The 115,343-nt window shown below is 55.1% G+C and carries 102 protein-coding genes, 1 tRNA gene and 1 pseudogene (2 of these 104 running past the window's edge); 34 read left to right on the top strand and 70 right to left on the bottom strand.

Translation table 11 applies throughout. The features are described 5' to 3' along the window. The 26 genes from RW023_RS01050 to RW023_RS00925 all read right to left on the bottom strand — a co-directional run. Nucleotides 1–99 carry the start of a tetratricopeptide repeat protein gene (locus RW023_RS01050; protein WP_315579479.1) on the bottom strand. 801 nt of this gene lie to the left of the window's left edge, so the window shows 99 of its 900 coding nt (coding positions 1–99); it begins with the start codon at nucleotides 97–99; the stop codon falls past the left edge of the window. A gap of 13 nt (nucleotides 100–112) precedes the next feature. Further along, nucleotides 113–1,129, bottom strand: coding sequence for a hypothetical protein (locus tag RW023_RS01045; RefSeq protein ID WP_315579478.1), 1,017 nt, complete (start codon nucleotides 1,127–1,129; stop codon nucleotides 113–115). Beyond that, a complete protein-coding gene (locus RW023_RS01040; RefSeq protein ID WP_315579477.1) occupies nucleotides 1,129–2,502 on the bottom strand; it encodes a hypothetical protein in 1,374 nt (457 codons plus the stop codon). Before RW023_RS01040 ends, RW023_RS01045 begins: the two co-directional genes overlap by 1 nt. Nucleotides 2,503–2,618: 116 nt before the next feature. Then, on the bottom strand, nucleotides 2,619–2,861 hold the full coding sequence (locus tag RW023_RS01035) for a hypothetical protein (RefSeq protein ID WP_315579476.1): 243 nt from the start codon (nucleotides 2,859–2,861) through the stop codon (nucleotides 2,619–2,621). A 50-nt stretch (nucleotides 2,862–2,911) separates the two neighbouring features. Next, the gene (locus RW023_RS01030) at nucleotides 2,912–4,102 is read right to left on the bottom strand and encodes an amidohydrolase family protein (protein WP_315579475.1); all 1,191 of its coding nucleotides are present in this window, start codon (nucleotides 4,100–4,102) and stop codon (nucleotides 2,912–2,914) included. 36 nt (nucleotides 4,103–4,138) lie between these two features. Then, complete coding sequence (locus RW023_RS01025) at nucleotides 4,139–5,269, bottom strand: DNA glycosylase AlkZ-like family protein (protein ID WP_315579474.1); 1,131 nt, start codon at nucleotides 5,267–5,269, stop codon at nucleotides 4,139–4,141. After that, a complete protein-coding gene (gene nucS / locus RW023_RS01020) occupies nucleotides 5,269–5,967 on the bottom strand; it encodes an endonuclease NucS (RefSeq protein WP_315579473.1) in 699 nt (232 codons plus the stop codon). Before nucS ends, RW023_RS01025 begins: the two co-directional genes overlap by 1 nt. A 41-nt stretch (nucleotides 5,968–6,008) precedes the next feature. Next, nucleotides 6,009–6,416 carry a DUF2550 family protein gene (locus RW023_RS01015; protein WP_315579472.1) on the bottom strand — a complete coding sequence of 136 codons (408 nt, stop codon included), beginning with the start codon at nucleotides 6,414–6,416 and terminating at the stop codon, nucleotides 6,009–6,011. A gap of 58 nt (nucleotides 6,417–6,474) precedes the next feature. Next, nucleotides 6,475–6,741, bottom strand: coding sequence for a hypothetical protein (locus tag RW023_RS01010; protein ID WP_315579471.1), 267 nt, complete (start codon nucleotides 6,739–6,741; stop codon nucleotides 6,475–6,477). 1 nt (nucleotide 6,742) lies between these two features. Further along, nucleotides 6,743–8,188, bottom strand: coding sequence for a F0F1 ATP synthase subunit beta (gene atpD / locus RW023_RS01005; protein ID WP_315579470.1), 1,446 nt, complete (start codon nucleotides 8,186–8,188; stop codon nucleotides 6,743–6,745). A 26-nt stretch (nucleotides 8,189–8,214) separates the two neighbouring features. After that, nucleotides 8,215–9,144 (bottom strand): F0F1 ATP synthase subunit gamma, encoded by a 930-nt coding sequence (locus RW023_RS01000; protein WP_315579469.1) that lies wholly within the window; start codon nucleotides 9,142–9,144, stop codon nucleotides 8,215–8,217. Between the two features lie 2 nt (nucleotides 9,145–9,146). After that, complete coding sequence (gene atpA, locus RW023_RS00995) at nucleotides 9,147–10,787, bottom strand: F0F1 ATP synthase subunit alpha (RefSeq protein ID WP_315579468.1); 1,641 nt, start codon at nucleotides 10,785–10,787, stop codon at nucleotides 9,147–9,149. Nucleotides 10,788–10,824: 37 nt separating this feature from the next. Continuing rightward, on the bottom strand, nucleotides 10,825–11,613 hold the full coding sequence (locus RW023_RS00990) for a F0F1 ATP synthase subunit delta (protein WP_315579467.1): 789 nt from the start codon (nucleotides 11,611–11,613) through the stop codon (nucleotides 10,825–10,827). Continuing rightward, the gene (locus RW023_RS00985) at nucleotides 11,613–12,176 is read right to left on the bottom strand and encodes a F0F1 ATP synthase subunit B (protein ID WP_315579466.1); all 564 of its coding nucleotides are present in this window, start codon (nucleotides 12,174–12,176) and stop codon (nucleotides 11,613–11,615) included. Before RW023_RS00985 ends, RW023_RS00990 begins: the two co-directional genes overlap by 1 nt. Continuing rightward, entirely contained in the window at nucleotides 12,176–12,379 is a 204-nt protein-coding gene (gene atpE, locus RW023_RS00980; protein WP_315579465.1) for an ATP synthase F0 subunit C, read from the bottom strand. Before atpE ends, RW023_RS00985 begins: the two co-directional genes overlap by 1 nt. A gap of 48 nt (nucleotides 12,380–12,427) precedes the next feature. Then, nucleotides 12,428–13,315, bottom strand: a complete 888-nt coding sequence (atpB, locus tag RW023_RS00975; protein ID WP_315579464.1) for a F0F1 ATP synthase subunit A — start codon at nucleotides 13,313–13,315, stop codon at nucleotides 12,428–12,430. Nucleotides 13,316–13,413: 98 nt separating this feature from the next. Further along, nucleotides 13,414–13,845 carry a hypothetical protein gene (locus RW023_RS00970; RefSeq protein ID WP_315579463.1) on the bottom strand — a complete coding sequence of 144 codons (432 nt, stop codon included), beginning with the start codon at nucleotides 13,843–13,845 and terminating at the stop codon, nucleotides 13,414–13,416. Beyond that, nucleotides 13,842–14,993, bottom strand: coding sequence for an MraY family glycosyltransferase (locus RW023_RS00965; protein ID WP_315579462.1), 1,152 nt, complete (start codon nucleotides 14,991–14,993; stop codon nucleotides 13,842–13,844). Before RW023_RS00965 ends, RW023_RS00970 begins: the two co-directional genes overlap by 4 nt. A gap of 19 nt (nucleotides 14,994–15,012) precedes the next feature. After that, nucleotides 15,013–15,657, bottom strand: coding sequence for an L-threonylcarbamoyladenylate synthase (locus RW023_RS00960; RefSeq protein ID WP_315579461.1), 645 nt, complete (start codon nucleotides 15,655–15,657; stop codon nucleotides 15,013–15,015). A 6-nt stretch (nucleotides 15,658–15,663) separates the two neighbouring features. Then, entirely contained in the window at nucleotides 15,664–16,533 is an 870-nt protein-coding gene (locus RW023_RS00955) for a HemK/PrmC family methyltransferase (RefSeq protein ID WP_315579460.1), read from the bottom strand. Next, a complete protein-coding gene (prfA, locus tag RW023_RS00950) occupies nucleotides 16,530–17,630 on the bottom strand; it encodes a peptide chain release factor 1 (protein WP_315579459.1) in 1,101 nt (366 codons plus the stop codon). The genes RW023_RS00955 and prfA overlap by 4 nt, the downstream gene beginning before the upstream one ends. An 89-nt stretch (nucleotides 17,631–17,719) precedes the next feature. Then, nucleotides 17,720–17,941, bottom strand: a complete 222-nt coding sequence (gene rpmE / locus RW023_RS00945; protein WP_009409245.1) for a 50S ribosomal protein L31 — start codon at nucleotides 17,939–17,941, stop codon at nucleotides 17,720–17,722. Between the two features lie 196 nt (nucleotides 17,942–18,137). Further along, nucleotides 18,138–19,805, bottom strand: coding sequence for a DUF5129 domain-containing protein (locus RW023_RS00940; protein ID WP_315579458.1), 1,668 nt, complete (start codon nucleotides 19,803–19,805; stop codon nucleotides 18,138–18,140). Nucleotides 19,806–19,911: 106 nt separating this feature from the next. Then, nucleotides 19,912–21,594, bottom strand: a complete 1,683-nt coding sequence (gene rho / locus RW023_RS00935; protein ID WP_399499187.1) for a transcription termination factor Rho — start codon at nucleotides 21,592–21,594, stop codon at nucleotides 19,912–19,914. Between the two features lie 246 nt (nucleotides 21,595–21,840). Then, nucleotides 21,841–22,803, bottom strand: a complete 963-nt coding sequence (gene thrB, locus RW023_RS00930; RefSeq protein ID WP_315579456.1) for a homoserine kinase — start codon at nucleotides 22,801–22,803, stop codon at nucleotides 21,841–21,843. 20 nt (nucleotides 22,804–22,823) lie between these two features. Further along, on the bottom strand, nucleotides 22,824–24,128 hold the full coding sequence (locus RW023_RS00925; RefSeq protein WP_315579455.1) for a homoserine dehydrogenase: 1,305 nt from the start codon (nucleotides 24,126–24,128) through the stop codon (nucleotides 22,824–22,826). 357 nt (nucleotides 24,129–24,485) lie between these two features. Between RW023_RS00925 and pflB the strand changes: the two genes are divergently transcribed. The 3 genes from pflB to pflA all read left to right on the top strand — a co-directional run bounded on the left by pflB (nucleotide 24,486) and on the right by pflA (nucleotide 27,953). After that, entirely contained in the window at nucleotides 24,486–26,606 is a 2,121-nt protein-coding gene (gene pflB / locus RW023_RS00920; RefSeq protein ID WP_315579454.1) for a formate C-acetyltransferase, read from the top strand. Nucleotides 26,607–26,678: 72 nt separating this feature from the next. Next, nucleotides 26,679–26,930, top strand: a complete 252-nt coding sequence (gene grcA2 / locus RW023_RS00915) for an autonomous glycyl radical cofactor GrcA2 (RefSeq protein ID WP_009409237.1) — start codon at nucleotides 26,679–26,681, stop codon at nucleotides 26,928–26,930. 141 nt (nucleotides 26,931–27,071) lie between these two features. Then, nucleotides 27,072–27,953 carry a pyruvate formate-lyase-activating protein gene (pflA, locus tag RW023_RS00910; RefSeq protein ID WP_315579453.1) on the top strand — a complete coding sequence of 294 codons (882 nt, stop codon included), beginning with the start codon at nucleotides 27,072–27,074 and terminating at the stop codon, nucleotides 27,951–27,953. A gap of 192 nt (nucleotides 27,954–28,145) precedes the next feature. Here pflA and RW023_RS00905 read toward each other — a convergent pair whose 3' ends face one another. Genes RW023_RS00905 through RW023_RS00895 form a run of 3 tightly spaced genes read right to left on the bottom strand, consistent with a single transcriptional unit; the run spans nucleotide 28,146 to nucleotide 30,842 of the window. After that, complete coding sequence (locus RW023_RS00905) at nucleotides 28,146–28,790, bottom strand: sugar O-acetyltransferase (protein WP_315579452.1); 645 nt, start codon at nucleotides 28,788–28,790, stop codon at nucleotides 28,146–28,148. After that, complete coding sequence (locus RW023_RS00900; protein ID WP_315579451.1) at nucleotides 28,790–29,497, bottom strand: gamma-glutamyl-gamma-aminobutyrate hydrolase family protein; 708 nt, start codon at nucleotides 29,495–29,497, stop codon at nucleotides 28,790–28,792. Before RW023_RS00900 ends, RW023_RS00905 begins: the two co-directional genes overlap by 1 nt. Nucleotides 29,498–29,516: 19 nt before the next feature. Next, entirely contained in the window at nucleotides 29,517–30,842 is a 1,326-nt protein-coding gene (locus tag RW023_RS00895; RefSeq protein WP_315579450.1) for a C1 family peptidase, read from the bottom strand. 187 nt (nucleotides 30,843–31,029) lie between these two features. Here RW023_RS00895 and RW023_RS00890 point away from each other — a divergent pair, with 187 nt between their 5' ends. From RW023_RS00890 to RW023_RS00880, 3 genes are all read left to right on the top strand, one after another. Beyond that, entirely contained in the window at nucleotides 31,030–31,920 is an 891-nt protein-coding gene (locus RW023_RS00890; protein ID WP_315579449.1) for an aldose-1-epimerase, read from the top strand. A gap of 10 nt (nucleotides 31,921–31,930) precedes the next feature. Further along, nucleotides 31,931–34,423, top strand: coding sequence for an ATP-dependent helicase HrpB (hrpB, locus tag RW023_RS00885; RefSeq protein ID WP_315579448.1), 2,493 nt, complete (start codon nucleotides 31,931–31,933; stop codon nucleotides 34,421–34,423). 64 nt (nucleotides 34,424–34,487) lie between these two features. Further along, a complete protein-coding gene (locus tag RW023_RS00880) occupies nucleotides 34,488–35,906 on the top strand; it encodes an FAD-dependent oxidoreductase (RefSeq protein ID WP_315579505.1) in 1,419 nt (472 codons plus the stop codon). A 109-nt stretch (nucleotides 35,907–36,015) separates the two neighbouring features. Here the strand turns inward: RW023_RS00880 and argS are convergent, their stop codons facing one another. Beyond that, the gene (gene argS / locus RW023_RS00875) at nucleotides 36,016–37,695 is read right to left on the bottom strand and encodes an arginine--tRNA ligase (RefSeq protein WP_315579504.1); all 1,680 of its coding nucleotides are present in this window, start codon (nucleotides 37,693–37,695) and stop codon (nucleotides 36,016–36,018) included. A gap of 114 nt (nucleotides 37,696–37,809) precedes the next feature. Here argS and RW023_RS00870 point away from each other — a divergent pair, with 114 nt between their 5' ends. Next, a complete protein-coding gene (locus RW023_RS00870) occupies nucleotides 37,810–39,039 on the top strand; it encodes an Nramp family divalent metal transporter (protein ID WP_315579447.1) in 1,230 nt (409 codons plus the stop codon). Nucleotides 39,040–39,060: 21 nt separating this feature from the next. Here the strand turns inward: RW023_RS00870 and RW023_RS00865 are convergent, their stop codons facing one another. Then, nucleotides 39,061–39,498, bottom strand: a complete 438-nt coding sequence (locus RW023_RS00865; protein WP_315579446.1) for a ribose-5-phosphate isomerase — start codon at nucleotides 39,496–39,498, stop codon at nucleotides 39,061–39,063. Between the two features lie 108 nt (nucleotides 39,499–39,606). On the opposite strand from RW023_RS00865, the gene RW023_RS00860 reads away from it, so the two are divergent. Further along, a tRNA-Arg gene (locus RW023_RS00860) sits at nucleotides 39,607–39,679 on the top strand. Between the two features lie 13 nt (nucleotides 39,680–39,692). Here the strand turns inward: RW023_RS00860 and RW023_RS08385 are convergent. Further along, a pseudogene (locus tag RW023_RS08385) lies at nucleotides 39,693–40,511 on the bottom strand (sulfite exporter TauE/SafE family protein); the annotation flags it as partial. Between the two features lie 54 nt (nucleotides 40,512–40,565). On the opposite strand from RW023_RS08385, the gene RW023_RS00855 reads away from it, so the two are divergent. Next, complete coding sequence (locus RW023_RS00855; protein ID WP_315579503.1) at nucleotides 40,566–41,981, top strand: sodium:proton antiporter; 1,416 nt, start codon at nucleotides 40,566–40,568, stop codon at nucleotides 41,979–41,981. An 88-nt stretch (nucleotides 41,982–42,069) separates the two neighbouring features. Here the strand turns inward: RW023_RS00855 and RW023_RS00850 are convergent, their stop codons facing one another. Genes RW023_RS00850 through RW023_RS00835 form a run of 4 tightly spaced genes read right to left on the bottom strand, consistent with a single transcriptional unit; the run spans nucleotide 42,070 to nucleotide 46,161 of the window. Then, nucleotides 42,070–42,861, bottom strand: a complete 792-nt coding sequence (locus RW023_RS00850) for a glycerophosphodiester phosphodiesterase family protein (protein ID WP_315579445.1) — start codon at nucleotides 42,859–42,861, stop codon at nucleotides 42,070–42,072. A gap of 2 nt (nucleotides 42,862–42,863) precedes the next feature. After that, on the bottom strand, nucleotides 42,864–43,730 hold the full coding sequence (locus RW023_RS00845; protein ID WP_315579444.1) for a M23 family metallopeptidase: 867 nt from the start codon (nucleotides 43,728–43,730) through the stop codon (nucleotides 42,864–42,866). Between the two features lie 56 nt (nucleotides 43,731–43,786). Beyond that, the gene (locus RW023_RS00840; RefSeq protein WP_315579443.1) at nucleotides 43,787–44,851 is read right to left on the bottom strand and encodes a hemolysin family protein; all 1,065 of its coding nucleotides are present in this window, start codon (nucleotides 44,849–44,851) and stop codon (nucleotides 43,787–43,789) included. Further along, nucleotides 44,848–46,161 carry a hemolysin family protein gene (locus RW023_RS00835; RefSeq protein ID WP_315579502.1) on the bottom strand — a complete coding sequence of 438 codons (1,314 nt, stop codon included), beginning with the start codon at nucleotides 46,159–46,161 and terminating at the stop codon, nucleotides 44,848–44,850. The genes RW023_RS00840 and RW023_RS00835 overlap by 4 nt, the downstream gene beginning before the upstream one ends. A 193-nt stretch (nucleotides 46,162–46,354) precedes the next feature. Here RW023_RS00835 and RW023_RS00830 point away from each other — a divergent pair, with 193 nt between their 5' ends. After that, a complete protein-coding gene (locus RW023_RS00830; protein ID WP_315579442.1) occupies nucleotides 46,355–50,104 on the top strand; it encodes a multifunctional oxoglutarate decarboxylase/oxoglutarate dehydrogenase thiamine pyrophosphate-binding subunit/dihydrolipoyllysine-residue succinyltransferase subunit in 3,750 nt (1,249 codons plus the stop codon). A gap of 8 nt (nucleotides 50,105–50,112) precedes the next feature. Beyond that, entirely contained in the window at nucleotides 50,113–50,715 is a 603-nt protein-coding gene (locus RW023_RS00825; protein ID WP_315579441.1) for a GDSL-type esterase/lipase family protein, read from the top strand. A 70-nt stretch (nucleotides 50,716–50,785) separates the two neighbouring features. Here RW023_RS00825 and RW023_RS08380 read toward each other — a convergent pair whose 3' ends face one another. The 3 genes from RW023_RS08380 to RW023_RS00815 form a co-directional block, all read right to left on the bottom strand. After that, complete coding sequence (locus RW023_RS08380; protein WP_106406425.1) at nucleotides 50,786–50,860, bottom strand: 50S ribosomal protein bL37; 75 nt, start codon at nucleotides 50,858–50,860, stop codon at nucleotides 50,786–50,788. Nucleotides 50,861–50,952: 92 nt separating this feature from the next. Further along, nucleotides 50,953–51,258, bottom strand: coding sequence for a hypothetical protein (locus RW023_RS00820; RefSeq protein ID WP_315579440.1), 306 nt, complete (start codon nucleotides 51,256–51,258; stop codon nucleotides 50,953–50,955). Next, the gene (locus tag RW023_RS00815) at nucleotides 51,248–51,841 is read right to left on the bottom strand and encodes a sigma-70 family RNA polymerase sigma factor (RefSeq protein WP_315579439.1); all 594 of its coding nucleotides are present in this window, start codon (nucleotides 51,839–51,841) and stop codon (nucleotides 51,248–51,250) included. Before RW023_RS00815 ends, RW023_RS00820 begins: the two co-directional genes overlap by 11 nt. A 238-nt stretch (nucleotides 51,842–52,079) precedes the next feature. On the opposite strand from RW023_RS00815, the gene RW023_RS00810 reads away from it, so the two are divergent. From RW023_RS00810 to RW023_RS00790, 5 genes are all read left to right on the top strand, one after another. Continuing rightward, nucleotides 52,080–52,535, top strand: coding sequence for a hypothetical protein (locus tag RW023_RS00810; protein WP_315579438.1), 456 nt, complete (start codon nucleotides 52,080–52,082; stop codon nucleotides 52,533–52,535). Then, nucleotides 52,532–53,845, top strand: coding sequence for a 3-phosphoshikimate 1-carboxyvinyltransferase (gene aroA, locus RW023_RS00805; RefSeq protein WP_315579437.1), 1,314 nt, complete (start codon nucleotides 52,532–52,534; stop codon nucleotides 53,843–53,845). Before RW023_RS00810 ends, aroA begins: the two co-directional genes overlap by 4 nt. Then, a complete protein-coding gene (rsgA, locus tag RW023_RS00800; RefSeq protein WP_315579436.1) occupies nucleotides 53,838–54,908 on the top strand; it encodes a ribosome small subunit-dependent GTPase A in 1,071 nt (356 codons plus the stop codon). The genes aroA and rsgA overlap by 8 nt, the downstream gene beginning before the upstream one ends. Before the next feature lie 72 nt (nucleotides 54,909–54,980). Next, nucleotides 54,981–56,231, top strand: coding sequence for an exonuclease SbcCD subunit D (locus RW023_RS00795; protein WP_315579435.1), 1,251 nt, complete (start codon nucleotides 54,981–54,983; stop codon nucleotides 56,229–56,231). Beyond that, the gene (locus RW023_RS00790) at nucleotides 56,228–59,293 is read left to right on the top strand and encodes an SMC family ATPase (protein WP_315579434.1); all 3,066 of its coding nucleotides are present in this window, start codon (nucleotides 56,228–56,230) and stop codon (nucleotides 59,291–59,293) included. The genes RW023_RS00795 and RW023_RS00790 overlap by 4 nt, the downstream gene beginning before the upstream one ends. A gap of 3 nt (nucleotides 59,294–59,296) precedes the next feature. Here RW023_RS00790 and RW023_RS00785 read toward each other — a convergent pair whose 3' ends face one another. Further along, nucleotides 59,297–59,758: a DUF6912 family protein gene (locus RW023_RS00785; RefSeq protein WP_315579433.1), complete on the bottom strand. Its 462-nt coding sequence runs from the start codon at nucleotides 59,756–59,758 to the stop codon at nucleotides 59,297–59,299. 259 nt (nucleotides 59,759–60,017) lie between these two features. On the opposite strand from RW023_RS00785, the gene RW023_RS00780 reads away from it, so the two are divergent. Continuing rightward, complete coding sequence (locus RW023_RS00780; RefSeq protein WP_315579432.1) at nucleotides 60,018–60,224, top strand: helix-turn-helix domain-containing protein; 207 nt, start codon at nucleotides 60,018–60,020, stop codon at nucleotides 60,222–60,224. 408 nt (nucleotides 60,225–60,632) lie between these two features. Beyond that, nucleotides 60,633–61,100, top strand: coding sequence for an Rv3235 family protein (locus RW023_RS00775; protein WP_315579431.1), 468 nt, complete (start codon nucleotides 60,633–60,635; stop codon nucleotides 61,098–61,100). A gap of 76 nt (nucleotides 61,101–61,176) precedes the next feature. Here RW023_RS00775 and secA read toward each other — a convergent pair whose 3' ends face one another. Beyond that, nucleotides 61,177–63,984, bottom strand: a complete 2,808-nt coding sequence (secA, locus tag RW023_RS00770; protein WP_315579430.1) for a preprotein translocase subunit SecA — start codon at nucleotides 63,982–63,984, stop codon at nucleotides 61,177–61,179. Nucleotides 63,985–64,300: 316 nt separating this feature from the next. Between secA and RW023_RS00765 the strand changes: the two genes are divergently transcribed. After that, a complete protein-coding gene (locus RW023_RS00765; RefSeq protein WP_315579429.1) occupies nucleotides 64,301–65,071 on the top strand; it encodes a GntR family transcriptional regulator in 771 nt (256 codons plus the stop codon). A 76-nt stretch (nucleotides 65,072–65,147) separates the two neighbouring features. On the opposite strand, the gene hpf is transcribed toward RW023_RS00765, so the two are convergent. The 4 genes from hpf to mtrA form a co-directional block, all read right to left on the bottom strand. Next, complete coding sequence (hpf, locus tag RW023_RS00760) at nucleotides 65,148–65,804, bottom strand: ribosome hibernation-promoting factor, HPF/YfiA family (RefSeq protein ID WP_315579428.1); 657 nt, start codon at nucleotides 65,802–65,804, stop codon at nucleotides 65,148–65,150. Nucleotides 65,805–66,727: 923 nt separating this feature from the next. Continuing rightward, nucleotides 66,728–68,419: an LpqB family beta-propeller domain-containing protein gene (locus tag RW023_RS00755; protein ID WP_315579427.1), complete on the bottom strand. Its 1,692-nt coding sequence runs from the start codon at nucleotides 68,417–68,419 to the stop codon at nucleotides 66,728–66,730. 2 nt (nucleotides 68,420–68,421) lie between these two features. Further along, nucleotides 68,422–70,095 (bottom strand): MtrAB system histidine kinase MtrB, encoded by a 1,674-nt coding sequence (gene mtrB / locus RW023_RS00750; RefSeq protein ID WP_315579426.1) that lies wholly within the window; start codon nucleotides 70,093–70,095, stop codon nucleotides 68,422–68,424. A 17-nt stretch (nucleotides 70,096–70,112) separates the two neighbouring features. After that, the gene (gene mtrA, locus RW023_RS00745) at nucleotides 70,113–70,796 is read right to left on the bottom strand and encodes an MtrAB system response regulator MtrA (protein ID WP_315579425.1); all 684 of its coding nucleotides are present in this window, start codon (nucleotides 70,794–70,796) and stop codon (nucleotides 70,113–70,115) included. Nucleotides 70,797–70,962: 166 nt separating this feature from the next. On the opposite strand from mtrA, the gene RW023_RS00740 reads away from it, so the two are divergent. The 5 genes from RW023_RS00740 to RW023_RS00720 are packed head-to-tail and all read left to right on the top strand — an operon-like array spanning nucleotide 70,963 to nucleotide 76,388. Next, nucleotides 70,963–72,297, top strand: coding sequence for a glycerophosphoryl diester phosphodiesterase membrane domain-containing protein (locus RW023_RS00740; protein ID WP_315579424.1), 1,335 nt, complete (start codon nucleotides 70,963–70,965; stop codon nucleotides 72,295–72,297). Beyond that, nucleotides 72,297–72,929 carry a DUF4129 domain-containing protein gene (locus RW023_RS00735; RefSeq protein ID WP_315579423.1) on the top strand — a complete coding sequence of 211 codons (633 nt, stop codon included), beginning with the start codon at nucleotides 72,297–72,299 and terminating at the stop codon, nucleotides 72,927–72,929. The genes RW023_RS00740 and RW023_RS00735 overlap by 1 nt, the downstream gene beginning before the upstream one ends. Then, entirely contained in the window at nucleotides 72,926–74,080 is a 1,155-nt protein-coding gene (locus tag RW023_RS00730) for a DUF4350 domain-containing protein (RefSeq protein ID WP_315579422.1), read from the top strand. The genes RW023_RS00735 and RW023_RS00730 overlap by 4 nt, the downstream gene beginning before the upstream one ends. Then, nucleotides 74,077–75,054, top strand: coding sequence for a MoxR family ATPase (locus RW023_RS00725; protein WP_315579421.1), 978 nt, complete (start codon nucleotides 74,077–74,079; stop codon nucleotides 75,052–75,054). Before RW023_RS00730 ends, RW023_RS00725 begins: the two co-directional genes overlap by 4 nt. Next, nucleotides 75,054–76,388, top strand: coding sequence for a DUF58 domain-containing protein (locus RW023_RS00720; RefSeq protein ID WP_315579420.1), 1,335 nt, complete (start codon nucleotides 75,054–75,056; stop codon nucleotides 76,386–76,388). The genes RW023_RS00725 and RW023_RS00720 overlap by 1 nt, the downstream gene beginning before the upstream one ends. Nucleotides 76,389–76,395: 7 nt before the next feature. Here RW023_RS00720 and RW023_RS00715 read toward each other — a convergent pair whose 3' ends face one another. Continuing rightward, a complete protein-coding gene (locus RW023_RS00715; protein WP_315579419.1) occupies nucleotides 76,396–77,355 on the bottom strand; it encodes a stage II sporulation protein M in 960 nt (319 codons plus the stop codon). 49 nt (nucleotides 77,356–77,404) lie between these two features. Between RW023_RS00715 and RW023_RS00710 the strand changes: the two genes are divergently transcribed. Then, a complete protein-coding gene (locus tag RW023_RS00710; protein ID WP_315579418.1) occupies nucleotides 77,405–78,244 on the top strand; it encodes an RDD family protein in 840 nt (279 codons plus the stop codon). 18 nt (nucleotides 78,245–78,262) lie between these two features. Here the strand turns inward: RW023_RS00710 and RW023_RS00705 are convergent, their stop codons facing one another. Next, complete coding sequence (locus RW023_RS00705; protein WP_315579417.1) at nucleotides 78,263–78,790, bottom strand: DUF3499 domain-containing protein; 528 nt, start codon at nucleotides 78,788–78,790, stop codon at nucleotides 78,263–78,265. A gap of 42 nt (nucleotides 78,791–78,832) precedes the next feature. Here RW023_RS00705 and RW023_RS00700 point away from each other — a divergent pair, with 42 nt between their 5' ends. Next, the gene (locus RW023_RS00700) at nucleotides 78,833–79,285 is read left to right on the top strand and encodes a metallopeptidase family protein (RefSeq protein ID WP_315579416.1); all 453 of its coding nucleotides are present in this window, start codon (nucleotides 78,833–78,835) and stop codon (nucleotides 79,283–79,285) included. A gap of 119 nt (nucleotides 79,286–79,404) precedes the next feature. Here RW023_RS00700 and RW023_RS00695 read toward each other — a convergent pair whose 3' ends face one another. Genes RW023_RS00695 through RW023_RS00685 form a run of 3 tightly spaced genes read right to left on the bottom strand, consistent with a single transcriptional unit; the run spans nucleotide 79,405 to nucleotide 84,126 of the window. Next, complete coding sequence (locus tag RW023_RS00695; protein WP_315579415.1) at nucleotides 79,405–80,784, bottom strand: DUF5719 family protein; 1,380 nt, start codon at nucleotides 80,782–80,784, stop codon at nucleotides 79,405–79,407. A 7-nt stretch (nucleotides 80,785–80,791) separates the two neighbouring features. Further along, nucleotides 80,792–83,833 (bottom strand): glycosyltransferase, encoded by a 3,042-nt coding sequence (locus RW023_RS00690; RefSeq protein ID WP_315579414.1) that lies wholly within the window; start codon nucleotides 83,831–83,833, stop codon nucleotides 80,792–80,794. Next, nucleotides 83,833–84,126, bottom strand: a complete 294-nt coding sequence (locus tag RW023_RS00685; RefSeq protein ID WP_009409184.1) for a WhiB family transcriptional regulator — start codon at nucleotides 84,124–84,126, stop codon at nucleotides 83,833–83,835. Before RW023_RS00685 ends, RW023_RS00690 begins: the two co-directional genes overlap by 1 nt. A gap of 99 nt (nucleotides 84,127–84,225) precedes the next feature. Between RW023_RS00685 and RW023_RS00680 the strand changes: the two genes are divergently transcribed. Then, entirely contained in the window at nucleotides 84,226–85,134 is a 909-nt protein-coding gene (locus RW023_RS00680) for a hypothetical protein (RefSeq protein ID WP_315579413.1), read from the top strand. Between the two features lie 65 nt (nucleotides 85,135–85,199). On the opposite strand, the gene RW023_RS00675 is transcribed toward RW023_RS00680, so the two are convergent. The 10 genes from RW023_RS00675 to RW023_RS00630 form a co-directional block, all read right to left on the bottom strand. Then, nucleotides 85,200–85,880, bottom strand: a complete 681-nt coding sequence (locus tag RW023_RS00675) for a hypothetical protein (protein WP_315579412.1) — start codon at nucleotides 85,878–85,880, stop codon at nucleotides 85,200–85,202. Between the two features lie 49 nt (nucleotides 85,881–85,929). After that, the gene (locus RW023_RS00670) at nucleotides 85,930–86,370 is read right to left on the bottom strand and encodes a GtrA family protein (RefSeq protein WP_315579411.1); all 441 of its coding nucleotides are present in this window, start codon (nucleotides 86,368–86,370) and stop codon (nucleotides 85,930–85,932) included. Nucleotides 86,371–86,387: 17 nt separating this feature from the next. After that, nucleotides 86,388–87,311, bottom strand: a complete 924-nt coding sequence (locus RW023_RS00665) for a glycosyltransferase (RefSeq protein WP_315579410.1) — start codon at nucleotides 87,309–87,311, stop codon at nucleotides 86,388–86,390. A gap of 249 nt (nucleotides 87,312–87,560) precedes the next feature. Further along, nucleotides 87,561–89,522, bottom strand: a complete 1,962-nt coding sequence (locus RW023_RS00660; protein ID WP_315579409.1) for a glycosyltransferase — start codon at nucleotides 89,520–89,522, stop codon at nucleotides 87,561–87,563. Nucleotides 89,523–89,614: 92 nt separating this feature from the next. Further along, nucleotides 89,615–91,618 (bottom strand): DUF6541 family protein, encoded by a 2,004-nt coding sequence (locus tag RW023_RS00655; RefSeq protein ID WP_315579408.1) that lies wholly within the window; start codon nucleotides 91,616–91,618, stop codon nucleotides 89,615–89,617. A 29-nt stretch (nucleotides 91,619–91,647) separates the two neighbouring features. Beyond that, a complete protein-coding gene (locus tag RW023_RS00650; protein WP_315579407.1) occupies nucleotides 91,648–92,376 on the bottom strand; it encodes an ABC transporter ATP-binding protein in 729 nt (242 codons plus the stop codon). Next, nucleotides 92,376–93,254 (bottom strand): ABC transporter permease, encoded by an 879-nt coding sequence (locus RW023_RS00645; protein WP_315579406.1) that lies wholly within the window; start codon nucleotides 93,252–93,254, stop codon nucleotides 92,376–92,378. The genes RW023_RS00650 and RW023_RS00645 overlap by 1 nt, the downstream gene beginning before the upstream one ends. After that, nucleotides 93,251–94,417, bottom strand: coding sequence for a UDP-galactopyranose mutase (gene glf, locus RW023_RS00640; protein ID WP_315579405.1), 1,167 nt, complete (start codon nucleotides 94,415–94,417; stop codon nucleotides 93,251–93,253). Before glf ends, RW023_RS00645 begins: the two co-directional genes overlap by 4 nt. Nucleotides 94,418–94,472: 55 nt before the next feature. Continuing rightward, the gene (locus RW023_RS00635; protein ID WP_315579404.1) at nucleotides 94,473–95,336 is read right to left on the bottom strand and encodes a glycosyltransferase; all 864 of its coding nucleotides are present in this window, start codon (nucleotides 95,334–95,336) and stop codon (nucleotides 94,473–94,475) included. Beyond that, nucleotides 95,333–96,346, bottom strand: coding sequence for a glycosyltransferase (locus RW023_RS00630; RefSeq protein ID WP_315579403.1), 1,014 nt, complete (start codon nucleotides 96,344–96,346; stop codon nucleotides 95,333–95,335). The genes RW023_RS00635 and RW023_RS00630 overlap by 4 nt, the downstream gene beginning before the upstream one ends. A 118-nt stretch (nucleotides 96,347–96,464) precedes the next feature. On the opposite strand from RW023_RS00630, the gene RW023_RS00625 reads away from it, so the two are divergent. Genes RW023_RS00625 through RW023_RS00610 form a run of 4 tightly spaced genes read left to right on the top strand, consistent with a single transcriptional unit; the run spans nucleotide 96,465 to nucleotide 102,446 of the window. Further along, the gene (locus tag RW023_RS00625) at nucleotides 96,465–98,432 is read left to right on the top strand and encodes a C39 family peptidase (protein ID WP_315579402.1); all 1,968 of its coding nucleotides are present in this window, start codon (nucleotides 96,465–96,467) and stop codon (nucleotides 98,430–98,432) included. Further along, nucleotides 98,395–99,828 (top strand): hypothetical protein, encoded by a 1,434-nt coding sequence (locus RW023_RS00620; RefSeq protein WP_315579401.1) that lies wholly within the window; start codon nucleotides 98,395–98,397, stop codon nucleotides 99,826–99,828. The genes RW023_RS00625 and RW023_RS00620 overlap by 38 nt, the downstream gene beginning before the upstream one ends. Nucleotides 99,829–99,864: 36 nt before the next feature. Beyond that, complete coding sequence (locus RW023_RS00615; protein ID WP_315579400.1) at nucleotides 99,865–101,130, top strand: LCP family protein; 1,266 nt, start codon at nucleotides 99,865–99,867, stop codon at nucleotides 101,128–101,130. Further along, nucleotides 101,130–102,446: an LCP family protein gene (locus tag RW023_RS00610; RefSeq protein WP_315579399.1), complete on the top strand. Its 1,317-nt coding sequence runs from the start codon at nucleotides 101,130–101,132 to the stop codon at nucleotides 102,444–102,446. Before RW023_RS00615 ends, RW023_RS00610 begins: the two co-directional genes overlap by 1 nt. A gap of 66 nt (nucleotides 102,447–102,512) precedes the next feature. Here the strand turns inward: RW023_RS00610 and RW023_RS00605 are convergent, their stop codons facing one another. The 6 genes from RW023_RS00605 to RW023_RS00580 form a co-directional block, all read right to left on the bottom strand. Then, nucleotides 102,513–103,025: an NUDIX hydrolase gene (locus RW023_RS00605; protein ID WP_315579398.1), complete on the bottom strand. Its 513-nt coding sequence runs from the start codon at nucleotides 103,023–103,025 to the stop codon at nucleotides 102,513–102,515. A gap of 56 nt (nucleotides 103,026–103,081) precedes the next feature. Further along, entirely contained in the window at nucleotides 103,082–104,752 is a 1,671-nt protein-coding gene (locus tag RW023_RS00600) for a hypothetical protein (RefSeq protein WP_315579397.1), read from the bottom strand. Between the two features lie 3 nt (nucleotides 104,753–104,755). Next, a complete protein-coding gene (gene galE, locus RW023_RS00595; RefSeq protein ID WP_315579396.1) occupies nucleotides 104,756–105,751 on the bottom strand; it encodes a UDP-glucose 4-epimerase GalE in 996 nt (331 codons plus the stop codon). 19 nt (nucleotides 105,752–105,770) lie between these two features. Beyond that, nucleotides 105,771–107,096, bottom strand: a complete 1,326-nt coding sequence (locus RW023_RS00590; protein WP_315579395.1) for a HAMP domain-containing sensor histidine kinase — start codon at nucleotides 107,094–107,096, stop codon at nucleotides 105,771–105,773. A 17-nt stretch (nucleotides 107,097–107,113) separates the two neighbouring features. After that, complete coding sequence (locus RW023_RS00585; RefSeq protein ID WP_291457571.1) at nucleotides 107,114–107,794, bottom strand: response regulator transcription factor; 681 nt, start codon at nucleotides 107,792–107,794, stop codon at nucleotides 107,114–107,116. Nucleotides 107,795–107,887: 93 nt separating this feature from the next. Continuing rightward, nucleotides 107,888–108,910 (bottom strand): adenylate/guanylate cyclase domain-containing protein, encoded by a 1,023-nt coding sequence (locus RW023_RS00580; RefSeq protein WP_399499185.1) that lies wholly within the window; start codon nucleotides 108,908–108,910, stop codon nucleotides 107,888–107,890. Between the two features lie 77 nt (nucleotides 108,911–108,987). On the opposite strand from RW023_RS00580, the gene RW023_RS00575 reads away from it, so the two are divergent. Then, nucleotides 108,988–109,668, top strand: a complete 681-nt coding sequence (locus tag RW023_RS00575; RefSeq protein ID WP_315579393.1) for a nucleoside triphosphate pyrophosphatase — start codon at nucleotides 108,988–108,990, stop codon at nucleotides 109,666–109,668. Between the two features lie 12 nt (nucleotides 109,669–109,680). Here the strand turns inward: RW023_RS00575 and dapC are convergent, their stop codons facing one another. Together dapC and fdxA are read right to left on the bottom strand one after the other, a co-directional pair. Continuing rightward, nucleotides 109,681–110,823 (bottom strand): succinyldiaminopimelate transaminase, encoded by a 1,143-nt coding sequence (dapC, locus tag RW023_RS00570; protein WP_315579392.1) that lies wholly within the window; start codon nucleotides 110,821–110,823, stop codon nucleotides 109,681–109,683. An 8-nt stretch (nucleotides 110,824–110,831) separates the two neighbouring features. Then, complete coding sequence (gene fdxA, locus RW023_RS00565; protein WP_315579391.1) at nucleotides 110,832–111,164, bottom strand: ferredoxin; 333 nt, start codon at nucleotides 111,162–111,164, stop codon at nucleotides 110,832–110,834. 52 nt (nucleotides 111,165–111,216) lie between these two features. On the opposite strand from fdxA, the gene RW023_RS00560 reads away from it, so the two are divergent. Then, nucleotides 111,217–111,531, top strand: a complete 315-nt coding sequence (locus RW023_RS00560; RefSeq protein ID WP_315579390.1) for a 2-hydroxymuconic semialdehyde dehydrogenase — start codon at nucleotides 111,217–111,219, stop codon at nucleotides 111,529–111,531. A gap of 47 nt (nucleotides 111,532–111,578) precedes the next feature. Here the strand turns inward: RW023_RS00560 and typA are convergent, their stop codons facing one another. Further along, nucleotides 111,579–113,501, bottom strand: a complete 1,923-nt coding sequence (typA, locus tag RW023_RS00555; protein ID WP_009409153.1) for a translational GTPase TypA — start codon at nucleotides 113,499–113,501, stop codon at nucleotides 111,579–111,581. Nucleotides 113,502–113,613: 112 nt separating this feature from the next. Here typA and RW023_RS00550 point away from each other — a divergent pair, with 112 nt between their 5' ends. Continuing rightward, a complete protein-coding gene (locus RW023_RS00550) occupies nucleotides 113,614–114,453 on the top strand; it encodes a D-hexose-6-phosphate mutarotase (RefSeq protein ID WP_315579389.1) in 840 nt (279 codons plus the stop codon). A gap of 73 nt (nucleotides 114,454–114,526) precedes the next feature. Here RW023_RS00550 and RW023_RS00545 read toward each other — a convergent pair whose 3' ends face one another. Continuing rightward, nucleotides 114,527–115,343: the 3' portion of an alpha/beta hydrolase-fold protein gene (locus RW023_RS00545; protein ID WP_315579388.1), read on the bottom strand. Its footprint extends 446 nt past the window's final position; the window shows 817 of its 1,263 coding nt (coding positions 447–1,263); the start codon falls outside the window, past its right edge; the stop codon is at nucleotides 114,527–114,529.

The raw sequence follows: 115,343 nt of genomic DNA, 5'->3' as shown, positions 1-115,343 counted from the left end.
AGTACTGGGGCCTCCCTGTCCTGCGGCGGAAGCAGCTGCACTGAGGTCGAGTGCACCGTGCGAATCTGCAGGCTGAGGATTGTGAGCATCATTATTCATGAAGAAGATCTCCTTAACGTTGATCAGGGTTGCCCGCGTTATCGTCCATTACGACCGAGCCGAGTGCACGTTCGGCACCCACCACGCTAATCAGCTGCGAATCCGAGCCGGCCTTGGGGATGTGAAGGAGCACGGTCACAACATAGGTTGCTGTCGCCTTTCCCTTGACCGTATCGTCATCGCCTTCTGCCAATGCAGCAGTTGTCCCCCCGAGGCGCATCGTCGAACGAGCAACAGTGCGCTGATAGGTCTGAGTATAGGTGAATGAAGCGGCAACAAGAGCTGAGCCGTCGACTAGTTCGACACCGACAATCGGGAAATCAGCCGAGAGATCAGCATGAGCCTGAACGTTTCCGGCAGCCTGAACCGCATCATTCAAGCTCTTTGCATCCTGCAAGTAGCGACGAGCAAAATCATCACCCGCATACTGATCATTACCGGCATTACCGGAATTCAGCATGTCCACGTAGCCCTGGAGCGCTTCCTTCGGGGTCTTCACGAATCCCTGAGCATCCGAACCAAGTGCAGCAGAGCCCTTCTCCACATTATCCAGCTGGAATTGAGCTCCACCAAGCGCACGCGCCCAACCAACGAGCTTGTAATTCGATCGAGCATCATCTTGAACTGCGAATGCGAGCACAGGAAGAGATGCCTGATCGGAGCTGGAGACATTCACAATAACGTGCGGCCACTGATCCGAATTTGTCACTGCAACCGAACCCTGGTTGACGACAAGCTTAGGAACTTCGGTATTCGTTGCCTTAGCAGCAGCATACTGGTCGCTACGCATACGCAACGCCCCACCCTCAAGTCGAGGTTCAAGAGCAGCAGCGTCGCGTGTTGCATCAGCAGTATTGATAGTGTCCTGAATAGATCCAAGAACACGCTCGATGCGAGCCGAGTCGAGGTTTGGAGAGGCGGAAGAAGACTGGGAAGTCACCTCAGGAGCAACAAGATCACGGCTGCTACATGCCCCAAGAACAAGTGCAGGTACACACAGGATTGGGAGGATGCGTCGTATTCTCATCATCACTGTCCCTTCTGTCCGCGTTGCTTTGGTGAAATCCAATTCCCCATGATCGATCCCCACGAGCGCTTGTCTTCGGAACCATCAGCAGTGGATGTTCCTTCTTCCTTCTCCACCTGAGGAATCAAGCCAGTATCAAATTCGTGGCCACCAATCACCAAGCGTCCTTCACCCTTCTCGCGTGCCTGACGCAGTGCGCGGCGCGAAGGAAGAACTGCACCCGGACGAATACCGGACAAATCAATAATTCCCGTATCTGTTGATTCACGAGCAGGTGGGTCTACTTCATCATCGTGATAGACAATACCGTGGCGACCGCGACGCAGCTCAGAATCCGAAGATTCATTCTGCTCGGCGACGGAAGTTTCATCAACTTCAAAGCTCTCTTCAGAGGTGCGCTCTTCTGGCAACTCGCCTTCTGACTTCTCCTCGTCAAACTCAGTGACCTCAGTGGAGGAATCCTGGACCGCTAAATCTAAAGGTACTTCCCCTTCGTCACTTGAGTCGCTGTACTCTTCAGATTCTTCGTTGTCGATTTCAGAAGTTCCAGTCCCTTCTTCGGAAGAATCAGAATGCTCTACGGCTTCAAAGAAGGCGGGATCTACCTCTTGAGATGTGCCTTCTTCTGCTTCGTCTTGCTCGCGGGTTTCTTCCTCAGAAGCGGCATGACGTTCACGCCAGAGAACAAGGGCCACCAGTGCTGCGGCGATGAGAAGACATACGAATGTAATAACGCCGGCAGTGATTGCTAAGACATTCGCATGAGGGGTCTGCCAGGTCATAGTGACCGTCAAATCAGAGGGAGTCGTTCCATCCGAAGTAATAACCAGCGAACGACCTGCTGCAACATCACGAAGCGTCATCGTTGCAGTTGAAGGAGCGGTCACCTCGTCAAGCCACATATCTCCACCGGCAGCCGACAGAGTTGGAGTCGCGCTGGGAGAAGGTGAAGGCTGCTGAGCATTCTGATCAGGGTTTTGTGGAGCCTCACTGGAAGGCGACGGCGAAGGAGAAGGCGATGAAGTTGCCGACGCCGCAGAGTCGTGTCCCTCGGTCAAAAGATTCTCACGATTTGCCGAGATGCCAGTGATTTCCGCGTAGGAAAGATCGGAAACCCACGCGCGAACATCTGCCGCTGTACCCAGTGCCATCGTCACTTGCTTTCCCGAGGCAGAAGCCGCAGTAACGGTGACTTCACCCCCTTCGAGTTGGAAGAGGCCCTCACGGGTGATGACGACCGGCTGCTGGGGGGTAACAGTCGCACTAATTTGTTGGGTTGGCTTCCACACTGTCAAAGCCAATACCGCGACAATCGCAGCAATCAACGCAACTGCACATGCTGCAGCTGCTCCTGAAAATCTTCTGAGCTGGTCCACTCGGAGTCTCCTATTAATGGGATAGTGTCAACCTCTAGTTAGTAACTCTACGGGCAAACAACACGAGTGCATACTGGAGGTGTCTCACGCCACGTGCACGTAGCCAATCACGCCCATTATGCCGGGCGAAGACCACGTTTCCAACAGTTCAGGTGCCAGTGTCGCCGAGCGCGAACTCCCTGATCCAATCCATAGGCACGTTCTTCAGGCCATGCAACGACGTGTGCGCTGCCAATGGCGATTGTTTGCAGGCAGGCGGGGCAGGTATAGGGCTTCGAAGAAGAACGAAGATACTGGACCTGATAGAACTCACCATCAGGGCCAATTTCACTGCGCGCAAGTGAGGCGAGAGCCGACATTTGTAATGGCCGGCTCTCGCCCCAAGGACGCTTACGAGATCGCTTTCCTCTCACTCAACTACTGTGCCACGGCGAACTACGCGACGCACATTGAGCTCGGAATCCACCTCGACAATATCCGCAAATTTTCCAGCCTCAAGGCTGCCCACTCGCGGATCACCCAAGATCTTGGCTCCTTGAGCTGATGCCATGTAGACAGCATCCACCAGAGGAATTCCGCCCAAAGTCGTCGCCACGCGAACACAGTCAAGAAGGTGTGCAGTGCCGCCCGCAATAGAATCACCCTGAGCCAAGCGCGCAATGCCATCACGAACAACTACGTCCTGAGGGCCAAGTGTGTAGGAACCGTCGGGCATTCCGGCGGCAGCCATCGCATCTGTAATCAGCACAACGTGATCTCGACCGACAAGTTCATAGACATCGCGGACAAGAAGCGGATCAACGTGGACGTTATCGCAAATCAGCTCTGCAACCGCACCACCACGGGCTGCATCTGAAAGAAATTCCGCGATCGGACCGGTATCGCGGTGGTGAAGCGGACGCATACCATTGAAGAGGTGTGTAATCGTCGCACGAGGACCACGAGTGGTCGAAGAAGCTGCAAAACGCTCACGTGAGTATTCCAAGGCTCGACGCGCAAAGGTCGAGTTCGAATCCGTATGCCCCCACGAAGGAATAGCACCCCCATCAATCAGTGCTTCAGCAACAGAACCTTCACCGAATGCACGGGGCTTTTCCGGAGCCAGCGTCATTGAAAGCGCATATCCCTTGCATTCATCAATGAGTTCGCGGGTCAGATCGGGATCTGGATCAACGATGTAGGTCGGATCCTGTGCGCCGCAACGTGCATGGGAAACGAAGGGACCTTCGAAGTGAATACCCGCGATTTCATCCTTTTCAGCAAGCGAAGCTAGGGTGCGAGCACGTTCCTTCAAGGTGTCAGCATCAGCGGTGACGCACGAAGCAACCAACGAGGTCGTACCGTGACGACGGTGTTCCATGACGGCTTGCATTGCGGCCTCGGGAGTCGTTGCATTCGGGAAAGACTCCCCACCGCCTCCGTGACAGTGCACATCAACAAGTCCCGGAAGGAAAGTAGAGCCACTTGACTGCGGAAGCTCGCCTGAGAAATCAGATGCCGGGCAAATATGAGAAATAAATTGGCCTTCAACGGTGATGACGCCATCTTCAATGATGGAATCTTTCAGGACGATGCGGCCTCGCATAATTTGTTGATCCATAGCTCTATTTTGTCACACTGACCAGCGCATTCGCAGTCAATTTCCACTCATCACCTGAGCAATTGCCTCCGCTTGTTCAAGAAGTTCTGAGGAGGGTATTCCCTTATAAGATTCGACAAATTGATATCCCGCGCGCGGGTCTTTCACCGCAATGACACAGCCATTTTCGATGATGAAAGGCCGAAACATTCCGTTCTTCGTTGGACAAATCGCGTGTTCTGCTTGAGCATCGGCCAGACACGAACGGTCTGCATAACCAACGTGAATCTCGTCAAAAGAAGGAAAGGAAATGAGCGAACGGGCTTCCTCGGCATGAGTGCGCAGGAGTGCGTCAAGATCTGCACGGTGATATCCCATTGGCGTGTGGATAATTGGAAAGTCTTGCCCAGGCTTTTCCTGTGCGGCCCCCTCTAAAGCTCGAGCGGCCTCGCGCTTGGGAATGCCCGCCCAACGCGCAAGGTCTTCAGCGCTCACTGGCCCATGTCCCCAGGCATAGCGACGCGCAAGTTCAGCCAGCGCGGCCTCGTGATTGCCTTCTCCCTGGGCGACCCCTTCTGCAAGAGGCAAAGCTCGCGCATCACAAAAAAGGAAGGAATTACCCCGCTTGGGACCGCCCACGAGGAATCCCTCAATATGCAATGCAAGGAAAAGATTACGACGGTCAAGGAAGGTCCCTCTCTCCCCCGCTTGAAGGGCCGCTTCGCGTTGTGGGCGCGTACCTGTTCGGATTCCTTCCTGCTCCCAAACCGCGCACAGTTCTTCACGGCTTTGAGGTCCCTCCGAAGCAATGCGCGAATATGCAATCTGCGCGGCTTCTTCTATACGCGCGCGAGTCAATCCCTCTTCCTCAAACGAGCGCATCCATGTGCGATACCGATGTCGAAGCACCTGACGCAGCCAATGATGATCCTGCGCGCTGGTGACATGGATTGTTCCGCGCATAGGCCACGAACGCACAAGCTCAGCAGACTCAAAAGCCTCATCAATCGCACGAACAGAAGGCTCTTTCACACGAAGATTAATAGCCCACGGAATCGAAGAAGGAAGTTGCGCCTGCAAAGCAAGCATGTTGTCGACCGCAGCAGTGGGATGATCCGCAGCCGTTTCTTCGACGAGGCCTTGGCTAATGATGCGCGCCAGGCTCAGAGTGAGTGCAGTGTAAGTCATTAGAAGAGACGGGAATCGGGATCGTCAAAACCTCGCATGGCGTCGTAATCGAGAATGAGGCAGTCAATACCACGATCTTCAGCCAGGGTACGAGCCTGCCGCGTAATCTCTTGAGCTGCAAAGATCCCCCTAATCCCATCAAGCAAAGGATCGCGGCCCAAGAGGGACAGATAGCGCGTTAACTGATCAACGCCATCCATTCCTCCACGTCTTTTGACCTCGATAGCAACGGGCAGCCCCTGCGGATCACGGACAAGCAGGTCAACTGGACCAACGGGAGTGGGATACTCGCGACGCACCAGTTCCCATCCTTCGCCCAGTACCTGCGGAACTTGTTCTGCCAAGAGTTCTTGAAGGTGGGTTTCGACACCGTCTTTGACGAGTCCCGGATCGACACCAAACTCTTCAGTGACGTCACTGATGATCTCGTGAATGCGAATAACTAGTCGGTCATCAGTCTTATCAGATTGGACCTGCCAAACCTGGGTGACACCGTCGAGTTCTTCGCCTTCTTCAGGGGTCTCAGTAGTGACAGTACACGGCGCGTTCATCCAGTTCAGGGGCTTATATGATCCGCCATCAGAATGGATCAGTACAGAGCCATCCGCCTTGTGCATAATCAAGCGGACTGCACGATCGAGGTGCGCACTGAGGCGGCCTGAGTAATCGACCGTACATGAAGCGATCAGAACGCGCAAAAACTTACCTTTCTGGAACTGGCAGTGTCGTGGGAATAAAACTAGAGCGTAGAGCCATGTTCGATTGCGGGAGGCTCGGATTCTACCCAGGACACAAGCCCGTTATAGGTCAATGGTTCAACTGCAAGGTCCAGAAAAACATCCCCTGATGTCAGGCGGACCTCAACCATTGATCCATCGGTCGAGCGTTGCAGGGGAAGGGAGACTTCAAGTCCGTGTCGGGGAAGGATGACATGCGGTTTCATTGAAGGGGCAATCAAGCGATACCAACACAGGCGGTCCCCCTGATACTGACCGATTCCTGACATCCATCCGGAATGGGAATCAAGTCGCGCCCACGCCCGAAAAGCACCATCTTGTTGATCGAGATGACGCGCGCGCAGATTAAGAAGCAGCCAGATGATAAATAAGGCAAGGAGGAGCATCACGATAATGTTCAACACAACCATGAAAACCTCCTGACAAGAATGAGGGTGTGCGGACAGTTTAAGCCCACACACCACTCATCTACATCTGGGAAGCGTGTTCCACGACAATCGTAATAAAGTCGGAATCTACCGATGCCAGACCTTTATCGATATCGAAGTCGACAACGCCGTCTTCAGTAGTCACGCTTACGCGGCCCGAAACGAGGTCCGCGAGCAGTGGCTGTCTGCCGGGAAGCACACCAATTGAACCATCTGTTGCAGGAAAACTCACGTGGGAAGCGCTCCCGTGCCACAGCCGACCTTCGTGTGAGACGACCTCTACCTGCAACTTATCGGTGGCAGGCACGTCAGTTATCCTTCTCGATTTCGTGCCAACGACGTTCAAGATCGTCGATGCCACCAATGTTGTAGAAGGCCTGCTCCGGGACCTGATCGTAATAGCCCTCAGCAATGCGCTTGAAGGCCTCGATAGTCTCGGACAGTGGAACAGTCGAGCCCTCAACACCGGTGAACTTCTCAGCCATGTAGGTATTTTGCGAGAGGAACTGCTCAATGCGACGTGCACGTGCAACGGTCACCTTGTCTTCTTCGGACAATTCGTCGACACCCAAGATCGCAATGATGTCTTGAAGTTCCTTGTTCTTCTGCAAAATCGCCTTCACGTGAGTAGCGGTGTCGTAGTGCTCGCGACCAACCAGTGCAGGGTCAAGGATTCGAGAAGTCGAAGCCAACGGATCAACAGCCGGGTAAATACCGCGGGAAGCAATTTCACGCGAAAGCTCCGTGGTTGCATCCAAGTGCGCGAATGTTGTTGCCGGCGCCGGGTCCGTGTAGTCATCGGCAGGGACGTAAATTGCCTGAAGCGAGGTGATGGAGTGGCCACCTGCCGAGGTAATACGTTCCTGGAGCTGTCCCATTTCATCAGCCAAGTTCGGCTGGTAACCAACAGCGGAGGGCATACGGCCCAGCAGCGTCGAAACCTCTGAACCGGCCTGAGTGAAACGGAAGATGTTGTCGATGAAGAGCAGCACGTCCTGATGCTGAACATCGCGGAAGTACTCTGCCATGGTCAAACCGGTCAGCGCAATACGAAGACGGGTCCCTGGCGGCTCATCCATCTGCCCGAAGACCAATGCTGTCTTATCGAAGACACCCGCCTCTTCCATCTCATGAATGAGGTCATTTCCTTCACGCGTACGTTCACCAACGCCCGCGAAGACTGACACACCACCGTGGTTCTGAGCAACACGCTGAATCATTTCCTGAATCAGAACGGTCTTGCCCACACCTGCGCCACCGAAGAGACCAATCTTGCCACCCTGAACATATGGGGTGAGCAAATCAATGACTTTGATACCCGTTTCGAACATCTTCGTACGGGCCTCAAGCTGGTCGAATGCGGGAGGCTGGCGGTGAATGGGCCAGCGTTCCGTGATTTCCAGATGTTCACCGGGCTTAAGGTTCAACACATCGCCTGTCACGTTGAAAACGTGTCCCTTGGTGATATCACCAACCGGTACCGAAATCGGCGCGCCGGTATCGGTGACGACTGCACCACGAACCATGCCGTCGGTCGGCTTCAGGGAGATAGCACGCACGAGGTTGTCACCGAGGTGCTGTGCAACCTCAAGGGTGATGGTCTGGCTGGTCTCGCCCTCGCCTTGCCCCGTTAAGTTCACATCAACGTGCAAAGCGTTGTACAGCGGAGGAATCGCATCCGGCGGAAATTCGACATCGACAACAGGGCCGACCACGCGTGCGACCCGTCCCTGTCCAGTTGAAGTTGTAGTCATTTGTGTATTCTCCATGTGCACGGGCCTCAGCCCTGGACCAATGCGTCGGCACCGCCCACGATTTCCGTGATCTCTTGAGTGATCTCCGCCTGGCGGGCCGAATTCGCCAGACGCGTGTATTTCGTAATCAGTTCTTCCGCGTTATCAGTTGCCGTGTGCATCGCACGTTGCCGCGAAGCCAGTTCTGAAGCCGCGGCCTGCAAGAGGACGTTACGAATTCTGCTGGACACGTAAAGCGGCAGCAGGGTGTCAAGAACCGCTTCAGGTGAAGGAATGAACTCGTACTCGGGGAAAATCTCAGTGTTTTCCTCGTGAACTCCGCGTTCTTGTTCTCGTTCGCTATCTCCTTCAGGAGCATCGACAACGGAAAGCGGAATCATGCGTCGAACTTCGGGTACCTGGCTCATCATCGACTTGAATTGCGTGTAGACCAAGTAAACTTCGCACACGCCGGTGAGGTGATGCGGATCTGTGAATCGTTCAAGAAGTTCGCGAGCGATCTGATTGCTGATCTCCTGGGAAGGCGAATCAGACTCCCCTTCCCACGAATCTTCTATCTCCACGCCCCGGAAGCGGAAGTACGCCTGGGCACGTCGACCGTAGGTGTAGAGGACCGGAACCTTTCCTTCTTCTTCAAGGCGTTCAACAAGACGTTCGGCCTCGCGAAGAATCGTTGCAGAGTAGGCTCCGGCCATCCCTCGATCGGAAGCTACCACAAGGACCGCGACACGTGGCGTATCGTGACGCTCACGAGTCAGCGGGTGTTCAAGATCCGTGTGGATGGCAACGGCGGCAACCGCCTGCGTAAGGGCCTTCTCATAAGGCCCTAATTCGGTGGCTGCACGACGGGCAGCACCGATACGCGAGGCTGCAATCATTTCCATCGCACGAAAGACCTTAGCCAGCGTTTGCGTTGAAGCAATCCGCTGTTTATAGATCCTTTGTTGTCCGCCCATACTCAGGCCTCAGACACTACCGGACGCGAACGAACGATTTCTTCCTGAGAACGCTCAGCCTGCACCTCAGCGTCATCAAGCGAGACCGGTGCAGCCTTCGCACTCACCCATTGGCCATGGAAGGCCTCAACCGCAGTGCGCAAGGCTTCTTCGGTTTCCTTTGAGAGTTCACCGGAGGCGGCGATCTCGTCAAGCACCGTGGAGTTTGCACGCAAGTAGTCCAGCAGACCGCTTTCAAAGGAGAGAACTTCGCTCACCTCGAGGTCATCGAGGTAACCATTTGTTCCAGCCCAGATTGAGGCAACCTGGTCTTGAACAACATAGGGCGAGTTTTGCGGCTGCTTGAGAAGCTCCATGAGCCGCTCGCCACGGGTCAGCTGGCGACGCGTGGCAGCATCAAGATCGGATGCAAACATCGCAAAGGCCGCCATCGAACGGTACTGCGCAAGCGTGAGCTTCAAAGTACCGGCAACCTTCTTCATGGCCTTAATTTGAGCCGCACCACCGACACGAGAGACCGAAATACCGACATCAACAGCCGGTCGCTGATTCGAATTGAACAGGTCAGACTGAAGGAAGATCTGGCCGTCAGTAATGGAAATAACGTTCGTCGGAATGTAAGCGGAAACGTCATTTGCCTTGGTTTCAATGATCGGCAAGCCCGTCATCGATCCGCCACCGAGATCATCGGAGAGCTTTGCGCAACGCTCAAGGAGGCGCGAGTGCAAGTAGAAGACGTCACCGGGGTAGGCTTCACGCCCCGGCGGACGACGCAGCAGAAGGGAAACTGCACGGTAGGCCTCGGCCTGCTTAGAAAGATCGTCGAAGACAATGAGGACGTGCTTGCCCTGGTACATCCAGTGCTGACCAATTGCAGAACCCGTGTAGGGAGCCATGTACTTGTAGCCTGCAGGATCCGAGGCGGGAGAGGCGACGATCGTCGTGTATTCCAAGGCGCCAGCATCTTCAAGGGTTGAGCGCACGGATGCGATGGTCGAACCCTTTTGGCCGATCGCCACGTAGATGCAGCGTACCTGCTTATTAACGTCGCCACTGAGCCAGTTATCGCGTTGGTTGATGATGGTATCCAGCGCGATCGCTGTTTTACCGGTCTGACGGTCACCAATGATGAGCTGACGCTGACCACGACCGATCGGAATCATCGAGTCAATGGCCTTCAGACCGGTCTGCAGCGGCTCGTGGACGGATTTACGCATCATGACGCCGGGAGCTTGGAGTTCCAGGGCGCGGCGCCCATCCAGGTCAGTGATCTCACCGAGGCCGTCGATGGGACGACCCAGGGGGTCGACCGTGCGCCCCAGGTATCCGTCGCCAACGGGAACGGAGAGAACCTCACCGGTGCGGTAAACAGGTTGTCCTTCTTCAATCGACGAGAAGTCACCAAGAATAACGGTACCGATCTCGCGCTGTTCAAGGTTCATCGCCAAGCCCAGCGTTCCATCTTCGAAACGCAGAAGCTCATTCGCCATCGTGCCGGGAAGGCCCTCAACGCGAGCAATGCCGTCGGCGGTTTCCGTGACATGTCCGACCTCGTCGGTCACGACCTGTGCGGGTTGATACGATTCCACGAAGGAGTCGAGCGCCGCCCGTACTTCCTCGGGGCTAATGGACAGATCAGCCATTGAGTTATCCTTCTATCTATTCCTCGAACACATCGGGCTAACCGACGATCGAACGTTTCAAAGCACCGACCCGCGTGGCCAGTGATGCGTCGACGCGCTCCGTGCCCATTCGGACGACGAGGCCGCCGAGCAGATCCGGACGCAAAGTGTAGGTTGCAGAGACCGGGCTTCCCAGTTTCTTCTCGAGAATCTTTTCAAGACGATTCTTCTGATCCTCGCGCAGTTCTTGAGCCGATTCGACAAAGACGAAGCGCCGACCTGATAGCTGTGCAGCGCGCGCAGCGAGGCCTCGAAGCTTCTCTAAGAGGTGGCCGTGAGAGGCTCGACCGACACTGCGGCGTAGGAGGCGCAAAGTTGGATGGTTCACGACGCTACCAAAAACCCGCTGCGCCAAGTCAGCACGTCCCTTTGGGGACAAGGCCGACAAATTAGACAGCTCGTTTCGCAGATCGCGATGAGACTGGAGGAAAACAGCAATCGCAACCAATTGCGCTTCTGTCTCTTCAAGAACCCCGTCAAGCTGAGCATTGAGCAGGACTGCATCGCAACCCGCATCTTCAATTTTCAGCACGATGTCACGCGGACGAGACCAGTGCCCCTGCCCCAGGTCATGCAAACACTGAAGCGAAACTTCACCCACAACAGGGCCGAAAAGACGGTCAATAAGAGAGTCTTTGTCGGTCTGACTCCGCGCGGGATCAGTCAGGGCACGCTGAACGGAAGAGTGTGTGCGAAGGAAATCCGCGACACCAAACAAATCTTCCGCAAGCGTCATACGGTCATCATTCACCTGCGTCAGGCGTTCGCGTAACTGCTCAGGAGTCATCAGTTCACACCGCCAACGCGAATCTCTTCAGCCTCGAGCTCATCGAGGAAACGATCGACCACACGCGCAGTGAGATCGGTGTTCTCTAGATGCTCGCCCACCAGTTTCTCTGCAAGCTCACTGGCAAGCAGGCCGACATCGCTACGCAGCGAAATTTGCGCAGCCTGACGTTCAGCGAGAATCTGACGCTGAGCCGCGTCTTGAACTCGCTGTGCTTCCGCTAGGGCCTCGTTGCGAGCCTGAGCGATGATCTGCTGGGCTTGCGCACGCGCATCTTCACGGATCTGGTGCGCCTCCGCCTGAGCGTTGCGCAGCAGCTCATCCTTTTCGCGAGAGGCTGCAGCAGAATCTGCGCGCGCCTTCTCAGCGGCCTCGAGGCCTTCCTGAATCGCTTCGCGTCGCTCGTCGATCATTGAGTAGATCCGCGGCAGCGCATAGCGACCGACGACCAGAAGAATGATCAACAGGATCAGCGCTGACCAGAAAATCTCATAAAGAGGGGGAAGGACAACGCTGATTCCTCCGACCGATTCTTCGGACATAGGAACGAGCATCGTGAACATCAGACGATGAAGGGCAGAACGAAGCCGATCAGGGCAAGAGCTTCAGCAAGTGCCGCACCAATAATCATGTTGGTGAAGAGCTTGCCGGCAACCTCAGGCTGACGTGCAGTTGCTTCCTGGGTCTTTCCCACCAGGAGGCCAATGCCGATAGCGGGGCCAATGGTCGCGAGGCCGTAGCCGATGTAAGCAAGGGATCCGGTCATTTTTCTTTCCTTTTCCTTGGGTGAATCAGTCGAAGGCGCAAGAAGCCTTTAGTGTTCTTCGACTGAAAGTCTGATGTAAACGGCCGTCAGCATGGCGAAAATGTATGCCTGCAGGACAGCAACGAAAATTTCGAAGAGAGTGGCCGCAACTGCTGCAACTCCAGTTAAAGCAGCGCCTGCTTTCATTGCACCGGCAGCCATGAGGAGATTCGAGGTACCGAAATAGCTCAATCCAAGCAGCAAGTGACCCGAAATCATATTGCATAGAAGACGGATGGCAAGCGTTACGGGACGAACGATGAATGTCGAGAAGAATTCAATCGGCGTAATCAAGAAGTAGATCGGCCACGGCAACCCCTTGGGGAATAGCTGCGACTTGAAGAAGTGGAAGAATCCATTCTGTTTAATTCCGGCGCCAACGAATGCAACATAGGCGATAACGGCAAAGACGAGCGGAACCGCCATGACTGAGGAAGCGGCGATATTCATTCCCGGGATCACGCCCTGAATGTTCATAAAGAGAACACCGAAGAAGACAACGCCCAGGAACGCCGCCCAACGCCTTCCACGGCCCTCCCCTAGCATGGCGATCGAGATGCCGTTACGGACAAACTCTGCGGCCATTTCCAAAAGGACCTGACCACGGCCCGGCACAAGCTTGACGCTGCGCGCACCGAGCCAGAAAACCAAGCACAGTGTAATTCCAGCGACCACGCGCACCAGTGTCAGGCGATTAAATTGGAAGAGCGTTCCTTCACCGAAAATCGTGTCGGGGAAGAAATCGCCGATACCCGGCGCATGTGGCGCCTGCGTCACCGCAGGAACGAAAGTCAGAACAACGATGAGAGCAACAACACCGATCAAAACCATGTACCACAAGGGCATGACGAAACGGCGTTGCGCGGTTTTCTCTTCGCCGAGAACTGTCGCTTCCACGTGTTTCACTTCCTCACTAGGGTCAACCTGGTCTAGTGTAGCCCAGCTAGTTGCCTTGATGCAGTTATACGTCCAGAGATTGTCCTCTGAAAGATCCCTCAGTCATTTTCTTCGTTATACGAAGCGCTTTCAGTTCGAGAGTGCTCACGCATAATGCGCGAAAATGCAATGCCCAAAAAGATAAATACGACGAAGTGCTCACAAATGAGAACAAGTCCGGTGACAATCGCAGATACTCCCAAAGCTTTGCTCAGGAACAACCCACCGATGAAGATGGCAAATGTTCCGAGCATATGGACCCAAATCCACATCGGCCGGGTCGTTGCATCACTACGAATCATAGCGCCAAGGCACACATGCGTGACAGCGCCCAACGCTAACATCAGTACAGGAACAAACAAGCTACGCAGACCGTATCCGACGCATGCTTGCCATACAGAGACAATCAAGGCACCCGCAGCAATGACACCCCACAGGCGGCGCATGACCAACTGAATATCTTCCTGATGCGCCTGCAAAGAATCACTCATGCATTTTCCTTGGAATTCTCGGGGGTGGTAGCTTCAACGTGGTCCTGACGCGTACGCCGACGCACACGTGTAAAAGCGGGGAATTCTGAAGCGGTGAGCCAGACCCCCAAGGCCAGTGCCGGAAGTGCATACAGTGCAACGCGTTTCCAGTCATGGACAAGAATGGCGACCGGAGGGAAAGCTACTAGGGCTGTCCACATCCATAAGATTGCGACAACACCTCGGTGCGAGTGTCCCCTAGCAAGTAGACGGTCATGGAAGTGCGAGCGATCCGCGTGGAAGGGACTCTTCCCCCTGAGCATTCGTCGAATCGTGGTGACGACGAGATCTCCAATGGGTACGCAGATGACCGAAATAGGAAGCAATAGCGGAAGGAAGGAAACCAACAGCTGTTGTCCGCCTAAAACAGAAGGGTCGACCTGCCCCGTAACGATGATTCCTGCAGCGGCCAGAACCAAGCCCATTGTCTCAGAGCCTCCACCCATCATGATTGAGGATGGGTGGAAGTTGAACCACAAGAAGCCCAAACAGACTCCGACCAAGGTGATGACTGCCAAAGATGCAGTCGTAGCGTATGAAGCCGCTCCCATGATCCGCGTGAGCACATAGGAATAGTCGAAGAACGCCGCAGCTCCGATCCCGACGACACCAGCAGCCAAACCATCCAGACCGTCAATGAAGTTGACCGCATTCATGATTCCGACGATGAGAAAAACGGTGAGCATCAAGGAGAGGCGTGAGGAGCCGATCGTGACACCAAAAATTGGGAAACTTACCAATTGCACGCCGTTGAAGGCCATCGATCCTGCGATCAGAATCTGTCCGGAAAGTTTCGTCAGCCAGTCCAATTCCACGACATCATCGACTACGCCGAGAATGCACATTGCGAGTGCACCCACGACAACAGCCCAGGCAGCATTCGTTTCAAAGAGAGGCGACATATAGGGAATTCGTGCGCTGATGAGCATCGTGATCACGAGAGCGATGGTGATCGCGATTCCTCCAAGTCGAGGAATCGGAGTGGATTGGATATCTCTGCTGCGCAGCTTGGGGACAATCCCCCAACGCAGGCATGCCCAGCGGACCAGCGGTGTCAGCAGCACGGTGAGTGCTCCGGCCACGACCATCAGCAGGACATAGACCTTCACGGCGTCGATGTCTCCTCCCTCAGCGAGCTAGGGGCTGGTAGTCCAGCACCCTGGCAATATCTTCTACGCTCAGTGCTCCTTCGCGAAGTACGCGAGCCTGTCCGTGTGCACAATCGATAATTGTGGACGCTTGTGCGCTCTGGGTCGGCCCCGAATTCACGTAGTAGTCTACCGTGCCACGGAAGTATCCGAGCGCTTCATCGATATTTGTCGCAGGAGGTTCTCCCGTTAGATTGGCTGAGGTCACGGCCATCGGCCCCACGGCCTCGAGCAGCTCACACACTTGCGGATGATTGGGCATGCGAAGCGCGACGGTACCGTGAGTTTTTCCCAGATCCCAGTTCACACTGGGGTTTGCACGCACAATCAGAGTTAGTGCACCCGGCCAGAAGGCTTTCATGAGCCGAATGGCATCGTCGTCAAGGTCAATTGAGACACTCCGCGCCTGCTCAACAGAGGCGACTAGTACAGGAGGGGGCATTGTCTCGCCTCTGCCTTTCGCCGCAAGAAGACGACGAACGCCCTCGTGATCATCGGCGGATACTCCGATTCCATACACGGTATCAGTTGGCAGGACAACCAAGGCGCCCTCCCGGATCTGTCCTTTAAGGAGGTCGAGCTCGTCCTTTGCCCAGCCATGAGCGCACTCAAAAATATGTTCCACTGTGAATTACTTTCTCTGTGTTTTCCAAGCGATGAGGAAACGCTCAACTCCGCTTAAGTCACTGCGAGTATGAACCTGAGTAAATCCGTTCATCACCGCGACTTGTCGGAGCGTTTGTGCCTGTGAGGGAGAGTGTTCCATAGCAAGCATTCCCCCACTCACAAGGAGCTCACGCGAACGTTCAATAATCCGACGAGGAATTTCAGTACCGTCGTCTCCCCCACCGTATAGAGCGCGCGCGGGGTCCTGCTGGGCCTCGATTTGTGTCGGTGCTTCCTGAGCGGGCACGTAGGGCGGGTTTGTTACGACCAATGAAGTTTTCTCATTGAGCTCGCTCAGAGTGTCGCTGGCCGTCGCGTCCCCCTTGACGAGGCGAATCTGGGCTTCCGGGTATCGAGCGAGGTTGCGCTCGGCGTAAGCAAAGGCATCGGAGTCAATTTCAACGGCGGTCACCTGATGGCCAGTTTCAGTAGAAAGTGCAAGCGCGATCGCTGCCGACCCAGTACACAGATCAACCCATTCACCATCAGGAAGCGCTCCGGAACGTGTCAGCTCCTCAACATGCTCGACGAGCATCTCGGTTTCGGGCCGAACAGTGAAGACTCCTTTACCACCTGAAAGAACAAGGCCTCTAAAATACATTTCACCGGTCACATGGCTTCGCGGGTGGCGTTGGGCGCGTTGGGAGACTGCAGCACGGTAGGCGGCCTCGTTGGATGGAGGAACTTCGCGGGGGGCGAATAGCAAAGAATCAACGCCCAAGGCCCACGTTAAGAGGTGACGCGCCTCGGCCAAAGGAGTCGCTCCCCCTTCATCACCTTCAAGGGCTTTCAGGAGGGATGAACCCCATGCAATGAGCTCAGCTTGCGAACTCATACATGTGCGTCGGCAGAGGCGAGACGTTCGGCCTCATCTGCGCTTTGAAGAGATTCAATAACCGGGTCAAGCGCGCCGTCAAGCACCTGGTCGAGGTTGTACGCCTTGAAACCGCTGCGGTGATCAGCAATGCGATTCTCGGGGAAGTTGTACGTACGAACACGTTCCGAACGGTCAACAGTTCGAACCTGAGAAAGGCGCTGTGCCGAGGCCTCAGCCTCGCGCTTGGCTTTTGCTTCAGCAGCTAAGCGCGAAGCAAGAACGCGAAGCGCGGCCTCTTTATTTTGAAGCTGAGACTTCTCATTTTGCATGGAAACGACGATGCCCGAAGGAAGGTGAGTAATGCGGACAGCTGAATCGGTGGTATTCACCGACTGCCCACCCGGACCTGAGGAACGGTAGACATCAATTCGCAAATCGTTGGGGTCGATGACAATCTCATCATCGACTTCAAGTTCGGGCATGACGAAAACGCCCGCAGCACTGGTATGCACACGTCCCTGCGACTCAGTGACGGGGACTCGCTGTACTCGGTGCACTCCCCCTTCATACTTCAGGTGCGCCCACACTCCCTCATCTGGTGCGGGATTACCAGAGGCTCTAATCGCAAGGGTGACTTCTTTAAAACCGCCTAGCTCCGTGTAAGTGGAGGACAACTCAGTGGTCTTCCACCCCTTCGAATCCGCGTAGCGCAGATACATCCGGGCAAGATCAGCGGCAAAGAGTGCGGATTCTTCACCGCCTTCACCAGCTTTGATTTCCAAGATGACATCACAGGCATCATCAGGATCTCGCGGCGCAAGGATCGACAGAAGATGTTCGTGAGCGCTTCGCTCTGCTTCTTCCAATGCGGGGATTTCCTCTGCGAAAGAGGAATCGTCTTCGGCAAGCTCCCGAGCGGCCTCGAGATCTCCCTGCGCATGCTCCAGCTGATCCGCAGCGGCTTTGATGCGCGAAAGCTCCGCGTAACGACGAGAGACTTGCTTGAGAAGCTTGGGGGAAGAAAGGACATCCGGATCAGACATTCGAGTTTCAAGCTGCGCGTGTTCGTCAAGTAGCGCGTCCAATGCGGAGAATTCTTCTCCAAGAGCACTCATGTCTGATCCTTCCTGCGGGAGTAGTTCAAGGGTAGCTGTTTAAACACATCGGCGCCGACGACCATAAGTCGTCGGCGCCGAGTAAAAGCTCACTTGGAGGGGCGTACGCGCTTTCCGTAACGCGCCTCGAAACGGGCGACACGACCGCCGGTGTCGAGGATCTTCTGCTTACCGGTGTAGAACGGGTGGCAAGCGGAGCAAACGTCCACGCGCATCTCGCCAGAGGTGATGGTGGAACGGGTGTGGAAGGTGTTGCCGCAAGTGCAGGTCACAACGGTATCCACATATTCGGGGTGAATGCCCTTCTTCATGGAAATATCTCCTGGATCGTTTGGTGCTCCGGGTCCGAAATGCAGTGCTCATTGCATCTGGCAACGAGTCACCTTCTTCGATTCTCTCGAAGAAGCACTCCGGTGAGGCGGAAGCCGACATGACATTATGCCATGCGAATCGCTATTTTTTCACGCTCAGTTCATTCGCCCTGCGTGAAATAGGTAATGCTCTGGTCTAGAACGACGAGGACGAGCCAGATCCCGAGAAGCCCCCTCCTGAGCTTCCATAGTCACTACTCGATGAATCACTACTGGGTGTCCATGAGTGCGCGGACTGATAATACGAACGATCAGTCGATAGAGGTTGATATAAGTACCAGTTATCCGTGGAGGAGTTCCACCCTGCATAGGTACCGAATGCGGCAGCTTTCAAAGCAGCAAGATCGATACCCGCGGACTGCGAGTTCAAGCGGATCGTTTTGGCAGGATCGTAGTTATGTAGAACACCGTTCAGGTGGTAGTACCCGGTGTAATCAGCAGCATCGGCGGCTTCACGTTCCTTCTGGGAGTTCTCCCATTGCTCGTAGCGCTTATCGCTATTCGAGGAGGGATCAGCTTTCAAGGAGGCAAGAATAATTCCCTTTGCCCAGCGGCGAGTGCCTTCAGCGATTTCATCGAGCTTTTCAAGAGCAGCGATTGGAGTAATGCCGCCCTTTGCCAGTTGTTCTTTCAGGGAATCGATCAGTGCCATTTGCTGGCTGGCCCACTGCAGAATTTCATCACGACCGCGTATCGCATCAGGAGTGCCCATTTCTTCAGTGACAGAAGTCACCAATTCGCAGAGGACCTCAAGGTCTTCCATGACCGGGCCAATCTCTTTCATCCAGACGTCAACCCATCCGGCTCCCAGATTGAAGAACTCAGCCGCGGCAGCGAAGGTGTCATCGCTCGCATCCATAGATTCGGTACGCTGACGCAAGTCGGCACTGGCGTTATTGAGCGCCGCGCTGAGGGTTTGCAAGAAAGTGGGATTACCGATTTCGTCCCATTCTTTACCGGCCTCGACGAAATCTGACTGATAGCGCTTGTAGCGCATATCAAGTCCGGTCTTGTATTTGCCTGCATCCCCAATAGCTGCAAAGGCTTGCTCTGCACGATAGCGATCAGCCTGAACAACATCCCAGTGTGCTCGCGCTTCACGAAGGTTCCGCTTTGTCGAGGAGCGCAGACGGAACCCCCTAAGTAGGTTCGCTGCACCGGCAATCAGCATGGCGAAAGAATACAGAGGTGGGAAATCAGAGTCTCCCCCACCGTTACCCGAAGAGTCCGGCACGTACTTAGCAGCTGCCTGAGCTGCCTGGAGCATCCCTTGACTCCACTCACCGGATCGAAAGTCATCCTTCGCGGCCTCTTGAATTTTGCTTTGTTTTGAGGAAGAGACCTTGACGTCCTCACCAAAATACGTCCCAACTTTTCGGTAGCTGGGGGAAACCGCAAGAATCACTAGGCCGTCTGCCCACTTATCCCGGCCCGCATTTAACCATTCTTTGTGGTTTGAACGAGCATAGTTCAAAACTGCTTCGTTGAGATTTCCAGTCGGTACGTTATCGGTTGAGAGAATCACCAGTTTAATAGGCTGACGAAAACCTATGGATTCCATGGCGGTACCCAAGGATTGCCCGTTGACATCTTCGAAGACTGACGATTGATCTTCAACAACAACCTCAGGAGCGAAATCGGCCTTACTTGCCCCGCTGATCCCGTTTTGGATAAAAGAACTCAGGAAAAACAGTGGACATACAGCCATCAGTACTAGCGAAAGCACTAATCGGATCACGCCACGTCGACGCGTGTTCTGAGATTTTTCGGGAGTTTCGGGTGAAGCTTGAGGTGTATTCGACATGAAGCTAGTTCTCCTAACGCAGACTCACTGAGGATACGCGCACCGTCAAAGACTAAACAAACGGGGGCGAAAGGATTTTTCCTTCCGTCCCCGTAAGTCCCGCCGATTAGTCGGCAGATGGCACTTGCTTTTGAACCAGCATGAGGAATTCTGCGTTCGACTGGGTTTCCTTCAGACGATCCAAAACCGCTTCCAGCGCACTTTGCTGATCCAAAGTGCCCAAAACGCGGCGTAGCTTCCACATAATGCGCAATTCTTCGGGCTTAAGCAGCATTTCTTCGCGACGCGTTCCCGAGGCATTGATGTCAATGGCTGGGAAGATTCGGCGGTCGGCGAGCTGGCGAGACAGACGCAGCTCCATGTTGCCAGTACCCTTGAACTCTTCGAAGATCACTTCATCCATCTTCGAACCGGTCTCAACAAGAGCCGAAGCGATGATGGTCAGCGATCCACCCTCACGCAGGTTACGTGCGCCACCAAAGAACTTCTTGGGCGGGTAGAGCGCCGAGGCATCAACACCACCGGAGAGGATTCGACCCGAGGCCGGTGCGGCGAGGTTGTACGCACGCGAAAGCCTGGTGATTGAGTCAAGAAGAACGACGACATCTTGACCGAGCTCGACCAGTCGCTTGGCACGTTCAATCGCCAGCTCTGCAACAATTGCGTGATCCGATGCGGGACGATCAAAGGTCGAAGCAATAACCTCACCCTTGACGATGGAGCGCATATCGGTCACTTCTTCAGGACGCTCATCAACCAGAACAACCATGAGGTGAACCTCGGGGTTATTCAATTCGATAGCCTTGGCAATCTGCTGAATAACCATGGTCTTGCCGGCCTTCGGAGGCGAAACAATCAAACCGCGCTGGCCCTTACCAATGGGGGCAACCAAGTCGATCACGCGAGGAGTGAAGGCCTTTGCGGAGGTCTCCATTCGCAGTTGCTGATCGGGGTAAATCGGCGTGAGCTTGGAGAACTCGCGGCGCGCCTGCGCGTCCTCAATGCTCATACCATTGACAGAGTCAACGCGAACCAGCGCGTTGTACTTCTGGCGCTGGCGCTCGCCTTCACGGGGTGCACGAACCGCACCTGCGACAGCATCACCGGGACGCAGTCCCCAGCGACGAACATTGCCGAGGGTGACATAAACATCGTTGGGTCCGGGAAGGTAGCCGGAGGTACGAACGAATGCGTGGTTTTCTTGAACGTCCAAGATGCCCGCAATCGGTGCAAGATTCTCTTCGGAGACCGGCGCAGACTCGCGACGCTCGCCACGCTCCACGCGTTCATTGCGCTCACCGCGTTCACGACGTCCCTCACGTCCGCGTCCACGGCGGCGACCTTCGCGATCACGACGGGAACGATCGCGGGCCTCGGGATCATCACTATCGGGAAGAGCAATCTCAATGTGCTGCGCCGGCGCGGGAGCACTTTCCTCTTCTTCGTGACGGGTCGGGGTTGGCAGATCCAAGGTTACGGTCTGCGGTTCTGCAGCCTCACTGGAAACAACGCGACGACGACGGCTCTTTCGCGGAAGGCCAGCGTCATTCGAGGAACGCTCTTCCGAGGTTGACTGCGAAACGGGAGCAGGCAGTTCAATATTGATCTGCGGGGCCTCGCTCGCTTCCTCACGCGCAACGCGACGGCGACGCGAACGCGGGGCCTCTTCTTGTTTGGGCGCGCCACCTTGCGCAGCACTGAGCGCCTCAATCAGCTGGGGCTTACGCATTGCAGAAACGCCTTTAAGGCCCAGTTCGGTGGCCATGGCTTTGAGTTCCACCAACTTCATGCGCGAGAATTCGCGCTCTTGGGTGGTCACATCGTTGCTCAACTGGTAATCCTCACATGCATGGTCTCACAACAGACCAGGTGAACTTCTCAATCAACATGAGATGAATAGAAAGGACATGTCCCAACAGGAACACGGAAGAATTTCCATATTTGGAGATCGAAGGATTTCCTTCAGTGCGATAGTAGCAAGCTCAACACGTTTTCTCACTACTTTCACGCAAACAGTTTTGCTCTGCGCGCTAAATCACACAAATATGCATCCACCGTTAATCTTTGAAAGATTGCCGCGAGTAATTTGAAGACCTGACGCGGCAAGTTTCAAAGGACGCACTGCCCACCCTGCCGCCTGAGCATCGGCTTGAACCTTGGGATCAATGCTTTCAAGACTGAGCACTGTTGGTCCCGCACCAGAGATCACCGCTGCTTTACCAGCACCACGAAGCCAGGTCACCAAAGCATGAGAAGGTTGCATTGATTGACGTCGATAGTCTTGGTGCAGGCGATCTTCAGTCGCAGCCATGAGCAGGTCATGAATATTCTTCCCCGCCCCAATGACATGGTTTTGCCCACTGAGGACAGCAGCCAAGATTCCAGCACGCGAAAGATTAAATTTTGCATCATCAAAGGGGACCTGCTGCGGAAGTACAGCGCGTGCTTTCGAGGTCGCCAGCTCAAAATCAGGAATAAAGGCAACGGGCTCAATCGGCGCCTCCCCTGCAAGACGCAGCATGCCCGGCGCCTCACCATCCATCCATGAAATCGTCACTCCGCCGCCGATAGCCGGGGCGACGTTATCCGGATGGCCTTCCATCTCGGTCGCAATCGAGAGGATATCCTCCGCGGTAAGCGCCTCGGGATCTCCGATAAGCGCGCGAGCAAGCCCAAGACCAGCGACGATTGCCGAGGCCGAGGAACCAAGGCCTCGAGAATGAGGAATCCGGTTCATACAGCGCATCTGGATGCCAACCTGCGCAACGCCTGCTGCATCCAGCCCCATACGCAGCGCCTGAACGACAAGGTGATTTTCGCCTTCGTCGAGGACTCCTGCCCCTTCACCTTCAATGGTCACGTGAGTTGTCCCCGCGGTCGCATGGACACTGACCTCATCCCACAGGTCTAAGGCAAGACCGAAGGAATCAAAACCAGGTCCGAGATTAGCCGAGGTAGCAGGAACGCGAACAGCGACGAAATCTTGAGTGATGCGCATGGAGGGTCACTTTCCAGAATTTAGATATCCAGGAGCGGGAAGATTGCGGGTGGAACATGAGCGCTGAGCTCATGCGCCAGTGTCTCGACGAGGCCATGGGCGCGGTCTCGCGCGATAGCCTGGGTCGTCAGGGTCACAACACTTTCCCCTTCAGTATCTCCCGCTTCGATATCGATCCCCTGTAGCGACACTTCGAGCGAGGAACACACCCTACTCACTGACTCACTCACACCTGAAGTGTTCGGAATGCTCAAACTGATAATGAATGGCGAAACAACACTCCAATTATCTGAAAGCCTCACAGGCAACTCATTTTCTTCGCGCATTGCTCCCAGCCCACTCAGACGGTCACGCGCGGCGGCAACAATGTCCCCCAAGACAGCCGAGGCCGTTGGGAAGCCGCCCGCCCCAAGGCCCAAGAATGAGAGTGTTCCTGCAGCCTGAGCATTGACAAAAACACCGTTCGCGGGCCCGTGAAGAGAGGCGAAGGCATGATCATGAGGGACAAAAGTCGGTTCAACCCCTAGACGAAGAACAGGCTCCCCTACCTCCTCATCATATTGAGCGCGAGCGACAAGCTTAATGACGTAGCCAAGACGTTCGGCCAGTGCAATGTCCTCTCTCGACAGCGCGACGATCCCCTGACGGGGCACGCTCTCAACGCTGACCCAACGTCCAAAGGAGAGAGAGGACATAATCGCGCATTTAGCTGAAGCATCATAGCCCTCAACATCGGCACTGGGATCAGCCTCTGCGAAACCCAATTCCTGGGCCTGAGCCAAAGCTTCGTCATAGTCCGCTCCCTGAGTGGTCATTTGATCAAGAATAAAGTTCGTCGTCCCATTGACCACTCCAGCAATCTGGCGAATCCGATCACCGCGCAGGGATGACATCAAAGCGCCAATCACAGGAATTGCACCGGCAACAGCGGCCTCGAAGTAAAGGCGGGTATTCGCCTCGCGCGCGGCAGCAAAAAGCTCGGGCCCACGAGAAGCAATAAGAGCCTTATTACCAGTGATGACCGCGCTGCCATTCTTCAGGGCAGCCATGACATAGTCGTAAGCCGGATCGACCCCACCGATCAATTCAACGACAAGGTCTTTTCCCGCAATGACTTCATAGGGATCAGTCGTCAGCAACGAAGAATCAATAGGAAAGGCACGCTTGGCGTCTAGGCGTCGTACGAGCACAGATTGAACCTCGAGCCGAGTACCCAAACGACGTTCATACTCATCCGACCACTGTTGAAGAAGGTGGATCACATGAGCGCCAACAGTGCCTGCACCCAAAACTCCAATACGGATCGGGGATGGTGTCGTGTTCACATTTACTCCTCATGGGCGCCAAATGGCACGTATATAAAATCAGCTGAAATTGCTCATGGACCAGTGACGAGTCTACTGTGCACACCCCCTGAAGGCACAGCCTCATCAACCAATGAACTGCATGCAGCACACTCAATGTCAAAAAAGGACTTTTGTCCTAGACTGTGAGTGACCGGCGCGACAAAAGTCCCAGATTGTTAGACATGGCATATACACAGAACAGGCATAAAGATGCTGTCGATGCACCAAGTGCGAGAGACTATTAGCAGATGCCCGATACGGCACCAAAGATGAGGCCGATGCCTTATCAACCGGAGGTTTTCAGTCCGAAAGCCACGGCAACCGAGAAGAGGGAACATGACTGATCAGCAGACCGTCGACGTCGCAACCGACGCCTGGGACGGTTTCGTCAAGGGCCATTGGTCCGAAGCAATCGACGTGCGCGACTTCATCCAGCGCAACTACACCCCTTACGAAGGAGATGCCTCCTTCCTGGCCGGGCCGACCGAAAAGACCCTGCGCGTCTGGGAGACGCTCGAAAAGGACTACCTGTCCAAGGAACGTAAGGTTCGCATCCTCGATGTTGACACCCACACCCCCGCCGATATCGACGCTTTCAAGCCCGGTTACATCAGCGATGATGACGACGTCATCGTCGGCCTGCAGACCGATGCGCCTCTGAAGCGTGCAATGATGCCAAACGGTGGCTGGCGTATGGTCGAGACCGCTATTAAGGAAGCTGGCAAGGAGGTCGACCCCGAGGTTAAGAAGATCTTCACCCAGTACCGCAAGACTCACAACGACGCGGTCTTCGATATCTACACGCCTCGTATCCGCGCAGCGCGCTCCTCCCACATCATCACCGGTCTTCCTGATGCATACGGCCGTGGCCGCATCATTGGCGACTACCGTCGTGTTGCACTCTACGGTGTTGACCACCTGATCGAGGAAAAGCAGAAGGACAAGGATCGCTACGCAGATCAGCCCTTCTCAGAGCACTGGGCACGCTACCGCGAGGAGCACTCGGAGCAGATCAAGGCTCTGAAGAAGCTCAAGAAGATGGCAGCCGACTACGGCTTCGACATCTCCGGCCCCGCTCGCAACGCACACGAAGCAGTCCAGTGGACCTACTTCGGCTACCTTGCCTCCGTGAAGTCCCAGGACGGCGCCGCAATGTCGATCGGCCGTCTCTCCGCATTCTTCGACTGCTACTTCGAGCGCGATCTTAAGCGCGGAACCCTCACCGAGCTCGAGGCTCAGGAAATCATCGACTCCCTGGTCATCAAGCTCCGCATCACCCGCTTCCTGCGCACGATCGATTACGATCAGATCTTCTCCGGAGACCCCTACTGGGCAACCTGGTCGGATGCAGGATTTGGCGAAGATGGACGTACCTTGGTCACCAAGACCGCATTCCGTCTTCTGCAGACCCTGCGTAACCTGGGCCCCGCACCCGAGCCGAACATCACCATCTTCTGGGATGAGAAGCTCCCCAAGGGCTACAAGGAATTCTGTGCACTGATCTCGATCGAGACCTCCTCCATTCAGTACGAGTCCGACGAGCAGATTCGTGAGCACTGGGGCGATGACGCAGCCATCGCTTGCTGTGTCTCCCCTATGCGCGTTGGCAAGCAGATGCAGTTCTTCGGTGCCCGTGTGAACTCTGCAAAGGCTCTCCTCTACGCCATCAATGGTGGCCGCGATGAGATGAGCGGAAAGCAGGTCATGGAAGGCTACGAACCCATTAAGGGTGACGGCCCGCTTGACTTCGACGAGGTCTGGGCAAAGTACGAAGAGATGCTGGACTGGGTTGTGGGCACCTACGTTGAGGCCCTCAACATCATCCACTACTGCCACGATCGCTACGCCTACGAGGCAGTAGAGATGGCGCTGCACGATTCCGAGATCGTTCGCACCATGGGTTGCGGCATTGCTGGCCTGTCCATCGTTGCTGACTCCCTGTCCGCTATCAAGTACGCGAAGGTTTACCCGATTCGCGATGAAACCGGACTGGTTGTCGACTACCGCACCGAGGGAGACTTCCCGACCTACGGTAACGATGATGATCGCGCCGACGACATTGCAGCAACTGTCGTTCACACCATCATGGATAAGATTCGCGCAATCCCCATGTACCGTGATGCAATCCCGACCCAGTCGGTGCTGACCATTACCTCGAACGTTGTTTACGGTAAGGCAACCGGTTCCTTCCCCTCGGGCCACCAGAAGGGCACCCCCTTCGCACCCGGTGCAAACCCCGAGAACGGTATCGATACCCACGGCATGGTCGCCTCCATGCTTTCGGTCGCCAAGCTCGACTACAACGACGCGCTGGACGGCATCTCGCTGACCAACACCATTACCCCTCAGGGCCTTGGTCGTACGCGTGACGAGCAGATCACCAACCTGGTTGGCATCCTGGATGCAGGCTTCGTCCCCGACGATTCCTGCGCCTACGACGGCACCAAGGGTTACTGATAGAAACAAGTCTTAGGCAAACGGAACACCGCTTGTCTATCCGGCCCCACCCGGAAGAAAAGGAGAAATGAAATGGCAACGAAGACCTACGAAGAGCGTCTTGCTTCCATGAAGGCCGCCCGCGAAGAGCGTGAGGAAGGCGCTGGTCTGTACCACGCCAACATCAACGTTCTCGACCAGGCAACCCTCGAAGACGCAATGGAGCACCCCGAGAACTACCCGAACCTGACCGTTCGCGTTTCGGGCTACGCAGTGAACTTCGTGAAGCTCACCCGCGAGCAGCAGCTGGACGTGCTTTCCCGCACCTTCCACCACTCCGCCTGAGCGTAGATGACATGAATGGGGCGCTGGCCGCAGGGCCCGCGCCCCATTCATTTATCTGGCGGATCACGAAATTTTTCTCATTTTTCTGTCGTTCCTCTAGGTAGGAACCAACCCTTTGGGTAGTAATCCACGGAGCACACAATGACCATGACTATGAGCAGCGCTGAGCTACTTCGCGATCAGGATTTCCAGGCACCGACGGCTCGAACAGCCGGCCAGGGTGTTGAAGGCCTGGAAGAGTTGACTGACCTTGAGCGTTCGGATCGCTTGGCTCGAATGCGTGAGGGAACCCTTGGTTCAATCCACTCTTGGGAATTGGTCACTGCCGTTGACGGCCCCGGAACCCGCATGACGGTCTTCCTCAACGGCTGCCCGCTTCGCTGCTTGTACTGCCACAACCCCGATACCTTCCTCATGAAGGATGGCGCTCCCATTTCAGATGAGGAGCTTTTGAATAGGATCCGTCGCTACCGAAGGGTTTTTAAGGCGACCAACGGTGGAATAACCCTTTCCGGTGGCGAGGTCCTCATGCAGCCAGCATTCGCCAAGCGCATTATCTTGGGCACGAAAGCCATGGGGATCCACACCTGCATCGATACTTCCGGTTATCTTGGCGCTAACTGCGACGACGAGATGCTGGACAACCTTGATCTTGTCCTTCTGGACGTGAAGTCCGGCTTCCCTGAGACCTACAAGGAAGTCACTGGCCGTGACCTCCAGCCAACCATCGACTTTGGTGATCGCATCGCTCAGCGGAGTGGTCCGACCAGAATTTGGATCCGTTTCGTCTTAGTTCCCGGTCTGACCGATGATCCGGAGAACATCCGTCAAGTCGGAGAGATCGTCTTGCGATGGAAGAACGTCATTGACCGTGTTGAGGTTCTTCCCTTCCACCAGCTTGGTTCCGATAAGTGGAAGAGCTTGGGACTCGAATACAAGCTGGAAGACACGAAGCCACCATCGCCCGAAGCAACAGACAAGGTTCGTGATTACTTCCGTAGTCTAGGCTTCGAAGTCCACTGAGAAACTGTAGACGAGCAAAAATTATGCCGCCCCTAGAATCCCATCTAGATTCAGGGGCGGCTACTTTATTGCCACGATTGAGGCTTTATCGTTCCATTGACGGAGGCTGTACTGCCTGAGAAAAATCGGCACGCATATCGTCGGCACGCATATCGAATGGCAGGTGCGCAAGCCTCTCTCACACCGAAAGTTCTACTCAGTACTGGGGTCCTGGGAAAGCGAACCCAAGGCGCCTTGTAAGTCCTCCCCCTCACGCAGCTCACGGATCACGCGAGCAGGGTTACCCACGGCCAAGCTATAAGGCGGAAGTGAGCGGGTAACAACCGATCCGGCTCCGACTACCGAGTCGTGGCCAATTGTCACTCCCTGGCATACTGTTACCCCGCTTGCCAGCCACACATTATCTTCAATAGTGATGGGCTCAGCGCTCTCCCACCCCGCCCGGCGAGGCCCGTGTTCCAAGGGATGAACGGGAGTCAGTAACTGACAATTCGGACCGATAAGAACGTCATTACCAATACGAATTTCTGCAACATCGAGCGCGGTCAAGCCATAGTTCACCCAGACCCCCTCGCCGATATGAATATTAAATCCGTAGTCAACGCGAAAAGGCGGACGAATTGTCACCCGTTCCCCCACGCTGCCGAGGATCTGCTGAAGAAGATAGTGTGCAATATCAGGATCTTCTGGAAGTGCCTGCTCGTAGAGTTTCAACAGGCGCTGCGAGCGCTGTGAAACCTCAGCCATTTTCGGGTGATCTCCGATATACCAATCCCCCGCGAGCATCCTCTCCCAATTATTACGCCCATCGGCCTCGAAATTTCCATGCTGGCGCATTAGCTATCCCAATTCCGCAATAGCGCAAGCAGCAATTCCATTGAGTATCGATCCGAACGCGGATCCTCGGGATGCCACTGAACGCCAAGAATCCGGCTATTTGGATCCTCAACTGCTTCGATCACGCCGTCACTGCTACGCGCACTTACCTGCAGCCCTTCTCCCACTCGGTCGATACTCTGGTGATGCGCTGAGCTAACCGTGAGCTCGTGGCCAAAGCCGGCACGAATCAGGACTGATCCTTCATCTACGACAACCTGGTGACGCGCAAAACGTTGGTCATCAAGAAGAGTCGGGCTCTCATGGCCATCCATGTCTTGAATCAAGGTGCCGCCGTAAGCAACGTTTATCACCTGATGCCCGCGGCAAATTCCAAGAAGCGGTATATGCCGTTCGCGGCACAATTGGACTAACGCGATTTGTCGCCGATCGCCTTCTGGCCAATGCTGGCCTTCTCTGGGGTAACCAGAATCCATGCCGTAAAACTCGGGAGCAACATCTGGTCCTCCCAAGATGATCACTGCATCGGCACCTTCAACAAGCTGCTCGGGCAAGCGAGGATCGCTATCCGCAATGTGCAATCGCACATCCCAGGTAGCGACAGCGCTGCTCAGAACACTCCCCTGCAATGCCTCCAGTAATGCCTGTTCCCGGCAAGTGGCGCGGTGATCGGTCAGGGCACTGACCAGAAGGGTCAGGCGACTCATCTCGTCTCCTTGATATCAATCAGGCCAGAGTTCCCATGGGGTCCCATGCGGGCAAAACGATGGGTTCAGAATCCACTGCGGCAGCTAGGTCTTCAGGAAGCGCACTCTTAGGCACAACGACCTCGAAAACGTTATCGGTAAACCATTGATCATCCATGGTGAAGAAGCCGGAATCTCCAGGTTCGTCACCCCAAGAATTCTCAACCCTCCACGCGCGAGGGTTTCCCGCCTCGTCAAGGTCAACTCCGGTAAAGAGCATCGCATGGTCCATCGCTGACTCGCCCGAGCGCACCCGCTCAAGCTTCGTCGAGCTGAAATCGACATCAAAGAGACCGTCGTAGTCATGGATACCGGTCACAAAGAAGCCGAGGCCACGATCATAAGGCTGGGAGACGTCGGCACCGAACCAGACAGCCTCACCTGCTGCGATCTGTGCAGCTGCAATGCGCTTAATCTCTTCAACGGGGGCATTCAGGTAGCGAATCGGACGTCCACCAACGACGTTACCGAGGTGCTCGACAGTTTCCATCGATCCCTTCGGGTTTTCAGGACGAGGATCATCAACCAGGCAGATGTACTCGCTCAGGTCCACGCCCACGTGGCGCTCGTAGAACTCATGAGGGGTGATCTCACCATCGCGGTGGAAGTTGCCCTCATCATCACGCCACTGCCAGTTAAAACGCACGGGAGGTTCGCCCAGGCAGACAACGAGAATCTTCCACACATCGGCCAAAATCTTGCGACGCTGAGTATCGACTTCCTCAGCGCTCGCACCGGCAGCAATGGCCTCGCGAAGACGAAGAGCACCAATGTGGAGCACTGCGCGCAGGCGCGCATTCATGGGACGCGAGTTGGTTGATGCCTCGCTTTCAGGCATGACTTCCTTGGGCACCAAGCCATACTTCATATAGACCGAAACAGCCATATCCCACTGGCCACCATCACCCAAAACATCGCCCAGCAGGAACTGAACAAGACGGCCATCAACGGGCTCATCCGAAGTAGCAATGATGTCTGTCAGGAACCAGTTGGCACGTTCGAACTTATCCCAGAAGAAGACGTAGCTCTGGGAGAACTCAAAGTTCTTGACCCCCAGGCTTTCGCGTGCCCGCGAGCGCAGGAAGTTCAACGAGGAGAAGAGCCAGCAGCGACCGGACTTCTTCTGAGAGGTTGCCTTCCAATCATCCAATCGGTGTGAAACAGCCGTAGAAGTGTGCTGAATCTTTTCGCGGTTCAAAGAAGCGGCTTCAATTCCAACTTGGGTTGCGGCATTCCTGGCCAGCGCGACCTTGGCGCTTTCCTCTTCGCGCAGTTGCATCAGGAGGTCGTTGGAGATCTCAGGCATATTCCCGTCCTATCACTTGACTAGTACTTTAAGCATCTTTGCTTCCTCCATACTACGCTCCCAAGGGGCATCTCCCCGCTTCTGTCCATGAACAAGGAAGGGCCTGAAGTCTTAGGAACACGCCTTCTTTCCCACTTAGACTGAACTGGTACAGTTTCCTCTGTACAAGCCACAGTGAGGTGTTGCTATGAGTTTCCATGCGTCTGGTCGCGAGCTTTCGTGCGAGGCCGGGGACTATTCCCTGAGCGTCGTCACCGTTGGTGCTGGGATCTCGTCCTTGAAGTGGAAGGGGCGAAACCTTGTTCTTCCTCATAAGGTGACCGAAGTTGCGCCCGGCTGGTCTGGAAAAATGCTTCTTCCTTGGCCTAATCGGATTGCCGATGGACGTTATTCGTGGGAAGACAGGGAATACCTGCTGCCCATCAATGACCGTGGGACTGGCACGGCGCTGCACGGGCTTGCGGGGTGGGTTCCGTGGGAGATTGTTGACGCTACGGCATCTCACGTGAGGTTAGAAAGCTTTATTGCAGCTCAAGAGTCCTATCCCTGGCCTCTCACAGCCCGCCTCGATCTACGTTTAGATCCAGAAAGTGGCCTAAATATTGAGTTGTCGGCAAAGAACCTAGGGGATTCTCCTGCGCCCTATGGGGCCTCTCTTCACCCCTATCTTCTGGGCGGCGCCACCGCTAATCAGTCGATACTGAGCCTTCCGGCTTCGCGCATTGTCGATACTGACGAAAATCTCCTGCCAACGGGCATCAACCCCGTCAGCACTACATACGACTTCCGCGTTCCCCGTATGGTTGATGATCTTTTCATCGACCACTGTTACGGCGGCCTTCACGGGGATTGGGAAGTGCGTGTGACGAATACGCAGGGTGAAGGCACAGCCTTGGCTTCCAATACCCCGTGGGTTCAAATCCATACAGCAGATGCCCTTGGCCGTCCAGGCATCGCGGTTGAACCAATGACGTGTCCGCCCGATGCCTTCAATTCGGGAATTGATCTCATCTCTTTGGCCCCCGGCCAACGTCACCGTCTGTCGCTGTCCATCCGCGGACTGTCAGAGAGCATGTAATACTGAAGCGGTGTTGAGCTTTCAGGATGCAATTTCTCGGGCCAGTGATTTACCCGTTTCTCAGCTGCTTCCTGATTTTCTGCGCTCATGCAACTTAGGCAGCGTATCAATCATTTCCGCCAGCGCTGGTAGCGGAAAGACGACTCTTATTCCCCTTGCCTGCGCAGAGCTTCTTGAGCCCCACCAGCGAGTCCTTGTGTGCTCACCACGGCGCGTGAGCGCGCGTTCCTGTGCTCGCCGCTTGGCCCAGTTAGTGGATGACCGCGTTGGCCACCTTGTTGGGTTTAGCGTCCGCGGTCAAAGCGAGCGAAGCACGTCAACGCGCATCGAATTCGTTACCCCCGGTGTCTTGACTCGAATGATTCACTCTGACCCAGAATTGCAGGGAATCGGTTGTGTCATTCTTGACGAGTTTCATGAACGAGCGGTCGATAGTGATCTTGCGTGCGCCTTCCTGAGCGATATTCGCGAGGTTCTGCGCGAAGACCTTCGCTTGGTCATCATGTCTGCGACCGTCGACATTGACGCCCTTCGCAGCCTTCTCGCTGATTTTTCGCCTCGGGTTTTTGAACTGAATCAAGAGCTTCATCCAGTTGATATTGTCTGGGAAGCGCCGCCGCGCGGTATCGACTATTTCCAGGGCGAGAGGGTGAGTATTCCTTTCCTTCGTCATATCGCTGCACTTGTTGCGCGGGCGCTGGAACGCTATCCCGGAGACGCGCTTGTGTTCGTTCCAGGTATGCGGGAGATATCCAAGGTCTGCGAATTCCTTGAGGGAGTGAATGCACAGGTCATTGCACTTCACAGCCAGCTGTCTCCTTCGCTCCAGGATGAGATTTTTTCTTCTTCACCTTCACGACGAATCATTGTTTCTTCCTCTATTGCAGAAAGTGCACTCACGGTCCCGGGAGTCCAGATCGTCATTGATTCAACATTGAGCAGGCATACACGCTTCTCCCCCGCTCGCGAGGCGACTTCACTGGTCACGGTGCCTTCGCCTCGTTCCTCAATGGTTCAACGCGCGGGGCGAGCGGGGCGCCTCGGTCCAGGAGTGTGTATTCGAGCCATGGAATCCTCGGGATGGGCGATGCGCCCGTCCCAGCCCTCCCCCGAGATCACAATCTGTGACCCCGTTCCGCCTTTGCTTTCCGTGGCGTGCTGGTCGCGCGCAGACTTCTCCTCTGTCCGTCTTCTTGATACCCCCAGCCGAGGCCTTGAGGAGTATGCGCGTTCCTCCCTAGAGGCTTTGGGTGCGATCGACGAGGACGGACAGGCCCTACCCCACGGACGTTCACTTGCGCTCTCCCCGGTAGACCCTCGCCTTGCCCACGCACTGAGTACTCTTCATGATGAGATTCCGCGAGAAATTGCGGCGCTTTGTGCGGCTGTAATCTCTGAAGATTTACGTCCAAAGGGAGGCGACTTACTGAGCTGTCTATATTCGCTTCCTCTCAGCGGTGCTCAAGCTGCCCGCATTGAAGAAACTGCCGCGCGTATGTGCCAGGATCCCCACCCTACGTGGGATACACGGTCACGTGCGAAAGTCGCAGCTGCTATGTCAGACTTTATCTCTCGCGCATTTCCACTTCGTCTTGCACGTCGACGTGAGGGAAGTGCTCGCTATCTTCTTGTTTCTGGCGTAGGCGCATCGCTTCCACAATCTTCAGCTTTAGAGGGAAGCACATGGCTTGCAATAACCGATCTACAATCAACCACCCGCGATGGAATCATTCGTTCGGCGCTTCCTCTTGACCAAGACACTGCTTGCACGGCTGCATCCTATTTACATAAATCTGTTTCGCGCTTGACGCTTGACCGTGGCCGAATCCTTGCAGTTATCGAGGAAAAACTCGGGGCTGTGACCTTACACAGTACCCGTGATCTAAATCCTGATCGCGAAGCAATGCGCTCGTTTGCTCTCACGGAGTTGGCGAAGATGAGCGTTGAAGATCTGCCGTGGAGCCAAAGCGCGTCACAGCTACAACTGAGAATTCTCAAATGCCGAGAGTTTCTGGGAGATCCTTGGCCTCTTGTTGATGACGAACACTTCATCATTTCCTGCGGGCCATTCTTGGCAGATCAGTGGAGTGACGGTCGTCCTCTAGCAGAGCTGTCCCTCAATGACGCTCTGGCCTCCCTCTTAGTCTGGCCATTGAATAGGGAGCTTGACCGTCAAGCACCAACACAAATCACAATCCCAACCGGCGCGCAACGGCGCGTGGAATGGGATCACGAGGGCGCACGTGTCTCTCTTCGCGTTCAAGAAGCATTTGGGTGGACTGATTCTCCCCGTTTCATGGATGGCCGACTTCCACTGCGCATCGAACTCACGGATCCCGCAGGACGTCCTGTGGCCATTACCAGTGATCTTGAATCCTTCTGGAAAGGGCCCTACCAGCAGGTTCGATCCGAGCTTCGAGGCCGCTATACCAAACACCATTGGCCTGAAGATCCATTCTCGGTTGCTCCGACAGCACGAACGAAGCGCACATCAACGAGATAAAAGTGAAGCGCCTCACCATCACTTATTGGCCGGAATGATGTCGTATCCTGCTTCGTTCTACGAGATGCGAAGGATCGCTCCACTCAGTAAAGGAGACACCGTGGAGAACTTTGACCTCATTGTTGTTGGAGGCGGGAAGGCCGGAAAGTCACTGGCGATGAATCGCGCCAAAAAAGGCTGGAAGGTTGCCCTGATCGAACGACAGTTTATCGGTGGCACCTGCATTAACGTGGCGTGTATCCCCACTAAATCATTGGTCGCCGCAGCGCGCCGCATGGAAGACACTCGCAGTGACGCCACCTTTGGAATCGAGGGCACCTCTGGTGCTTACATCAACGTAGAAAAACTGCGCGCACACAAGGAAGGTATCGTCTCGGCAATGGTTGCCGCACACGAAAAATTCTTCGCTGCGCCAGGAATCGATTTCATGCGTGGAAGCGCTCGTCTTTTGGACGCGCACAGCGTTGAAGTCAAGCTTGAAGATGGGACACTGCGCCAACTCCAGTCCGAGCGCGTCCTGCTCAATCTGGGAACCAGCCCCGCGCATCCTCCAATTCCTGGGCTCTGGGAAGCTGGAGCATGGGACAGCGAAGATATCCTGCGAGTGGAAGAGATTCCCTCATCCCTTGTCATCATTGGCGGCGGATACATCGGTATCGAATTTGCTTCCATGATGACAAGCTTCGGATCCAAGGTGACGGTTGTTGCTTCCGGCCCCCACATCCTTGACCGTGAAGATCCCGATATCGCAGCAATCTACGAAAAGAGCCTGCAGGATCGGGGCGTCACAATCCTCACCGGCGTTCTCGCACAGTCCGGCTCAAAGCAGGACAATGCGATCACCGTCGAGCTATCTGATGGTAGTAGCGTGAGCGCCGAAAAGGTGCTGGTCGCTGCAGGGCGTATCCCCAATACAAAGGGAATTGGTCTTGAAGAAGCTGGAGTGACGCTCGATCAACGAGGCTTCATTAGCGTTGATGACCATCTGCGCACCAATCTCGATGGTGTCTGGGCTGCAGGCGACTGCGCAGGCACGCCCATGTTCACCCATGCCTCGTGGAACGACTACCGGATCATCCGCGAACAGATGGACGGAGTCTCCTTGGACGATCCACGGACTTCAAAGGCCGGACGTCTCATCCCTTGGGCGCTCTTTGCCGAACCGGAGCTTGGACGTATCGGAATGAACGAAACCGAAGCTAAAGAGCAGGGACTGGATGTCCTTGTCGCTTCGATCGATACTGCGGCAATTCCACGAGCAAAGACCATGCGCGATACGACCGGTAAGTGGAAGGCCATCGTTGATGCAAAGACCCACACAATTTTGGGTGCAACGCTTGTCGGCCCTCAGTCCGGTGAAGTTATCACCGCCGTTCAAGTAGCAATGAGCGCGGGCATGACCTATGAGCAGCTCCGCATGCTTCCCATCGCCCACCCAACAATGGGAGAAGGACTCAACATCCTCTTTGATTCTCTTGCCTAAGCTGGACGCACGCTCGGCAGAGCATCTGCGATCCCTCTAAGGATCGAAACGGGTTGGCCCCGCAGTTTCAAGCGAAACTGCGGGGCCAACTGCGTCTATCAGACTGAGCTCACATACGCTCGGGAGCCTCAACACCGAGAAGATCCAGACCGCTACGCAGGACCTGCGTTACAGCATCATTGAGCCACAGGCGTGCAACATGTCCTTCATCAACCGGATCGTCTCCACGAGGAGTAACGCGGCACTGGCCATACCAGGTGTGGTAAGCAGCGGCGAGCTGCTCTAGGTAGCGAGCAACACGGTGAGGCTCACGTAGATCCGCAGCTTGTGCGACCTGTGCAGGGAACTGCGCGAGGACACCCAGTAGATCACTATCAGCCTGAGTATCCAGTGCTGCAGGGTTAAAACCAGCATCGCGCGTAACACCGTGCTCAGCTGCATTTCGCGCAACGTTGCGAGTACGGGCATGCGCATACTGAACGTAGTAGACAGGGTTTTCGTTCGTGCGAGATCCCAGCAGATCCAAATCAATATCCAAGTTGGAATCCATGGAAACTCGAACCAGCGCATAACGGGCAGCGTCCACGCCAACGGCATCGACGAGGTCGTCAAGGGTAACGATGGTTCCAGCACGCTTGGACATACGAACCGGGACGCCGTCCTTAACCAGGTTCACCATCTGGCCGATGAGAATCTGCATGTTAACACCGGGCTTGTCGCCAAATGCTTCACACATCGCCATCATTCGACCAATGTAGCCGTGGTGATCTGCGCCCAGTAGGTAGATGGCAACGTCGGCACCGCGACGGCGCTTATCAAGGTAGTAGGCGACATCACCGGCGAAGTACGCTGCTTGACCGTCGGACTTAATCAGAACACGGTCCTTGTCATCGCCGTAAGAGGTCGTTCGCAGCCACACGGCTCCATCTTGGTCAAAGACCTCGCCACGCTGACGCAAAGTTTCAATTGCAGCGTCAACAGCGCCCGAATTGTGAAGCGAATCTTCGTGGAAGAAAACGTCAAATTCAGAGCGGAAATCACGCAGGCGCTGCTTGATTTCATCGAACATCAGCTCGACACCACGTGCGCGGAATGCCTCAACAGCTTCTTCTTCAGGAAGAGTGACCGGATCGGGTTCCCCTGCTGCGACAGCGTCTTCACGTACTTGCGCAGCAATATCGGCAATGTACTGGCCGCCGTAACCATCTTCGGGCGCCTCCTGGCCCATCGCGCGCGCATAGAGAGAACGCGCGAAACGATCGATCTGCGAACCATGATCATTGAAGTAGTACTCGCGAGTTACCTTCGCTCCCGATGCCTTCATCAGGCGAGCGAGGGAATCTCCCACGGCCGCCCAGCGTGCACCACCCAGGTGAACCGGACCTGTGGGGTTGGCGGAGACATACTCCAAGTTAATGTGCAGCCCCTTCATGGATTCGCCACGGCCGAAAGCTCCACCGGCCTCGACAATGGTGCGGGCAAGCTCGCCTGCAGAGGCAGCGGCAAGACGAATATTGATGAAGCCGGGACCAGCGATTTCGGCGCTATCAATGCCCTCGAGTTCATTGAGGTCACTGACGAGGATCTGGGCAAAGTCACGCGGGTTCATTCCCGCCTTCTTCGCCAATTGCATGGCAATATTGCTGGCCCAGTCGCCATGGTCACGGTTACGAGGCCTCTCAACCTTCACCGTCTCGGGAAGGTCTGCGGGCTCGAGAGCCAAGTTGCCCTGCTTGATCTCAGCAAGCAAAAGGTCGTGGATATGAGATGCAAGTTCTTCTGGAGTCACCATTTAAGGGTAATCGTTTCGATTGCTCCCATGCCACACTGAAACTCTGTGACACCTCACAAAATCTGGAGTAAAGTTCGGTTATACGAAAGTTTCGATCTGTGGAGATAGAAAATGAGTGGTCATCGTCTCAGGCAGCATCGACTATTTGCCTTGATGGGTCCGGCATTTATTGCAGCAATTGCCTATGTGGACCCCGGCAATGTCGCCGCGAATATCACTGCGGGTGCCCGCTACGGCTATCTCTTGGTATGGGTGCTTGTTCTTTCAAATCTCTCAGCCATGCTTGTCCAATACCTTTCAGCAAAATTGGGCATTGTCACTGGAAAATCACTCCCTGCACTCCTTGGTGAACGCCTTCGTCCGCACAATCGAATTCTGTTCTGGATCCAAGCGGAAGTCGTCGCAGCGGCAACCGACCTCGCTGAAGTTATTGGTGGAGCAATCGCACTCAACCTTCTCTTCGGAATTCCCCTCTTGTGGTCCGGTGTCATCATTGGTGCCGCATCCATCGTTATCCTGCTCTTCCAAGGACATCGCCAGAATATTTTTGAAGCAGTGATCATCGGGATGCTTGTCGTTATTACCGCAGGATTCTTAGCAGGACTTTTCTTCGCACCACCACAGTGGTCTGAAGTTGCAAGCGGGCTGATCCCCCGATTCGAGGGCACCGACTCAGTCTTGGTCGCCGCCTCGATGCTTGGCGCAACTGTCATGCCCCACGCGATTTACCTGCACTCTTCCTTGGTCAACGACCACCACACCGATCCAGAAGTCGAACGACCCCATAAGCGTGCGCTTCTTCGCGCAACTCGCCACGATATTTTGTGGGCACTGAGCATTGCCGGAATCGTCAATATTGGCCTGCTCCTTCTTGCTGCCTCGGCCTTGTCTGGAGTTGAAGGAACCGACACCATCGAAGGCGCCTACCATGCGATCGCAAACGCCCTGGGAGGCACCGTTTCCACCATCTTCGCTCTTGGCCTGCTGGCATCAGGTTTAGCATCGACCTCGGTGGGCGCCTACGCGGGTTCAGAAATCATGAACGGTCTCCTCCACGTGAACGTCCCGCTGTTGGCACGCCGCCTGGTGACGATTATCCCGGCCCTGATCATCCTCGGGATGGGGGCAGAACCGACATGGGCATTGGTACTCTCGCAGGTCGCGCTTTCCTTTGGCATCCCCTTTGCCATTGTGCCGCTCATGTATTTGACGCGAAATAAGAAGCTCATGGGCGAATATGTGAATAAGCCGCTGACAATCGCAGTGGCATCTGTGATTGCAGCGGCAATTATTCTTCTCAATATTCTGTTGGTCTACCTGACCGTTACCGGTCAGAGCTAAGCGACAGCGTCCGATCGGGTATTAGTACGCGTCCATCACTGCGATGCGACGCTTGTGACGCTCATCCTCGCTGAAAGGCGTTTCCAAGAAGGTCAAAACAAAGCGGGTGGCGTCTTCCTTCGAGTGCTGACGAGCCCCGACGGCAATAACATTCGCGTTGTTGTGTTCACGAGCAAGCACGGCAATGTCTTCATTCCATACCAGTGCTGCACGCGCGCCCTTGACCAAGTTTGCGGCCATCTGTTCGCCGTTTCCTGAACCACCAATGACTACACCCAAAGAACCGGGATCTGAAACAACACCTTCGGCGGCTTCGATACACATCTGCGGGTAGTCATCGTTGGGATCATAGGTTGTTGCACCATGATCGATAACCTCATATCCCACATCACGAAGGACTTTCACCAGGTGTTCTTTCAGTTCGAATCCGGCATGATCAGTTGCAATATGGACGCGCATGTATATTTCCATTCACGTTGAAGAGGGGGAACCCCTTCATGATACGGCCTGATCCGGGTATGCACTAGCGTTTGAGCTCGGGCTAAAGACTGATAAACTGGGGCGGTTGCCCCGATAGCTCAGTGGATAGAGCGTTCGCCTCCGGAGCGAAAGGTCGCAGGTTCGAATCCTGTTCGGGGCACTTTTCGCGCCACAATAATGGAACGCACCAAGAGCAGCGCAAACCACGTACCAAAAAGCAAGGCATCAACGCGAGGCGACAGAAGCCTGGCACACCATGCTCCAAAAGGAACTGCGCACACAGCCGTGCAACCAACGATCAATGCGGGACCAATGCGTACAAGGCCTCGTCGATAATTCGTCACTGTTCCACTGAGTGCACCCGGAAGCATCACGACCATCGATACTCCACGAGCACCTAGGTCAGACATACCTAGAAGGGTCAGTCCGGGTATCGCAACTGCTCCCCCACCAATTCCCAACAAACCGGCAAGAAAACCACACAAACATCCCAGTAGGAACAGTACTGTTCCCACCGGGAGGGTAATGTCGAGAACCCCCTCGCGAGCGGGGATATACACTACCTGGATCACAATCAATGTCACGATGAATGCGACGAACCCCCAGCGCAGAACACCCTCAGATAGTCGCGCAAGCATCCATGTCCCCATTTGCACACCAAGCAACATACCCATGGTCATCAGAAGCGCAGGAATCCACGCAATTCTACCTACCGCCGCATAGGAGATCACCCCGGAAATGCACGTTGGAACGATGGCTAGCAAACTTGAGGCCGAGGCCTCGCGCTGAGAATAGCCGACCGCCATGAGCGCGGGGATAATGACGGTTCCACCACCAATTCCAAATAAACCTGAGAGTGAGCCCGCAAATAAACCGGCAACAATCAGCAGCGCGACATCGCGCACGCTCTGGGACATTGAACCTCCTCGACGAACTCCATCATAGGCGCGCCGATCGCATAGGAAGATACTTGCTGCCCCACACAGCGCCATAGCCTAGGATGAATGAGGCAGAGTGCCAACCAGATTCACCGTCAAGGAGTTCTTGTGGAATACCCGTTGTGGTCTCTACTTCCCTTTGTCGCAATGCTCGCATCTATCGCGGTTTTGCCACTTATTCCCGCCACCTCACACTGGTGGGAGCGCAATTCCTCTCAGCTCACCGTCGCACTGATCTTGGCAGTTCCGACGACGCTGTGGATGTTCTGGAAGGCCGGAAGCGCTCCGCTGATCGACACGGGGATTGAATACTTCCAATTCATCTGCCTTCTGTTTTCACTCTACGTGGTCTCGGGTGGCATTCACCTGGCCGGTGACATTCGGGCAACCCCCCGGAACAACACAATCTTCTTGGCAATTGGTGGCATCCTGGCATCCTTCATCGGGACAACCGGCGCGGCAATGCTGTTGATCCGTCCCCTACTTGCCACCAACCGCGAGCGTGTGAACAAGGTCCACACCGTTCTCTTCACGATCTTCATCGTCGCTAACTGCGGTGGCTTACTCACTCCACTTGGCGACCCGCCGCTCTTCCTTGGTTTCCTCAACGGCGTTCCCTTTACGTGGACGCTGAACCTGTGGAAGGAATGGGCATTCGTCCTTGGAATCCTTCTCCTCTCGTACTATTCGCTTGATCGCCTGTACTATGCGTCGGAGCCTAAGCTGGCTATCGAAGAGGACAACGAAGACATCGAACCTCTGCGCCTGCACGGTACAATTAATCTTTTGTTCTTCGCAGCGATCATCTGCTCCGTTGCTTTCCTTCCCTCATGGGATGCCGAGGCCATCATCGAAGGTCATGCGCACGGCACCGAGTTAGTTCCGTGGCGCGAGATCGTCATGCTTATGGCCGCTGGGCTTTCGCTGACTGTTGGCAATAAAAAGGTCCGCTACGAAGAAAATTCCTTCCAGTGGTCCCCCATTGCCGAAGTTGCTGCACTCTTCATCGGGATCTTTGCGACCATGGCCCCCGCATTGCGCGTCCTCGAAGAAGTTGCGCCTTCTCTTCCCCTCAACCGCGGAACTTTCTTCGTCTTTACGGGGGCCTTGTCCTCGGTCTTGGACAATGCTCCGACCTATATGACTTTCTTTGAAATGGCAAAGACTCTAGGCGGGGATGGAACGCTCATTGCCGGAGTTCCCGAGGTCTATCTGATCCCGATCTCCTTGGGCGCAGTTTTATGCGGCGCTATTACCTACATTGGCAATGGTCCGAACTTCATGGTCAAATCCGTGGCCGAGGCCGACGGCGTCGAAATGCCCAGTTTCGGTCGCTACATTGTGAATTCATTCATGTTGCTTGTTCCCGAGCTTGCGGCCATGGCGATGATCTTCATTGGTAGTGGCTGGGTCCGCATCGCAGGTATCGCACTGGCCGTCGTGTTAGTAGGGATTTCATTCTGGCGAATCGCACGTGCCCGTACCATTGAATTGGCAACCCGCACCCAGGGCATTGATGCCTAAGCGTTAAAGGCAACACCGACCGTCATAGACAAGCTTGTGGGAGGCACCTCGGGTGCCTCCCACAAGCTTTATGCTTCCCTATCGTTGTCTATTCGGCATTTGCCGGTGCAATCGAATGCCACTGACCTCGTTCTTCAAGAACCTTGCGAGCCCTTGTTGGATAGTCCGTGATGATTCCATCAACGCCAAGATCTAGCAGACGATGCATCTGCTCTTCCTCGTTGACGGTCCAGACATGCACGGCACACCCCAATGCATGCGCCGTAGCAACAAAGCGGCGATCGACAACTCGAAGCACCCCCATCTTCTCAGGAACTTGAACCGCCCAGACCCCTTCAAGAGGCCCTGGGACAAGAAGACGTCTGGCCGGCTGCGCGAGCTGTGAAGCTGCAACAAGACGACTAACCGCACCAACGCCCACTGATGTGACCAGACGCGGCTCCAAACGACGCAGGCGACGCAGCCGTGATTCGTCAAAGGAAGCAACTAAGACACGTCCAAGCGCATCATGTTCATGAATAACTTCAAGCAAAGGAAGCGCAACTTCCTCACTCTTCGCATCGATATTGAAATACATGTCGGGAAACTCATTCAAGGCTTCGGCCAAGCGGATCATTCGCCCACCGTCAACACCGCGCAATTCGCGCAGCTCGCTCCAATTCATTTCACGGATTTTTCCGCTTGCCGGATACGTACGATCAACCTCGGGATCGTGGTTGAGAACAACCTGACCATCGGCGCTTAAATGCGCGTCAGTTTCAACGTGGTAAACCTGAATATTACGTAGCGCTTCAAAAGCTTCTGGGGTGTTCTCAGGTCCTTCTGCTCCCCCGCCTCGATGCGCAAGAATAATCGGCCCATCGCCCACAACCCGATACATGCTTAGCACTCCTTACCAATGTGGACCGCCTTATGGTCCGCCATCCACTCCTCCGGATCAACTGGTTGATCTGAAGAATTATGAATCTCAAAGTGAAGGTGCGGTCCAGTAGACCAGCCATTTGATCCAACGGCTCCAATTTGCTCGCCAGCTGAAACCTGTTGGCCAACCTTGACTTTAATATCCTTCATGTACTGATGAAGGTAAGCAGAATAGAAGACGCTTCCATCACTGGCCGTATGGCGAATCGTCACAAGAGCTCCAGAACGAGAATTCTCTGAAACTTCCGTCACCTCTCCAGCGAATACCGCATGAATTGGAGTCCCAAGCGGGGCGGCCATATCGACGCCTTCATGCATGAGCATGGTTCCCGAGACGGGTGAAATGCGCATCGAGAAAGGCGAGGTGATTTGGTAGGTCCCCTCTTGAAGAGGCCAGTAGATCGTATCCGCCTTCGTCAAAGTGCGCGTACCGTCAGCCGCACCGCCCCCATCACCGACGCATTGAACCATGAGCGGCGAACGCACCCGCGATCGCGAGGCAGCATCGACCTGCGCATTGAGGCCGGAAGAAAGCAAGACGCCTTGAGAATCAGAGGCCCACGATTGCGAACCAGTTGCTGCGCCGAACTGACGCGAAGGAATAGAGATTGAAACGTCGGGACGAAGAAAACCACTGAGCGGAACCGCAATGGTCATTGCCCCTAAAGCAAGAAGAACACTGGAACGCACAAGAAGGCGACCAGCTCTACCGCGCTTTCGTCCCAGAGGTTTAGCGGGAAGAACCTGGGTAGCATCAACCTGCGCACGCTGCGCGCGCTCGTGGGCGCGCTGGCGTCGCGTGGGTAAGTTCGGTGCTGGTGTCGTCATAACTTTTTAATCATCCCAAATATTTTTCACTCACGCAGGTACTTGTGTCCTAGCGCTCATGCTTGGCGATGAGCCCCCGGAAGCGAATCGCGTTGAAGTGCATCACGGACCTCACCGACAAGACGCTCAAGAATGTCTTCAAGGAAGAGCACTCCTTGAATGTTTCCGTCCTTCCCAATAACCTCTGCGAGATGGGCGCCCGCACGCTGCATATGGCGCAGAGCATCTTCGATCTCAGCTTCCATAGAGACCGCTTCCATCTTGCGGATTCTCCATGAAGTGACAGGTTCGAATCGCTCAGAGCCCTCGGCATACAAGACGTCCTTAAGGTGAATATATCCGCTCAGTGCTCCGGAGTCGTCGGCAACGGGGAATCGCGAGAAACCAGTACGCGCGACTTCCTTCTCAACATCCTCGGGAGTGCACTCAGCATTCAGAATCACCAATTCGCTCAGCGGAACCATGACATCAGAGGCGTTCTCAGTAGAAAACTCTAGGGTTCCAGAGAGCAAGCCCAGATCATCATCAATCATTCCCTCTTGCTGAGAATGTTCAACAATGGTCGCCATCTCTTCGATGGTGAAGGTCGCAGAAATCTCTGACTTTGGTTCAACTCCCGCCACGCGTAAGAACCAATTTGCCAAGTGATCCATAGCATGAATGATCGGGCGAATGACATGGCCGATATTGACCAGAATCGGAGCAAGGACAAGAAGAAGACGCTGTGGATTCGCAATTGAAAGGTTCTTTGGAACCATTTCGCCGAAGACAACGTGGAGGAAGAGCACTAAGACCAAAGAAAAGGTGAAGCCAACAACGTGTATCCACGAATGCGGCATCCCCCATTTTTCCATGGGCCCCTCAACCATTGCGGCAAAAGTTGGTTCAGCGACCACACCCAAAGAGGTTGAAGCTACGGTCACGCCCAACTGACAGATTGCCAGCATCAAGGACACGTGCTCTAAGGCAAAGAGTGCGTAGCGTGATCCTCGAACCCCCTCTTCCACCAAAGGCTCAATCTGGGAACGCCTAGAGGAGGTCGTCGCAAATTCGCCCGCGACGAAGAAGGCATTCATCGCTAGTAAAAGAACGGTGAGGACTAAAGCAAGGGTGCTATTCACAGGAGCACCTCGCCTTCGGCCTCGTGAACGGGCGGAACAACGCTCACCTGCATGACACGCCTGCCCATCATCTGAATGACCTCGAGGCGCACGCCAGCAACTTCGCATCGATCTCCAACCTGTGGGATCGTTCCCAACTCAGTCATGATCAGGCCTGCAAGAGTGTCATAGGGCCCATCATCAGGAAGGAAAATCTTAATCTTCTGCGCGAGTTCATCAATCCGCAGGCGTCCCGGAACAAGGTAGGACCCATCAGGACGAGGACGAATACCGAGGCGACGTTGATCGTGTTCATCAGCAACATCGCCGACGATCTCCTCGACGACGTCTTCAAGAGTGACAATTCCAGAGACACCACCGTATTCATCAACGACCACTGCCATCTGCAAGCCTTCTTCACGCAACTGAACCAAAAGAGTCGCCAGATCTAAGGTCTCAGGGACGCGTGGGGCATCTGCCAGAAGAGAAGACGAGAGGACCGGAACCTCGTCGCGCTTTTCATAGGGAACCGCAACAGCCCTGCGCAATGAGACAAAACCGATGATGTCGTCACGATCCTCGCCAATCACAGGGAAACGAGAATGCCCGGTTTCGTGTGCGGCACGGACGACATCAGAGGCATAGCCATCATCGGGAATCGTGTGAAGAAGCCCGCGATCGGTCATGACATCCACGGCAGTGAGTTCAGTGATGCGGATGGAATTCGTGAAAAGCGAGGCCGTCGAGGTATCCAATGTCCCTTCTTGGGCCGAGTGGCGAACCATCGCAGCTAATTCTGATGCCGATCGTGCAGATGAAAGCTCTTCTTGAGGCTCTACGCCCAGAAGACGCAATATCCCATTGGCGGAGGAATTCAGGACAACAATCACCGGCTTGAAGATCATAGTGAAGAGAGTGTTAAAGGGGACAACACGTCCCGCGGTCTTCAAGGGATGGGCCAGTGCTAGGTTTTTCGGAACAAGCTCGCCAAAAACCATGGACATAACATTGATGATGACAGCTGCGACACCCACTCCAACAGCCGAAGAAATAGCAGTTGATAGCCCAAGTCCAACTCCCGCCTTCGTGAGAAGATCCGCGAGCGCCGATTGAGTGGTATACCCCAAGAGAATCGTCGTTAAGGTGATGCCAACCTGCGAACCCGAAAGTTGGGTCGAGAGGTTCTTAATGGCCTGTCCCACCTGACGTGCCCGGGCGTCACCCGCAGCTGCGCGACTTTCAACTACGGCCTGGTCAAGGGCAACAAGAGAAAATTCGGCGGAAACAAAGATGAAGGTACCCGCAGTGAGGATCACTCCTAAAAGGAGCATTGCGATATCAAGAAGCACGCTGGCCTCCCACCATTTGGTGGTGAACACGCATCGAACTTTGGTCAGGGCAACAACTGTCACTATCCATGGTTCTTCCAGTCTATCTGGACTCACCCATCTTCGAAGTGTGAGAAAGGCCCACGTAGGAAAAGGCATTCTGGACGTGAGGGCCTAAAATGATGTCAAGACTCACATGGCCGTGTTCAGGGAAAAGGATGGTGTAACGGTGGCGGACTCCCCACGTTCACACGAATGGGTTCAACAAATGCGTCAGCAGTGGTTGAGCGATCCACTCAGTGTCGATGCATCTTGGCGCGCCTATTTTGAGGGCGATACCGTCCCGGCACAGCTCCACCGAAGCCAAGCTCCTCTCCCCACTCAGCCCACCGCGGTCGTCAGCGCCGAGGCCGCGTTGGCCGCTCACGAGGACAATCCGGAAACGGAGCAGCCGGAAGTTTCGGTGACGCGCTCCGATCTTCCTCCCGCACCTCCGGCGCAATCCGCCCAGGCCTCGTCACCCTATGCGCGTATTCACCGCACTTCCCCAGTTGCCTCGTCTTTGTCGGAACAGGCAGAAACCCAAGATGAACTCCATGTGTTGAAGGGCATTGCTCGCGCAACGGCTCGCAACATGGATGAGTCACTCACCATCCCAACAGCAACTTCCCAACGTCAAATTGCGGCAAAGATCCTCATTGAAAATCGCTCGGTCATCAATGCGCACCTTGCACGCACGGTTGGTGGCAAGGTTTCATTTACCCACCTCATCGGCTACGCGATTGTCGAGGCACTCTGCGAAATGCCGCAGATGAATGTCCGCTACTCACTCAACGATGGCAAGCCGGCTATCGACGAGCGCGCACACGTCGGTTTTGGACTGGCGATCGATATCCAGCACGCGGGTGAACGCCGCCTTGTAGTCCCCGTGATTCATCAGGCCGATACTCTGACCTTCACCGGTTTCGTCGAGGCCTATCAGGACATCATTTCACGCGCGAAAGCCGGCTCACTCAGCGCTGAAGACTACCAGGGCGCGACAGTCACGCTCACGAACCCCGGAACGATCGGAACAACAACTTCCGTTCCGCGCCTGATGAATGGCCAGGGTGTCATCATCGGTGTAGGCGCGATGGATTACCCAGCGGAATTTGCGGGAGTTTCTCCGCGTAAACTTGCCCTTTTGGGCATTGGCAAGACGATGTTCGTCTCCTCTACCTACGATCATCGCGTAATCCAGGGCGCCGCTTCGGGTGATTTCCTACGCCTCCTTGATCTCAAACTCAGCGGACGCGACGGTTTCTATGACCGTGTGTTTACAGCGCTTCATATCCCAGTTCCTCCCTACCTGTGGGAAGCAGACTTCGAATACGATCTGGAGCGCGAAAAGGGCAAGCCCGCTCGTATTGCCGAGCTCATCCAGGCCTATCGTTCACGAGGCCATTTGGCAGCAGATACCGATCCCTTGGCTTATCGCGTCCGCCGCCACCCCGATTTGAACCTTTCAAGCTACGGCTTGACCGTCTGGGACTTGGATCGCTCATTCCCCACGGGCGGCTTCGGTGGAAGCGAGCAGATGCTGCTTCGCGATCTGCTTGCCCGCCTGCACGATACCTATATTCGTTCTATCGGTATCGAATACATGCACATTCAGGACCCAAACCAGCGACAGTGGGTCCAAGAACGCATTGAAGGCCCCTTTGAAGCACCTTCTGCTAAGGAACAGCGCCGAATTCTTTCAACCCTCGTTCACGCTGAGGCTTTCGAAGAGTTTTTGCAGACAAAGTACCTGGGCCAGAAGCGTTTCTCTCTGGAAGGCGGCGAGTCGCTGATCCCGCTTTTGGACGAGATCTTGAATAAGGCTGCACATCGCGGAATCCACGAGGTTGCCATTGCAATGGCTCACCGCGGGCGCTTGAATGTTCTGGCAAATCTTGCTGGGAAGAGCTATGCCCAGATTTTCTCCGAGTTCGAAGGAAATCAGGATCCACGCACTGTCCAAGGCTCTGGCGACGTCAAGTACCACCTGGGTACCGAAGGCGTATATTCCTCTGAAGACGGCGTAGCAACGAAGATTTCTCTTGCGGCAAATCCTTCGCATCTCGAGGCTGCTGACGGCGTCCTTGAGGGCATTGTTCGCGCGAAGCAGGATGTCTTGGGTGATCCTGATTTCCCCGTGGTTCCACTACTCATTCACGGCGATGCTGCCTTCATTGGCCAGGGCGTCGTTCAAGAGACTCTCAATATGTCTCAGCTAACCGGCTACCGCACTGGCGGAACCATTCACGTCATTGTGAACAATCAGATTGGTTTTACGACCGGTCCAGCTTCGGGTCGTTCAACGCGCTACCCAACCGATTTGGCCAAGGGTCTGCAGGTCCCGATTTTCCATGTCAATGGTGATGATCCCGAGGCAGTAGTCCGCGTAGCTGCATTGGCTTTGGATTTCCGAGAGGCTTTCCACAAGGATGTCATCATTGACATGACCTGTTACCGCCGCCGCGGCCACAATGAGGGCGACGATCCTTCAATGACGCAGCCGGTCATGTACTCGCTCATTTCAAAGCTTCCATCCACCCGTGAGGTCTACATCCGTAACCTAGTTGGCCGTGGCCAGTTAACCGATGAAGAAGCCCGCGCATCGATCCGCGCCTACGAGGCCGAGCTCAGCGAAATCCTTGAGCACACCCGTGAGCACGGTTGGGCCCCGCAGCAAGAACGCCACTTAGAAGATGATCAGTGGCAGGTTCCCGAAAGCCAACTTCCCGGCGCGGGAATGATGATTGGCTGGTCTTCGGCAGTCAGCCCCGAGGCGCTCGAGCGTATTGGTGATGCCTATGTGAATTTCCCGCCTGATTTCACCGTGCATCCCAAGCTTGAGAAGCTGTGCCAGAAGCGTCAGGAAATGGCAACTGGTCATGCCCCGATTGACTGGGGTTTCGCGGAGCTCCTGGCCTTTGGCACTTTGTTGATGGAGGGGACGCCTATTCGTCTCTCAGGCGAGGACGCACGACGTGCGACATTCGTCCAGCGCCATGCAGTTTTGCACGATCACAAAGACGGTCGTGAGTTCACTCCCCTACACTTCCTCACTCCAGATCAGGCAAACTTCGATGTTTTCGATTCACCACTGTCGGAGTATGCGGTATTGGCCTATGAGTATGGCTACTCGATCGAGCGCCCCGAAGCTTTGGTTTTGTGGGAAGCACAGTTTGGAGACTTTGCGATTGGCGCTCAAACGGTCATCGATGAGTTTGTTTCTTCCGCGGAAACAAAGTGGGGACAGCGTTCGTCCTTGGTCATGCTCTTGCCGCACGGCCAAGAGGGCCAAGGTCCAGACCATTCGTCTGCACGAATCGAGCGATACCTACAGCTCGCCGCGGAGAACAACATGTGGATTGTTCAGCCCTCTACCCCGGCGAACCACTTCCACATGCTGCGCACTCAGGCCTACAAGAGGCCTCGTAAGCCACTCATCGCCTTCACCCCGAAGCAGCTTCTGCGGCTGCATGCAGCATCATCACGTCTCGAGGAATTCACCACCGGTTCCTTCACTCCCGTGTACGGCGAAGTCGATTCGCGGGTAGAGACAAACCGTGTGTCGCGGGTGATTTTGTGCTCAGGGCGGATCTACTACGATCTGATCCATGAGCGGGAAGAGCGCGGTGCGTGGAATACTGCGATTATTCGCGTTGAACAGCTCTATCCGCTTCCTACTGAGGAGCTCCGTCAGGTTCTGTCTGCATTCCCGAATGCCGAACTCCTTTGGCTCCAAGATGAGCCAAAGAACCAAGGAGTTTGGCCTCACTTCGCATTGAATTTGTTCCCCGAGCTAGGAATTGCACCGACTTTGGTTTCTCGTCCAGAGAGCGCAACGACCGCCGCCGGGCGAGCAAGTCTGCATCGCGAACAGGCCGCAGAGCTCATGCGCCGGGCATTCGCGTAGGGGGCGTTATGCGAATCTGTATTATCGGCGATGAACTCATTACCCCCATGGGAGATCCCCGAGGCCTCGGTTGGGTTGGGCGGGTATTGGCACGTTCCCAGTTCCCCTCTCCCCCAACCGTCATGACATTGGCTGTTCCGGGAGAAACGACCTCGCAGCTTGCTGCACGCTGGGAGGACGAGGTCGTGTATCGCTTTGCCCCCGACGAGCCTTGCGCGCTGATCATTGCTGTTGGATGCAGTGATATTCCGGCTGGGATTTCAACTCCCCGATCGCGTCTCAATTTGGCGAATATTACTGACCGAGCATCAACTTTGGCGATCCCCTCGATGGTCGTTGGTCCGCCCCCGCTTGCCGGTGTGCAATCCTCTGCGGTGAAGGAACTTTCACTGTCGTGTCAGCAAGTGTGTGAACGCCGAGATATCCCCTTTGTTGATACCTATACTCCCCTAGTCGCTCATGACCAGTGGTTTGAAGATATGGCGTCTTCATCCGTACGCAGTGCCCGTGGGGCATCGATGCCCGGACAGTCTGGCTTTGCACTGATGGCCTGGCTTGTTCTGCATCAAGGGTGGTTTGAGTGGATTGGCGCCCAAGAAGCCGAATCCTAAGAAATCCAGCGGAGATAAAATGTGGGGTCCGACGCGATACATCGGACCCCACACCCGTTTAAAACACGGTTCAGGCGTTAGGACGCTTGCCGTGGTTCGCGCCGTGCTTACGACGATCGCGACGCTTACGACCCCTCTTCGACATTGTCGTCTCCTCTAAAACTGAGATATCCAACCTGTACAGTTTTTCACACCCACAGCGTTTCTCCAAACAGAGAGTACCCTGCGAGTCGAAACTCACGATTCTATCGAGCTCCAACTCACCGTCACGCAGGTCTTGGAGACAATCCGTGCTCGAAGGGACGCGGGTGCGGGTTCGTCAAGACAGTGTGCCAGTAGCGAGCGAACATAACGCTCGGTGTACATCGATTCCTGGCAGTGGGAACAGCGTGAAATGTGTTCAAGCAGCTGTGCGCGCAGAGCGGGATCCTTCAGGCAGTCAGTCGTGATGTGCTCTTGGCAGCCCTCTCGGTCAAGAAAGTCAATGACCTCATAGAGGTGGTCATGTAATTCCTGACAAGCACGATAATCATCAATCTGCATGGTGTCCCCCAATACCGTATTCCGCCGCAAGTTCAGATAGGCTGTCGCGAAGATTCTTTCGCCCTCGATGAAGCCGTGACATGACAGTCCCAATGGGAATGTCAAGCATCTCGGCAATTTCTTTATAGGCAAAACCTTCAACATCAGACAGAAGCACGACTACACGCTGATCTTCAGACAAAGCTTCAAGAGCCGAACGAAGCTCAGCTGACGGAATATTATCCAGAGCTTCGGCTTCCGCCGAGACAAGCCCCTTTTCGTCGTGCGAGGCAGCCGCTACCAACTGCCAGTCCTCAACGTCTTCACCACCGCTTCGCTGTGGCGAACGCTGTGCCTTGCGGTACTGGGTAATGTACGTGTTCGTCAAAATCCGATACAGCCAGGCCTTAATGTTCGTTCCTTGCTGATATTGGTGGAACTTCGTGTAGGCCTTCATAAAGGTCTCTTGAACGAGATCTTCTGCGTCGGCACGATTGCGCGTCATCCCCAGCGCCGCACCGAAGAGCTGATCGACCAGAGGAAGGGCTTGTTCGGCAAAAAGCCGGTCCTTTTCCTCTTGACTGATTTCTTGTGTATCACTCATCGATGTCAAGGCTAATCGCGAAAACCTAGGATAGGAAAGTGGACGCGCAAAATCAGGGCGAGGCTTTTGCCTTCCCCTGATCCGCGGGCGCTGAGCCACTCTCACATCGCTTTGCATATCCACACTAACGCCTGCGCTAGCAAATTATTCCGCTCCATATTCCGGCCGTAGCCAAAATTGCCCATTTTTGTCGACGTGGAAACCGGTGTACCTGAGTATTTTTTGACACAATAGGGATATGTCTATTCTTCGCGGTATCGCACGTCCCTTGTTGGTTGCACCCCTTGCCCTAGACGCACTTGATGCCTTGATCCACCCCGATCAGCATGCAGCTAAACTCGAAAGACTTCGCCCGCTTTTCAACAAAGTTGAGGATTCGACACAGATCGATGACATCGACCCCTACCTGCGTTCCGCCGCACGCATCAGTGCGGGCGTAGCCTTGGCTGCCTCCGTCACTTTCGCCGTTGGCAAAGCCCCCCGCACCTCCGCTGCACTCCTGGCAGGGATCGCTCTTCCCATGGCGATTATTAACCACGAAGATCGCACTTCACTCGGTCTCAAGCTTGCAAATTGTGCAGGGCTTGTTTTTGCAGGGATGGACCGACGCGGTCGCCCAAGTGCTGCCTGGCGTCGCGATGAGAAACGCCGCGCACTTTCTCAGCAGGCGATTGCAGCAGGCTCTGGACAGTGAAGCACTGGGACGCACCCCGCGTACACGAGCCACTCAACACTCAGGTTGAAATCCCGGGCTCAAAATCTCAAACTGCCCGGGCTCTCTACCTTGCAGCAACCGGTTCTTCACCCTGTACCATCCACGGACTGTTGCGTTCCCGGGACACAGATCTCTTTGCCGAGGCCCTAGTGACCTTAGGCGCGCAGATCTCATTTATTGGTGAGATGTCGGCGTGCGTGATACCTATGGAAATCCGCTCAGCTACCGGAGAAGAACGGCAGATCGACTGCGGCCTTGCAGGAACTGTGATGCGTTTTCTTCCTCCCCTGGCTGCGCTCTCCCCTATCCCCACGCGCTTTGACGGCGACAAACAAGCCTATGCGCGCCCCCTCGGCGCCCTTCTCGATGTCCTTGAAAATCTGGGGGCAGACATCACCTATCACTCAGAGCGCGGTCACCTCCCCTTCACCATTAAAGGACCGCTCCGCTACCACCCCGGTACGGTCACCGTTGATGCCTCGGCGTCATCTCAATTCTTTTCTGCAATGCTGTTGGTCGCTCCTCTCCTTGGCGGAGCCATCATTCGCAGCGAGCACGAACTGATCTCTCTTCCTCATATCAACATGACATTGGACATGATGCGAGCAAGCGGGATTACCTGGTCAAAGACCAGCAGAAGCGAGTGGAGAATTGAGGAAGGCAAGCCCACGGCCTCGGAAATCAAAATCGAAGCGGACCTTTCAAATGCGGGTCCCTTCTTGTGCGCGGGAATCCTGAGCGGCGGAAGTCTCGCTATCCCTCATTGGCCCGTGAGCTCCACACAGCCGGGGGCAATGTGGCCAGAGCTCTTTGAACGCATGGGGATCCAGACCCAATTTATTCTCGAAGGAAGCGAAAACGGAACCTTGGTTGTTGACGGTCAAGGCCCGGGGACTTTCCAAGGAATCACCTGCGATATGTCTGCAATGGGCGAGATGGTTCCGACCCTTGCTGCGCTCCTACTCTTTGCGCAAACCCCATCTACTCTCACCGGAATCGCGCACCTTCGCGGGCATGAGACTGATCGTTTGGAAGCCATCGCGGACTCCATTCGATCTCTGGGCGGCTGCGTCGAAGTTTTTGACGATGGCCTCACAATTAGACCGCGCCCACTTCATGGCGCCAAACTGCGCTCCTTCGCCGACCACAGGATGGCAACTTTCGCTGCAATCGTTGGATTACTCATCGATGGAGTGAGCGTGGACGATATCGCGTGCACCTCAAAAACTCTTCCGAATTTTGAATCTATGTGGCAGAGCATGCTGGAGAATCGAGACGCCCATGTCTAGACGCGATATCGGCACCGACGACCCGCGCGTGAAGGTTCGCCCCGGGAAGCGCTCGCGGCCACGTACGAAAGTTCGCCCTGATTGGGGAGGCAAGCCAATCGGCCAGGTGATCGGTATTGATCGTGGCCGCTACCTGGTTCGTTATGAGGATATCGACCTACGCTCCGTTCTAGCCCGCGAGCTCAAAAAGGGAAGCGTTGTCGTTGGTGATCGTGTCCGTTTGACCGGCGATCTCAGCGGCCGCGTTGACACTTTGGCCCGGATCGTTGCTGTAGAGGAAAGAAGCAGCGTTCTACGCCGCTCTCTTGAGGATGCTCCCGATCAAAAGGGAGAAAAGATTATCGTTGCAAACGCGCAGATTATGGTGATTGTGACGGCTTTGGCCGATCCTCCTCCTCGAATGGGAATGATTGATCGCTGTTTGGTTGCCGCTCACGAGGCGGGGATGTGTGCCGTTCTTTGCCTCACGAAAGCTGATCTTGCCCCGGCCGAAGAATTTCTTCGCGCGTATGCGGATTTTGATCTGACAACAGTGGTCACCTCGGTTGCGGCTGGCGATCAGGGGCTTGATGAATTAAGAGAGCTTCTGGCCGGGCATTTTTCCGTGTTGGTCGGCCACTCTGGAGTTGGAAAATCAACGCTCATTAACGCGCTGATTCCCCAGGCCCAGCGCAGCGTGGGAATGGTCAATCAGGTCACCGGACGAGGTCGCCACACATCGACCTCTTCGCGAGCCTTCGAGCTTCCTGGTGGTGGCTGGATTGTTGATACCCCCGGTGTGCGTTCCTTTGGACTCGGGCATGTCGATACCGACGATGTACTTGGCGTTTTCCCCGATGTCGCCGAGGCGGCGCAGTGGTGCCTCCCGCTGTGCACGCACCTCGAGGATGCCCCCTCATGCGCACTGGATGCGTGGGCACAGGGGCATGAACCTTTCAGCCTTCCTTCTTCTCCTTCCGAGGCCGAGGCAGAACGCCAGAGGCGTACTTCCCGGGTCACTTCCGTCCGTCGTCTTTTAGACGCGGTTGCTGGAGCAATGCGCGTTTCTAAGGCTGCACGCTGATTTCGAGGTGGAATTTTCTGGTGCTCCCCCAATGTGACTCAAAATGCCGGTGGGGCAGTTCATACTAGGCACATGCGAATTCTTCACACTTCCGATTGGCATTTTGGCCGCAGTCTCCACGGTCAAGATTTAGGCGATGCGCGCGCTCTTTTTTGTCGCTGGCTCGTCGACACTGTGAAAACGCAGAATATCCAGCTGGTTCTGATCTCTGGCGATGTCTATGACCGAGCTATTCCTCCCGTCGGTCAGATCAATGAAGTGATGAACCTTCTTGAAGAACTCAGCTCTATCACTCACGTATTACTCACATCTGGAAATCATGATTCCGCGGGGCGTCTGGGAATGTATTCGCGCTTCCTTCACGGAAATATCCAGGTGTGTACACGTGTTGAAGACATCGGCACCGCCCGCGAATACCTCGGTATCGGTGATGATCCAGGAGTTTTGGTCTACCCGATCCCCTACCTTGAACCAGATTTGGTCCGTTCGGTTTTATCCCCCGATGATCAGCCGCTTGAGCGCAGTCATCAGGCGGTGATGGATGCAGCAATGCGACGTATCGGCACTGATCTCAAGCGACGACGCGATGAAGGGGATTTGCGCCCAGCGGTGGTGATGGCCCATGCCTTCATTGTCGGTGCCGCGCCTTCGGATTCGGAACGCAACATCGAAGTTGGTGGGGTCCCCTCCGTATCAGCCGAAACCTTCGAAAACTTTGGCGGTGATCCCCAAGCACCAACTCCTGGGCTGAGTTACGTTGCCTTAGGACATTTGCATCGGCCACAGGCTATCCCCTCTACTCAGGTACCTATTCGCTATTCTGGTTCGCCCATTGCCTACTCATTTTCAGAAGCTCCTGGGGATAAGAGCGCTGTCATCATTGATACTCATCCGGAAGATGAAAAGCTCACGCCGCATACTCAAAGGGTTGAGATTTCTGGTATCTCGTTACCTCTTGCGCTCTCAACGGTTAATATCCCATCTGCTCATCCCCTTGTTGTCCTCACGGGCTCTATGGATTCTCTTCTCGAAAAAGCAGCACAGATCGATCGGGAATCCTATGTGTCTTTGACCGTTACGGATGATGCACGACCACAGTCAATGGTTTCCCGCCTCCGTGCTGTATACCCACACGCGCTCTCCATCATCCACACGCCAACACATGTACCGATCCTGGCTGCGCCTCAACGTGATCTCGCAACAATGGATATTCGTTCAACCCTTGCAGATTTTTTCTCTCAACAGGGTGGACAGCCGGTATCAGCAGAAGAAAGCAACGTTATCGATCAGGTTGTGAACAAAGTGAAAGAAGACCTCCAATGAAGCTACTCACTTTGGAACTCAGCGGGATCGGGCCATTTGCGTCACGTCAATTTATTGACTTCCAGCGTTTCACCGACGCAGGACTTTTCCTTTTACGCGGAGCAACCGGTTCCGGCAAATCGACACTGATCGATGCCATCGTGTTCGGACTCTACGGTGATGTCGCAAGCGGGAACGACGGGGCGAAAAACCGACTACGTTCGCTGTATTGCGCGCCCAATGACCCTTCCTATGTGGAAGTGGTCTTTGAAGTATCTGCCGGGATTTACCGAGTGCGCCGAACCCCGCAGTATGTCAAAGAGGGACGCGCAACTCCGGTTAATGCAACAGTTACCCTTGAGAAGGTGGCTCCCAGCCCTTCGGATTCCTCTGGTTTTTCAACACTCGAAGCCCTGAGTCGTTCCATCCCCGAGGCGCAATCAATGATTACCTCGCTCATTGGACTGACAAAGGAACAATTCCTGCAAACTGTTGTTCTTCCACAGGGACAATTCGCGCGCTTCCTCAGTGCAAGATCCTCGGATAGAGAGAAAATTCTCCGAGATATTTTCGGCACTCAGTATTTTCAAGATTTGCAAAATGCTTTTGTCGAAGAAGCAAAGTCAGCAGATGAATCCATCACGCGGACACGCCGCGATTTTTTGAGTGCTCTGGGAACGCTACAGAGTCAGATCACAGACTCTCCCCTGGGCGAGTCTCTTTCCGAGGAACTCACGAAGCTGAGCGACAAACTTGACAGTACCGGTGAATACGAAGAGTTAAACGCTGATCTGCTTACGCTCAGTGGGCGCCTGAATGATTTACTGAAGAAACAGTGCGATGATGCCCAGCGCTCCCTTGACAGTGCTCAGGTCCTTCTTGACCAACGAAACGCAGAGTTGAACGCAGCCCAAGACCTTCAACAACGCTTCAATGAATACAAGCTGCTAACCTCCCAGCAGGCCGCACTTCTTTCACAAGAAAGTCAGATTGATTCCCTCATCCTCAAGGAAAAGCGCCTGCGAAGCCTCGAGCCTCTTAAAGCTCCCCTGCAGCAATTTGACTCTGCACAGTCAAAACTCGCACAGGCCTGCTCCTCTTTAGAAAAGTTCATTTCGGTCTCCAAGCGGATGGATGGCGAACTGTTCGATACAACTCAGGCTCACACCGAATTATCCGTGGGAAACAGTGAACTTCTTGCTGAGTATGAAAAGCTAAGCGAGGCAAGCCACGTCCACCAGCAATTAGTCGATGCGCGAGTGGAATATGAGCGGTTGGCCGCCCAAGAAATCCAGGCACATCAACTGGTCGAAGAGCTGAAACAGCGCTCAGATGCGCTGATTCAGACCCGCACAGAACTCACGCAGAAAATTGAGGCCAGCCAAGAGGCGCGTTCTGTCCTTGCATCCTCATCAGCGCAGCTCGACACACTGAATCAACGCGTCGATGCGGCCGAAAGAGCCGATATCCTGCGCGCTCAACTCATCGGTCTGGCTGAAGAAATCCAAAAAGCACATCGGACTTCCCGAGAAAGGGGTATCGCGGCTCTTCTCGCACGCGAGACATGGCTCCAAGAAACTGCTGCCTCGCTGGCTGCCGAGCTCGAAGAGGACACCCCCTGTCCCGTCTGTGGATCAACCTTGCATCCTGCCCCCGCACAATCGGATAGCGACAATACAATGAGTCGCCAAAAACTTGATGAACTTGAGGCACTTCGTCAAGATGCCGATCAGCATCTTCATGAGCTCAGTACCCAACGCTCGCAGTGCGTGGCGCAGATTGCCGCGCTCAATGAACAAGCTGGATCAGATAGCGAATCCCTACGCATTCAGCGCGATACCCTCAGACAAACCATTGTCCAGCTGAAATCTCTAGCAGAAAACTATCAGGCACTGAGCGCAGAATTTGAAGCTACCTCGCAGAGCGAAAAAGAAATCCTGAGTGCGCGCGCATCAACGCAAGAAAAACTCACGAACATTAATTCACGAATCCAGGAAGTCAAAGCTCAAGTCAGCGCATATGAAGCATCCCTCGCCCAAGCTCTGGGGGACTACACCTCGCTCGAAGAGTGGAAAGAGGCCCTTGAGCGCAAGCAAGATCATCAAGATGCTTTTTCCCAAGCTCTGAACTCCTTCGATCAGGCTGCGCAACTTTTCCAGAGCAATCAGGAATACCTCAATACCGCACTCTCAGAGTCCGGATATGAAGATGGACATGTAGACCTCGATCAGATTCGTGAAGAGCTCAAAGATCTTCCTCAACTGGAGGGACTCAGCCAGCAGATTGGCCACCATCACCAGGAACTTCATACTGTTCAGGCACGCTTGAATTCGGAACGTTTTTCCGGCTTAGAGACAGCAGAGACGCCTGATCTTGATGCATGCGAAAAGGCACGAGAAGAGGCACGAGAACAAGAACTCCGAGCCAGTTCCAGCCTGGCTGGCATCCACGCACTCGCAAAAAGTATTCACCGCTCAAAAACCCAGCTTCACTCTGCACTGGCCGAGCTAAGTAAAGCGCTCACAGAAGGATATCCTCGCCTTCGGCTTGCTCAGCTTGCAAGCGGAAACGGTCAAGCCAGTGTGCATCGAGTGCCACTGAGTTCATGGATCCTCATGTCTCGTTTTGAAGAATTGATCGCCGCCGCCAATCCGCGACTAGCAGAGATTTCACACGGACGCTACGAACTTCAACGCAGCGATACAGACCCAACACGATCGCGTAAAAACGGCCTGGGCCTGCTGATCTTCGATCATGAGGCTGAAGATGCTCGTACTCCCTCGACTCTCTCGGGCGGAGAAACCTTCTATGTCTCCCTTGCATTGGCACTTGGCCTTGCAGACGTGGTCATGGCGGAAAGCGGCGGCATCATGCTTTCAAGCATGTTTATTGACGAGGGTTTTGGTTCCTTGGATCTCGACACCCTCGAGATCGTGATGGCACAGCTCCTGGCCTTACGTCAAAGCGATCGATGCATCGGCGTCATCAGTCACGTTGATGAGATGGCACGGCAAATCGCAGACCAAATTCAGGTCACATGGAAAGAAGGCCGGGGCTCAACCCTGAGCATCAGAGGGGCCTAGCCGTCAGCGCATCTGGCGAAGAATACGGATCACGTCCTCACGTTCTTCCGGGGCGTACCATTCCATGCTTTCATCCCACAGCCTCGCAACAGCCTCGTCCGCCTCGTCTTGAGTCTGTGCGTCAAGAACTGCACGGACCTTCTTAGAAGCATCGGGATGATCGATAAAGTAAGCGGCGATATGGCTTTCAACCGGAGCGCAGGGCTGTGTCTGAGCAAGCTCACCATCGTAGGGAGCAATGGAAATGCCCTCGATATCTGCAGCGATAACGCAACGACTGAGTGCACCTCGTTCATCGCGTAGTAGCGCCAAGGAATCAAGGGCAGCTAAATCGCGCGCATCGTCTTCGGCAAGTTCTAAATCTTCACCGCGCAGCGAAGCGGAAGGGTCAACACAGTAGGCGGGCCGGGACGTCAAGTTCCCCTCTTCCAATTCACGAGCAAGAACAGGGTAATAGATTCGCATAGCACAAGTTTATGCACGAAAGTGCGTACTGTCTTAAGCCACCCACATCCATCTCAAGACGTGTCAGACAAGAACGAAATGACATCAAGTGAAATGAAGTGGCAGTAATCAAATTGACACGAGTGACATTATCCGAACTTAATCGATCGCCCACGATTCCAGCGAAGCGCAATCAATAGGCTTTCATCTGCACAAATAGCTCAAAAGTAATTGCTATATCGGCTCCAAAAATTCCGAAAATAATGGCATGATTGTAGGCATGAATCAACGATTCCTCACTCTCGCCGAGGTCGCCGAGACACTCAACATTACGCTTTCCGCTGCGCGCTCACTGGTGAATTCCGGCGAGCTACCGGCAATCCAATTGGGAGGAAAGCGCATGTGGCGTGTTGAAGAATCCGTCCTCGAAGAATTTATCCAAGCCCAATACGAGCATTCACGTGCACGCTTAAGCCATACCGCATAGCCCTAGGAGATGTCAGATGTGGGCAGAGATTTCTCTGCCCACTTTTTTCATGCGAAGGATGCATAATCCTAGGTCTTTTCACGGCAAATAACAGCTTATCCACAACCCTAAATCTGGATGTTTTCCCATGACCAACTGCACGTTTTCTCAATTTTTGCTGAGGTTCATTAAGTCCTTATTTTGTTGCCACTGACACATACGTCTACCTTGGCGACTTCACTTTCGCATAAAAATTGACGAAACTAGGAAACACCCACACCGGGCGCACAATCCTCAAACAGGCATTTCGCATACACAAGCATTTTATAGTTGGATTGACAGCTCAACTTAATTCCTCAAGACTCCACAGTATCCGCCCCAAAGACGAGGCGTCTCCCCATGAATACAGCCGTCCAAGGAGTCTTGACAATGCCACGACAGTCGAGAGTACTGATCCCACCAGCAGACCATGCTTTCCGAATCAGCTGGGACCTCACACGAGATACTCCTGTCAATAGCCCAACAACGCTAAACTCGTATCTCAATGCCGATAATCCTCTGATTCCACAAGAACAAGAAATTACGAACTTATGCCAGTGGTCGATTGGACTAGCTCGCGGCATTATGGAGGTCCTCCTCCACCTTCGCCCCTACGAACAACTCCGACGCTGGCTGGTTCCCCCGCTCTACCAACGACTTGTCACCATCATCGACAGAGATCAACGTAGCTTTCGACGCGAGCCCTGCCACCCCATTCAATGGCATATCAGCCAAACTTCGGCAACGGTCATCGAATCCTGTGTGATCATCGCGCAAGGAGAAGGCAGACATGTCATCTCCATGCGTCTGCAGACTTTTAAAAACAGATGGATCGTCACCGCATTGGATGTCCTGTAAGAAGACAGCAGATAAAGCAGTGGCGGCATGCACCGCGTGGTGCATGCCGCCATCAACAATCAGTCACAGTGGTTGATCAGCGCTTCTTACGCTTCTTTGCCGCGCGACGCTGAGCACGATTGCTCCCCTCTGTTGTCGAGCTCGTCTCGCCGTCTTGATCTGGCGAAGAATAGCTCAGACGCGCAGAGGTCTTTTCCTGCCCCACATCGCCCATAACGGATGCGGAACGCTCGATAGCCCGCTCTTCGGTCTCAGCAGCTTTGCGGCGCGCATCCTCGCTGAGTTCAGCCTCAGATACACCCTCTGTCTGCTCTTCGACCGCCGCGCGTTCACGAGCTTGCTCATACGCCAACTGGAATTGGCGTGCATAGGAGAAGATCTGCTGAATGCTTTCCTCGCGAATGCGATCCATCATCGTGTTAAACATCCGCGCACCCTCGTCCTTATATTCGACAAGAGGATCACGCTGACCCATCGCACGAAGACCGATACCTTCCTTCAGGTAATCCATCTCGTAGAGGTGTTCACGCCACAGGCGATCAACAGTTGCAATCACGACTCGTCGTTCCAGCGTACGCATCGGTTCATCACCGAGCTGCTGAATAGCCAGAGGATTGCGATTGAGCTGCTCTTCTGCTTCTTGGTACTGGGTTTCAATATCGCCCAGGACCTCGCGCATCAAGTCATCGCGGGTCAGCGAGCCGTGGCCGCCATACTGTTCTTCAACTTCCTCGGGAGTAACCGAGGGCGGGTAGTAGCCGCGCAGGGTGTCCCACAGTTCCTTCAGATTCCATTCACGAGGCGACAGACCGTCGGTTTTTTCTGCGATGATCCCAGACACCAAGGACTCCATGAAGCCCTTCATCTGGGGTCCCAAATCCTCGCCTTCCAGGACACGACGGCGCTGCTCGTAGATCAGCTCACGCTGGTCAGTCATCACATCGTCATACTTCAAGACGTTCTTTCGAATCTCGAAGTTACGAGCCTCGACTTGGTGCTGTGCGGAGGCAATCGAGCGGGTGACGATACGATTTTCTAGCGGCTGATCCTCGGGGTAAGCACCCGAGGCCATGATGCGCTGTGCGAGGCCTGAGGAGAAGAGACGCATGAGGTCATCTTCCATCGACAGGTAGAAACGAGATTCACCGGGATCACCTTGACGGCCGCTACGGCCTCGAAGCTGATTGTCGATACGGCGGGACTCGTGACGCTCCGAACCCAGCACATACAAACCACCCAGCTCACGAACTTCTTCGCGCTCGGCCTCGACTGCGGCTTCGGCCTCGGCAAGGGCTTCCGGCCAGGCACGACGGTATTCTTCTGCGTCAGCCTTCGGGTCCAGCCCACGAGCGGCAAGGTTTGCCTGAGCAAGGAACTCGGAGTTGCCACCGAGCATGATGTCGGTACCGCGGCCTGCCATGTTCGTCGCAACGGTCACCGCACCCTTACGACCAGCCATTGCAACAATCTGAGCTTCACGCGCGTGCTGCTTGGCGTTCAGAACCTGGTGCGGGATCTTACGTTCTTTGAGCATCCGCGACAGAAGCTCGGACTTTTCAACCGATGCAGTACCAACCAAAACTGGCTGCCCAGCCGCGTGGCGTTCTTCGATGTCGTCAATAATCGCGCGGAATTTACCTGCTTCGGTCGGATAGACCAAGTCTCCCTGGTCCTTACGAATCATCGGACGGTTCGTCGGAATCGGAATAACACCGATCTTGTAGGTCGAGGCGAATTCTGCAGCTTCGGTCTCTGCAGTACCAGTCATACCCGAACGCGAGCCCTCGGGGTACAGACGGAAGTAGTTCTGAAGAGTAATCGTTGCCAGGGTCTGATTCTCAGCCTGGATCTTCACGCCTTCCTTCGCTTCGATCGCTTGGTGCATACCATCGTTGTAGCGGCGCCCAGGAAGCACACGGCCGGTGTGCTCGTCAACGATCAGGACCTCTCCCCCGTCAACGATGTAATCGCGATCGCGGTGGAAGAGTTCCTTTGCGCGAATTGCGTTATTGAGGAAGCCAATCAGCGGAGTGTTAGCTGCTTCGTAGAGGTTCTCGACACCCAGTTGATCTTCAACCTTGTCGATACCGGACTCAAGGACACCGACAGTCTTCTTCTTCTCATCGACTTCGTAGTCCTCGTCGCGAACCAGAATATTGGCGATGCGAGCGAACTCCGTGTACCAGCGATTGACATCGCCGGATGCAGGGCCAGAGATGATCAGAGGGGTACGAGCCTCGTCAATCAGAATCGAGTCAACCTCATCGACGATCACGAAGTTATGGCCACGTTGGACCATGTCTTCCGGACGCTGCGCCATGTTGTCACGCAGGTAATCAAAACCGAATTCGTTATTCGTTCCGTACGTAATATCGGCGTTGTACTGCTCGCGTCGCTCTTCCGGCTCTTGTCCAACCAACACACAGCCCACGGTGAGTCCCAGGAAGTTGTAGACGCGGGCCATCAGATCAGATTGGTACTTCGCCAGATAATCGTTCACGGTGACAACGTGAACGCCCTTACCGGTCAGTGCACGAAGGTAAGAAGGCATAGTCGCGACCAGCGTCTTACCTTCACCGGTTTTCATTTCTGCAATATTGCCTCGGTGCAGAGCAATACCACCCATGACCTGAACGTGGAAGGGACGCTGACGCAGGGTGCGCCATGCTGCTTCGCGAACGGTTGCAAAAGCCTCAACCAGGATGTCATCCAAGGTTTCGCCTTCATTGAGGCGCTCTTTAAATTCCTCTGTTTTTCCGCGCAATTCCTCATCAGTGAGAGCTTCAAAGTCTTCTTGAAGAGCATCAACTTGCGAGGCGAGCCGGTCAAGTTGACGCAAGGTGCGTCCTTCTCCAGCTCGGAGGATCTTGTCAATAATGGACACGGGGACTCCTGGGATTGTGACCGGATGATCCGGGCGTGCGTCGAGCACACTTCTCCTAGTCTACGAATTTCCGTCGGCGCTTTCGACTTCATCCCCGCAATCGTGTCGTTTTTCTCTGCCAGCCGATTGTTCTGAAGTTGTTCATCAGTGATGCAAAATCAACCCGACAACTGATATCCGACAACTCAAAGCACAAGCAATGGTACGCTGTACACGTCAGGAAATTACGCGCGTAGAAATGGGTCTATGCGCACAACCTCGCGATCTTCTCTTCTACGACGAGGAGCGGGTCCCCAGGTGCGAAAGAGTCTAAGCCATGTCCGAAGTTCAATCGCCTCACCCCGACGCTGGAGTGTTCACACACCGGAGCGCAATACAGTCGCCAGCTCCAGCACTACTTTCGCGCACCGAAACAACGATGGAAGCGATCGAGCAGTACATCGTCGCTAATCACTTGCAACCCGGAGATCCTCTTCCCACAGAATCAGCTTTATGCGATTCTCTCGGCGTATCACGTTCATCGGTACGCGAGGCGTTGCGTCAGCTCAAGGCTCTTGAGATTGTTGATGTCCAGCAAGGACGCGGTGCTTTTGTCGGCGATATGACACTTCGTCCCTTGATCAAGACCGTTTTCCTTCGCTCCTCTACCGCTCCTGATTCTGCCGAGGCCTTGTCCCAGGTTTTGCGGGTCCGCCAAGTTTTAGATTTAGGTCTAGCGAGCGAGGCGATCCACGCACTTCAAGGCACGCATGATGATCATCTTCATGAACTGGTCGACCAGATGATCTCAAAGGCTCAGCGCAGCGAATTCTTCATGGACGAAGACATTGAATTTCACACCGAGCTCTTGAAGAAGATCAATAACCCCCTTGCTGAGCAGTTAGTCAATGCCATGTGGATGATTCACATGATGGCCCTCCCGCAGATCCATCGGGGTTTTGAAGGTCTTCCGGAAACTGCTCGTGCTCACGAGGCCATGCTGGTCAGCGCAGAAAACGGCGATATTGAGGGATACCGTCGTGCCGTCTTTGCGCACTACGATCCACTCAACCAGGCCTTGGGTTCTCTTTCACAAGAAGAAGACTGATCCATCGACAAATGAAAACTTTAGGGGTGTGGGGAAGCTGCTTTGACAGGCTCCCCACACCCCTAAAGTGCGCGTATTATTCGCCAGTTTGGATAACTGTTGCATTCAGACGCAGAACACCATAGGTCCACCCGTGGCGATGGTAGACAACGCAGGGTTGCATTGTTTCTTCATCGACAAAGAGGAAGAAGGGGTGCCCGACCAATTCCATCTGATTCAATGCCTCATCAACGCTCATAGGAACCGTCTCATGGACCTTCTGGCGGACAATAATCGGACTATCACCCAGCTGTTCTTCGCGAGCTTCTCCGACTTTCAGATCCCCAGCGCTCTTCAAAGATGTTGGAGCCTGTTCAACGAGCTCCTCGTCTCCCCCAACGCTTGCGGGAAGAACATCTAAATCAGGAGCAAGAATTTCTTCCGTGCGGTGGTGATCTTTCGCCCGATCACGCATACGGCGAAGGCGCTCAAAAAGCTTTCCAGCGGCAATATCGACCGCGGCGTAGCGGTCTGCAGATTCTGCCTCTGCTCGAATAATTGGGCCTTTGCCAAAGACTGTTAGCTCAATCCGCTCTGCCGTATCAGCCTGTCGCGGATTCTTCTGGTGGGTTAACTCAACATCAACCCTTTGGGCTCGAGGATAAAACTGCGTCACCTTTGCAAGCTTCTCCTCGATGTATGCGCGGAAGTTCGGATGAATCTCTGCATTACGTGCAGCTACTGTGATGTCCATATTTCTCTCCACATCATGAAATGCGACCACAGTCGCGATCGAAAACCCGGCGACGTCATTGCCCCGGAGTGTCTTGAACTACCACCCCCAATCAGCATGTGATGGAAAACCATCACTGGAAGAGATGCATCAAGTATAGCAGATAGCGGTGATCTGCATCATAGAGCGACACTATCGTCGCGACCGTGCGATACACGCCCCTGCCACCCAATTCTGTCCGCAAACACGGAATAATTCGCTCATCGTTCCCCCCGTTGCGACAACATCGTCGACTACCACCAGTCCCACATCTTGCGGAATTGTCATTGATACATACATGTGCCCACGCCGAGCTTCTCTGCGCTCATCCGAATTCTTTCCAGCCTGTGAAGAGACCCAGGGGTCCAACCTGCAGATATCTCGAACCGCTACCGGAACCGGCGCCGATAAGCGAATTCCTTGAGCCACACCATGGGCGATATGCGAGGTTATGGGATGTCCAAAGAAACGTCGTTTCCAACTGGACGGTGCAGGAACAATCCACACACGCGCATGGGGATCGCCCACCTCAAGCATCCCGCTCTTTCCCAGCGCATTGCCAATAGTCTTTCCACATTCGAAAAGAAAAGGTGATAAATCTACGCGCCCGGAGTGTTTTGCGGCCAAAATAATGGACCGCATTGATCCAGAGTATTCACTCAGCGACCACAGCGGATATTCTGCCCAACCCGAATCGATAACTTCCCATGTCGGTACGAAAGACTGCGATAACCCAAAACATTGCTCACACAAGGTCTGATCCCACGCGCCACAGCCAGCGCAACTACTGGGGATACATAAACTGACCAACTCCCGAGCGACCTCGTGAAAAACTGCCATAAAGGAAGCTCAACACGAAAAGAAAGTACACGCAGACCGCATAGTCAATCTGTGGAGAAAACGATTCAGCCCGGGAAGTTCACGTCGCGAAGGTTTCCTTCGAGGGATTGCCACAGCGCCCCGGAACGAACCTGATAACTACCGTCTTTCCCGCGGATCACCATTGTCGCCGAAGACGATCCTGCACTCAGCCGCTGAGTCCCCGTGGGAAGAGCAAGAACCGAGGGAAAACCGCCGACGGGCACAGTCACCAAAGAAACTTCATCAACCTGATCATTGCCTGCGCGGAGCCCCCCTTGACGCACGGCAACAACCGTAGAACGCCCCGCCCACGACACATCATCAACACCGGTCGACAAGCCAGCCAAGGGTTCGGGGTCAGTGAGCGCGATCGGCTCGCCACTGTCTCGGCGCTCAATTCCGGCAATCCAGGCACTTGTGGAGCCACCAACCTGGCGGAGCAAAAGTGCGCGCGCGCCATCGGGAGAGACTCGCACCGCACTCACCCCGTTCAGGGATTGATTTTCCGAGGCAATCGACAAGTTCTGCCCGTCAATTCGCGAGGCCCTCAGGTTCCCTCCCCGAGGAATGTCCCACACCCATCCGAAACGATCGATTGAAGGCGAATACTGACCTTCGGACCCGTCCAGTACCCGTGTCGCATTGGTTGAGGAATCCACCAGAACAAGACGATCATCCTCGCGCCAAGCGTACAACGAGGAAGAGGCTGGGGAGACCGCCGGAAGCGAGGCCGATGACGAAGGTGTAACGGGAAGAATCCGGGTCGAAACACTACGCCCGTCAATTCGAACCAAACCATTCGAATTCAAAGCAACCGCTGAATCAAGATCTAAGGATGGCTGGGAAGGGAGCCCTGAGGAGGGAAGTGCCTCTCCTCCGACATTAATTTCAACAGAATTCACGCGGCCCGAGCGCTGGAGGGTTTGGGAAATCTGCCACGCCATCAGCTGTTTTCCGCGATCATCGCTGGGAGGTGTTCCATTCAAAGACACCTTCGCAACGTGGTCGGAGAGTTCAATACCGCCAGCTGAAATCGAGGTTCCTGAAGGGATTGCATTCACTAGGGCATCGGAGAGATGTGACTGCGGTCCAGCGATCAACCCCTCGAGCATATGGGTTTCGACACGGCGCGTGGGATACCAGCGCGGATCAGCAATCAGAGAATCGCCGGTTGCTGAAAGAAACATCAGCGAAACAAGTTCGTGCGATGCCGTAAATGATGCCTGAGAAACCACCACCCCATCCGCAGGTGCGTCAATACGCCACTGGCCATTCTCACGAACCAAATGGAAGCGCGCTTCAAGTGAGGAAGTTTCTGCCGGGGAAAGGACACCATTTTGGTCAACAGAGCCCACACCAGTGGCAGTGATCGACGCATTCAGAGTGTCCGTTTTCGAAGGATCAAAAGAGTACGACACCTTCGGCGTTGAATCCGTTGAATAAATCGTCACTAACTTATGCGGGTCCCAGGTCTGTGCGGAGGAGTTGGTTAAGAAAAGACGCGCGGTTGCGTAGTCGTCAGAAGCTCCTGCGGCACAGGCTAAGAGAAAACTACTGAGCAGACTTTCGGGATCCGCATCAGCCACAGGCCCACCCGCTGCCAAATCAACTGGCTGAGCATTGGGAGCATCGACATCAAAAGGCGAAGGTGAGGAGGAAGTTGGCAAGGAAGTGCAGGCAGCCAGAGAAAGGCTGCTGAGAATAGCTACTACAGCAAGACACAGTCGCTGATTCATCTTCACTCCTTTTCCCACAGTTCTAAGGGATCGCTTGAAATCGCTGTCCCGACTTTCTTAGGAAGCGTCATCATGAAAGAGGATCCGACTCCAATCTCACCCCACGCAGTTAATGTTCCTCCGTGAAGAACAACGTCTTCCAAGGAAATGGCCAAGCCCAGACCCGTTCCTCCGGTGGTACGTGTTCGCGCAGGATCCGCACGGTAAAAGCGGTCAAAAACTCGCTCAACCGTTGCTGGCTCCATCCCGACGCCATGGTCGCGTACGCGCACCGCGACAGCGGTTTCATTCGAAGCAATGGTCACCTCAACAGGTCGAGATTCTGCGTGTTCATAAGCGTTCACCAAGAGATTGCGAATGACACGCTCAATACGTCGATCATCAATTTCTGCTGTGCAATGATGCGTCGGTGCATTGACAATAACCTCGACTCCCAAGCGCTGCGCAAGCTCACTGTTTGCGTTAACAACGCGCGTTACCAATCCACGAAGATCAACGCTTTCCGCGGCGAGGTCGACAGATTGCGCATCGTGACGCGAGATCTCTAGGAGATCAGCCAGCATGGAATCGAAGCGCTCAACCTGTTCATGAAGCAGTTCTGCACTCCGAGTGGTCACAGGATCAAAATTCTTACGTTGATCCCAGATCATTTCTTCCGCCATACGAATGGTTGTCAGCGGCGTGCGAAGTTCGTGAGAGACATCAGAGACAAAGCGCTGCTGGAGCCGAGCGAGCTCGTCATATTCATCAATTTTCTTCTCAAGCGATTCGGCCATGTTATTAAATGCACGCCCAAGATTTGCCATCTCATCGCTACCGCGGGCATCAGCGCTGTCAATTCGAGCATCAAGATTTCCTTCAGCAAGCTTTCCCGCCGCTGTCGCAGTACGACGTACCGGTCCCAAGATGTGATAGATCAAGATGAAGGTGATGATCGGAATCAACAGCAAGAATGGAATCCCAGCGAAGATCAAGATTCCCATGACGGTGTCAATACGTTCTTGGTCTGCTTGAAGCGAATAAACGATATACAGCTGGTGGGTTCCTGCTCGCGGTACCTGAACGTTTGTCCCCACAAGGATTGCAGGCACTCGCTGGTTCGCATCGCGCTCGGAAGGAATTGAGACGGATTGCCATTGGGGATCCGTTGATCCAGCTACGGCATTTTTCATCTCTTCACTAATGACACTTAAGACCGTGGGGTCCACAATCTCATTGATCCGAAGCGATTGTGATTGAGATTCGGAGCGCAAGAGCAGAACAGAAACCGCCCCAGTACCCGAGGCAGAAACACGTAAGGAGGTTGCAAGCTGCCGGGTTGATTCTTGAATTTGATCGGGAGTACTGGCTGTTGACTGGTCGAAAACTGATTGCGCAGTTGAAAAACGTAAAGCCGCATCTGAAAGTACTGCGGTTCGTCGAGATTCAAAAACGCTACTGCGCAGTTGAGTCGCCACAATTGTTCCTGCGACAAGGATCAGCACCATCGACACCGCCGCGAGGTACGAAGCTGCACGCAAAGAAGCGGAATTACGAATTGCTCTTAGAGCTTCCCACTGAGAAATACGTTCCCATCCACGCCACTGCCGAAGAGGCCGAAAGAGACGTTGAAGAAAAAGAAGGACACGCTCCAGTGGCGCAACATGAGACTCAGGAACAGGGGGCGTCGAGAGCACTCCCCCATCTCCGCCTATCATGACGAGGCGTTGCCGGCGCGGTAGCCTACTCCGCGGACAGTCACAACGACCTCGGGATTATCCGGATCACGCTCAACTTTTGAACGCAGACGCTGGACATGGACATTCACCAAGCGAGTGTCTGCAGCATGGCGGTAACCCCACACAGATTCAAGCAACTCTTCACGGGAGAATACCTTCCACGGGGAACGCGCAAGAGTCACGAGCAGGTCGAATTCAAGTGGCGTTAAAGGCAATTCTTGGCCACTACGATGCACGCTATGACCTTGAACATCGATGACAAGATCCCCGAGACGAACCAGTTCTTCGCCACTGTCATCTCTGCCACGCAGTCGTGCACGAACACGCGCGACTAGCTCTTTAGGCTTGAAAGGTTTAGGAACGTAGTCATCTGCCCCGGCTTCAAGGCCTGCGACAACATCTGTTGTATCGGATCGAGCAGTCAGCATCACAATGGGGACATCAGATTCCCTACGAATCTGGCGGCAGATTTCAATCCCATCAACGTTTGGAAGCATAAGGTCCAGAAGGACAAGATCCGGTGAAACTTCATGGAAAACTTCAAGGGCTTGCGCTCCATCTGCGCAATCAGCAACCTCGAAACCTTCAGCATGAAGCATGATTCCGATCATTTCGGAAAGCGCGACATCGTCGTCAACGACCAGGATCCGTGAACTCATGTAACGATTGTGTCACGAAACTGACAGGTGTGTCGAAAAGACGCGGCGAATTTTAACAACATAACAAATACTGAAGGCGCGCTGACTACTTCCTCAGTTCTTTCTGATTAGTTGAATGCATGGCACAATATTCAGGAAGACACGTGTCACCTATATAGGAGTAGTAATGTCTGATCCTCAGGGCACTCCCGCGAATGATCCGTGGGCACCCCAGTCCCCTTCTTCTCAGAATCCCTCCCAGGGTTCTGTTCCCTCAACACCTCAAGTTCCTCAGACTCCTCAGGCTCAGCAGCCTTGGGGCGCGCCTGAGCAGCCGGCACAACCACAGCAGGCTCAGCAGCCTTGGGGAGCACCTGAGCAGCCCGCACAACCACAGCAGGCTCAGCAGCCTTGGGGCGCACCCCAGCAGCCTGAACAGCCCCAGCAGGCCCAGCAGCCTTGGGGAGCACCTGAGCAGCCCGCACAGCCCCAGCAGCAGTGGGGTGCAGCACCTCAGCCCGATGCCGCGTGGCAGGGCACCCAGACTCAGGGCGGCACCGCTTGGACCGTTGCACAGCCCGGAATTATCCCCCTCCGCCCACTGACTGTTGGTGAGCTCTTCAATGGCGCCTTCCAGGCGGTTCGCGTCAACCCGCAAACCATGTTTGGCTTTGCCTTTGCGGTTATGGCGGTGGTCGGACTTGTTCAGGCCTTCTTCGCTTCGTCATCGACATCTTCACTCACGCGCGCACTTAGCTCCGGAGATACCGACGATTTGGTCTACTCGCTGGGTAGCAGCATGGGCTCCTTCGTAACTAGCGGACTTACCCTGCTCGCAACCGCGTTCCTCTCAGGCATGCTTGCACTGACGGTGTGGGATGCAGTCCTCGGACGTAAGTCTTCTCCCGCGGACGCATGGCACCGTTTCTCGCCGCGCTTCGTCCCGGTTCTTCTGGCAACCCTCCTCATCGGCATCATCGAATTCGTGGCGATCGTGGTAGTCCTGTTGGTCTTCCTGATCCCCTTCTTCCTTGTGGTTGTTAACGCTGCTTCGTCTCGTAGCTACGATTCTGCGAGTGCCAGTATTGGTGGCGCCTTGTCGATTATCTTCCTCATGATCGTTGCTCTGATCGTGATCGCCTGTTTCTTGACCGTGAAGTTCGCATTCACTTCCAGTGCAGTCGTCCTTGAGGGACTCGGCCCGGTCGATGCCATCAAGCGTTCATGGTCACTGTCGAAGGGTTCCTTCTGGCGAATCCTAGGCCGCATCTTGCTCATCGGCATTGTCACCAGTTTGATCACCGCAGTTCTGGGCGGCATCGTCGGTGCAATTCTGGGCGTTGGCGCCGCTGCAGCTGACTCAGTGGGTATGCTCGTTGCCTTCTCGGCCTTCTTGGGTGCACTGCTGTCGGCAGTTGTGATCCCGGTTCAATCATCCTTCTACACTCTGATGTACCTGGATGAGCGCATGCGCAAGGAGAACCTTGCTCCCATGATTGCTCAGGAAGCTTCTCGCGCCTGATGTTTTTCTGTGAAGCTCCGCTGACACCCGACGACGAGGAAGCTCGCGCATGGGTGTCAGCGGAGCTTTCACGTCCCGACTATCTACCCACCCAGCCTTCCGCACTATCGCGCTTCTTCAGCTGGCTTGTTCAACGCCTCGTCAGCGGCGCCAGTAAAGCCGCACCTGTCGGTTTCCCCGTTGAAGGTTTCTTTATCTTCCTCTTATTAGTGGCACTCGCTGTCATCGCAATCATCGTCATCACCCACCCGATCCGCCTGCGACGCCGCATGCGACGAACTGCTGTGTTTGACTCTGATTCCACGCTTTCGCTGCGCGATGTCATGAAGCGGATTGACGAGGCTCGCGCAAGCGGAGATCTCGATGCTACGTTGATCTGGTCCTACCGACTATTCGTACTCTACCTAGCTCGCGACGGCATCCTTCGAGATACTCCCGGTCTTACAGCGGATGAAGCCGGTCGAGCAGCTCAAAATGCTCTTCCCTTCCTCACTGACCCCATCACCTCCGCAACTTCCATCTTCGCCTCGGTACGTTACGGTGAAGGCCACGCAAGCGCAGAAGACTGCGCAGGGATGGACCAGCTCATTGCTGCCTATTCACAGAACAAGAAGCAGGCAGTGCACGCATGAAAGCAACTCAAAGCACTGTCGTTTCGCCAACTGCTCGTCAGCGTTGGACGCGAATGCGCCCGCTTGTCATCATCATCTTTTTGGGACTGTTGTTTATCATTGCAACCACCTTGGTCCCCCGCTACGAAAAAGACAGCGAAACTCTATCGCCGAATAACCCTGGGAATTTTGGCGCTCAAGCTCTTGTCCAAACGCTTCGTCACCACGGTGTTAAGGTCGTCAAGGTCAGCTCCGCACGCGAACTCATTGCACGCTCAACGCCTGAATCGACCGCTGTTATTACCTATCCTGGCTATTTACCTGACGCCACCGCGAAAGCGATCGATGAGAAAGTTCATCGAATTGTCTATCTTCTGTCTCACTACGGTTCAGATCTTGATACCCCCTCCATCGAAGTGACGACTTCAAAGACGACAAATTCGACAAAAATCCTCTCTGCAGAATGTGCTTCTGAGCCTGCGCAGAAAGCTCAAACTCTGCTCAATAACAGCGGACAGCTTGTGACCACCACCGAAGCTGGATGGACCAAGTGTTTCCCCGCAGATGACGCTTACGGCTACCTTGAAAAGAATGAGGGCGATCGTTTCCGCGCGATCATCGCTGATGGAAATATCGCATCAAATCAATGGGTTGATAGTGATGGCAATGCAGCACTTCTCATCAATGCCATGGCACAGAAACCAACCATCTACTGGTATGACGGTAGCAAAAACAACGTCCTAGCCAGCGAAAAGGTTGACGCTCTTCAACCCGAGTGGCTGATCCCAATCCTTTTGCTTATCGGCATCGGAATTACCGTCATCGGTTTTTCTCGAGGCCAACGATTGGGACGTTTGGTTCCTGAAGATCTGCCCTCTTACGTCCCTTCATCAGAGACAACGAAGGGCCGCGGACGTCTAATGGCTTCGCAGAAGCAACATGCTCACGCGGCGCGTCTCTTGCGAATCGAAGCCGTGAGGACAATCGCCAAGCGCTTGGGAATCGACCCGAAAGCACCGCGAGCCACCCTAGAACACGCACTTGCGGCGCGAGGATTGCTGACCGCGCACGTGAGTGATTTACTGTGGGGTCCAGCCCCAACGAACAACTCTGAACTGGTCGATTTGGCCGAAGCACTATCCGCGCTCACACAGGAGATTGAGTATCAATGACAAGCCCCGAACTACCGCCCCAGGGGCGTGATGCCCGTGACGCTCTGGTTTCCCTGCATTCAGAAATTGGCAAAGCAGTCGTCGGCCAAGAAGGCGCACTCACCGGCCTGATCATCGCTCTGGTAGCAGATGGACACGTCTTACTTGAAGGCGTCCCCGGCGTTGCAAAAACGCTCTTGGTTCGAACCCTTGCTCGCTGCATTGATTTGACCATGACGCGTGTCCAATTCACCCCGGACCTTATGCCCGCTGATATCACTGGTTCTTTGGTGTGGGACAACGGCAAGAGCGAATTTGAGTTCCGCCCGGGACCGATCTTCACCAATCTTCTTCTGGCAGATGAAATTAACCGAACTCCCCCCAAGACCCAATCTGCGCTCTTGGAAGCGATGGAAGAGCATCAGGTCAGCGTCGATGGGCATACCCGCCCACTGGCCTCGCCCTTCATGGTGATCGCCACCCAGAACCCTGTCGAATACGAGGGTACCTATCCCCTTCCTGAGGCCCAGCTCGACCGTTTCTTACTCAAGCTTGATCTACCTCTGCCCTCTCGCGAGGACGAATTCAATATTCTTCTTCGCCACCAAAATGGTTTTAATCCACTGGATTTGGGCAGTGCTGATCTGCACCCCGTCGCAAACGCCTCGGATATCTTGACGGCTCGCGAGCAGGCAGAACACATTGAGGTCTCCCCCGCGGTTCTGAGCTACATGGTCGATCTCATCCGCGCGACCCGCACCTCTCCCGCCGTCCGCATCGGCGTCTCTCCCCGTGGTGCAACCGCATTACTTCGCGTGTGCCGCGTCTGGGCGTTCCTTCAGGGACGTTCTTTCGTCACTCCTGATGATGTCAAGGCAATGGCCGACTCGGTTCTTGCACACCGCCTGAGCATGAAGGCGGAAGCAGAATTGGAAGGCTTAAACGCTCACTCTGTCATCGCCTCGATCCTCGAGCAGGTCCCGGTTCCTCGCTGATGGCACTGTCTTGGCGCGCGAGTATCCCCATTTTCTTGGGGGTCATTCCACTGTTTTTCTTCCCGACATGGGGTTTCATTGTCGGATGGTGTGTTCTGTGCGCATGCCTGTGGGCCTTTGACGCTTACCTTGCGCCTTCTCCCAGGCAGTTGGTCATTGAGCGCTCCATTGATACACCTATCGCAATGGATTCTCCCGGTCATTCGCGCCTTTCTCTGCGCTCGGCGCTCCCCATGCGCGTGGATGTGAGGGACGCGTGGCCCCCCTCGGCACACCCCACTCCCTATTCACATTCGTGTGAGCTCGAAACGGATGTTCCGACGGCGCTTACGACGATCTTGCACCTGGAGCGACGTGGAAGCGTTCGCGCGGACTACGTAACGATTCGCTCCTGGGGTCCTCTGCGAATGGCCGCCCGTCAGACTTCGATTGCAGCTCCGCTGACCCTGACCGCGCTTCCTCCATTCCGCGCGAAGCGTCTTCTTCCTTCTCGCCTTGCGCGTCTGCATGAGCTTGAGGGAACAACCGCCACAATTCTTCGCGGCCCGGGAACGGAATTTGATTCTTTGCGCGAGTATGTCCGCGGAGATGATCCGCGTGATATCGATTGGCGAGCCTCGGCGCGCTCAAAAGATTTGGTTGTACGCACGTGGCGACCCGAACGCGACCGTCACGTCATGATCGTTGTCGACACCGGACGTTCGGGGGCAATGCTCTTGGGCGAGGCTCAGGAAAAGGACTTGGGAGACAAGGACCTGGTCGAGTTGGGGGTTGCACCTCGTTTGGATGCTGAGATCGAGGCGGCACTCTTACTGGGGGTTCTGGCTGACCGCGCCGGAGATCAAGTTCATCTGCTTGCTCTGGACCGCAGTATTCACGAAGATCTTGCCCAGGCACGTGGGGGGAATTTGATTAGCGAGGCCGCGCAGGCTTTTTCGCGCGTCCAGCCTTCCCTTCTCCCACTGGATTGGCAGTTGGTCGTGTCCTCAGTTGAGAAGCGCATGCATCACCCGGGGCTTGTCGTCCTACTGACCGAGATCCCGCCCGCAGCTACAGACGCCGATTTTTCCGAGGCCATTGCGGCGCTCAGCAAGCGTCATCGAGTAGTTGTCGCGGGTGCACGCGACCCCGAGCTTGGTCGAATGGAACGGGATTGGAGCGACGCAGCTTCAGCCTTCACTGCCGCTGCGGCGAGTGCGACAATCCGCGACCTTGATGCTGGAGCCAATGATTCTCGCGCACTTGGCGCTTACGTCGTTGATTGTGATGCGGGCTTCTTGCCTGCACGTCTTGCAGACACGTACATTGCACTGAAGAAGGCGGGAAAGCTCTAAGGATTTCTTAGATCACAGGTGTTGCGTAACCGGCATCTTCGTCAAGATCACCGCTGGATCCCGCGCGATAAGCACGTCCACCAGCCACGAAGGTGTAGATCCACACGCTTGCAGTCAGTGTCACACCGCAGGTGATCTTTAGCCACAGTGGAAGATCAGATGGAGTGACAAAACCTTCGATGGCTCCGCACAAGAACAGCAAGATCACCATTCCCAAACCAACAGTGATCATCGAACGCCCTGCCTCGCCGAGCGCTTGGCCTCTAGTCTTTCGTCCAGGGACAAGCCACGCCCAGAAGAGGCGCAAGCCCGCTGCGGTTGAGATCCAAATTGCCGTCAATTCTGGGATGCCGTGGGGAAGGATAAAACTGAAAAAGTGTGCAGGGCCGGCATAGTGAATGACGATCGCAGCGGAAATTCCTAGATTTTGAGCATTCCCCCACAAAGCCAAAATCGGATAGAATCCTGTGATTCCACCTGCAACGACACGCAAGGCAATAAATGCATTATTAGTCCACACATAGGACATAAAAGAGGCATTAGTGTCTTGACTGTAGTAGCTGGAAAATTGCGTTGTCGCGTAGTTCTTCAGCTGTTCCGGACTTCCCAGCATTGAGAGAGCAGCGGGGTCACGCAAGATCCACCACGTCTGCAGCGCTGTCATCGCGATGAAAATGAGCATGATCGCAATCGTGACATAGCGGATCCGATACAGGGCCGCGGGGAGATCATGACGGAACCAACGCGAAATCGCCCACAGGCTCGCTCCAGACGTTCCCGTCAATCGAGCTCTTGCGTGCAAGAGTTCACCAGAGAGATAGGAAATGACATCTTGATCCGGGCTTTGCGAACGTACTTTCGCAAGATCAGCGGTGACCTGCCGATAAAGCACCGAAAGCTCATCAATTTCCGGTCCCGTCAATCGACGCGAATGCGCCAATTGATGAAAACGATTCCAATGGCGCATATGTGAAGCTTTTAGTGCGTCGATATCCATACAAGATATAGTGTCATACATGAGCGAGCTTCCTGTAAACGTCCAACGAATTTCTGATGAATCTTTCATCAGCGGTGAGGGCGTCAAACTCGATCTCAAACCCGCTTCTCCTTTTATCAGGGCCGCTGCTTTTCTCATAGACCTGACCCTGTATGTTGGAGCTTTTTTGGTTCTCTTTTTCAGTCTTGTTGCTGTCACCTTTGATCAAGGCCTTCCACAAACCTTGGCGAGGGCAATATTCGTTATCATTATTTTCTTGTCTTTAGTAGTCCTTCCCTTTGCCATTGAGGTCTTGACCCATGGTTATTCCCTCGGTAAGTGGGCCTTTAACCTAAAAGTTGTGCGTCGGGATGGCGGGATTATCACCGCGCGTCACTCCTTCGTCCGCGCAATGACTGCAATGGTGGAAACCTACATGTTCTTAGGCCTGTTGTCTTTCATGGCAACGGTCTTCTCGCCGCGAGCAACACGCCTAGGGGACGTCGCAGCAGGGACCATGGTTATTCAGGTTCCCGAGCCCGTCTTCTATCCACCATTGGTTATGCCCCCCGATTGTGCACAGTGGGCCTCTCACGCGCAAGTTCTTCCGATCCCGGATGAACTGCACTTTGAGTGTATGAATTTTCTGCACAATAATCGCCAGATTCTTGACCAGCTACGTCTGTCAATCGCAATGTCCTTAGCGGGACGAGTTTCCGCTTTTGTTTCACCCAAACCGCCAACAAACATTCACCCCGAGCGTTTCCTCGCAGCGGTTCTTGTCGTTCTGCGCGACCGGGAGTACGCGAAGGAACTCAAGCGACAAGACATCCTTGAAACTCGCCGGCAACAGGTGGAAGCCGTCCCCTTCGAGGTCTAGTACACGCGCGCAGCCATCTTATTCGTGATCGGAAGAAGGCTCCTCGGTGATCAATTTAAACTGAGCCCGGCGACGAGCCCACGGCGAATGTGGATCGAGGGGGCTTGAGGATTCGGCCTCGTCAGAGCTAGCAGGTTGAGCGAAGGGGCCAAGCTCAGCGTGCGCCGAGGCCGTAGCGGCCGTTTTCGCGACAGATGCAGGCTGAGCAGGAGTCTTGGTTTCCGCAGCGTCAGCGCCTTGTGAGCGGTTTCGGGTGTGTGCGGCAGCTTGGCGAACAGCATCGACAAGAGCCATAAGGTCATCCCCCGATGGAGGTGCCGGTTCGAAGGTCGTCTGAAGGCGTACGATCTGCCACCCACGTGGGACGGTCAAACTATTTGCATGGTGCTCACACAGGTCGTAGGCATTGGGGTCTGCAGCCGCTGAAAGCGAACCGACAACAGCAGTCGAATCCGAATAATCGTAGGTGAGTGTAGCTACAGCAGGCTTCGAGCAGCCGGGCTTAGAGCAGTGTCGAACCGAGATCACCGCTCTACAATACGGCATTTTCTATTCCTATTGCGTGCCCTTCGTCGGCAGGTCCTCAGCTTGAGCGCAGAGCTGAGCGATACTCTTATGTGTATGGCTCTCCCATCAGCTTTTCCACGCGCCAATGACCGCCATGGCCGCACCCCGCGCTATGTGCGTCTTTTCCCTGGGCTTCCCGCGTGGAAAACGCGTCGGGAAACATTTGATTCGACCGTTGCCCTTGTGATTAGCGAACTCACCGAGCGCTGGCCTGAGGTTGCGACAATCGAGTTTGCAACCGAGGACGTTCCTCCCTCAGATCCAGCTCCTTGGGAAGACCACGGGGTAGTTTTAGCCCGTGTCTTTCCCGCGGACCGACGTAAGGGGCTGGGAGACCGTATTGTCCTTTACCGACTTCCCATTACCATGCGGATTCCTCCGGCAGACCTCTACTCGGCATTGCGCGCGCTCATTGCCGAGCGCATCTCGCATATCCTTTACATTTCACCAGAGGAACTTGATTCCCTCTCCTAGCGTTATCACCGACCGCTCTTCACTCCTGCAGAAGGCAAGAAAAGAGGCTAGGCAGGCCTTGTGCATGGCAAGAGCCTTTAGCATGTCACGCTTTGAGCATGAGGGCGCTCTTTGGCAAGCTAGTGAACGGTGATCGATGTCGATGCCTGCTCGACATCATCCGCGCTCAGCGGCCATACGGCACGGAGCACACCACTGGGAGTTTTTGCTTCCACCTCAATCGCAATCGCAACATCACTGGGAGACTCTAGGCTAGTGTCCTGCGAGGGAAGATCCAGCATCGCCATCTTCCCAGCTTCCAGGGTTATCTGTTCATTTCCCAGTTGGAGCTGGACACCGCTTTGAGAGTGCACAGAGGTGAGCAACAGATGGGAAGAAATCTCATTGACTCCACTGCCGCTCTCTTGCGCAGTCCCGCGTAGAATCGTCGAGCTCAAGCGCGAGCGAACCAGCGCTTCCACTGTTGATGCAGAAGGTAGTTGAGCGTGAACTAACCCCTGAGCGGAGCTCATACCCGCGCGCATCCCCCAGTGCTGTCCTCCGGGATATTCTTCCTGCTCGGTATTCGTCACAACCTGGGCCACAAGCGGACGATCGGCATGAACACGCAGGGTATAGCGTTCATCGGTAATTCCGTTGAGCGGAACATCAACGACCGTTCCTGCGCTCACGTCCAATTCTCCCCCCGGCACATTAAAGGTGCCAGCATCACTGGTGTAGCTCAAGGCAACGTGAGTATCGGCCTCGTCAGCTGTTCCCGAAGGAGGAACAAGAATGCGTAAGCTACTGGTCCCCTGCTTTGAAAGCCCAAGGAAAAGCTGGTCTTCCCTTGGCTTTGTTCCACTCACACTTGTCACGCCCTTAGGTACTTCCCCCTGCATTGCGGAGCTTTGTACCCACGTTGCCACTCCTTGACCATCGGCGTGGATATGTACGGCCAGAGCGCTCTCTTCGGGGAAGAGTCCCCCTGCTAGGACAGATTGAGTGGAACGAGCCGGAATAGTCATTTGGTGCGGTTTGGCATCAATGGGACCGTTTGCTCCGTATCCCTCAAGGGTCACCACAGAAGGAGAGGAATTGGGATTTGCAAAGGTCACCACCAAGTCTTCGCCGCTGGTACTTGATCCCAGAACACTCCACTGGTCATTTGACGGCAATTGGCATGACGTCATACTCAGACCGCGAAGCTCTCCCCCACCTTGGCCCATCACTCCAAGAGTTGTGGGAAGGGTGTGCGCAGAGGTATTCGCACGGAGGATCGTCCATTCTCCACTGGTCTCACGTTCCCCAGCGGAATTCCACACTGAAGCCACAGATACACCTCCATCAAGGTGGAATGGGTCGACAATCCCTGCCGGACAGGCATAGTTAAGGGTTTCTGGACGCGCGTGGACGACCTGGGGCGCAGGAAGTGAGGGTTCAGGGAAGACCCTGCCTATTCCCCACGAGGCAGCGCCTAGGAGTAGTAGCGAGGCAGGGATGGCGCCAATAGTGAGCATGCGTTTTCTATTCACCATCGTCTACAACGTCCCTCCGCCCTCGAAGAAGCCCACAAAGCATCACCGCGGCGGCAAGTGCGCACGCAGCTTTCCACGCCAGAACCCAGTTCGAGCGGAAGTTCACTGCGAGCTCACCTTCGGATGGAACCGAAAACGCCGTTCCCCACTGATTCGTTGCTTCAACTTGCTCCAGCCGCTGCCCATTGAGAGTCGCAACCCAATGCGAGTTCTGTCGTTCAGCAAGGCGAAGGACCCCCGGGCCTGACACGTGTGCCCGCGCACCGACAACACCGCTTGGGAGCTCTTCACACCGGGAATCGGCCGATTCTGAAGCAAGGCAGAGGCGCGCGGGTTTACGCCCATCTGGACGCACTCTCCATGCGCTCCCGGCCTCGGTTTCACCGATCTTCTCAATACCGGGCGCACGGTCCAGTGTCTGTGTAACAGAAGACGCTGCGGGCCCCTGGGAGTGCACAATGATCGTATCGACAGCGTGAAGCGCTAAACGCTGGGAGGCAGAATCGTCAGGGAAAGATACCAAGGTTGCGATTGTTTCCCCCAATTCGCTCCGCGCGGGATCGCTGGTGTTGTTCATCCTGTCGTGGAGAGCCACCCACGAGGCCACGCTGGAATGCTCATTCCATTGCGGGCCTACGCCGCGCCAGATTCTGGCATCGAGATCGCCATCGGCGCCAACGTTGAGCACAAGAACCCGAGCCTGTCGCGAAGAATTCTGTGCATAGCGGGAAACGAGAGGCACCTGTTCGTTGGTCGAGCGCGCGCTCCACTGCACTGAGGGAAACACCTCAACCCAAGGGGATACCGCCATTAAAAGGAGCGGGATCAGTCCAACACAGGCAACAAGTTTCCATCCTATGCGGGCAGCTTTTCCTTCCTTTTCGATGCCTTTGACGCAAAGCAATAAAGCGCAGATCAGGGCTAAAGCCTGAACGCTGAGCAGCGGTCCACCCCAAGCAAACAGCGGGCTATTTGCAGAATCAACAGGAACGTAAGACAGGGCTAATGCTCCAATACCGCTCACAAGCGCGATGCCCATGAGCGCCGGAAGAGAAGCCGGGAAGAAAGAAGAACCTCGGGAATGAAGAAGAAAACGCCCGACGCTCAGCAGGGTTACCAGCCAGAGGCTCAGGACAAGGAGCGCACAGATGCTAAGCCACGCCGCGGAAGAATTTGCGGGTATCCCCCAAGCTCCCAAGCCAAAGGGGGCACGCTCATAGGAAGCTGCGGCCTCGGCGGGTGCAAGAAGTGCAGGCCAAGCACGCCATGCAATTGCATCAACGAAGAACGGCAGACACAGAAGCAGGCCGGGAAGAGTTGCTGTGGCGCGGCTGAGACTGCGCGAGAAAAGCACAAGTGCGCAAACCCCAAGCAGCGGGTAAGCGGCGGTGATAATCAGCCCAACAATTGCTGCGCACGTCCACCGGCGACGCAAGATGACATGTTGATCACGTGGAAGAGAAAGGAGCAGGGCCACCCACAGGGGTAAAAATACGTGCACGGCAAGTGAGGCCAGTCTTCCGCTGGTCATTGCGAAAAGTGCACTGGGAAGGCAGGCCCACAGACACATCAAGGCCACTCGCAGCGAGCGCGATGATGTCAGGCGCATGCTGAGGACGTCCATATTCCACGCTGCCCACGCTGGGCTGAGGACGAGGAAGACGTAGAGTAGAACCGTTGGCGCGATACCTAGAAGCGCAAGTGGAGCGCTCAACACGCTCAGAAGCTGGACAAGAGGGTCCACCGCGTGTGCCGAGCCGTCACCAGAAGGTAGCCAGCCGGACCACGCATAGATCCACAGATCAGAGAAGCGGTCGGGAAGGTTGAGCCAGGCTCCCCCATTAATCGATCCCAGATCAGAACGGTAGATCCACAAAGAGAGCAAGAAGAGCGCAAGCGTCGTGACAACGCGAGGCGTCAGGTCGTTGCTCCGACGTTCAAGAAGCGAATCTTTCCACGAGGTCTGTTCCTCAATAACGTGAGCGCTACGGTGCGTTCGGCGAATACGAGAAGCATCGAAGCGTCCAGTGAGCAGCGGGCGTAGTGAGGAACGCGGCTGGCTGGCAGAGCGCGCATGACGCGCCCGTGCAGCCAGAATATGTGGGATATGAGCAAAGAGCCCGAGCCAGGCAAAGAAACGAGCATAGGCTGCGCGCGGGCGAGCGCTGAGCAGCAGGGCAAGGCAGCTCAGGGGAATCCAGAGCAGCGAAGCCAGAGCCTGAACAATGAGCAGCAGCGGGTTTGAAATGAGAGTCGCGAAATAGAACTCACTAGAACGTCGAGCTCGTAGCGCTGAGGCACGCCGTAGGTTTTGCGGCGAGGAGACCTGCAGGTGAGTGAGATGGGCATTGGGGGCCGCAACAACGCGGTGGCCTGCTCGGTGAATCCTCCAGCACAGCTCAAGTCCTTCGTTGTACGGACCGAGCGCTCGATCGAAACCACCGACCTGGTTAAAGACGGAGGAAGCTACCAGAAGACCTGCACTACCACCGGCAAGAACATCAGTGACACCGTCGTACTGTCCCTGGTCGATTTCTCCATCCAGAACAAGCGGAACTCGCCTTCCGGAGGCTGTTGCATGGATTCCAACTTCTGCAAGAGTCCCATCGGCGCGGAAAACCTTTGGAGTGACAGCAGCAATGGATGCCCCCGCCTCGGCAGCTGCAAGCTGCTCCTCCAGACAGGTATCTGCCGGAAGACAATCATCATGGAGGATCCACAGCCAATCGCTTGCAGTCATTACCTGCGAGGCAGCGTGATCTTTGGTGGCTTTCGCGAGGGCATCGCTGATGTTGCGTGCACGTCCAACTGAGATCAGCAGTGCATTGTCAGGGAGGTCTTCAGCGACGACGACCTGTCCCGAGGCCAAGGGAGAGGTTCGAGGGGCACGCACATCGCAGACGATCAAGTGATCGACTACGCGACTCTGCGCAGCTAGTGCGTCTAGAAGCGAACGCAGCTCGGGGGTCATTCCCCGAGCGACGACAATGGCTGCGACTGTCCCCCGCGAGAAGGGGATGCCCCGAGCCATTAGATGGCCGAGCGGCGCAGTCGACGACGTTCGCGCTCTGACAGGCCACCCCAAATTCCGAAGCGTTCATCATTCGCCAATGCGTATTCAAGGCATTGCTGGCGAACCTCGCAAGATTGGCACACGGCCTTTGCTTCGCGAGTCGAACCTCCCTTTTCAGGGAAGAAGGCTTCGGGGTCGGTCTGAGCGCACAGTGCGTGCTGCTGCCAGGCTAGGGGACCGTCAGAGAAGGGAAGAGCTTCAACATCGGCGTCAGACCACTCAATAGGGCCGTCACCCAGAATGTTCCACACGATAGTATCCCCTCTGCGTGATGAGATGTAACAAAAAGGTCAATACGAGAATTACACGCGTGTCGTTTCCACCTGTCAAGCGGATTAAGGATAAAGGGAATGCGTGCGAAGGCGTTCAAAACAGTGCACGAATTGACACTTTATGCAAGTCCAAAAGCGCAGAAATCCGCGCTTTCCGCGGAATTCCAAGGAAACCTGAACACAAAGCTGGATGCTTGCTGTGAATATTGGGCAAAAACAGCACATTTACGACCTTTCCGCTACCCTTTTTCTATGCAAGCCATCTCACATTTTCTCTCGACAACTCAGCGGGCAAATCATCCAATTTTGACCCACTATCACAGTTTTCGAGATGAGATTTCGGGCCCCGTCGCCTCTCGCTGGGTCTCAAAAATGGCAAATTTACTTGCTTCTGACTTCAGTAACGACCTGTTCGGAAATGCTGACACCCCCTCTAGCATTCTAATTGAGCTACCTGCGGGCTGGCAGGCAACATTTTGGCAGGTCAGCGGGGATTTGATGGGCTGGGAAACCCAAAACACCCTTTTTTCCCAGCATTTATCCAGTAACGCTTTCAGCTTCGATGTGCACGTAAGTAACGAGCTCGTGGCCCTTGAAGCAAGCACTGCGCCGTGGCGTCTGGCCCATTCAACCGCTCCCCTGGCTATGCGTTGGAGAGGCCCTTTACCCTCTGGGATCCTAGATGCACTGTCCGAGCTCATGGCTCAAAGCGATCAATTCGAGTACGAGGCACTCGACACAGCTCCTTCCATGAAGGATTACCAAGCGCAGATCAACTCTAAGGAAGAGGCTCTTCTCAACGAGGCCTCGGCACAGGGACAACCCACGCGCTTGGGTCTCTACTGCGAAAGTTTCCCGAGCGCTCCCCTGCTTGCGCGTCTATGGATGGATGGACACAGCGTCGTAATTGTCGACAAGTCCCACTACACCGTCGAAAAGGCGCAGGAAATTTTCGCCAGCGAAAAAGTCGACCTTGCTGTGGATTAGAAACTCAAAGCCCCGCGCTCAAGGGACTGCTCAACTTCCCGTTAGAGGCGCGGGTGAAAACCCTATTACTTCTTCAGGTGGAAGATCTCTGTTCCTGCTCGATTAATCTTTGCGCCATCGCCGGTTTCGATATCCCAGCACACCATCGCTTCGCTTGTGCTGGCACACACGTCATTGCCTGCGTAAACGGCCTCCCCATAAGGAAGAGTGCGCTGACGTTCTCCGGGGTAATCAGGAAGCGGACCGTCGCGCCGAGCGGAAATATAAGGGATTTCCTTGTCTCGGGAAACACCCGCAAAAAGAATATTGTCTTTCGCAATCGGCTGCGAACCCGGGAAAAACTCCTGTTCACCGTAGGGTTTGTCCACGCGATAGGAGTCAACCATGCACAGCTGCAAGATGTCGTTGGCAAACCAACAGTGGATGTTTCCAGAGGGTGAATTGACCCAGATTCCTTTGGAATCCGCCGTATCCTCCAGGCGGGTTGCGCCCTGAGGAATTGAGCCAAGTGTTGGGGTCACTCCCCCATCCGCAGCCTTTGCCGTGGCGCTTTGCGTCGAGCTTGTGGCCGCGGAGTTTGGGGAAGCCTCGCTCTGCACGCTCCCCTGCGCTCCACTTTCGCTTGCCGAGGCCGAGGCAGAGTTCGGTGCATTCCCGTCCCCTGTGTGCGCGGTGCAGGAAGTCAGGGTAAGGCTGAACAAAGCGATGAGTGCGGCGGCAGACAGATTGTTGATGAGATGACGCATGGCAGAACCTCCAACAACATTGTTTGGGATGCGTTGGAAGGAAGTATATCTACTTCTTGCGGGTAAAAATGAACCTATATCCCAAGTAGTTACACACTGCTCCAGTGCCCATGGCAACGATCTTTGCTGCTGGCTTGAGGAGGGACAGTGAAACTCCCAACCCGAGTGCGGGAATACCATGAACAATCGCCCAGATGATGGCAGATTGAAGGACCATTCCCGTGAAGAGCGTTAATCCCGCAAAAGAGAAGAACGAGGCCCAGGAAAAACCTTTTGCTTGGAAGACGAAGTGCTGGTTAATCCAGTAGCTCACGCACACAGTGATGATCGTTGAGGTGATATTCGAGGGGACCACCGGCAGATCGAAGCCCACCGAGAGCAGCGAGAAGAGTGAAAAGTCCAGAAGCGAGGTTCCAACACCCACCAAGAGGTAACGGTAGAAGGAACCCGCTTCAAGAAGACGCTTCCACGCCTTTTGAAAGACGTTCATTGATGCGCTATCGCCTATCAGTTCGGGAGCACCGAGGAGTAGCGCAGGTAGGCCAAGCGCATCGCTTCGCGGCGAGTCTTCAAGTTACCGGATTGAAGCAGTCCGACCATGAAGGACAAGACGCCGACGATCACCAGCGAGGATGCCAGTACAGCGCTGGGGAGCCTCGGAACATTACCGACCTGGATGAAATGCCAGATAACCGGGGCTCCGAAGCACAGGGCTAGGAGCATGAAGATTGCAGAGAAGATCCCGTAGAACGCCATGGGACGCTCGTGCGCAACCAAACGGCCAATCAGCCCGAGAATACGGAAACCATCGTGGAAGGTACGCAGCTTGGATTCTGAGCCAGCGGGGCGATCCTTAAAGCCGACACCGTACTCAGCCTGAGGAACGCGCAGTGCCATTGAGTGCACCGTGAGTTCGGTTTCGATCTCGAACTCACGAGAAAGCGCCGGGAAGGACTTCACGAAACGGCGAGAGAAAACACGGTAGCCGGAGAGCATGTCCGTAACGGTGTCACCGAAGAGGAATCCAACCAGGGAGTTAAACATCTTATTGCCCTGAGCGTGGCCGGGGCGGTATGCAGAGTTGTCCTTGTCGTCAACGCGGCAGCCCAGTACGTGATCGAGGTTTTCACGTACCAAAAGGTCGATCATTTCAGGTGCAGCAGAAGCATCGTAGGTATCGTCGCCGTCGATCATCACGTAAACGTCGGCATCGATGTCTGCGAATGCGCGACGCACAACATTGCCCTTGCCCTTACGAGTTTCCTTGCGGACGATTGCACCGGCTGCTGCTGCAACTTCAGCGGTGCGATCCGAAGAGTTGTTGTCGTACACGTAGACTTCAATTCCGGGAACTGCATTCTTCAGGTCCGTGACAACTGTGCCAACTGCGGCTTCTTCGTTGTAGCACGGGACGATTGCTGCGATACGCACCTTGAATTCCTTTTCTCCGACATCGGGGGGTTGCAGGCAGAGCCTGCACTCATGCGTATAGCCTAGCGAAGATCACTGCAATTTAGCGAGACAGCACCCCCGGCAAGTCTATTTTTGTTTCGAATCGAAATCTTCGCAGTTGCCGCCGATGACAGCTTCAAAAGAAATGCGCATGAGATAAACGTGGTGGGTGAGAAGAAACTCCTCACCCACCATGTTATTGCTCAGGACTGCAGCCTGCGCTACGGGTTACTTCAAACCGAAGGTCTTTTCCCATGCCTGAACTGAGACAAGTTCAGGAAGAGCTTCCCGGTACTCGCGGCTCAGCGAAGCCCAACGGCGAATAAGTTCCGCGTGGAGCGCGATACTCTCAGCCAAGGCACGACGGTAGTGCTTGGCATCGCGCTGGTAGCGCCATGCACCGGAGCCTTCCGCGTTCGACACCAAAGCAGAGTTGAGGTTTGCAAGCCTCCACCAACGAGCATCCGTGCTGGAGAGAACATCCTCAACACGGTCCTCACGGTGTTCACCTTCAGGCAAGAACTGCTTGGTGATACCAGCGATTGCCTTTGACATGAACTGGGCGCGTGAATCAGGCTTGGTGCCGACCGGAGCGGGCTTCTTACGGTGCACCGCTGGGAAGTCTGCGGCCTCAGTCATCAGGCGGGCGTCAGTGTATTCCTTCGCCTTTGCGCGCGCCTCTGCAGCTCGGGTGTGCATCGAAGGGTGCAGATGGCCAGGGCCAAGCAAAACGTCCTTAAGCCCCTGGCGGCGCAGATCGGCGCTGTAGTACTGCAGAGAGAGCAACGCGCGCACGTCCGAGGCCAGCGAGGTCTTCGGGAAGGATGCACCGCGCGGGTAGGGAGAGTGCAGAAGCGCCGCAACCCAACGGTTGCGCTGGTGGAAGTAAGCCTGCCAGTCCAGACCGTCGTCCTTCTCGGTCCACGGCACGTGCCACACAGCAGCGCCGGGAAGAGAGACCGTCGGGAATCCGTGTTCTGCTGCGCGCAGACCGTATTCGGAGTCGTCCCACTTGATGAAGAAGGGCAGGGACAGACCGATCTCAGCAACAACAGGCTTGGGGATCAAGCACATCCACCAACCGTTGTAGGCAACATCAATGCGGCGGTTCAAGCGAGGATCATTGCGGATCGTGCGCTGAGCCAAATCAACTGTTGCAAGTTCAGGGTTGACAGCTCCCCACCAGAACTTGTGAGCATCGATCGTTTCACCCATCGAGTGCAAAATGGTGCGTTCATTCGCATTGAACATATGGCCGCCAACAATGGTTGGCTTCAAAGTGTGCTCTGCGAATGCAAGCGCGCGAAGTAGGCCTTCAGGCTCGATCACAGCATCATCATCAAGTAGCAGGACGTAGTCCGAATCGGGGTTCTTGAGCATCTCGTACATGCCGCGAGAGAAGCCACCGGAACCACCCAGGTTCGCCTGTTCGATGACGCGGAGCTTGCTTCCCAGTTCTTCTTGAAGACGCGGGTAACGCTCGCAGTCCTTCACGTTCTTATTGCCCTGATCGACAATGAGAATCTCGGCAATGTGATCAAGCACCTCAGGTTCTGCTTGGAAGCGCTCAGCTTGAGTCAAGCAGTCCTCGGGAAGGTTGTAGGTGGTGATACCCACGGTCACATTGGCATGACGGTCACCTTCGCGCGTAGGTACCGACCAAGTTCCCCATTCGAGCTCAACGTCTTCCTTGAGGGCAGTGATTTCGGGCCAGATCCAGCCACCATCACCAAAACGGTTCAGCGGGATATCGAAGCTCAGTTCACCAGATCCTGCGCGCGTTGCAACAGGGGTGAAGGTACCACGTGCTGAGGAACGCATGACCTCAACAACCGCCCTCTTTGAGAGCTTCAGAGTTAGACGGATGTTACGAACATCTGTCCAACGCTGCCAATAAGAAGCAGGGAAAGCGTTGAAGTAAGTCGCAAGCGAGAGACGCTCACGTGCCGGGATCAGAAGGGAGGTACGAGTCGCATCCACTCCACGCGGCATCTCAAACTGCCGAAGTGTGAGTACGTTCTGATCTCCCTGAGAAGCACTGAGTGCCGCACTTGAGGGAGCAACGCCCCAGTCGACGTAGAGCGGCCATAACGAGGTGTCACTCTCTCCGGGGAACACAACGCGTTGAACGGGAGTCCATTGCTGTTCGGTTGCAGTTCCTTCAGCAACCGCTTCGGTTTTCGCTTTCACGCGACACTCCTTCATTGTGTGCATTTATGGGCAAAGTCTATGACAGAAAAGCCAATAAAATCTATGTCAAACCGCGGGCGCCTTGTTGACGTTTAGCCAAGTCCGCAAGCCGTAATCTTGTAAAGGCTGTATGGTCCGCGCTCCAGAACACGCTCAAAACCGGGTGTTTCCGGGGTTATGTTTCGAATGCCTTTCCAAGGCGAGTGCTCATCGAAGACCTGTCGATGACGCTCAAGAACAATCACATAGCGGATATTCTCCCGTTGGATCACGGGACAAATTTCTTGCGGGTCTTCGGAAACCTTGTAGAAGTCATCGATGATGACATGAGCATCCGGCTTCATCTGACCTATCCAATTCCCCGGCATGGAAGTGAAGACAACTGGCAATCCGCTGGTTGCGTATCCAAACATCGATCCATCAAAGGGATCATTAGCGACTTTTCCTTCAGTTCCGGTGATCTGGCGTGCCTCGTCCATGAAGGCGATTTCATCGGAATAGGTGTAGTGGCTTGCTCGGTCTTCAGCGGCATCTTTCATCAGAGCAATACGCCACCTCATGTTCCCACCCGTCAAAGTAACTGCAGCGATAACAACAAGAACAACAGCGAAAGCGCCGCCGCGCAGTAAGGCCGCCGGCCGTAGTGAAGCCTTCTGATTTGCGAATAGTTTGTCATAGCACCAAGCGAGTGCAAGCGCCATCAACGGAACCGCAAGGATTGACATCGCACCGGCGGGGCGATAAGAGTCGTGATACCAAAAACCCGTCGCCATATTCCGGAAATCGCCTTCAAAACCAGCGCAAAGAACGTACAAGAACGCGATAAAAGCGTAGGAAATAACCAACCATGCGCGCCGGTACTTCACTGCAAGCACAACGCCAATCGCAACGCACAATGCAAGTAAGAGCTGTCCGTTATAGCGAACAGAGGTATTCGTCGAAAGAATAATTACTGACAAGAAAGCCCGAAGAGGGCTCTCGAAAGAATCCCAACGCCAAGTAACCGTCCGCTGCATAAAAGGTGCTTTATATAGGCCATACCAAGCGGCCGCTGCAAGTAGCACCAAAAGTACAGAAACAGTAGTCGCCTTGAGAAGGCTCCCGCTTCTGCGATGTGTCTGATCAAAAGCAAGGGCAATCAGATACGGGAAGAGAATTACTGCGAGCGTGAAGACTGAGTTCGGCTGCGCCAACGCGATAGAGGCAAAACCACCAATAGCAATCAGAATCAGTCCGCACAGTTCAGCTCCTCTAACTGCGCGAGAAACAATGCCTCGAAGAAGCGCAACGAATGCTGCCAGATACGCCGGTGCAAGCGCATAGGAGAAGAAATTCGAATACAGCACACCGAAGGCAAGCAGTCCCCAAGGATATGCAGCAAAGAGCGAGGATGCGAACAGTGCAAACACTGGGGCCGGCTTGAACTTTTCACCAAAGAGAACATCCGTCAAAACGGCTGCAGATAGTGGCCACACACTCAGAAGAATCACCAAGCAAGACGCGTTAATCGCAACCGTCATGGGGGTTCCCAAGCCCGAAATAACCATAGATACCCAGCCGTGCCATAAAGCGGGATAGAAGTGCGAACCGACAGTCCCGTCAACTGCTGCGCTATGAAGTGAGGATCCATCTCCGCTCTCGATCAGCCAACGGATCACCGACATATGGAAGGGGGTATCGTAAGTTGAGAAGAAAGCCTGGGGAGAGCGCACAGAACGAACGAAAACTCCGATTGCGATCACTGCATTAACGATTAGTGCACCGAGCAGAGCAATGGCGCGCGAACCCGCCCAGCCCGAGAAAAGCCTCTTATAGTTCTCAACCCAATCCCTAGGCCTCGAACCACACAACCACATGATCCCCGCAACCACGATAAACACACCGATTTCGCACCACAGGACAAACTTGAGGCTCCAGTGTCCTGGAATAACTCCGCTCGCGAGTGATGCGAAGCCCAAGATCGCTGCTCCCGTCACGGGTGCAAAGCCGACCGTATAGAGACGTTTACGCAGGAAAAGAGCGTTAACCGCAATTCCGGGGACGTACAGGATCGCAGCCAGCACAAGCGCCGGAACGATCACCGAGAGCCATGCCATTTTCTCTCCTGATCTACGTGAAAAGCGTGTTACAAGGAACGCAGTCGATCGACTGCTTCTTGCGCTGTGCCGTCAACAAGAAGCTCGCCGTGATGCAGCAGCACTCCCCTATTGCACAGGCGCGCAATCAGGTCAAGGTCGTGGCTGACAATCACCAGCGATGTTCCCTGTTCTTGCATCTCATGGATGCGGTCAAGACACTTGCGTTGGAAGGGTTCATCACCCACAGCCAAAATCTCATCGACAAGGAATATATCCGGGCTGGTGTGCACTGCGACGGCGAAAGCCAAACGCAAGAACATACCCGAGGAATAGAACTTCACCTCAGTATCGATAAACTTCTCAATTTCCGAAAAAGCGACAATATCGTCAAAAGCAGCTTCAATCTGCTCTTTACTCATGCCTAGAATTGCGCCGTTCAGAAAGACGTTCTCCCGACCCGTCAGGTCCGGGTGGAAGCCTGCGCCGACTTCAATGAGGCCAGCCATGCGGCCGCGGTATCCCACTGAGCCTTCATCCGGCGTGATGACACCGGAAATGAGCTTGAGCATGGTCGACTTACCTGAACCGTTGAAGCCGACCAAGCCGATCGAGTCCCCCTGCTCAACAGTGAAACTCACGTGGTCAAGGGCTCGGAAGTGATTGACCAATTGGTTGCGGCGTCCCGTTAGGCTCCAGACCAAACGGTCTTTCAAAGTGTGCGTATTACGCAGTGCGAATTCTTTGACAACATCATCAACGCGAATAACTTCAGTCATCACAGCTCCTGGGCGAACTTGGGATCCATGCGCCTGAAAGAGACTTCGCCAAAGATGACGGCGCCAAGAGAAATCAGAAGGGCAATTCCCGTCCAGAGTCCCAGATTGGGGAGGTAAGGATTCGCAGCAGTATCGACCAGCGTCGGCTGCCAGAAACCGTAGTGGAAAAGCTCAACCGCAATGGTCAGCGGATTGGCCTGGTACACCAACCACAACCAGTGCCAGCCGTGAGCGTCCAAGACATCGCGCACGCTATACCACGTGTACAAAACGGGAGACACCCACGTAGCCATCATCAAGATCAGGTCAACGAAGTTCTCTGAATCTCGGTAGAACACGTTGAGCGCACCAGAGAAAAGACCAATCCCCAGTGCAAACATTGACACGATGAGGAAGGCCGCAAGGATTGCCAAAACTCCCCACAGAGTCGGATGCCAGCCGAAAAGAAGTGCACCGACGAAAAGAACAGCGACCTGCGGGAGGAAATGAACAAGGGCGACCCACATTGCCGACATCGGGAACAGCTCGCGGGGAAGATAGATCTTTTTCACCAGTGGAGCGTTGCCGACAACAGATCGGGTTGCGTTGCCAAAAACTTCCGAGAAATAGTTCATGAGAACCACGCCGGAGAACATGTAAATGACATAGTTCTCCACGGCGCGGTTCATCTTCATGAAAACGCCAAGCGCGAAGTAGAAGACCAAAAATTGGGTCAACGGCTTCGCGTAGCTCCACAGCATTCCAAAGATCGAGCCGCGATAGCGAGCTCGCAGTTCCTTATGAACGATGAGGCTTGTCAGGTAGGGCTGACGGAAAACCTCGATCAGTCCCGATGACTTGCCCGGGGTTTGGAATTGCTGCGATGCGATGTTACTCAACGAGTGGTCCCATCCTCGAACAGGGGGGCAAGCTCGTTATCGAGCATCGTCAGTGCCGAAGCGATGGCCATGTGCATATCCAGGTACTTGTATGTACCAAGGCGGCCACCGAAGAAGACACGGTCTTCATTCTTCATGAGTTCACGGTACTGCTCGAGGCGCTCGCGATCCTGTGCGGTGTTCACCGGGTAGTAGGGCTCGTCGCCGTGATCAGCAAAGCGAGAGAACTCGCGGAAAATCACGGTCTTCTTGTCCTGGTAGTCACGCTCGGGGTGGAAGTGACGGAATTCGATGATTCGCGTGAAGGGAACATCGATATCGCCGTAGTTCATGACGGAGCAACCCTGGTAGTCACCGGTGTTGACAACTTCCTTTTCGAAGTCGACGGTACGCCAGGACAGGTCACCAGCTGAGTAGTCGAAGTAACGATCAACCGGGCCGGTGTAGACAACCGGAACCTTGCCGACGACCGCGGCCTTGTTCAGCGGGTTCTCGGGATCGAAGAAGTCGGTATCCAAGTAGACATCGATGAGGTCCGAGGCCACCATGCGCTCCATCCACGCGGTGTAGCCATCGACCGGCAGACCTTCGTACTTATCGTTGAAGTAGCGCGAATCGTAGTTGTAGCGCACAGGAAGACGCGAAATGATCGAGGCGGGAAGATCCTTGGGATCGGTCTGCCACTGCTTGGCGGTGTAGTTCTTGAAGAAGGCCTCGAAGAGAGGACGACCAACCAAGGAAACACCCTTGGACTCGAAGTCGGTGATCTCTTGGCCGTCAACTTCTGCTGCCTGCTGGGCAATGAGCGCACGGGCCTCGTCTGGTCCGTAAGCGGCGGAGAAGAACTGATTGATGGTTCCCAGGTTCACGGGCATCGGGTAGACAACACCGTCGACGGTGGTCCATACGCGGTGAACGTAAGAGGTAAAGGAAGTGAAACGATTGACGTACTCCCACACGCGCTCATTGGAGGTGTGGAAGAGGTGTGCACCGTACTTATGAACTTCGATACCGGTTTCCGGATCAATCTCAGAGTAGGCATTGCCACCAAGGTGCGAGCGACGCTCAACGATTGCAACACGGAGGCCCCAGCGGGATGCGGCCTGTTCAGCAATTGTCAGGCCGAAAAGGCCAGATCCGACGACAACGAGGTCATAGTTCACGGTCGAACTCCTTTCAATCCCAGTCAGTATAAGCGAAAGAACTGGACAGATCGCGTCATTGGTCCTTCGACACGAACCAGCGAAGTTTTCCAACCCCTCGATAGAGAGTTTGTCGAAGTTGCGTAGGAATCAACCGATAGGCCCCACGGATGGCTAGGTTTCGTGAGTATTGAGCCTTGGAAACGATTCCTTCACTGAGGAAAAGGTTCTGAAGACGCATCTCTGAGCGCAGCATCTGCACCCCGCCGCGCCTCTTATATGCGCCGGATCCCACGCGATAGCGAACAAGAACCTCTGGCACATTCGCGCATGGAACTCCCGCTGCAACCATCCGCGCAAAAAGTAAGTAGTCCTCCATTAGCTGAAGGTGCTCATATCCCCCAACTGCTTCAACTGCGCTCTTGCGGTATACAACTGAAGGATGTGCGAAGGGGGAACGATAGGAAATGACCCGGCGGATCTCTTCTTCGCTTGCCGGCATATTACGGACCATCCCGCCCTCGGCCTCGTCGTCACTAAATTCTTGAATCGCTGAGCCCAGCAAGCCCAAGCCGGCCTCGACAAGGGGAACTTGGACTGCGAAACGACGCGGAAGCGAAATGTCGTCAGCATCGACGCGCGCAACGATTTCATATGAACAATGTGCCAGGCCAATATTCAAGGCATTCGCCAGTCCCATATTGCGCTTGAGTCGGACGACCCTGACATCAGTGTTTCCCAAAATTTCGGTTTCTTCCCCTCGCGCAGCCCGGTGAAGAAATTCCGAAATATCTTCGGGGATGGGACCATCGCACACAACAACCAACTGGCGTGGGCGCAACTCCTGTTCGCGCGTCGCACTGGAAACTGCACGGAAGAAGAACTCCGGCTGATCTCCTGCATAGACAGGGAGCAGAACCGAAAAGTTTGCGAACGTCATCGAGGCTCCCCCTTAGAGCAGCCACGCGTCTCAGGGCTGGATGATGAGCAGCCACAGTCGCAGCCGCAGGAACGGTGTCCTTGTTCAAGAGCAGCCACTTCGTCAGCCACCTCGGTGAGATGCAGGATTTCACTGGAGCGCAACGGCGGCCGCCAGGCATCACGAAGCCCCTCACGCAGGTATCCGAGCGCGGCTTCGCGGTCAGCCGAGGCGGCAATCATCTTTGCCCAGCGAAGCGCAGTGGCAGCCCCAAAAGCACAGCGATCAAAAAGACCAAAGCCGGAAGAAGTTCCAAGCGCCCAGACTTTGTTACGAACTTCGTTGTAGAAACGCGGGCCGGGGTCGGCAGTGGAGTTTCCGAAGGTCTTCGTCCGGTGCTCGACACGTGCGCCATCCACGTAAAGTCCCACTCTTCCCTTGAGAAGGCGCGCAGTGTATTCAAAGTCGTCATTCCACAAGAAGTAGGCCGCTTCGGGCAGTCCCTCTTCTTCAATCGCACGCGCATCGATCATGATCGCAACGAAGGAGGCCGTGCGAATCTGACGCGCTCCAACAGCTGCCGCGTGTTCGCGAAGCTCACGCGAGATCAAGAAGCGTTCGCGAGGTGCATTCATCGGGTGCTCGCGTCCGTCAATCCAATCGGCTCGACACGCCAAAACGGCCGGAGTCCCGGGATATTCCTCGCGGGTTTGCACAAGCACTTCAAGCGCAGTTGGGGTCGGGATCGTATCGTCATCCATAATCCACACAAGGTCTGCACCCAAAGTCATTGCCCTAGCAATTCCGGCAGCAAAACCACCAGCGCCACCATAGTTTTGCGGAAGCGTCACAACATTAGTGACGACAGGATGCGAAGCTATGAGCTGAGGAGTTTCATCGCTGGAAGCATTGTCGACAACGACAACCCCATCCAATGGCCGGGTCTGCGAGGCAAGGCCGTCCAAGGTTTCACGCAAGAGCTGGGCTCGGTTCCATGCAACGACGACGGCGATGACGGTTGGATTGCTCATGGGATAAGCCTACGGGCAAATGTGAGGTATATGCCAAGTAATGCACATAAATTCTGAATAATATTCGGATAGGGTGATTGAAGAGTTAGTTTCTCTTTGCCCCCGAGGAGATTCACTAATGCGTTCTTCGCTTCTTGCTTCATCGTGTGCAACTGCGGCACTGCTTGCCGTCAGCATCGCGCCGATTTCCCTTGCCTCTCCCCCTTCCGAGGCCGAAGCTTCCAGCCCATCACCCCAGGCGTCTTCCCCCATTCAGACTGAAACCCCCACACCCGAGGCATCCCCAACTACAAGCGCCCCTTCTTCGGTTGATTCCACAACGACCTCGGGAGATAGTCCGACCTCGGGAGATACTCCGACCGGGGACGTTATTCCGAATGCTGAAGACCGGGCCGCTACTGACGACAAGGCGCCCCTCTCCCCCGAGGAACAGATCCGCCAGCGCTGGCAGGATATGGGCGGGGAATCTGGAGTGCTGGGAACAGCGACTTCTGGACTGGTCCCCCTTCGTGACGGTGCTTTCATTCAGTTCTATCGTGGTGGCCAAATCTACTGGACCGCTCAATACGGCGCACATGTCTCGCGCGGTGGAATCCACGGTGCCTACAGCGCACAAAGGTGGGAAAACGGCCCCCTCGGCTTCCCAACTTCTGACGAAGAAAACCAGACGATCGCAAGAATTAGCGGCGCGCTCCAAACCTATGAGAACGGCCAAATTCGTTGGAGCAGCCAGGGCGGGGCACACCCCATCTGGGGCAAAATCCTCGAACGCTACACGACCGCAGAAGCAGAAGGTCGTTCACTGGGTTGGCCTCTCAACAATGAGATGAAGGACGCTGCGAACGGTGGCGCATACCAACACTTCACCGGTGGCTCGATCTACTCCCACCCATCTACCGGCGCGCATAGGGTAACTGGCGGTATCCGTAAACTGTGGGAAGGCCAGGGCTGGGAACGCGGCCAGATGGGCTACCCGACAGGCGAAGAGACCCCCGCAGCTAATGGTGGCGTGTATCAGACGTTCCAAGGAGGAATCGCATACTGGCACCCGCGCACCGGCAGCTACTACGTGCACGACGCAATGTTGGGAGCATTCGGGGCGGCGGGATATGAGCGTGGGCGCTACGGCTATCCTTTGACCAATGAAACACCTTCCGCAAACGGCGGCGTTTTCCAGCGTTTCCAAGGTGGCACCGCATACTGGCACCCCGGTTCGGATTCATATTTCGTCCACGACGCGGTCTTAGGAACCTATGCCTTCTACAACTGGGAGCGAGGCGAACTCGGTTACCCCTTAACCAATGAAACACCTTCAGCAAACGGTGGTATCTTCCAACGTTTCCAAGGAGGAACAATCTACTGGTCCGCTCGCACAGGATCTCACGCTGTTCCCTTGGATTTGCTTGCCGAATACGGTAACCACGGCTACGAGCGCGGGCACCTGGGATACCCAACCTCTGAGCCCTATTGGGATGGCAACCGTCAGAAGCAAAACTTCGAGCACGGGGTCTTGGAAAAGACCAACGACTTCAACGTCACGTGGGCCGGGCAGCCCAATAACTACTTCTGTGGTCCGACCAGTGGTTGGATGATCCTCAACGCGATCGGCGCGCACCAATCTGCGCAGGGAACACCGCTCAGCATTGATGCGGTTGCAAGCCGCGACTACATGAACACTGTGGGCTACGGCTACACAAGCTTCCATGATCGTCGCTTCGAGTATGGGATGAATCGCTGGCTGGGCCGCGATGCCTACACAACGATTCACACTCCTTCGGTTGAGCAGGTCCGTGATTCCGTGAAGGCTTCCTTCTCCAAGGGATTACCGACCGCCGTTGATGCTCAAGAACGCCGAGGAGGTCCCCACTACAACGGTCACCCAAACTCGACCTTCTCCCACATCATGGTGGTGACTTCCTACGATCCCAACACCGATTCCATGCGGCTTGCCGACCCGGGAGTTCACTACCTATGGAACGGTGAGGAACAGTTCTGGTACCACCTGCCCTCATTCACCCAGAACTTCCTCCAAACCGAGGTCGAACGCGATGGACGCGAACACATTGGTATCTACACCGCACGCTGAGAGTTCGGGCGTTACGGGAGCGCCGACTATCCCGGAACATCTGAGCTTCCATTCTGATTCCCGAGGCCGCGCATCCCTGCGTCGCTTTGCTTTCCTCGGCGCTTGCGCTCTTGTCGCCCTTGGCGGCTGCGCAAGCGGAGGGAGCGGGGGTTCTCCGGCCTCGGCAAGCTCACAGGTATCGCCTCGTCAGATGGATGGCGTCTTCGAGCCTCTCGTTGCTCCCTCTGCGCTGGAGGATCCGCACGAAAGTGTGTGCACAGATCTCTCTCTTCCTTTTGAGATCATCGCGATGCACGCGAGCGATCACCCCTGCGCTTTGTCTCCATCGGGGCAGACCCAGGCGGCTTCCGTAAATGAGAAATGGTCACTGGGCGGGGATTTCCGCCAGATCCCTTCTCTTCCCATCGACAACTCTCAGGTTTTCGGCTCATCCACACATGACCCGAACGACCTGTACTCCTACAAGCCCGCAATTCTCACCCCTCAAGGGGCACGCGATCTATCTGCCGATCTTCTTCGAGAAGACGGAAACTACGTTGAGCCGCTCGATGGAACACAAAACGGTCCTTGGATTACTTTCCTTGGCCGACAGGTTTCTTCTTCCTCAACTGGAGACCACCAAGAGGACAATGTCTCTTCCCCGTGGACGATTTACTCCTGGAATATGGACGAGCAACGTCTGCATACTGTGATGACGTGGTCGGATCTTCCCGCTCACAGTCCACGAAGCGCTGGTGAACTCCCTCCTGTTAGCGATGGGACACACGCGTTTTACGGTGCAAAAGCCTCAACTGATCACGGAGATTTCTCGCTTGTCGTCACCCAAGGCCTCGATGATTCGACGCGCTCTGACAAGCCCCAGATTCTTCTCTTTGGCGCCTACCCCGCGACTTCTCAGCAGGGGCTCAGTGTGGTTGCAACTCCAAAGGACTCATCTCTGCCCTCTCGCGTTGTCACGCTCAGCGGCACTGATTTCTCAGCTGTCACCACGCACTTCGACCTTAAATCACAGGACTATCGAGTCGGTGGACTCTACGGCGCCGGAGATCACCACGCGGTCCTCGTCACTCCATTAACTACGTCTTCCGCGGCCTCGTCTTACCTAGGAATCTGGAACGGCAGGACCACTGACTATCCCACGCAGTGGATCATGGTTGATTCCCGAACTCCCTGGGTGTCCATCGGCGAAGAGGCAATCGTGTGGGGCGCGGGATCTCAGGCGAACAATGCGCAGATGTACCTGCGTTCATGGAAAATCGGCCAGATCGCGCGCTTAGGGGAAACCCCCGGCTACTCACGCCCCGTTCTCGCTGCACGTGGACACACGGTGATGATCCCGCGTGTGAACAGCCAGGGCGGCATTCAATGGACTATCGGGGAATTTACTGCGGAATAACATGCAGAGAACTCAAGTAACGATATGATAAACGCGATGAGTACTCCACAACCGCGCAATGCGCGACCGATCCTGCACTCTGCGACGCTCCCTTTCAAGAGCGGTGCGGCACGAGTGATTTCTTTGGTTGCCTTCTCCTGCGTCCTTCTACTGGTCTCCACAGTTTTCTTCATTTACCGCGATTTTGGCAACCAGCTTGCGTCGAACTCCATCAATACCCAGGGTCTGGGCAACGCGAACTCCTCCGAGGCCGCAGCTCCTTCCGATTCTTTTGAGGGACGCCCCGTCAATATCCTCGTCTCTGGAATTGACTCGCGTCAGAACCAGGGTGATGACGCCAATGGTGATGCTGATGAGCTTTCATCAATTCACTCCGATACGACCATGCTCATGCACATTTCCGCAGATCGCACACGGGTTCAGGTCGTATCAATTCCCCGGGATCTCATTACGGATATTCCCGCGTGTAAGCGCTCAGATGGCACAGTTTCTTCCGCCTACACCGGAATGTTCAACTCTGCTTTTTCGACCGGTTCGAATGACACCGATATCGCAGGCGGCATCGCTTGCACCGAGGCGACCACGGAACAGTTGACCGGCGTGAACATTGACGGCTTTATTGTCGTTGATTTCCACGGTTTCCGAGGCCTCATCGACGCTTTGGGCGGGGTCTGGTTCGATATCCCCGAAGACATCGATGATTCCCGTTCGGACCTTCACGTGCAGGCCGGATGTCAAAAACTCGACGGTAAAACCGCCCTGGCCTTTGCCCGTACACGTTATGCCGTGGGTGACGGTTCAGACTTGAGTCGTATTTCGAATCAGCAAAAACTGGTCGCGGCAATTATGCGTGAATTGCTCGCCAAAAACTTCGTGTCGGATCTGCCTTCGCTCCTGTCCTTCACCAAGCAGGGACTGTCCGCACTCCAGCCTTCGCCAAACCTGTCGAATATCAACACCAACGTGGGTCTTTTGCTTTCCCTATCCTCAATTGACCGCGCGAACATTCAGTTTGTTACCTCACCGAACCAGTATTCGCCGGTTGACCCGAACCGAGTTATCAACCTGGAGCCTCAGTTCAGCCAGGTGTGGGAAGCAATCCGCAACGACCAGCCCTTCCCCGCGACAATTGAGTTCACGAATGGCAGCGGTGAAGACGGACAGACGAATGCTCCCGCTCAGGATCCTTCGGCCTCGCCTTCCTCATCGCAAAGTGCATCTGATTCCGCAACGCCCAGTGCAAGCGCGTCGCAGTCTCCAAGCGCCACGCCGACTCAAAAGCCCTGTCCCCCGGAGAAGTGATGTCTCAGCCGCCTTCATTCCAACCCGATCCTTCGCGTCGGCGGCCTCGTCTTTCAGAGGTCGCCAATGCTGGTGCCCAGAATGAAAAGGCGGCTAATCACCCCCGCAGTGTGCCCACTGACTCCCCGCAGTACTCTCCTGCACGGCAGAGCACGCCGGCTGAGCCTTCCCGCGTTCAGGAAGAGGCGATGCCGCCTTCCTTTGCGCCCCGTACACGACGAACCCAGCCTCCGGCCTACGCCCCCTCTACTCCAGCACGAGAATCCGTAGGTGCAACTACCAGACCTCCTGTGCAGGCATCAACGCAACGCTCGCACTTCCAACCTGTTCAAGCCCAGCCTGGTGCACGCCAAGCCGCAAGCGTAAGCCCAGCGAAGCCTCGTCAGAGGAAGAAGAGGCGCTGGCCTCTTGTCGTCGTCGCGTGCATTCTGCTCATGTTGGCATGGCCGGTTTTCCTGATGATGGATGCCAACTCTCATTTGAAGAAGATTGATGCGCTGTCAGGAGCTGCCAATACTTCTGGAACAACGTATCTATTAGCGGGCTCAGATTCGCGTGCAGACGGCTCGGTTCCTGACGACACCGAGGGGCAACGCGCAGATTCGATCATGCTTGTTCACGTTGCTCCCAATGGACAGACCAGCAATATCTCGCTCCCCCGCGATACCTACGTCGAGATCCCCGGTTATGGCTGGGACAAGCTCAACGCCTCGTATGCTTATGGAGGCCCCGCGCTCTTGGTCAAGACGGTCGAAAACCTCACCGGACTTACCGTAGATCACTACGCAGAGATCGGAATGGGCGGGGTGTCCAATATTGTCGATGCGGTCGGTGGGGTGAATCTGTGCTTTGATCTCAGCGTTGAGGATGAACGCTCGGAGCTCAATTGGGAAGCCGGATGCCATGATGCCGACGGTAAGACTGCTCTGGCATTTGCGCGCATGCGCTATTCGGATCCACGGGGTGACATCGGACGTGCTGAACGCCAGCGCCAGGTTGTGTCGAAGACCGTTTCAAAGGCGATGAAGCCGGCAACCTTGCTCAACCCGATAAGCGCCCTGCGCGTTGAACGAGCTGGCGCTTCCGCATTTACGGTCGATCAGGACTCATCTGTTATTGACGTTGCACGCTTGGTACTGGCATTCCGTGAGGCGCAAAACTCCGGAATGACCGGTGTTCCCCCGATTGAATCGCTAGGCTATGCGACATCGGCTGGAAGCGCGGTGTTGCTTGAAGATACGACCGCACCGGATTTCTTCGCCAAGCTTCGTGCTGGGACGCTCACAAAAGACGACCTAGCATCGCTGTCCTCATAATCGGGATGCCCCTGAGGCGCACCCCAGATCCTCTACTCAAAAGCCGCGTTCAACGTGAAAGAGCAGTCAGGAATTATTGCGAAGGCTCCAGATGGAAAAAGCCGCAAGAGAAATAGCGTCTTGAAGCTGGCCTCCCGCAATCATCTCTTTGAGTACAGCAAGACTGACCCACTGAAGCGCATCAACTTCTCCATCAATAGCTTGACGCTCCTGGGGTGGGATCGTGCAGGAGACAACCTCGACATGCCCGGCGAGGATGCCAGAATCAGGGTAAATCTGCCCCAAGGAGTATCCGTTTTCCCCATAAAATCCGGTCTCTTCAAGGAGTTCACGCAAGCCGGTTGCCACCCCATCCGCATCTGTTTCCTCGCTCATTCCTCGCGGGAATTCCCAGAGTTCACGCTCAATGGCAAGACGTTGCTGACGGACCAGGGCAAAATCACCGTTCTGGTTTCGGGCAATCACAACCGCCCCGGCGCGATTTCCCCCGATAAAAACGCGGTGCATACGCGGAGTCGCATCGTTCGCTTCGACCCAGAGGGGAAAGTTTTCCGCGTGCCAAACCTGGGTCCATTTCATGGCGTCTCCTTATACCTGATGGGGGTGAGATTTAAGAGGTTGTCGAGTCGTCGAATTTAAGCCTGAGCCAATCGAATTTCAGACATCATCCTTGAGGGACGGAGCTTAAAGAGCTCCCGAACATCCGAATATGGGAAGGATGCAAGGAACGCAATCGCCGTCCACAGGACATTCATCCAAAGAGTATCTTCACCGAACCATCCCGAATCGTGTGCGGTGAGGAAGAAAGCCAAAATCGTAACAGCCACGCAGCGAAGCACTCCGCCCAAGACACGCTTACGCCACTCCACCGGATCGATTTCGAACTCTCGAATGAAGAGCGCAAGAGAGCGCCACGCGTTACGCGAGGCTCGTTTCACCCTGATTTCCTCAGCGGGGTGTGCATCTGTAAGGGCACTGAGTTCAAGCTGAGCAGCACGAGCTCGAGCGGTCATCGGGTGGGTCAGCACACGCTGGTACTGTTCGGGAGAAAGGGTTCCCATGGCCTCGGTAATTTCCCCGTTGACGTTGAGTCCGCGAGCGCTTCCCCCAACTCCCTCACGGCCAAAGCCAGTTTTTGACGAAGCTCGCAGCCCTATGCGGGCAAGTGTCAGTCGGGTGTTTTCTTGCAAACGGGCACGCCAATATTGCTTTCTACTCTGAGGTGGGACGCACATCCCCCACTGACGCTGTGCCCGGACTTCCGCATCATCAGTGCCATCATCGTCAGCAATCATCGTAAAACTCATGCGCGAAGTTGCCGTATCGAGGAGCGCAAGGCGCTGATACGTAGCCGCGTCCTCATAAAGAAGTGAGAACCAGCGCAATGCACAACGTGCCTGAGGCGCTGTGAGCACATCACGATAAAGTTCCCCCTCTGAGGCGCCTAGATCTGCTGGTGGGGCTTCTTGCATCCAGTGGGACAGAAGAGAGACGACATCACCGCGACGAGCTGGGCGAGTCACTTCCCCACCGTCATTGGCAATCCACTTCGGCAGCCAGGCCCGCAGGGTGCGAGCGATTGCGATTGCTTGAGTATCCTCAAGGTCTTCGAGGCGACCATGGCTCTCCCAGAAATCAGCATCCTCAACGCTCGGAGTACGCGGCCACGTCACGAGGTGAACGCGCATGTCTTCCATCGCGCGCACCCATTGATCGCGTCCCGTTTCAATAAGCCGTGCCGGATCTTGTCGAGAACGCGGTACCGAACAGTATGCCGGGTATGGCTGCCTCTCTTCGGTTTCCGTTTCGCTCAGCCCTTTGAGCAGCAGGACAAGCCGGGCATGTCCCTCAGTCACCGAATGAACTGGAGGCATATCACTTTCAAAGACAGCGCGTGCAGCAGAAACAAAGCCTTCGCGCTCAACCTGACGGCGTTGAAGATCCGCCCACTCGGTACGTTCTTCGAGGCTCACAGGGCGCGCAAACCCGGCGGGAGTGCCCGCGGGAGGCTGACAGCCCACAAGCAAAGGGAGATCTTGGTACGAGGGCAAGCCCAAGGCCTCGGCAAGCCCATCGGGACCAAGAGCGAGGAAACAGACCCCATCGAGAAGCTGATTGCGGTCGACATAGACATAATCCGCACTCAGCAAGGCCATTCGCAGCATCATGACGAAACTGTGCAGTGCTGCTTGCGGGCCAAGACGACGCCACGCCATCGCCTGCTCAAGAGAATCTAAATCACTGATGGATACAGTCGAAGAATTCCACGGTTGAGCAGGCAAGGCCTTCGGTTCAGCGTCTGTCATAGATCAGGACTGAGAGGGGACCTTAATTGCGCGAGGCCCGGCCTGCCAGGCATCCCATGCAGACTGCAGAATCTCGGTGACACCGTAGTTAGCCTTCCAGCCCAAATCCACAGCAATCGACTGGGGATCGCCAATGAGCATGGGCGGGTCCCCTGCTCGACGATCAAGCTCGTCGACCGGGAAATCCCAGCCGGAAACCGCGCGAAGACCATCGATGATCTCTCGCACCGAAGTGCCCAGACCGGTACCCACATTGAATTGACGATGCGCAGGAACCCCGCGAGTCAGGGCGTCCAGAGCAAAGATGTGAGCGTCGGCCAGATCTTTGACGTGAATGTAGTCGCGGATGCAGGTTCCATCATCGGTTGGGTAGTCCGTTCCGAAGATCTTCGGGTGTTCACCGCGAGCCAAACGGTCAAGGACCATAGGAACCAAGTTGAGGCATGCGGGATCGGCGAGATCATTCCATCCAGCGCCGGCAACGTTGAAGTAGCGCAGTCCGATCCAATTGAGACCCCATGCGCGTTCAGCATCGGCCATCATCCATTCGCCGATCAGCTTGGTCTCACCGTAAGGGTTAATGGGTTTCTTCTCAATATCCTCGGGAATCACGGGAACTGGCGGCATCCCGTAAACGGCAGCAGAGGAGGAGAAAATCATATTCTTCACGCCGGCTTCTTCCATTGCCAGCAGAACATTTGCCAAACCACCGATATTTTGACGGTAGTACCAAGCGGGACGTTCAACAGATTCGCCGACCTGCTTCTGAGCAGCAAAATGAATAACGCCAGTGACGTCTTCGTCGATCATTGCCTGGGTCAAGATGGGCAGGGCCTCATCGCGCGCAACATCCACTTCAATGAGTGTCGCATCGCCGATTCGATTGGCTGCGCCGGTGGTCAGATTGTCAACAACAACAACCCTTTCGCCACGTTCCAGCAGAAGACGGACAACGTGTGCGCCGATGTAGCCGGCGCCTCCCGTAACAAGAATGCTCATGGAATTCAGTGTACGGCAATTAAAAGCGTCGTGAGCGCCGCCCCATCGAAACCAGCGCGCCCTCTGGCATCACGCGCCCTGGGTCATAGCTAGCGGGAATCGCTGCCAAAGAGAGAGTAAAAACTGGCGGCATCGCCTGAGTAAGCTCGATGCGACCACCCATCGTTTCAATGAGGTCCTTCGCCAATGCCAGACCAATTCCGCTGGAACCGTGACCCGACACCCCATTTTCGAAAATAAAAGGGGCCAATTCGGCGTCGACGCCTTCGCCTTCATCGGAGACCTCGATGATGACGCCTCGACTATTAGCGCTATTACGCGCGTGTACCCAAGTTGTACCAGCACCGTAGCGCAAGGAATTCTCAATCAAAGTCGCAAGCACCTGTGCAATCTTGGCCTCATCTGCAAGAATCGGCATATCTGCCTCATCTGTGAAGCGTAAGACGCGATCAGCTTTTTCGAAGGCTTCTTCCCATTCTTCACGCTGGGTGTTAAAGACTTCCAGAACGTCGATGGCTTCAGTTGCAGATGCCTGTCGTTTATTTGTATCCAGCAGCTCGGTGACTACCGTTGTCAACCGTTCGACCTGTTCTAGGCATGAACGTGCTTCTTCCTGTACCTCTTCTTCGGTCGAAATCATTTCGATTTCTTCCAGACGCATGGAAAGCGCGGTTAAAGGAGTGCGAAGCTGATGCGAGGCATCGGCGGCCAGCTGTCGTTCGGCGGCCAATCGGCGTGCCATCTTCTCGCCCGTGCGCTGAAGTTCTTCTTGCACAAGATCGATTTCTTCGATTCCTGAAGGCTTGACACGCGCTCGGACCTGTCCGGAACCAATTTGTTCCGCTTGAGCCGAAAGATAGATCAGAGGTGCTGAAAGACGCCGCGAAAAACGCGCTGCAAGGGCCCAGCCAACAGCCAGAGAGACAAGGATTCCTAAAAGGAAAATCCCTGACACACGAACGATGCTTCGAATCGCGTTACGGGCTGAAATCATCACCGTCACTTTGACGCCATCGGGTGATGAGGCGCTTCGAGTGATAGTGATTCCGCGAAGCCGCTCCCCCAAAGTGATGGGCTGCGGGTTCTGGGGAATCTCAATTTCGACGTATGCAGGCTCCCCGTTGGTCACAAGGGTCTGTGCCCACATGCGCGCATAGCCTTCAGAGAGAGTTGAAGTGCGTAGACGTCGATCAAGATTGGTTTGAACTGTCTGCACGCGGGTGTCCAGCGAAGCCGTTTGTGTATTCCAGACAATCAAGGAAGATGCCACAGCCGCGGGGATACCAAAAATCAGTGCGACAACCGCAACCGCGGTCAAAATCATTCGCGCAGCACGTCTACGCATGACAGGCCTTCAGAGATTTAGGCAGTTGGCTTTTCGAAGCGGAAACCCATTCCGCGAACAGTGGTGATATAGCGCGGAGACGCTGCATCATCACCAAGCTTGCGGCGAAGCCAGGACACATGCATATCCAGTGTCTTTGTCGAACCGCTCAGTCCGTTTCCCCAAACTTCACGCATCAGAGTGTCGCGCGGAACGACATTTCCAGCCTCACGAACCAGAACGCGCAGGAGTTCAAACTCCTTTGCTGTCAGCGAGAGCTCTTTTCCTGCAACGTAAGCACGGTGTGCGGCTACATCGATACGGACGTCCTGAACGACAAGATCGCCGTCTGCAACCTCACCGCCACCACGGCGCAACAGTGCGCGAACACGGGCAAGGAGCTCTGCCAAGCGGAAAGGCTTGGTAACGTAATCATCTGCACCAGCGTCAAGACCAACAACCATGTCGACTTCATCGGCACGTGCAGTAAGGATAAGAATCGGCACGGAGGAGCCAGAGGAACGAATTTCCCTTGCGACATCCAGACCGTCCATATCGGGAAGGCCTAGGTCAAGAACAACCAGGTCAACACCATCAAGATCTTCGAGTGCGCTCCGGCCATGGTCATGCGCGCGCACATCGTAGGTTTCGCGTGCGAGGGCGCGGGTGAGCGGGCCAGCGATAGCCGGATCATCTTCAACGAGAAGCACTGTAGTCACGGAAACAGCATACCGGATTTCAGGGATTTCTTGTACATTTCTTGACCTAAACGGGATGAAATCACAAGATCAGGTAAAAAAGCAGGCAGCCTTTTAGCGACGATAGGTCAGAAGATAGGGCGAAATCGTTCCAAAACCGCGCAAAGTCGCGCTCGGGAATTCTTCTACGTCATACTCCATCCCAGCTTTACCCGCGGCAATCGCGGCAGCCGTGGTGGGATCCATCAAAATTTTGCCCACTGGAGCGATATCTACTAGGCGCGAGGCTAAGTTAACCGTCGGACCAAACACATCACCTGAACGAGAAAAGACATCACCACGCACAAAGGATGCGCGAACAGGAAGCATCTGATCATCAGCACCCAGTTGTTCAATGAGCGAAACCGCAACTCGAAGGCCCGTTTCAAGATCATCGGCAATGTACATGACCGCATCACCGATCATCTTCACTACGCGCCCACCAGCATCGGTCACAGCATCACGAGAAAGTTGCTCAAAACGACCAATGAGATCAACCAGACGCCCGCCCAAAATCGTTGATGAGGAGGTGTATGAAACCATGTCAACGAAGCCCAAGGATCGATTAAGAGGGAATCGCGGTTGCAATCCCTCATGCCCACGCGTAGCGATCTCATGATCCATCCGTTTGAGCAGCGCATCCAATTGTCGTCGCCACGAATGCCGAAGGAGCTCATCGAACATATCAACACGCTCACGAATATGGTCGAGGACATACATTCGCGCCGCGGTGTCATCCAAGCCATAGCGTCGCATCGTGTCTTCAACCAGCGCTTCAACCTGCCACAAGCCCAAACGGTCGGCTAAGTGGGAATTCGCGCGGAGAAGCGAACGCGCGGTCGCCTGATCGATAGCCCCCGAAGCAATAAATTTCGACCATTCAATGAAAAGCCGAGCATCGTTTTCTGTAAAGACCTTTTCTTCGACACGCGGGGACGGAAAACCCATTGCGACCCAGAATTCGCGAACATCCTCACTGCTGGTCTGCGCCATCTGAGCAAGATCATCAACAGTGAGGCTAGCCGGGCCACCAAGAAGGGAAGAGCTATTGGTGTGTGCAGTCGAAAAATCGTGACTCAATCCTGCTTCTTCCTTCACAGCTTCACCCACACATGTGGCCTAACACACATTAGTGTAGTGAAGAAAAGCTGAGCCTGCACGGGAAAATTCATAGTATGCACCTTGTATTAGCCTCACAATCTCCTGCCCGCCGCCGCATCCTGCAGGAAGCCGGAATAACTCCCATCATCAAAGTTTCCCAAGTGGACGAGGATTCAATCTTGGATCGAATCCCCAGTGCCTCCCCCGCTGAGAAAGTGTGCGCCCTTGCGGGGGCTAAAGGCAGGGCCGTAGCTTCGGCAATATGCGCGGGACAGTTATCACTGAACGAGGCCCCCCTCCCCGAAGGTGAGTGCGTACTAGTTGCCTGCGATTCCATGCTCGAGGCAGGTGGGGAGTTACTGGGTAAGCCTCACGATCCCCAAGTTGCCCTTGCCCGAGTAAAGGCACTTTCCAAGGCACACGCAACCTTATGGAGTGGCCACTACCTCGCACATATGCGCTGCGATAAGGACGGATGGCAGGTTTTGCGCGAAGACACACGTCCGTCCTCAACCGATATTCACTTTGGCTCGATCAACGATGAAGAAGCCCAAGCGTACGTAGCAAGCGGCGAGCCCTTGGAAGTCGCCGGTTCTTTCACCATCGATGGATTGGGTGGAGCTTTCATCGAAGCGATTGAAGGCGACCACCACAATGTCATTGGGATCTCGCTTCCCTTAATCCGCACGATGATGGCCGATATGGGATTGCAGTGGGTCAGTCTTTGGGACCGAAAAGGACCTGACACCCACTAAGCCCCTCGAACATCATGCTCGGATTGGCTGGGCGATCAAACGGCTCGCTGCCTCGGCGACGCGTTCGTCGGTGGCGGTCAAGGCTACGCGCACAAAGCCTGCCCCGGCCTCGCCATAAAAATCACCCGGGGCAACGACAATCCCCCGCCGCGCGAAGGCATCAACAAGCTGCCAGGAATCAAAGTCACCACGAGGATCCCTCACCCACAGGTAAAGGCCCGCAGCCGAATCCTTGTCACGCTCAAGACCAGTGCGTTCAATGGCATCGATCAAGATCTCACGTCGGCGCGCATACACCTGACGCTGTGCCTCAACGTGTTCGGTATCCTCCAACGCAACGCGCATTGCAGCTTGCACCGGAGCAGGAACCATCATCCCCGAGTGTTTGCGCACTTCAATAACAGGGGCTAGAAGCTCAGGATCCCCATACATCAAAGCTGCTCGGTAACCAGCTAAATTCGACTGCTTAGACAGCGAATACAGCACGATCAGTGAGCGAGGATCTCCATCGCAGACTCGTTCATCGAGCAGTGAGGGCACGCCCTCACGAAGGAAAGGCTCCTCCCATGCCAAAGCCGAGTAGCACTCATCAGAAATCACGACTGCGTCATGAGCGCGGGCCCACTGGACGACCGCACGCAGTTCATCAAGCGTGAGGACATGGCCATCCGGATTGCCCGGCGAGTTCAACCATACAAGTTGCGCATCGGGCCATGACGAAGGATCTGTCGGGTCGACCGGGAGCGGAGTCGCACCCGCTAAACGCGCGCTGATGTCGTAGGTGGGATACGAGGCCTGCGGGAACAGAACCGTATCTCCGGGGCGCACTCCCAAAAGGAAGGGAAGCCATGCGACAGCTTCCTTGGAGCCGATAGACGGCACAACGCCCTGTAATCCAACGTCCACCATATTCCGCCGCTTTCCCCACGCAAGAATTGCGTGACGAAGCTCAAGAGTGCCAATTACGGTCGAATATCCCGGCGCATCCGCATGCTCTTCAAGCGCATCCTGAATGAGCGCGGGGGTCGGATCAACCGGAGTTCCGATCGACAGATCGCACACTCCACGGGGATGCTCAGCTGCCCGATTACGGTAAGGGGTGAGCTGATCCCAAGGGAATGAGGGCAGATCGAGTGGGCGCGGAAGGACGCTCATGTGTTTCCTTACTTATCCCAATCTTCATTCTGCGGAGGAAGCTCGCTGATCCACGGAACATCGAAGGACTGAGGACCGGTCTTCTGAGCACCACCCGGGCTGCCCAGATCAACGAAGAAATCGGCATTGGCCTGCAGGTAATCGGACCATTCGCCGGGGAGGTCATCCTCGTAGAAGATTGCTTCAGTCGGGCAAACCGGTTCGCACGCACCACAGTCCACGCACTCATCGGGGTGGATGTACAGGGTACGCTCACCCTCGTAAATGCAGTCGACGGGGCACTCATCAACGCAGGCCCGGTCCTTAACATCAACACAGGGCTGGGCAATGACGTAAGTCATTAATTCCTCCTTGGACTGGGTTGGACAACCACTTCATTCTATTATCGCCAACATGAAGAACCACGCGAACGAACAGCCTTCTTCCACTGAAAATAGCGAGAAGATAGGTCCTGCGGAGCATGCCCAAGCAGAAGCTTTTACGCGACAAGAAACGCACGCAATTCCCAATCTTCCGTGGATGCAATTGGGAGTGGGCTCCCGCGTGGTCGTCCGCTATCGTCTAGATGATGGTCTACACGATGCACTGGGAACGCTCATCGAAGCTGCCCCAACCCACGTGATCATCGAGACGCGGCGTGGCCAAGTTCGCGTCGATGCGCGAACCATGGTCACCGGGAAGCGCGTCCCTCCCCCGCCGCAGATCTAATCTGAGCTTCAGTTAGCTTCGAAGGCCTATTAGGGCCACAGCCGAACTCAGTCTTTGTTCTGACGACGCTCGCGAGCGGCAATCTTGAAGCGCTCTTGGGCGTCCAAGACGACCTTACGCACGCGAACGGCCTCGGGAGTCACTTCAACGCACTCATCGTTAGCCGCAAACTCCAGGGACTCTTCCAAGGTCAGTTTGCGAGAAGGCGTCAAGGACTCGTAGACATCAGCGGTCGCGCTACGGGTGTTGGTTTGCTTCTTTTCACGGCAGATATTGACATCCATATCCTCGCCGCGAGGATTCTCACCAACAACCTGGCCTTCATAAACCTCCGAACCCGGCTCGACAATGAAGGAGCCGCGCTCTTGAAGGTTCGTCATCGCGTAAGGAGTCGCCTGGCCTGCGCGGTCAGCAACAAGAGAGCCAGTCAAGCGCTGCTCAATTGCACCCTGCCACGGAGCATAGCCTTCGGCGATAGACGAAGCGATACCGGTACCGCGGGTCTCGGTGAGGAAACGTGTACGGAAGCCAATCAGGCCTCGAGCGGGAACGACAAATTCCAAGCGAATCCAGCCCGAACCATGGTTGGCCATGGTCTCCATGCGGCCTTTACGCTGAGCCATCAGCTGGGTGACCGAACCGAGGTATTCCTCGGGGATATCAATGGTCATTCGTTCCATGGGCTCACTGCGCACACCGTCAATGGTCTTGGTGACAACCTGCGGCTTACCAACGGTGAGTTCGAAGCCTTCACGGCGCATCTGCTCAACAAGAATTGCCAGAGCGAGTTCACCACGTCCCTGAACTTCCCATGCGTCGGGACGTTCGGTGGGCAGGACTCGAATGGAAACGTTACCGATGAGTTCACGATCCAAACGATCCTTCACCTGACGCGCGGTCACCTTTGCGCCCTTGACTCGTCCAGCCATGGGAGAAGTGTTAATACCGATCGTCATCGAGATCGCGGGATCATCAACGGTGATCAAGGGCAGGGGCCGAGGATCGTCGAGGTCAACCAGAGATTCACCGATAGTGATGTCTTCAATGCCGGCTACCGCAACGATATCGCCGGGCTCAGCGGTTTCGGCAGGAAGGCGCTCGAGGCCCTCGGTGCGAAGAAGCTCAGTGATTCGAACAGGCTTGATCGTTCCGTCGTGGCGAGCCAGACCAACGGTTTCGCCCTTACGCAGAGTGCCGTTGTGGATACGCAGCAGAGCGAGGCGGCCAAGGAAGGGCGAAGCATCAAGGTTCGTCACGTGTGCCTGAAGGGGCGCGCCTTCCTCGTATTCAGGGCCGGGAATACGCTGAAGGATTGTCTCAAAGAGAGGCTCGAGATCCTCGGTGGGGATATTTCCGTCGCCGGGGTTGGTCAGCGAGGACTTCCCCGCCTTTGCCGAGGCGTAGACAACGGGGACATCCAGCAGCGAGTCAACATCGGCATCAACGCCTTCGCTCATGAGGTCCTCAGCCAATGCAAGAAGCAGGTCCTGGGTTTCCGAGACGACCTCGTCGATACGCGCATCGGGACGGTCAACCTTATTGACGACGATCACGACGGGAAGCTGGGCTTGAAGGGCTTTGCGAAGAACGAAACGGGTCTGAGGGAGAGGTCCTTCAGAGGAATCGACAAGCAGGACGACGCCGTCGACCATGGATAGGCCTCGTTCAACTTCACCACCAAAGTCTGCGTGTCCGGGGGTGTCGATGACGTTAATGACCACGCCACCTTCGAGCCCGAGCTTTTGAGCGGCGGGACCGCGATAGTGGACCGCAGTGTTCTTGGCGAGAATCGTAATGCCCTTTTCGCGTTCAAGATCGCCCGAATCCATCACGCGTTCACCGGTCTTCTCAACCGTATCGCGCTCATTGAAAGCACCCGACTGCCACAACATCGCATCAACCAAGGTGGTCTTGCCATGGTCAACGTGTGCAACAATCGCGACATTTCGTAGATCTTCGCGGATGGTCATAAAGCTCCCTATACATTCTCGACGCGTATCACAGCTAGCTTATCGCCGTTTTTGAGGAATTCCCTTGTTCGGAGGGCTAGGTGTGAGGCGTTACTCGCGCTATCCTTGTCCAATGGCAAACCGACGCGTCTGTCGCGCCAGCAACGACTGCTGTGATGCGAGTTTTTCAGATTCAGGTGCCCAGATCCTAACATGGCAACCTTCTGGCACCGAGCCTGTCCTCTGGCTCTCCGAACGTTCTCTGCCCTGGGCATCGACGCCCGCACGCGGGGGAATTCCGATTTGTGCACCGTGGTTTGGTGTTGCAACAGCTTCCTTGGCTGCACCCGGATCCGAAGCACAAAACCATGGGTTCTTAAGAAATGCAACGTGGGAACTGATTGAGCGTAGCGATTCCCATGCAGTTCTTAAATTCGTTTACAAACCATCCACAAACGCTGAGATAGCAAAATTCCCCAATCGTTTCACATCGAAACTTGAGATCACTTTCGGTGCGGAACTTCACCTGGTGCTTTCGATGAAGAACACCGATGACGAAGCCTTCTACGTCGATGAGGCCTTGCACTCCTACTTCAATGTTTCCGATGTACGTGAGATTTGCGTTCACGGCCTCGAAGGAGCAAAGGAACTGGATACTGTCCGCGACGCACAAGGTATTCACGAAGGTCCACTGAGCTTCACTAACGGTCGGGTCGATTCGATCTTCGATACAAGCAATGGAGCAATCATTGAAGATCCTGGTTTCAAACGACGGATCATCATTGAAAAAGAGCACTCTGCATCGACAATCGTCTGGAATCCTGCCGAATCCAAAGCAGCAGACATGCACCACGAGGACTGGAAACACTTCGTCTGCGTCGAAGTAGGCAACGTCCGTCGCAATGCGCTGCTCCTTCGCCCGGGACGATCTCACTGGATGTCCTTGACTATCAAGGTGGAAGAACTCGCATAGCCGAGATCTTCACCGATGCGCCTCGTTGGTCCCCCAAGCTAGGCGAAGAATCTCTTTTCGATTGCCGTGGTTCCTACATCCCGAAACGCTGTGCGAGCCACGGCAATCCGTCTTCGAAGGCCGCGCTCCACACCTTCCAGGAGTGCCCACCCGGATAGGTTCGCGTCTCGATGCTCATCCCGGATTTCTCCGCAGCGTGATCAACTTCGATGAGACCTTCTTTAAAAGCGGTATCAGACTCTCCCCACGAGATAATGCCCGCGATTCCCTCATAGCGATTGTGACTCATCAGATACACGGGATCATTCGCTTCATAGAGCTCTCGAGAGCCGTCAAATCCGTCCGAAATCGTTCGCTCCTCATTACCGAGTTGCGGATGAGCTTCACCTGACATGTCAAGGAAGCTGCGGTACAAATCGGGAGCGCGTGTCACCACTTGAAGCGCGCAAGTTCCTCCCGATGAAAGACCAGCAATGGCCCATTGTCCCTGATCAGAAGAGACGGGGAAATTAGCGCGCAGCCAGCTCGGGACATCCTTTTGTACATAGGTCGCAACTTTCCCATGCGAGGTGTCCGAGCACAGAGGATTTGCTGTTTGGCTGCCGTACACATCAACAACAGCAATGATTGGGGCCCGGCCATCATGCCGCGCTGCGAATTGATCCATCGTCTGGGGAAGTTTCCCCAAAACAAGCCAATCTTGAGGCGTACCGGGCTGGCCAGACATCAGCACAATGACCGGAAGCTGTGCACTGGGATCTTTGAAATATGACGGTGGAAGATAAACAATGGCTTGCCGAGGGGTAAAGGAGGTATCCGAGGCGGGAATGTTGACACGGACAAAGGCCCCCTCTGCACTGCGCGCCAGAGTGGCAGCATCATCAGGGTTA

The sequence above is a fragment of the uncultured Actinomyces sp. genome, from assembly GCF_963542285.1.
Classification (GTDB): Bacteria; Actinomycetota; Actinomycetes; order Actinomycetales; family Actinomycetaceae; genus Pauljensenia.
This window is presented reverse-complemented; position numbering and strand designations above follow the sequence as displayed.

What these genes read in the sequence shown, in the direction of transcription:
- rho (WP_399499187.1), bottom strand. Translation starts at nt 21,594, where the DNA reads ATGAAGTTGGTGGAACTCAAAGCCATGGCCACCGAACTGGGCCTTAAA.
- dapC (WP_315579392.1), bottom strand. Translation starts at nt 110,823, where the DNA reads ATGAGCGTCCTTCCGCGCCCACTCGATCTGCCCTCATTCCCTTGGGAT.
- RW023_RS00625 (WP_315579402.1), top strand. Translation starts at nt 96,465, where the DNA reads ATGCGTTCTTCGCTTCTTGCTTCATCGTGTGCAACTGCGGCACTGCTT.
- RW023_RS00755 (WP_315579427.1), bottom strand. Translation starts at nt 68,419, where the DNA reads ATGAATCAGCGACTGTGTCTTGCTGTAGTAGCTATTCTCAGCAGCCTT.
- RW023_RS00815 (WP_315579439.1), bottom strand. Translation starts at nt 51,841, where the DNA reads ATGAGTGATACACAAGAAATCAGTCAAGAGGAAAAGGACCGGCTTTTT.
- RW023_RS00715 (WP_315579419.1), bottom strand. Translation starts at nt 77,355, where the DNA reads ATGCGCCATTGGAATCGTTTTCATCAATTGGCGCATTCGCGTCGATTG.
- RW023_RS00705 (WP_315579417.1), bottom strand. Translation starts at nt 78,790, where the DNA reads ATGCCGTATTGTAGAGCGGTGATCTCGGTTCGACACTGCTCTAAGCCC.
- RW023_RS00735 (WP_315579423.1), top strand. Translation starts at nt 72,297, where the DNA reads ATGTTTTTCTGTGAAGCTCCGCTGACACCCGACGACGAGGAAGCTCGC.
- RW023_RS00880 (WP_315579505.1), top strand. Translation starts at nt 34,488, where the DNA reads ATGCGAAGGATCGCTCCACTCAGTAAAGGAGACACCGTGGAGAACTTT.
- hpf (WP_315579428.1), bottom strand. Translation starts at nt 65,804, where the DNA reads ATGGACATCACAGTAGCTGCACGTAATGCAGAGATTCATCCGAACTTC.
- RW023_RS01015 (WP_315579472.1), bottom strand. Translation starts at nt 6,416, where the DNA reads ATGGTTGTGTTGAACATTATCGTGATGCTCCTCCTTGCCTTATTTATC.
- fdxA (WP_315579391.1), bottom strand. Translation starts at nt 111,164, where the DNA reads ATGACTTACGTCATTGCCCAGCCCTGTGTTGATGTTAAGGACCGGGCC.
- pflB (WP_315579454.1), top strand. Translation starts at nt 24,486, where the DNA reads ATGACTGATCAGCAGACCGTCGACGTCGCAACCGACGCCTGGGACGGT.
- RW023_RS00675 (WP_315579412.1), bottom strand. Translation starts at nt 85,880, where the DNA reads ATGCGTCATCTCATCAACAATCTGTCTGCCGCCGCACTCATCGCTTTG.
- RW023_RS00615 (WP_315579400.1), top strand. Translation starts at nt 99,865, where the DNA reads ATGAGTACTCCACAACCGCGCAATGCGCGACCGATCCTGCACTCTGCG.
- RW023_RS00765 (WP_315579429.1), top strand. Translation starts at nt 64,301, where the DNA reads ATGTCCGAAGTTCAATCGCCTCACCCCGACGCTGGAGTGTTCACACAC.
- RW023_RS01045 (WP_315579478.1), bottom strand. Translation starts at nt 1,129, where the DNA reads ATGATGAGAATACGACGCATCCTCCCAATCCTGTGTGTACCTGCACTT.
- RW023_RS00830 (WP_315579442.1), top strand. Translation starts at nt 46,355, where the DNA reads ATGGCCGTGTTCAGGGAAAAGGATGGTGTAACGGTGGCGGACTCCCCA.
- RW023_RS00890 (WP_315579449.1), top strand. Translation starts at nt 31,030, where the DNA reads ATGAGTTTCCATGCGTCTGGTCGCGAGCTTTCGTGCGAGGCCGGGGAC.
- RW023_RS00560 (WP_315579390.1), top strand. Translation starts at nt 111,217, where the DNA reads ATGAAGAACCACGCGAACGAACAGCCTTCTTCCACTGAAAATAGCGAG.
- RW023_RS00610 (WP_315579399.1), top strand. Translation starts at nt 101,130, where the DNA reads ATGTCTCAGCCGCCTTCATTCCAACCCGATCCTTCGCGTCGGCGGCCT.
- RW023_RS00725 (WP_315579421.1), top strand. Translation starts at nt 74,077, where the DNA reads ATGACAAGCCCCGAACTACCGCCCCAGGGGCGTGATGCCCGTGACGCT.
- atpA (WP_315579468.1), bottom strand. Translation starts at nt 10,787, where the DNA reads ATGGCTGATCTGTCCATTAGCCCCGAGGAAGTACGGGCGGCGCTCGAC.
- RW023_RS00790 (WP_315579434.1), top strand. Translation starts at nt 56,228, where the DNA reads ATGAAGCTACTCACTTTGGAACTCAGCGGGATCGGGCCATTTGCGTCA.
- RW023_RS00845 (WP_315579444.1), bottom strand. Translation starts at nt 43,730, where the DNA reads ATGACGACACCAGCACCGAACTTACCCACGCGACGCCAGCGCGCCCAC.
- RW023_RS00670 (WP_315579411.1), bottom strand. Translation starts at nt 86,370, where the DNA reads ATGAACGTCTTTCAAAAGGCGTGGAAGCGTCTTCTTGAAGCGGGTTCC.
- RW023_RS00730 (WP_315579422.1), top strand. Translation starts at nt 72,926, where the DNA reads ATGAAAGCAACTCAAAGCACTGTCGTTTCGCCAACTGCTCGTCAGCGT.
- RW023_RS00905 (WP_315579452.1), bottom strand. Translation starts at nt 28,790, where the DNA reads ATGCGCCAGCATGGAAATTTCGAGGCCGATGGGCGTAATAATTGGGAG.
- RW023_RS00795 (WP_315579435.1), top strand. Translation starts at nt 54,981, where the DNA reads ATGCGAATTCTTCACACTTCCGATTGGCATTTTGGCCGCAGTCTCCAC.
- RW023_RS01000 (WP_315579469.1), bottom strand. Translation starts at nt 9,144, where the DNA reads ATGGGCGGACAACAAAGGATCTATAAACAGCGGATTGCTTCAACGCAA.
- RW023_RS00550 (WP_315579389.1), top strand. Translation starts at nt 113,614, where the DNA reads ATGGCAAACCGACGCGTCTGTCGCGCCAGCAACGACTGCTGTGATGCG.
- mtrA (WP_315579425.1), bottom strand. Translation starts at nt 70,796, where the DNA reads ATGAGTTCACGGATCCTGGTCGTTGACGACGATGTCGCGCTTTCCGAA.
- RW023_RS00870 (WP_315579447.1), top strand. Translation starts at nt 37,810, where the DNA reads ATGAGTGGTCATCGTCTCAGGCAGCATCGACTATTTGCCTTGATGGGT.
- RW023_RS00630 (WP_315579403.1), bottom strand. Translation starts at nt 96,346, where the DNA reads ATGAGCAATCCAACCGTCATCGCCGTCGTCGTTGCATGGAACCGAGCC.
- rsgA (WP_315579436.1), top strand. Translation starts at nt 53,838, where the DNA reads ATGTCTAGACGCGATATCGGCACCGACGACCCGCGCGTGAAGGTTCGC.
- RW023_RS00775 (WP_315579431.1), top strand. Translation starts at nt 60,633, where the DNA reads ATGCCACGACAGTCGAGAGTACTGATCCCACCAGCAGACCATGCTTTC.
- RW023_RS00865 (WP_315579446.1), bottom strand. Translation starts at nt 39,498, where the DNA reads ATGCGCGTCCATATTGCAACTGATCATGCCGGATTCGAACTGAAAGAA.
- RW023_RS00785 (WP_315579433.1), bottom strand. Translation starts at nt 59,758, where the DNA reads ATGCGAATCTATTACCCTGTTCTTGCTCGTGAATTGGAAGAGGGGAAC.
- prfA (WP_315579459.1), bottom strand. Translation starts at nt 17,630, where the DNA reads ATGAGTGCTCTTGGAGAAGAATTCTCCGCATTGGACGCGCTACTTGAC.
- RW023_RS00810 (WP_315579438.1), top strand. Translation starts at nt 52,080, where the DNA reads ATGTCTATTCTTCGCGGTATCGCACGTCCCTTGTTGGTTGCACCCCTT.
- RW023_RS00835 (WP_315579502.1), bottom strand. Translation starts at nt 46,161, where the DNA reads ATGCTCCTTTTAGGAGTGATCCTCACTGCGGGTACCTTCATCTTTGTT.
- RW023_RS00990 (WP_315579467.1), bottom strand. Translation starts at nt 11,613, where the DNA reads ATGACTCCTGAGCAGTTACGCGAACGCCTGACGCAGGTGAATGATGAC.
- thrB (WP_315579456.1), bottom strand. Translation starts at nt 22,803, where the DNA reads ATGCGCATCACTCAAGATTTCGTCGCTGTTCGCGTTCCTGCTACCTCG.
- RW023_RS00690 (WP_315579414.1), bottom strand. Translation starts at nt 83,833, where the DNA reads ATGGCTCGGGGCATCCCCTTCTCGCGGGGGACAGTCGCAGCCATTGTC.
- grcA2 (WP_009409237.1), top strand. Translation starts at nt 26,679, where the DNA reads ATGGCAACGAAGACCTACGAAGAGCGTCTTGCTTCCATGAAGGCCGCC.
- RW023_RS01030 (WP_315579475.1), bottom strand. Translation starts at nt 4,102, where the DNA reads ATGGATCAACAAATTATGCGAGGCCGCATCGTCCTGAAAGATTCCATC.
- RW023_RS00605 (WP_315579398.1), bottom strand. Translation starts at nt 103,025, where the DNA reads ATGAAATGGACCCAGGTTTGGCACGCGGAAAACTTTCCCCTCTGGGTC.
- RW023_RS00650 (WP_315579407.1), bottom strand. Translation starts at nt 92,376, where the DNA reads ATGACTGAAGTTATTCGCGTTGATGATGTTGTCAAAGAATTCGCACTG.
- RW023_RS01035 (WP_315579476.1), bottom strand. Translation starts at nt 2,861, where the DNA reads ATGTCGGCTCTCGCCTCACTTGCGCGCAGTGAAATTGGCCCTGATGGT.
- RW023_RS01025 (WP_315579474.1), bottom strand. Translation starts at nt 5,269, where the DNA reads ATGACTTACACTGCACTCACTCTGAGCCTGGCGCGCATCATTAGCCAA.
- RW023_RS00575 (WP_315579393.1), top strand. Translation starts at nt 108,988, where the DNA reads ATGCACCTTGTATTAGCCTCACAATCTCCTGCCCGCCGCCGCATCCTG.
- RW023_RS00635 (WP_315579404.1), bottom strand. Translation starts at nt 95,336, where the DNA reads ATGACGTTCGCAAACTTTTCGGTTCTGCTCCCTGTCTATGCAGGAGAT.
- RW023_RS00940 (WP_315579458.1), bottom strand. Translation starts at nt 19,805, where the DNA reads ATGTCGAATACACCTCAAGCTTCACCCGAAACTCCCGAAAAATCTCAG.
- galE (WP_315579396.1), bottom strand. Translation starts at nt 105,751, where the DNA reads ATGAGCATTCTTGTTACGGGAGGCGCCGGCTACATCGGCGCACACGTT.
- atpD (WP_315579470.1), bottom strand. Translation starts at nt 8,188, where the DNA reads ATGACTACAACTTCAACTGGACAGGGACGGGTCGCACGCGTGGTCGGC.
- RW023_RS00710 (WP_315579418.1), top strand. Translation starts at nt 77,405, where the DNA reads ATGAGCGAGCTTCCTGTAAACGTCCAACGAATTTCTGATGAATCTTTC.
- RW023_RS00600 (WP_315579397.1), bottom strand. Translation starts at nt 104,752, where the DNA reads ATGACAGACGCTGAACCGAAGGCCTTGCCTGCTCAACCGTGGAATTCT.
- RW023_RS00985 (WP_315579466.1), bottom strand. Translation starts at nt 12,176, where the DNA reads ATGTTCACGATGCTCGTTCCTATGTCCGAAGAATCGGTCGGAGGAATC.
- RW023_RS00895 (WP_315579450.1), bottom strand. Translation starts at nt 30,842, where the DNA reads ATGCCTGAGATCTCCAACGACCTCCTGATGCAACTGCGCGAAGAGGAA.
- pflA (WP_315579453.1), top strand. Translation starts at nt 27,072, where the DNA reads ATGACCATGACTATGAGCAGCGCTGAGCTACTTCGCGATCAGGATTTC.
- rpmE (WP_009409245.1), bottom strand. Translation starts at nt 17,941, where the DNA reads ATGAAGAAGGGCATTCACCCCGAATATGTGGATACCGTTGTGACCTGC.
- RW023_RS00900 (WP_315579451.1), bottom strand. Translation starts at nt 29,497, where the DNA reads ATGAGTCGCCTGACCCTTCTGGTCAGTGCCCTGACCGATCACCGCGCC.
- RW023_RS00970 (WP_315579463.1), bottom strand. Translation starts at nt 13,845, where the DNA reads ATGAGTGATTCTTTGCAGGCGCATCAGGAAGATATTCAGTTGGTCATG.
- RW023_RS00820 (WP_315579440.1), bottom strand. Translation starts at nt 51,258, where the DNA reads ATGCAGATTGATGATTATCGTGCTTGTCAGGAATTACATGACCACCTC.
- RW023_RS00680 (WP_315579413.1), top strand. Translation starts at nt 84,226, where the DNA reads ATGCGTGCGAAGGCGTTCAAAACAGTGCACGAATTGACACTTTATGCA.
- RW023_RS00850 (WP_315579445.1), bottom strand. Translation starts at nt 42,861, where the DNA reads ATGTATCGGGTTGTGGGCGATGGGCCGATTATTCTTGCGCATCGAGGC.
- RW023_RS00740 (WP_315579424.1), top strand. Translation starts at nt 70,963, where the DNA reads ATGTCTGATCCTCAGGGCACTCCCGCGAATGATCCGTGGGCACCCCAG.
- RW023_RS00720 (WP_315579420.1), top strand. Translation starts at nt 75,054, where the DNA reads ATGGCACTGTCTTGGCGCGCGAGTATCCCCATTTTCTTGGGGGTCATT.
- RW023_RS00590 (WP_315579395.1), bottom strand. Translation starts at nt 107,096, where the DNA reads ATGCGTAGACGTGCTGCGCGAATGATTTTGACCGCGGTTGCGGTTGTC.
- atpE (WP_315579465.1), bottom strand. Translation starts at nt 12,379, where the DNA reads ATGACCGGATCCCTTGCTTACATCGGCTACGGCCTCGCGACCATTGGC.
- RW023_RS00620 (WP_315579401.1), top strand. Translation starts at nt 98,395, where the DNA reads ATGGACGCGAACACATTGGTATCTACACCGCACGCTGAGAGTTCGGGC.
- RW023_RS00955 (WP_315579460.1), bottom strand. Translation starts at nt 16,533, where the DNA reads ATGAGTTCGCAAGCTGAGCTCATTGCATGGGGTTCATCCCTCCTGAAA.
- typA (WP_009409153.1), bottom strand. Translation starts at nt 113,501, where the DNA reads ATGACCATCCGCGAAGATCTACGAAATGTCGCGATTGTTGCACACGTT.
- RW023_RS00780 (WP_315579432.1), top strand. Translation starts at nt 60,018, where the DNA reads ATGAATCAACGATTCCTCACTCTCGCCGAGGTCGCCGAGACACTCAAC.
- RW023_RS00695 (WP_315579415.1), bottom strand. Translation starts at nt 80,784, where the DNA reads ATGCTCACTATTGGCGCCATCCCTGCCTCGCTACTACTCCTAGGCGCT.
- RW023_RS00825 (WP_315579441.1), top strand. Translation starts at nt 50,113, where the DNA reads ATGCGAATCTGTATTATCGGCGATGAACTCATTACCCCCATGGGAGAT.
- RW023_RS00655 (WP_315579408.1), bottom strand. Translation starts at nt 91,618, where the DNA reads ATGGCATGGCTCTCGGTGATCGTTCCGGCGCTTGTGCTGGCTGCGATC.